The 81,715-nt window shown below is 48.5% G+C and carries 84 protein-coding genes, 1 pseudogene and 1 riboswitch; of the genes and pseudogenes, 51 read left to right on the forward strand and 34 right to left on the reverse strand.

Annotated elements, in window-relative coordinates; all coding sequences use genetic code 11:
- Window positions 1–53: 53 nt before the first annotated feature.
- Genes C7R91_RS24970 through C7R91_RS24980 form a run of 3 tightly spaced genes read left to right on the forward strand, consistent with a single transcriptional unit; the run spans window position 54 to window position 3,547 of the window.
- Window positions 54–1,811: an ABC transporter ATP-binding protein gene (locus C7R91_RS24970; RefSeq protein WP_047071875.1), complete on the forward strand. Its 1,758-nt coding sequence runs from the start codon at window positions 54–56 to the stop codon at window positions 1,809–1,811.
- A gap of 3 nt (window positions 1,812–1,814) precedes the next feature.
- The gene (locus C7R91_RS24975) at window positions 1,815–2,489 is read left to right on the forward strand and encodes a response regulator transcription factor (RefSeq protein WP_047071877.1); all 675 of its coding nucleotides are present in this window, start codon (window positions 1,815–1,817) and stop codon (window positions 2,487–2,489) included.
- A complete protein-coding gene (locus tag C7R91_RS24980) occupies window positions 2,486–3,547 on the forward strand; it encodes a sensor histidine kinase (protein WP_047071879.1) in 1,062 nt (353 codons plus the stop codon). Before C7R91_RS24975 ends, C7R91_RS24980 begins: the two co-directional genes overlap by 4 nt.
- 63 nt (window positions 3,548–3,610) lie before the next feature.
- On the opposite strand, the gene C7R91_RS24985 is transcribed toward C7R91_RS24980, so the two are convergent.
- The 5 genes from C7R91_RS24985 to C7R91_RS25005 form a co-directional block, all read right to left on the reverse strand.
- A complete protein-coding gene (locus C7R91_RS24985; RefSeq protein WP_047071881.1) occupies window positions 3,611–4,636 on the reverse strand; it encodes a ThiF family adenylyltransferase in 1,026 nt (341 codons plus the stop codon).
- A 4-nt stretch (window positions 4,637–4,640) separates the two neighbouring features.
- Window positions 4,641–5,348: a molybdenum cofactor biosynthesis protein gene (locus tag C7R91_RS24990; RefSeq protein ID WP_047071883.1), complete on the reverse strand. Its 708-nt coding sequence runs from the start codon at window positions 5,346–5,348 to the stop codon at window positions 4,641–4,643.
- A 105-nt stretch (window positions 5,349–5,453) separates the two neighbouring features.
- A complete protein-coding gene (locus C7R91_RS24995) occupies window positions 5,454–6,272 on the reverse strand; it encodes an SPL family radical SAM protein (protein ID WP_047071884.1) in 819 nt (272 codons plus the stop codon).
- 12 nt (window positions 6,273–6,284) lie between these two features.
- On the reverse strand, window positions 6,285–6,998 hold the full coding sequence (locus C7R91_RS25000) for a 2OG-Fe(II) oxygenase (RefSeq protein WP_047071885.1): 714 nt from the start codon (window positions 6,996–6,998) through the stop codon (window positions 6,285–6,287).
- Complete coding sequence (locus C7R91_RS25005; protein ID WP_047071887.1) at window positions 6,991–7,530, reverse strand: methylated-DNA--[protein]-cysteine S-methyltransferase; 540 nt, start codon at window positions 7,528–7,530, stop codon at window positions 6,991–6,993. The genes C7R91_RS25000 and C7R91_RS25005 overlap by 8 nt, the downstream gene beginning before the upstream one ends.
- Window positions 7,531–7,702: 172 nt before the next feature.
- On the opposite strand from C7R91_RS25005, the gene moaC reads away from it, so the two are divergent.
- The 5 genes from moaC (at window position 7,703) to C7R91_RS25030 (ending at window position 12,910) form a co-directional block, all read left to right on the forward strand.
- The gene (gene moaC, locus C7R91_RS25010) at window positions 7,703–8,185 is read left to right on the forward strand and encodes a cyclic pyranopterin monophosphate synthase MoaC (protein ID WP_047071888.1); all 483 of its coding nucleotides are present in this window, start codon (window positions 7,703–7,705) and stop codon (window positions 8,183–8,185) included.
- A gap of 3 nt (window positions 8,186–8,188) precedes the next feature.
- The gene (locus C7R91_RS25015) at window positions 8,189–9,445 is read left to right on the forward strand and encodes an MFS transporter (RefSeq protein ID WP_047071889.1); all 1,257 of its coding nucleotides are present in this window, start codon (window positions 8,189–8,191) and stop codon (window positions 9,443–9,445) included.
- Window positions 9,446–9,505: 60 nt separating this feature from the next.
- Window positions 9,506–9,620: riboswitch (SAM riboswitch) on the forward strand.
- Between the two features lie 83 nt (window positions 9,621–9,703).
- The gene (locus C7R91_RS25020; RefSeq protein WP_047071891.1) at window positions 9,704–10,885 is read left to right on the forward strand and encodes a pyridoxal phosphate-dependent aminotransferase; all 1,182 of its coding nucleotides are present in this window, start codon (window positions 9,704–9,706) and stop codon (window positions 10,883–10,885) included.
- Between the two features lie 150 nt (window positions 10,886–11,035).
- Entirely contained in the window at window positions 11,036–11,506 is a 471-nt protein-coding gene (locus tag C7R91_RS25025) for a hypothetical protein (protein WP_047071893.1), read from the forward strand.
- 195 nt (window positions 11,507–11,701) lie between these two features.
- The gene (locus tag C7R91_RS25030; protein ID WP_047071895.1) at window positions 11,702–12,910 is read left to right on the forward strand and encodes an aminotransferase-like domain-containing protein; all 1,209 of its coding nucleotides are present in this window, start codon (window positions 11,702–11,704) and stop codon (window positions 12,908–12,910) included.
- A gap of 54 nt (window positions 12,911–12,964) precedes the next feature.
- Here C7R91_RS25030 and C7R91_RS25035 read toward each other — a convergent pair whose 3' ends face one another.
- The 3 genes from C7R91_RS25035 to C7R91_RS25045 form a co-directional block, all read right to left on the reverse strand.
- On the reverse strand, window positions 12,965–13,789 hold the full coding sequence (locus C7R91_RS25035; RefSeq protein WP_047071897.1) for an alpha/beta fold hydrolase: 825 nt from the start codon (window positions 13,787–13,789) through the stop codon (window positions 12,965–12,967).
- A 117-nt stretch (window positions 13,790–13,906) separates the two neighbouring features.
- The gene (locus C7R91_RS25040) at window positions 13,907–14,755 is read right to left on the reverse strand and encodes a family 1 encapsulin nanocompartment shell protein (RefSeq protein WP_007721249.1); all 849 of its coding nucleotides are present in this window, start codon (window positions 14,753–14,755) and stop codon (window positions 13,907–13,909) included.
- A gap of 37 nt (window positions 14,756–14,792) precedes the next feature.
- The gene (locus C7R91_RS25045) at window positions 14,793–15,392 is read right to left on the reverse strand and encodes an IMEF encapsulin system ferritin-like cargo protein (RefSeq protein ID WP_047071899.1); all 600 of its coding nucleotides are present in this window, start codon (window positions 15,390–15,392) and stop codon (window positions 14,793–14,795) included.
- A 330-nt stretch (window positions 15,393–15,722) separates the two neighbouring features.
- Here C7R91_RS25045 and C7R91_RS25050 point away from each other — a divergent pair, with 330 nt between their 5' ends.
- Window positions 15,723–16,004: a DUF2325 domain-containing protein gene (locus C7R91_RS25050; RefSeq protein ID WP_007721245.1), complete on the forward strand. Its 282-nt coding sequence runs from the start codon at window positions 15,723–15,725 to the stop codon at window positions 16,002–16,004.
- 63 nt (window positions 16,005–16,067) lie between these two features.
- Window positions 16,068–16,214, forward strand: a complete 147-nt coding sequence (locus C7R91_RS29495) for a hypothetical protein (protein ID WP_162837758.1) — start codon at window positions 16,068–16,070, stop codon at window positions 16,212–16,214.
- A 29-nt stretch (window positions 16,215–16,243) separates the two neighbouring features.
- Here C7R91_RS29495 and C7R91_RS25055 read toward each other — a convergent pair whose 3' ends face one another.
- The 3 genes from C7R91_RS25055 to C7R91_RS25065 form a co-directional block, all read right to left on the reverse strand.
- Window positions 16,244–16,522: a S1C family serine protease gene (locus tag C7R91_RS25055; RefSeq protein WP_047071901.1), complete on the reverse strand. Its 279-nt coding sequence runs from the start codon at window positions 16,520–16,522 to the stop codon at window positions 16,244–16,246.
- 22 nt (window positions 16,523–16,544) lie between these two features.
- The gene (locus C7R91_RS25060) at window positions 16,545–17,996 is read right to left on the reverse strand and encodes a recombinase family protein (RefSeq protein WP_047071903.1); all 1,452 of its coding nucleotides are present in this window, start codon (window positions 17,994–17,996) and stop codon (window positions 16,545–16,547) included.
- Window positions 17,997–18,107: 111 nt separating this feature from the next.
- Window positions 18,108–18,428 carry a winged helix-turn-helix transcriptional regulator gene (locus C7R91_RS25065; RefSeq protein WP_047071905.1) on the reverse strand — a complete coding sequence of 107 codons (321 nt, stop codon included), beginning with the start codon at window positions 18,426–18,428 and terminating at the stop codon, window positions 18,108–18,110.
- 201 nt (window positions 18,429–18,629) lie between these two features.
- Between C7R91_RS25065 and C7R91_RS25070 the strand changes: the two genes are divergently transcribed.
- The gene (locus C7R91_RS25070; RefSeq protein WP_047071907.1) at window positions 18,630–19,724 is read left to right on the forward strand and encodes a YheC/YheD family endospore coat-associated protein; all 1,095 of its coding nucleotides are present in this window, start codon (window positions 18,630–18,632) and stop codon (window positions 19,722–19,724) included.
- Window positions 19,725–19,740: 16 nt separating this feature from the next.
- Here C7R91_RS25070 and C7R91_RS29825 read toward each other — a convergent pair.
- Window positions 19,741–20,019: pseudogene (locus C7R91_RS29825) on the reverse strand (S1C family serine protease); the annotation flags it as partial.
- Between the two features lie 423 nt (window positions 20,020–20,442).
- Between C7R91_RS29825 and C7R91_RS25080 the strand changes: the two are divergent.
- Window positions 20,443–20,976 (forward strand): PadR family transcriptional regulator, encoded by a 534-nt coding sequence (locus C7R91_RS25080; protein WP_047071910.1) that lies wholly within the window; start codon window positions 20,443–20,445, stop codon window positions 20,974–20,976.
- Between the two features lie 56 nt (window positions 20,977–21,032).
- Here the strand turns inward: C7R91_RS25080 and C7R91_RS25085 are convergent, their stop codons facing one another.
- Both C7R91_RS25085 and C7R91_RS25090 read right to left on the reverse strand, forming a co-directional pair.
- Window positions 21,033–22,145 carry an aminopeptidase gene (locus tag C7R91_RS25085; protein ID WP_015892417.1) on the reverse strand — a complete coding sequence of 371 codons (1,113 nt, stop codon included), beginning with the start codon at window positions 22,143–22,145 and terminating at the stop codon, window positions 21,033–21,035.
- 173 nt (window positions 22,146–22,318) lie between these two features.
- Window positions 22,319–22,411 carry a YjcZ family sporulation protein gene (locus tag C7R91_RS25090; protein ID WP_017250455.1) on the reverse strand — a complete coding sequence of 31 codons (93 nt, stop codon included), beginning with the start codon at window positions 22,409–22,411 and terminating at the stop codon, window positions 22,319–22,321.
- 226 nt (window positions 22,412–22,637) lie between these two features.
- On the opposite strand from C7R91_RS25090, the gene C7R91_RS25095 reads away from it, so the two are divergent.
- From C7R91_RS25095 to ytxJ, 3 genes are all read left to right on the forward strand, one after another.
- A complete protein-coding gene (locus C7R91_RS25095; RefSeq protein ID WP_047071914.1) occupies window positions 22,638–22,871 on the forward strand; it encodes a hypothetical protein in 234 nt (77 codons plus the stop codon).
- A gap of 483 nt (window positions 22,872–23,354) precedes the next feature.
- Window positions 23,355–23,753, forward strand: a complete 399-nt coding sequence (locus C7R91_RS25105; RefSeq protein WP_083995130.1) for a hypothetical protein — start codon at window positions 23,355–23,357, stop codon at window positions 23,751–23,753.
- Window positions 23,754–23,875: 122 nt separating this feature from the next.
- A complete protein-coding gene (gene ytxJ / locus C7R91_RS25110; RefSeq protein ID WP_047071916.1) occupies window positions 23,876–24,202 on the forward strand; it encodes a bacillithiol system redox-active protein YtxJ in 327 nt (108 codons plus the stop codon).
- A gap of 73 nt (window positions 24,203–24,275) precedes the next feature.
- Here ytxJ and C7R91_RS25115 read toward each other — a convergent pair whose 3' ends face one another.
- Entirely contained in the window at window positions 24,276–26,432 is a 2,157-nt protein-coding gene (locus C7R91_RS25115; protein ID WP_047071918.1) for a cell division protein FtsA, read from the reverse strand.
- Window positions 26,433–26,746: 314 nt separating this feature from the next.
- Between C7R91_RS25115 and C7R91_RS25120 the strand changes: the two genes are divergently transcribed.
- The 4 genes from C7R91_RS25120 (at window position 26,747) to C7R91_RS25135 (ending at window position 30,383) form a co-directional block, all read left to right on the forward strand.
- Window positions 26,747–27,844 carry a bifunctional 3-deoxy-7-phosphoheptulonate synthase/chorismate mutase gene (locus C7R91_RS25120; RefSeq protein WP_047071919.1) on the forward strand — a complete coding sequence of 366 codons (1,098 nt, stop codon included), beginning with the start codon at window positions 26,747–26,749 and terminating at the stop codon, window positions 27,842–27,844.
- Between the two features lie 126 nt (window positions 27,845–27,970).
- Window positions 27,971–28,279 (forward strand): metal-sensitive transcriptional regulator, encoded by a 309-nt coding sequence (locus C7R91_RS25125; protein ID WP_047071921.1) that lies wholly within the window; start codon window positions 27,971–27,973, stop codon window positions 28,277–28,279.
- 117 nt (window positions 28,280–28,396) lie between these two features.
- Entirely contained in the window at window positions 28,397–29,407 is a 1,011-nt protein-coding gene (ccpA, locus tag C7R91_RS25130; protein WP_047071923.1) for a catabolite control protein A, read from the forward strand.
- Window positions 29,408–29,450: 43 nt separating this feature from the next.
- Window positions 29,451–30,383, forward strand: a complete 933-nt coding sequence (locus C7R91_RS25135) for a 5'-methylthioadenosine/adenosylhomocysteine nucleosidase (protein ID WP_047071925.1) — start codon at window positions 29,451–29,453, stop codon at window positions 30,381–30,383.
- Window positions 30,384–30,451: 68 nt separating this feature from the next.
- On the opposite strand, the gene C7R91_RS25140 is transcribed toward C7R91_RS25135, so the two are convergent.
- The 4 genes from C7R91_RS25140 to C7R91_RS25155 form a co-directional block, all read right to left on the reverse strand.
- Window positions 30,452–31,603 (reverse strand): acetoin utilization protein AcuC, encoded by a 1,152-nt coding sequence (locus C7R91_RS25140; protein ID WP_047071926.1) that lies wholly within the window; start codon window positions 31,601–31,603, stop codon window positions 30,452–30,454.
- Window positions 31,600–32,244 (reverse strand): CBS and ACT domain-containing protein, encoded by a 645-nt coding sequence (locus C7R91_RS25145; protein WP_047071928.1) that lies wholly within the window; start codon window positions 32,242–32,244, stop codon window positions 31,600–31,602. Before C7R91_RS25145 ends, C7R91_RS25140 begins: the two co-directional genes overlap by 4 nt.
- 34 nt (window positions 32,245–32,278) lie before the next feature.
- Window positions 32,279–32,911, reverse strand: coding sequence for a hypothetical protein (locus C7R91_RS25150; RefSeq protein ID WP_047071930.1), 633 nt, complete (start codon window positions 32,909–32,911; stop codon window positions 32,279–32,281).
- A 71-nt stretch (window positions 32,912–32,982) separates the two neighbouring features.
- The gene (locus C7R91_RS25155; RefSeq protein WP_047071931.1) at window positions 32,983–36,123 is read right to left on the reverse strand and encodes a penicillin-binding protein 1A; all 3,141 of its coding nucleotides are present in this window, start codon (window positions 36,121–36,123) and stop codon (window positions 32,983–32,985) included.
- Between the two features lie 192 nt (window positions 36,124–36,315).
- On the opposite strand from C7R91_RS25155, the gene C7R91_RS25160 reads away from it, so the two are divergent.
- Window positions 36,316–36,840, forward strand: a complete 525-nt coding sequence (locus tag C7R91_RS25160) for a GrpB family protein (protein ID WP_047071933.1) — start codon at window positions 36,316–36,318, stop codon at window positions 36,838–36,840.
- 54 nt (window positions 36,841–36,894) lie between these two features.
- On the opposite strand, the gene rpsD is transcribed toward C7R91_RS25160, so the two are convergent.
- Together rpsD and C7R91_RS25170 are read right to left on the reverse strand one after the other, a co-directional pair.
- Window positions 36,895–37,494: a 30S ribosomal protein S4 gene (gene rpsD, locus C7R91_RS25165; protein ID WP_047071935.1), complete on the reverse strand. Its 600-nt coding sequence runs from the start codon at window positions 37,492–37,494 to the stop codon at window positions 36,895–36,897.
- A 292-nt stretch (window positions 37,495–37,786) separates the two neighbouring features.
- Complete coding sequence (locus C7R91_RS25170) at window positions 37,787–40,072, reverse strand: YcdB/YcdC domain-containing protein (RefSeq protein WP_047071936.1); 2,286 nt, start codon at window positions 40,070–40,072, stop codon at window positions 37,787–37,789.
- Window positions 40,073–40,301: 229 nt separating this feature from the next.
- Between C7R91_RS25170 and C7R91_RS25175 the strand changes: the two genes are divergently transcribed.
- The 7 genes from C7R91_RS25175 (at window position 40,302) to C7R91_RS25205 (ending at window position 48,788) form a co-directional block, all read left to right on the forward strand.
- Window positions 40,302–40,883, forward strand: a complete 582-nt coding sequence (locus tag C7R91_RS25175) for a histidine phosphatase family protein (RefSeq protein ID WP_047071939.1) — start codon at window positions 40,302–40,304, stop codon at window positions 40,881–40,883.
- A gap of 38 nt (window positions 40,884–40,921) precedes the next feature.
- Window positions 40,922–43,162 carry a sensor domain-containing diguanylate cyclase gene (locus tag C7R91_RS25180; RefSeq protein ID WP_047071941.1) on the forward strand — a complete coding sequence of 747 codons (2,241 nt, stop codon included), beginning with the start codon at window positions 40,922–40,924 and terminating at the stop codon, window positions 43,160–43,162.
- Between the two features lie 67 nt (window positions 43,163–43,229).
- Window positions 43,230–44,228, forward strand: coding sequence for an MBL fold metallo-hydrolase (locus C7R91_RS25185; RefSeq protein ID WP_047071943.1), 999 nt, complete (start codon window positions 43,230–43,232; stop codon window positions 44,226–44,228).
- A gap of 127 nt (window positions 44,229–44,355) precedes the next feature.
- Window positions 44,356–45,264: a hypothetical protein gene (locus C7R91_RS25190; protein ID WP_047071945.1), complete on the forward strand. Its 909-nt coding sequence runs from the start codon at window positions 44,356–44,358 to the stop codon at window positions 45,262–45,264.
- Between the two features lie 256 nt (window positions 45,265–45,520).
- Window positions 45,521–46,123, forward strand: coding sequence for a forespore capture DNA-binding protein RefZ (refZ, locus tag C7R91_RS25195; RefSeq protein WP_047071949.1), 603 nt, complete (start codon window positions 45,521–45,523; stop codon window positions 46,121–46,123).
- 47 nt (window positions 46,124–46,170) lie between these two features.
- Complete coding sequence (locus C7R91_RS25200; protein ID WP_047071951.1) at window positions 46,171–48,582, forward strand: septation ring formation regulator EzrA; 2,412 nt, start codon at window positions 46,171–46,173, stop codon at window positions 48,580–48,582.
- On the forward strand, window positions 48,579–48,788 hold the full coding sequence (locus C7R91_RS25205) for a hypothetical protein (RefSeq protein ID WP_047071953.1): 210 nt from the start codon (window positions 48,579–48,581) through the stop codon (window positions 48,786–48,788). Before C7R91_RS25200 ends, C7R91_RS25205 begins: the two co-directional genes overlap by 4 nt.
- Before the next feature lie 239 nt (window positions 48,789–49,027).
- On the opposite strand, the gene C7R91_RS25210 is transcribed toward C7R91_RS25205, so the two are convergent.
- Window positions 49,028–50,329 carry a BaiN/RdsA family NAD(P)/FAD-dependent oxidoreductase gene (locus C7R91_RS25210; protein ID WP_047072052.1) on the reverse strand — a complete coding sequence of 434 codons (1,302 nt, stop codon included), beginning with the start codon at window positions 50,327–50,329 and terminating at the stop codon, window positions 49,028–49,030.
- Window positions 50,330–50,407: 78 nt separating this feature from the next.
- Complete coding sequence (locus C7R91_RS25215; protein WP_047071955.1) at window positions 50,408–51,247, reverse strand: GNAT family N-acetyltransferase; 840 nt, start codon at window positions 51,245–51,247, stop codon at window positions 50,408–50,410.
- Between the two features lie 153 nt (window positions 51,248–51,400).
- Here C7R91_RS25215 and C7R91_RS25220 point away from each other — a divergent pair, with 153 nt between their 5' ends.
- Together C7R91_RS25220 and C7R91_RS25225 are read left to right on the forward strand one after the other, a co-directional pair.
- Window positions 51,401–52,480: a M42 family metallopeptidase gene (locus C7R91_RS25220; RefSeq protein ID WP_047071956.1), complete on the forward strand. Its 1,080-nt coding sequence runs from the start codon at window positions 51,401–51,403 to the stop codon at window positions 52,478–52,480.
- Window positions 52,481–52,521: 41 nt separating this feature from the next.
- Window positions 52,522–53,037, forward strand: coding sequence for a hypothetical protein (locus tag C7R91_RS25225; RefSeq protein ID WP_047071958.1), 516 nt, complete (start codon window positions 52,522–52,524; stop codon window positions 53,035–53,037).
- 71 nt (window positions 53,038–53,108) lie between these two features.
- Here C7R91_RS25225 and C7R91_RS29500 read toward each other — a convergent pair whose 3' ends face one another.
- The 3 genes from C7R91_RS29500 to C7R91_RS25230 are packed head-to-tail and all read right to left on the reverse strand — an operon-like array spanning window position 53,109 to window position 54,661.
- The gene (locus C7R91_RS29500; RefSeq protein WP_162837759.1) at window positions 53,109–53,246 is read right to left on the reverse strand and encodes a hypothetical protein; all 138 of its coding nucleotides are present in this window, start codon (window positions 53,244–53,246) and stop codon (window positions 53,109–53,111) included.
- A gap of 18 nt (window positions 53,247–53,264) precedes the next feature.
- Entirely contained in the window at window positions 53,265–53,417 is a 153-nt protein-coding gene (locus C7R91_RS29505; RefSeq protein ID WP_162837760.1) for a hypothetical protein, read from the reverse strand.
- Window positions 53,414–54,661 carry an MFS transporter gene (locus C7R91_RS25230; RefSeq protein WP_047071960.1) on the reverse strand — a complete coding sequence of 416 codons (1,248 nt, stop codon included), beginning with the start codon at window positions 54,659–54,661 and terminating at the stop codon, window positions 53,414–53,416. Before C7R91_RS25230 ends, C7R91_RS29505 begins: the two co-directional genes overlap by 4 nt.
- Window positions 54,662–54,989: 328 nt before the next feature.
- Between C7R91_RS25230 and C7R91_RS25235 the strand changes: the two genes are divergently transcribed.
- From C7R91_RS25235 to C7R91_RS25250, 4 genes are all read left to right on the forward strand, one after another.
- A complete protein-coding gene (locus tag C7R91_RS25235; RefSeq protein WP_047071961.1) occupies window positions 54,990–55,214 on the forward strand; it encodes a hypothetical protein in 225 nt (74 codons plus the stop codon).
- A 132-nt stretch (window positions 55,215–55,346) separates the two neighbouring features.
- Window positions 55,347–55,658 carry a YtrH family sporulation protein gene (locus C7R91_RS25240; protein ID WP_047071963.1) on the forward strand — a complete coding sequence of 104 codons (312 nt, stop codon included), beginning with the start codon at window positions 55,347–55,349 and terminating at the stop codon, window positions 55,656–55,658.
- Window positions 55,655–56,200 (forward strand): sporulation membrane protein YtrI, encoded by a 546-nt coding sequence (locus tag C7R91_RS25245; RefSeq protein WP_047071964.1) that lies wholly within the window; start codon window positions 55,655–55,657, stop codon window positions 56,198–56,200. Before C7R91_RS25240 ends, C7R91_RS25245 begins: the two co-directional genes overlap by 4 nt.
- A 53-nt stretch (window positions 56,201–56,253) precedes the next feature.
- A complete protein-coding gene (locus tag C7R91_RS25250) occupies window positions 56,254–57,030 on the forward strand; it encodes a sporulation protein (protein WP_047071966.1) in 777 nt (258 codons plus the stop codon).
- Between the two features lie 70 nt (window positions 57,031–57,100).
- On the opposite strand, the gene C7R91_RS25255 is transcribed toward C7R91_RS25250, so the two are convergent.
- Window positions 57,101–57,190, reverse strand: coding sequence for a sporulation protein YjcZ (locus tag C7R91_RS25255; protein WP_047071969.1), 90 nt, complete (start codon window positions 57,188–57,190; stop codon window positions 57,101–57,103).
- A gap of 187 nt (window positions 57,191–57,377) precedes the next feature.
- Between C7R91_RS25255 and codY the strand changes: the two genes are divergently transcribed.
- From codY to C7R91_RS25305, 10 genes are all read left to right on the forward strand, one after another.
- Window positions 57,378–58,154: a GTP-sensing pleiotropic transcriptional regulator CodY gene (gene codY, locus C7R91_RS25260; protein WP_047071971.1), complete on the forward strand. Its 777-nt coding sequence runs from the start codon at window positions 57,378–57,380 to the stop codon at window positions 58,152–58,154.
- 203 nt (window positions 58,155–58,357) lie between these two features.
- Entirely contained in the window at window positions 58,358–59,851 is a 1,494-nt protein-coding gene (locus tag C7R91_RS25265; RefSeq protein ID WP_047071974.1) for a M81 family metallopeptidase, read from the forward strand.
- Window positions 59,852–60,730 carry a MurR/RpiR family transcriptional regulator gene (locus C7R91_RS25270; RefSeq protein WP_052773424.1) on the forward strand — a complete coding sequence of 293 codons (879 nt, stop codon included), beginning with the start codon at window positions 59,852–59,854 and terminating at the stop codon, window positions 60,728–60,730.
- Between the two features lie 24 nt (window positions 60,731–60,754).
- Window positions 60,755–62,353 carry an ABC transporter substrate-binding protein gene (locus C7R91_RS25275; protein WP_047071976.1) on the forward strand — a complete coding sequence of 533 codons (1,599 nt, stop codon included), beginning with the start codon at window positions 60,755–60,757 and terminating at the stop codon, window positions 62,351–62,353.
- A 17-nt stretch (window positions 62,354–62,370) separates the two neighbouring features.
- Window positions 62,371–63,291: an ABC transporter permease gene (locus tag C7R91_RS25280; protein WP_047071978.1), complete on the forward strand. Its 921-nt coding sequence runs from the start codon at window positions 62,371–62,373 to the stop codon at window positions 63,289–63,291.
- A 15-nt stretch (window positions 63,292–63,306) separates the two neighbouring features.
- On the forward strand, window positions 63,307–64,161 hold the full coding sequence (locus C7R91_RS25285) for an ABC transporter permease (protein WP_047071980.1): 855 nt from the start codon (window positions 63,307–63,309) through the stop codon (window positions 64,159–64,161).
- Window positions 64,162–64,184: 23 nt separating this feature from the next.
- A complete protein-coding gene (locus tag C7R91_RS25290) occupies window positions 64,185–65,174 on the forward strand; it encodes an ABC transporter ATP-binding protein (RefSeq protein ID WP_047071982.1) in 990 nt (329 codons plus the stop codon).
- The gene (locus C7R91_RS25295; protein ID WP_047071984.1) at window positions 65,171–66,178 is read left to right on the forward strand and encodes an ABC transporter ATP-binding protein; all 1,008 of its coding nucleotides are present in this window, start codon (window positions 65,171–65,173) and stop codon (window positions 66,176–66,178) included. The genes C7R91_RS25290 and C7R91_RS25295 overlap by 4 nt, the downstream gene beginning before the upstream one ends.
- Window positions 66,159–67,271: an o-succinylbenzoate synthase gene (gene menC / locus C7R91_RS25300; protein ID WP_047071986.1), complete on the forward strand. Its 1,113-nt coding sequence runs from the start codon at window positions 66,159–66,161 to the stop codon at window positions 67,269–67,271. Before C7R91_RS25295 ends, menC begins: the two co-directional genes overlap by 20 nt.
- 32 nt (window positions 67,272–67,303) lie before the next feature.
- Complete coding sequence (locus C7R91_RS25305) at window positions 67,304–68,740, forward strand: serine hydrolase (RefSeq protein WP_047071988.1); 1,437 nt, start codon at window positions 67,304–67,306, stop codon at window positions 68,738–68,740.
- A gap of 72 nt (window positions 68,741–68,812) precedes the next feature.
- On the opposite strand, the gene C7R91_RS25310 is transcribed toward C7R91_RS25305, so the two are convergent.
- A complete protein-coding gene (locus tag C7R91_RS25310; protein WP_236697924.1) occupies window positions 68,813–69,463 on the reverse strand; it encodes an MFS transporter in 651 nt (216 codons plus the stop codon).
- Window positions 69,464–69,729: 266 nt separating this feature from the next.
- Window positions 69,730–70,464: a winged helix-turn-helix domain-containing protein gene (locus C7R91_RS25315; RefSeq protein WP_047071990.1), complete on the reverse strand. Its 735-nt coding sequence runs from the start codon at window positions 70,462–70,464 to the stop codon at window positions 69,730–69,732.
- A gap of 164 nt (window positions 70,465–70,628) precedes the next feature.
- Between C7R91_RS25315 and C7R91_RS25320 the strand changes: the two genes are divergently transcribed.
- The gene (locus C7R91_RS25320; RefSeq protein ID WP_083995132.1) at window positions 70,629–71,846 is read left to right on the forward strand and encodes an MFS transporter; all 1,218 of its coding nucleotides are present in this window, start codon (window positions 70,629–70,631) and stop codon (window positions 71,844–71,846) included.
- Between the two features lie 139 nt (window positions 71,847–71,985).
- Window positions 71,986–73,242, forward strand: coding sequence for an MFS transporter (locus C7R91_RS25325; protein WP_047071992.1), 1,257 nt, complete (start codon window positions 71,986–71,988; stop codon window positions 73,240–73,242).
- Here C7R91_RS25325 and C7R91_RS25330 read toward each other — a convergent pair.
- Entirely contained in the window at window positions 73,219–73,998 is a 780-nt protein-coding gene (locus C7R91_RS25330; RefSeq protein WP_047072058.1) for an SDR family NAD(P)-dependent oxidoreductase, read from the reverse strand. The genes C7R91_RS25325 and C7R91_RS25330 overlap by 24 nt on opposite strands.
- Before the next feature lie 100 nt (window positions 73,999–74,098).
- On the opposite strand from C7R91_RS25330, the gene C7R91_RS25335 reads away from it, so the two are divergent.
- Window positions 74,099–74,323: a DUF1540 domain-containing protein gene (locus tag C7R91_RS25335; protein WP_047071994.1), complete on the forward strand. Its 225-nt coding sequence runs from the start codon at window positions 74,099–74,101 to the stop codon at window positions 74,321–74,323.
- 61 nt (window positions 74,324–74,384) lie between these two features.
- Here C7R91_RS25335 and C7R91_RS25340 read toward each other — a convergent pair whose 3' ends face one another.
- The gene (locus C7R91_RS25340) at window positions 74,385–74,975 is read right to left on the reverse strand and encodes a 5' nucleotidase, NT5C type (protein WP_047071996.1); all 591 of its coding nucleotides are present in this window, start codon (window positions 74,973–74,975) and stop codon (window positions 74,385–74,387) included.
- A gap of 97 nt (window positions 74,976–75,072) precedes the next feature.
- Between C7R91_RS25340 and C7R91_RS25345 the strand changes: the two genes are divergently transcribed.
- Entirely contained in the window at window positions 75,073–75,654 is a 582-nt protein-coding gene (locus C7R91_RS25345) for a YnaG family membrane protein (protein WP_047071998.1), read from the forward strand.
- A gap of 65 nt (window positions 75,655–75,719) precedes the next feature.
- Here the strand turns inward: C7R91_RS25345 and C7R91_RS25350 are convergent, their stop codons facing one another.
- Entirely contained in the window at window positions 75,720–76,250 is a 531-nt protein-coding gene (locus C7R91_RS25350; protein WP_083995134.1) for a DUF84 family protein, read from the reverse strand.
- A gap of 143 nt (window positions 76,251–76,393) precedes the next feature.
- Here C7R91_RS25350 and dapF point away from each other — a divergent pair, with 143 nt between their 5' ends.
- Window positions 76,394–77,254, forward strand: a complete 861-nt coding sequence (dapF, locus tag C7R91_RS25355) for a diaminopimelate epimerase (RefSeq protein ID WP_047071999.1) — start codon at window positions 76,394–76,396, stop codon at window positions 77,252–77,254.
- A 113-nt stretch (window positions 77,255–77,367) separates the two neighbouring features.
- Here the strand turns inward: dapF and C7R91_RS29510 are convergent, their stop codons facing one another.
- On the reverse strand, window positions 77,368–77,514 hold the full coding sequence (locus C7R91_RS29510) for a hypothetical protein (protein WP_162837761.1): 147 nt from the start codon (window positions 77,512–77,514) through the stop codon (window positions 77,368–77,370).
- A gap of 279 nt (window positions 77,515–77,793) precedes the next feature.
- Here C7R91_RS29510 and C7R91_RS25360 point away from each other — a divergent pair, with 279 nt between their 5' ends.
- From C7R91_RS25360 to C7R91_RS25370, 3 genes are read left to right on the forward strand one after another with little or no spacing between them, the layout of a single operon-like run.
- Window positions 77,794–78,963, forward strand: coding sequence for a cysteine desulfurase family protein (locus C7R91_RS25360; protein WP_083995135.1), 1,170 nt, complete (start codon window positions 77,794–77,796; stop codon window positions 78,961–78,963).
- 25 nt (window positions 78,964–78,988) lie between these two features.
- A complete protein-coding gene (thiI, locus tag C7R91_RS25365; protein ID WP_047072001.1) occupies window positions 78,989–80,188 on the forward strand; it encodes a tRNA uracil 4-sulfurtransferase ThiI in 1,200 nt (399 codons plus the stop codon).
- Between the two features lie 42 nt (window positions 80,189–80,230).
- Window positions 80,231–81,007, forward strand: coding sequence for a fumarylacetoacetate hydrolase family protein (locus C7R91_RS25370; protein WP_047072003.1), 777 nt, complete (start codon window positions 80,231–80,233; stop codon window positions 81,005–81,007).
- 69 nt (window positions 81,008–81,076) lie between these two features.
- On the opposite strand, the gene C7R91_RS25375 is transcribed toward C7R91_RS25370, so the two are convergent.
- Window positions 81,077–81,358, reverse strand: coding sequence for a hypothetical protein (locus C7R91_RS25375; RefSeq protein WP_015892359.1), 282 nt, complete (start codon window positions 81,356–81,358; stop codon window positions 81,077–81,079).
- Between the last annotated feature and the right edge of the window lie 357 nt (window positions 81,359–81,715).

The following is an 81,715-nucleotide window of genomic DNA, read 5'->3' on the forward strand; positions in this document are numbered from 1 at the left end:
CTTATCTCTTGCAAGTGAAAATGACGTGGAGGAAAAAGGGGAGAAATGAACGAATGGAACAAACGAATAGCGTAGCGAAATGGGGAAACTGGCGGCCTTTCTTTCGATTAATCATGGAAACAAAGCCATCCAAACTAAAAATCGGTGTCGCGTTGTTCATGAGCATCGCTACCACACTGGTTAGCTTAGTGATTCCGCTGTTTACGAAGGATTTGGTGGACAGCTTTTCCTTATCTACGATCACAACACCACAAATCATTCTCTTGATCGTTGCCTTTGTCGCGCAAGCCATTGCCGGAGGGCTGTCCATCTATTTATTAAATCATGTCGGCGAGAGTGTGGTAGCCTCACTCCGTGAACGACTCTGGAAAAAACTGCTCGTCCTGCCGATCTCCTATTATGATAACAACCGGACAGGTGAGACGATCAGTCGAATGACGAACGATACCGGCGTAGTGAAAAGTCTGATTAGTGATCAACTGTCCAACTTTTTCACAGGATTGATCACGATCGTTGGTGCTGTGGTGACTTTGCTCTACCTCGATTGGCAAATGACGTTAACCATGCTCGTTGCGGTACCGCTGTGCATCGGGATTCTCATTCCGCTTGGCAGTCAGATGTACAAAATTTCGAAAGGACTCCAAGACGAGACTGCGAGCTTTACGACAATTATGAATCAAGTGCTCCAAGAGATGCGGCTCGTCAAATCTTCCAATGCCGAAACCCGCGAACTGGGAATGGGAACAAAAGCAATCGGGAATCTGTTTCGATTCGGGCTGAGAGAAGGAAAAGTCCAAGCCGTCATTGGACCGTTAATGTCCTTTATCCTGATGGTGCTGCTCGTGGTTGTGATCGGCTATGGTGGCATGCGCGTATCCACGGGAGCATTGACAGCTGGTGAACTGGTCGCGTTTATTTTGTATCTGGTGCAAATCGTCATACCGCTGGGACAATTCACACAGTTTTTCACCTCCTTGCAAAAAGCCATGGGGGCAACAGAGAGAATCATTGCGACTCTGGACGCCGAAGAGGAAGATCTTCTTGCAGGACGGACGCTTGAAAACGCAGGTCTGCCCATTCATGTGAACCATGTGAGCTTCGCGTATGAGAACGGGGAAACGATTCTCGATGATGTCAGCTTTACGATTGGGGCCGGAAAAGTAAATGCGATTGTCGGACCGAGCGGCAGCGGCAAGACCACGTTGTTTTCCCTAGTTGAAAGGTATTACCAGCCACTGACTGGAGAAATCAGGCTGGGCAATGATCCCATCACGGATTTTTCCTTGAAGTCATGGAGAAGTCAAATCGGCTACGTGTCCCAGGAAAGTCCATTGATCGCCGGAACCATTCGAGAAAATATTTGCTACGGGATTTCACGGACGATTAGCGAGGAGGAGCTGAAGGAGGCGGCAAAGATGGCCTATGCGGATCAATTTATAGAAGAATTGCCGAATGGCTATGAGACAGAAGTAGGGGAGCGAGGCATGAAGCTATCGGGTGGACAGCGCCAACGAATCGGGATTGCCCGTGCACTGCTTCGGGACCCGCAAATCTTGATGCTGGATGAAGCGACCTCTAGCTTGGACAGTAATTCAGAGATGATCGTCCAGAAGGCGTTGCAAAATTTGATGAAGGGACGTACCACCCTCGTGATTGCCCATCGCTTGTCGACGGTGGTGGAAGCAGATCAAATCATCTTTTTGGAAAAGGGAAAAATCACAGGTATGGGTACACATGAAGAGCTTTTTCAAACCCATGAGATGTACCGGGAATTGGCTAGTCAGCAATTGCTCGTAAAAGAGAGGGTGTAGAACGTGACCACAATTATGGTAGTCGACGACGATCCGCATATTCGCGAGCTCGTCAGCGTCTTCTTGCGCAATGAAGGCTTTACGATAGTGGAAGCCGCTGACGGACAGGAGGCACTGGACAAACTGGAGTCGGTTGCCGCACAACTGGTGATTCTTGACATCATGATGCCGAACATGGACGGCTGGGAGCTGTGTCGAAAGCTTCGCGAGTATTATGATTTTCCCTTGCTCATGCTGACTGCCAAGGGAGAGACATCGCAAAAAATCAAAGGCTTTGAGCTAGGGACAGACGATTATTTGGTGAAGCCGTTTGATCCGCAGGAGCTGGTCGTCCGGGTAAAAGCGCTGCTCAAGCGTTACCGGATTGCCGCTTCGCATCAGGTTCAAGCAGGAAAACTGCTGCTTGATCGTAAAACGTTTGCAGTCGCCAGCGGGACGAAAACCTGGACGATCCCACTAAAGGAGTTCGAGCTGTTGTTCAAACTGGCCAGTTATCCCGGGCAGACCATTTCCCGCGAGCAGCTGATCGAACAAATATGGGGCTATGATTTTGAGGGAAATGAGCGTACGGTAGACGTGCACATCAACCGATTGCGGGAGCGTTTTCCAGAAGCGATGTACGGCTTTTTGATCCGGACGGTCCGGGGACTTGGCTATCGTTTGGAGATTGTGGTATGAAACAGCGAAGGCCAGAACATTCCCTTGTTTTGCTGAAAAAAATCGTCGGGGTTGTGGCCTTATGTGCTGTTTTTGCCTTGTGCGGGCTAGGTGCATATGGGATTACCACTCTCTTATATGGCTATATGGGCTTTCATCCCAATAATCTTGTAAAAACGTTGGTCTATTCCGTTTTGAACTGCATGTTGTTTATTGGGGTAGGCATCATCATTTCTTTCTTCACGATGTCAAGGCATCGGGGCAGGTTTCAACCATTGATTGATGCGCTTAGACGGATTGCCATGGGGGATTTTCGGGTCAATCTCGATATCAAGCTGGCGCATGAATGGGGGGAGCTGGTGGACGGCATCAACCATGTGGCGGAACAATTAAATGAAATGGAGAAGCTGCGGCAGGAGTTCATCTCCAATGTTTCCCACGAAATCCAATCACCTTTGACGTCCATTAGCGGGTTTGCTCGCGCCCTGCATAATGAAAGACTTAGCGAAGAAGAGCGTAAACGTTACTTGGAGATTATTGAGTCGGAAAGCAAGCGGCTGTCCAAGATCAGTGACAACCTGCTTAAGCTCACTGCGCTAGAGGGCATCCAGCATGATTTAGAGCGGAAGCCATATCGGTTGGACACGCAACTGCGCGCACTCATCCTCGCATGCGAGCCGCAATGGATGGCGAAAGAGATTGATATGGACATAGACTTGGAAAAAGTCGAAATCGTCGCCGACGAGGATATGCTGAGTCAAGTCTGGACCAACTTACTTGGCAACAGCATCAAATTCACGGAGGCAGGCGGAAAAATTAGCGTAAAGCTGGAGACGGTAAACGGAGAAGTGCTCGTGAAAATAACCGATACGGGAATCGGGATATCCAAGGAAAATCAGGAGCGCATTTTCGAAAGATTTTTCAAGGCGGACCCATCGCGGAATCGAGCCAATTCGGGCAGTGGTCTGGGGCTGGCGATCGTGAAAAAAATAATGGATTTGCATCATGCCAAGATCGTCGTTGAGAGTGACGTAGGGAAAGGTACGACGTTTACGATTACATTTGTTCAAACGGCATAAAAAAGCTGCCCCTTCGTCTCGCCGACGGCCTGGGACAGCTTATTTTCATTACAGGTAAACCAGTTATGCGCCGATATACTTGGCATGGAGCGAACGTGCCAGGCTGACGTCATCTGTGCCTTGCACGAGGACGCGACCATCTGGGAAAATGACGAGCGTGTAAGAATCGACTCGGAAACGCAGTAAAAACTTGTTTTGCTCAATTTGCCCCAAAGGTGAGAGTCTATCAGCCAATGCGTTCAGATCAAGTGTCATTGCAATGGCTGGCGAGATTTGTACGGTGTCTCGACCGCAAAGCGAAACGGCTTGTCCATCTTGGGTATCCGGCTGCAAAAACGAAAATTGCTTCTGCCCACATGTCGGACAATCGTCTCGGCGGGCATTGACCACCTTGATTTGCTGATGGCGATTATGCCAAATCTCAAAGTGCTCCAAATTCGGATTGAGCTCATCGGTTGCGCCTACTAACAGCTTGAATGCTTCTGTCGCCTGATAGGAGGCAACGATGTGAATGATCGGTCCGATGACGCCAGCCGTGTCACAGGTAGGCATCTCACCCGGGTTTGGCGCTTCAGGAAAAAGACAGCGCAAGCAAGGCGTGATTCCTGGGCGAATCGCGGTAAAGGTTCCAGTCGCACTTACAGCGCCACCGTACACCCACGGAATGCCATGCTTGACGCAAACATCGTTCACGAGGTATCTCACCTGAAAATTATCCGTCGCATCCAGAACGAGATCGACGTCTGCCAGCAATTCCTCCGCATTGTAAGCGGTGAGGTCTGCGACAATCGGTTCAATCGTGACAGCTGAGTTGATCTTTGTCAGCTTGGCGTGGGCTGCGATTGCTTTTGGCAAATGCTCGGCTGCATCGGACTCGTCGTAGAGCATTTGACGCTGCAGGTTGCTCGGCTCGACGAAGTCGCGGTCAATGATGCGGACAAAGCCTACTCCAGCACGGACCATATGATTGGAGAGAACAGTTCCGAGCGCTCCCATGCCGACGATCGCTACACGGCTTTTTCCGAGCTTCTCCTGTCCACTCCGCCCGATTGGATGAAACAATATCTGACGGGAATAGCGAGTATCCAAGGCGTTACTCCACCTTTCCTTCTGGCATCGCAAGCGGATTCCACGGTCCTTGTTGATGTCCCTTCCATTCGCTTCCATCTTCCCACATTTCTTTTTTCCAAATGGGAACGATCTGCTTGAGTCGTTCGATGGCATAACGGCCTGCTTCAAACGATTCGTTGCGATGCGCTGTTGCAACAGCACAAACAACCGCAATCTCTTCGACAGCCAAATTACCGATACGATGGTGCATCGCGACTTGCGCTCCCGGCCAGCGTTCCTCGATCTCAGCTGCGACCTGCTTCATTTTTTCAACAGCCATAGGGGCATATGCTTCATAGGACAAATACACCGTGCGTTGACCATGGGTAAATTCCCGAACAGTTCCGACAAAAGTAAGGATCGCCCCTGCATGCGGGTTGCTCACCAGACGAACGAGCTTGTCCGCAGAAATGGGCTCCTCGGTAATGGCGAAGCGGGGGTCTTCCTCTCCGCCGCTTACAGGAGGCAAGAGGGCAATCTCATCGTCGGCTGAAATAACCTGGTTTTTCGCAGCATATTCATGGTTGATGGAGACAAAACAGCTGCCCAAAAGCGCAGAGAGCGCAGGATATTCTTTTTCCACTGCTTGCAGAAGATCGCTAACGGTCGCGCCTTCAGATAAGGTCAACTGTACTTCCCGGGCATTCGCGCGTTCAGCGAGTCCGGCAAATAACAAGATCGTAATGGTCAAGACAATTCCTCATTTCCCTGGATGATACTACTCTCTAGGCTAGACGATATCATAAACTAATCAAAGTTGCCAATGAATGGGGTGTGTCAATCAGGGGTTGTGATGCTAAGGGGCGAAGCCTTCCTGACTCAAATAAATCTGATCCGGGGGGAAGACACGTAATAGCCGATCATAGACGATTCGATAGGCGGAAGGGTCATACCATTGTTCCAGCCCAAGCTGTTCATAGAGAGCGGGAATTCCGTTTCTTTTCGTTCGTTTACCGCCGCTGCCATCTCCCATGTAAAAATCGTCGACACAGACACGGGTGACCAAGGGGCGCAAAATCTCCGGGAATGACTCACTGCTAGGCAAAACAGGGGCAATCGTTGCTTGTGTAGGAATGCCTGCTTCCGCCAAGCGCTGGAGTGTTTTGAGCCGCGCTTGAATGGGGGGAGCTTGTGGGCTAAAGTGCCTGCGAATCTCCTCCAAATCGGTCTCGACGGTCATGCTGACGCGGACGCGATCACCCAGCAGGAGCAACAAATCGGCATCCCGCCAAACCAAGGGACTTCTCGTCTGCACCAGCAAAAAATCGGGTGGATTCTCTACCATGACTTCGAGTAAAGACCGCGTTACCTTTTCTGTTTGTTCGATGGGCTGGTACGGGTCTGTACTCGAAGACATGAAGATGGTCACCTTTCCTTTTTTCTTAGCCCGCAAAAGCTCCTTGCGCAATAAATCGGCAGCTTGCTGCTTGATGTCAACCCACGTGCCCCATTGCTCGTTGCGAAACAAAGAGACAGGCATTTGCCGAACATAGCAATAGGAGCAGGCGAAGGAACAGCCCGTATACGGATTGAGCGAGTGGGTGTAATCCGCAAGAAATCCGCTTCCTTTATTGAGGAGGGTTTTCGGCATTTTATAGGAAAGGATGCTTTTCATATGGGGCGTTCCTCACTTTGCATCATGAAAAATAATTCCGAGGCTGTAGCGGGTTCCTGAGGTAATCGTGCTGACACCGTGGCGCAGCGTGTTTTTATAGTAGCCTCGCGTTCCCTGCACAGGACGGTAGGATGTCGGGAAAATCAGGCCAGCGCCTTGGTCCAAGGTTATCACATGTCCCCGGCTCTGCGCGCGCGGCCGTTGCTCCATCAGCAGAAATTCTCCGCCTTTGTAGTCCTTTTCCTTTTGATTCAAGGCAAAAACCACTTGAAATGGGAAGAATACGTCCCCATACATATCCTGATGCATGCAATTATAGCCACCTGTCTCGTATTTCAAAATCAGTGGGGTAGAGCGCAGCTGGCCCTGATCGTGACATTGCGCCAAAAATTCAGGGAGGGTTGCAGGATAAATAGCTTCGCGACCAAGCATTTCCTGCCACCGATTCGCAGTTTGCGCAAGCATCGGATAAAAGCCTTCGCGAAGCTCCTGCAAAAGCGAGGGAAGGGGCTCCTGATAATAACGATACTCTCCTTCACCGAAACGGTACCGCGCCATCTGGATCGTATTGCGAAAAAGGTCGTCTTGTCCGTACGTAGCGATTAATTCTTCGCAATCATTCCCGCTTATTAAGGAAGGAAAAGCAGCATACCCTTGTCCGTCCAACTGCTGTTGCAGGGAATGCCAGTCAAGCGCAGCGATCCTCTCGGCCAGTGAACTAGCCATGCTTCACACCCCGATTCGTCTTTTTCTCCAGATCAAGCAGAGTTGTCTTCATGGGCAGTCCTCCACGATAGCCAGTCAGTGAACCGTTTTTACCGACGACGCGGTGGCAGGGGACTGTAATGAGAACTGGATTGGCACCGATTGCGGCACCGACAGCACGAACAGCAGCGGGCTTTTCAATGATGTTCGCAATGTCGGTGTACGATGCCGTTTGACCGTATGGGATTTGGCGCAGCGCCTCCCAGACAGCGAGCTGAAAAGGCGTTCCAGACAGGTCGCAATCCATGGAAAAATGCTCGCGCGTTCCCTGCAAATACTCCATCAGTTCTGTTGCAAAAGGCTTTAGCCACGGATCGTCTTGCACCAGTGCACTTTGTGGGCGATGCTTTTCAACCCAGGCCTCCAATTCAGCAAAAGGCTGGTTAACCGAGCCGACATAACAAAGCCCGGCAGCGGTTGCAGCCAAATAAATGTTCCAATCACCATGCGTAAGCATTGACCAACGTACCGTCTGATCCTTCCTCGTTTCCATATCCATACGCCTCCTTTGAGCTGTGTACGCACAGTATACCTCCAGTACCTGTTCTTCGTACGTTTTTAGGAGTGGATGAGCAAGATAACGAAATAGTCTCATCTACATTCCCATTGCTTTTATCCAGCGGCGGGAGTAAGGTAGGAAGAGATAGAGGAGGAACGATGCTAGTATGACTGATCAATTAACACATTTTAATGAACAAAATCGAGCGCGGATGGTGGACGTATCTGAGAAGGACGTCACAAAACGGGTGGCTGTAGCCGAGAGCCAAATCAGCATGAAACCCGAAACACTCGCCCGAATCCGGGAAGGTCGAATCGAAAAGGGCGATGTACTCGCAGTTGCGCAGGTAGCAGGTGTCATGGCTGCCAAAAAAACGTGGGAAATCATCCCGATGTGTCATCCGCTGCCATTGACTGGCATCGACATACAATTTGCTTTTGTAGATGAAACGACGCTTGCGATTACAGGAACCGTGAAGACGACAGGGAAAACAGGCGTCGAGATGGAGGCGTTGACCGCTGTCAGCGTAGCGGCTTTGACGGTGTATGACATGTGCAAAGCCATGGATAAAGAAATGATAATCGGTCCGACCAGTCTGCAATCCAAAACAGGCGGAAAAAGCGGCGATTTCCATCGGGGAGAGAAGTAAGCCATGAGGCAAAAGTGGGAATCCTATCCGAGCAGCATTCGTCTATTGGCGATTGCTGCCGTCATTTTTTCTACCGGAATGGCATGTATTTGGCCGCTGGTCACGATTTATATTCATAACCATCTCGGAAAGCCGCTGACTGTAGCCGGCTTCTTGTTGCTTTTAAATCAAGGCGCATTCTTGATCGGGAGTATTGTTGGCGGGATGATGTTTGACCGCTGGGGCAAAATGCGCACCATCATTGTCGGTTCCATAGGTGTTATCCTGATTTCGCTCGGATTAGGTGTTACGCAGGATTTTACGATTTATGTTGTCTTGCTTCTGTTGAATGGACTTTTTTACGGATCACTTTCTCCTGTGATGAATGCACTGGCCGTCGTGTTATGGCCGGACGGAGGACGGAAAGGAATCAATCTGATTTATGTCTCCCTCAATGTGGGAGTTGCTGCCGGTTCTGCGTTGGGCGGCTTTTTGGCAAGTGTGTCATTTGCCTGGACGTTTTTCGGTAATGCCATCTCGCAAGTGATCGTCCTCGCCATGTTCATGCTCATTTTGCCGCGTCAGCTAAAAAAGGCGGAACAACAACGCCAAAACCCGACCGCTGGACAAAGCATGTCTGAAGAGGCAACTGGTGATGTGCCGCAACAACCACAGCAAGAGTCAAAAGTGGTATGGGGAGCCTTGCTGCTATTATGCGGGGGGCTATTAATTAGCTGGATTGTCTATGTACAATGGACGACGGTGCTGTCGACCTATATGCAATCCTTGGGTATTTCTCTCCGTCAATACAGTCTGCTGTGGACGCTGAACGGCGGTTTGATCCTGTTTGGTCAGCCATTGATTGCGTGGGTCATTCGACGCTTTGCCCGTACGCTAAAAGCGCAAATGCTCTTGGGCGCTTATATTTTTGCCTTGTCGATGTTGATTTTGTCTCAGTCAACCGTTTATGCAGGCTTTGTAGCGGGCATGTTCATCATGACGCTAGGCGAAATGCTCGTGTGGCCAGCGGTGCCGGCAGTAGCTGCACAGTTTACGCCTGAGGGACGAGAGGGCTTTATCCAAGGACTGATTGCAGGGACTGGATCGGCTGGGCGAATGCTTGGACCATTGCTCGGCGCATTCATCTTCCAATCAATTCACGCACAGGGGCTCTTGTTCGTGATGGCAGGCTTGTGTCTGTTGTCTGTTGCCTTCTTCGCCTTCCACACCTCTTTTCGAAAAAGAAGACATCAAGTGCCGGTACAGAATCAAGCATCTTGACACGGTTTACGTGCTCAAGTAGTATGATATAGACGAAAAAACAGTATATTCCGTGTGTTTCACTTATTCAGAGAGGTGGAGGGACTGGCCCTATGAAGCCCGGCAGCGGATCTGTTCCATGAGATGGACAGATGCTGTGCCAATTCCAGCAGGATTTTTTCCTGACAGATAAGGACGTGACCAAGCTGATCTCCCCCTTTTTCTGTATGGAAAAAGGGGGTTTTACTGTATTGGGCCCAAGAAAGGAATGGAAGAAAGATGCGCATTCAACCCTCCGACATGATTGATCGACTCCCTACCCAGTTTTTTGCGACCCTGGTGGCAAAAGTAAACAAGGTCATTGCGCAAGGCCATGACGTCATTAACCTGGGGCAGGGCAATCCCGATTTGCCGACACCGCCGCATATTATTGAAGAATTACAGGCGCAAGCGGCACAACCACTTCATCACAAATATCCGCCTTTTCAGGGACGCGTGGAACTGAAGCAGGCAGTGGCTCATTGGTATAAACAAGAATTCGATGTGGACCTCGATCCGGAGGAAGAAGTAGCGATTTTGTTCGGCAGCAAAACCGGACTCGTAGAGATTTGCCAAGTACTCATGAACGCAGGCGATGTCGCACTGGTTCCAGACCCTGGCTATCCGGATTATTGGTCGGGGGTTGCTGTTGTCAACGGACGGATGGTCATGATGCCGTTAAAGGCGGAAAATGACTTCTTGCCAGACTACAGCCAGCTGTCCCAAGCTGATTTGGATCGAGCGAAACTGATGTTTCTCAACTATCCGAACAATCCGACAGCAGTCAACGCACCACTGGAGTTTTATGAAGAAACCATTCGTTTTGCCCGAAAACATGAAATCGTCGTCTGCCACGACTTCGCCTACGGGGCGATCAGCTATGACGGGAAAAAGCCGGTCAGCTTCATGCAGGTTCCGGGTGCAAAAGAAGTGGGCGTAGAATTTTATACCTTGTCCAAAACGTACAACATGGCAGGCTGGCGTGTTGGTGCCATGGTAGGAAATCGCGAGCTGGTTCGTCTGATTAACCTCATTCAGGACCATTACTTCGTCAGTCTGTTCGGTGCAGTACAGATGGCGGCAGCCAAAGCGATGACGGATTCGCAGCAGTGCGTCCGCGATCTCGTCGCTGTCTACGAGAGCCGCCGCAATGCCTTGTACTCCAATCTCCATCGGATTGGTTGGCAAGCTCCGCCATCTCAAGGTTCTTTCTTTGCTTGGCTTCCTGTTCCAAGCGGCTTCACATCCGTGGAGTTCTCTGACCTGCTTTTGGAAAAAGCGCATGTCGTCGTAGCGCCAGGAAATGGCTTTGGCCCGACAGGTGAGGGCTATGTGCGAGCGGCTTTGTTATCAAATGAAGAGCGTCTCGCAGAAGCGGTTCAGCGGATTGAGCGGTTAGGGTTATTTACGAAAACAAAATAAAGGCGAGGCAAATTGGCCACACTACCATGCATATGGAGTGTGGCTTTTTCTTCTGGAATAAAAATCATTCTCATTATTGACAGATAATGATTTTCATTATACGATGTCATTGTTAATGATAATTAGTCTCAGCGAGAGCGGGAGGGTACCATGCGCTATCAGATTAACGGTTACACGGATATGTATACGGTGATCGCCAACGAGAGAAAAATCGGCGGAGCCATTGAAGCAGGCCAGATTCGCTTGCGGACGGGAGAAGTTTACGCCAATGCTGTTCTCACTCGTTTGGAAATGTCAGGTGCGCATTTTTGCTCGATCGGATTTGTTACAGAAGAAGGCAAAAGGCTGATTGTCCATGTGAATGATATCAGCATGATTGCTGATGCTCGTCACGTCAACGTATGTGAGCTGACGAATGAATGCATGAGAGTGGAGAAGTCCGCAGAGAGACTGAAGCGATTGAAGCGTCTCTGTGAACTGAATGAAGGCAGCTGTACGCCGACCTTCCAGGAAGAGGCATTGCTGCTGGCTAGCGATATCGGTATGGAAGAAGCGTCCGCGCATGTAGACCTCTCTTTCCTCCCACACACAGAGAAACCGCGTGTGTTCCGAATCGCCTAGGAAGATATAGCCCCTACATATGGACCCCTTTTCGTTTGATACGAAGAGGGGTTTTTTGCATGCAGGGTGTCAAGACTAACGATTGAACAACCGCTCGACATAGTCAAAACCTATCTACTTATAGCTAGCAAGGATTGGACTTACGCTATTGACAGTGATAAAACAAGGATAAGCAAAATCAAGGGGGAACGGAACATGGAGTACTCATTTTCAAAATCTGTGGAAGCACTATCCTCCTCGGCTGTCCGGGAAATCTTGAAGCTGACCCAAGGCAATCAAGTGCTCTCGCTCGCAGGTGGCCTGCCAGCAGAGGATTCTTTTCCAATCGCAGAGATGCGCGAAGCGTTCAACCGCGCATTCGAACAAGGAGCAAAAGCTCTTCAGTACGGATTGACTGATGGCTACCTGCCGCTTCGTGAGTGGATTGCATCCCGCATGAAGCAAAAGCATATGGACGTCGGTGCAGATAATATGATCATCACTACGGGCTCACAGCAAGCAGTAGACTTGTTGTGCCGTGTATATTTAGACGAAGGCGATGTCGTTCTCGTCGAAAACCCTACCTATTTGGCAGCCGTTCAGTTGTTTCAATTCCGGGGAATCAAAGCGATTCCCGTAGATGGTGATGCTAATGGGATGGACCTGGACGATCTGGCGAAAAAAATAGCCCAGTATCGCCCGAAAATGGTGTACGTCATTCCTACCTTTGCCAATCCGACAGGAAAGGTATGGAGCCTCGAGCGCCGTCTCGGTTTGCTTCGTCAATGTAAGGCACAAAACATTCTCATCCTGGAAGACGATCCATATGGAGAGATCCAATTCGATGGGGAAGCTCCGTACCGCTCGATTTTCTCACTGGATGAGCATCCGACCGATTCCTGTGTGGTGTACACCAGTACCTTCTCCAAAATTGTCGCGCCAGGCTTGCGTACCGGATGGGCGATCGGAGATACCCGCGTGATTCAGATGATGGTGAAGGCGAAGCAAGCAGTTGATTTGCAGTCGAGCACAATCGACCAGTACGCCCTGTATGAGCTGTTGTCCCGCTTTGATCTGGAGCGCCACATTGAGAAAATCCGCGAGTCCTACAAGGCACGCATGGAATGGATGCATGAGCTCTTGGTTGCGCAAAACTGGGAGGGCGTACAGTGGGAAAAACCAAGAGGCGGAATGTTCCTCTGGGTGAATCTGCCTGAGCACGTCGATGCAGAAAAGCTGCTGGCCCGATCCGTACAGGAAGGCGTGGCATTCGTGCCAGGGAAGCCGTTTTATGCTGCCGAGCCGCAAGTCAATACGATGCGCTTGAACTATACGCTCTTGAACCGAGAGGATACGGAGCTTGCGATTTCACGACTGGGCAAAGCATTCCACGCCTACAGCGAATCTCTTGTGACAAATGTTTAATGGAAGCAAAAAGACAACCATTCTCATTGAGCTGGTTGTCTTTTTTATGCTTGTTTACAGGGAGAGGGAGAGCTCTCTTTGTGCCCGATCCAGCCATTCATTCACAAGCTCTGTAAACAGAAGCGGCTGCTCGATCTGCAAGTTGTGTCCGGCACAATCGAGAGCGGCAAAAGAAGAGCGGGGATAGCCTTCGATGATATCCCAAATATCGCGATAACCGACAGAATGATCTTGTTTGCCTACAACAAAAAGACTCGGATGCGGGAAGGGGGCGGTTTCCAATGGGAAGGACACGCCATACGCTTGTCTGATTTTACTGAGGAAAGAAGGGTCAGACAGCATATAGCCGTCGATAATCTCTTTTTTATAGCGATTCCACGTATAATCGGTAGCGACTACCGCCATCGACTCAAACTCCGCACGTTCCGTCTCGCTTAGCTGCTCCCAGAGAGAAGACTCCTTGACCAGGACGGGTTTATCCGGCAGTGTGCGCTTTTCTTTATCAGGAATGACGTTCGGGCAGATGAAAAGGGCGCCCTTCACTTGATCACGGCGCTTCTCGATAACTGCTCGTGTAAGATACCCGCCGTATGATTCACCTGCAATGAAAAAGGGCTCTCCTGGAATAAGTCGATCAATGAACGCGAGGACAACCTCCAGAATATCGTCTGTGGTGTGGATATGGTCGTAGTTTTCCGTTTGTCCCATTCCCGGCAGGTCTATGTAAAGTCGTCGGTATCCCGGACGTTTCTCAAAAACTGGTTCCAGACAGCCAGTCATGCAGCGATGATCAAGTGAAAAGCCATGAATCATTACGACAGGAAAACCACTTCCGATTTCCTCGTAATAAAGGTTGACGCCATTGACCTCACATCTCATAAAAAACCCTCCAATGACATTTGTGTCAGAGTGTTTCGAAATTTCGTAGCGTACTTTCTAATTATAACTGAAACACACCCACAACGAGAATCGTCAATGGGTGTGCCAAAGGGCTTCTTATTCTTCGGTTTCTTCCAAGGTGCAAATGGCGCTTGGACGCTTGATGCGCAATACAACGCACTCATATACACGGAACAGACTGTTCATTTGCTCGTCTCCGAGGAATGCGGAGTCGAAGTCTTCTGCAATCGCCAGGTCGAGATTGTGTCGGCCAGTCGCTACGAGTACGCCAGAGCGGCCTTTAATGGTAGGGGATTGGAAGACACCATCTGTAACGAGATTGCGAACGTGCTCGATCTCAAGCACGTTGGTGCCTTTGTGCACGCGATGCAAGAGAGAGTAGAGCTCAGGAGAAACAACCAGTGCATACGGACCGCTATGGCCCATTTTCAACAGCTTGTTGCGTGCTTCCACGATATCGGCAAACGCATTGCCAGATTCCATCCAATCGCTCTTCAGATGAGTGAGGCGGCCTTTTACGTTCATCAGACCAGGAAGGTCGAATTCCGCAGCACCGTTGAAGATCAGATCGTCTTCCATCAGTGCACCACCAGCAGCCGCGTTGGCAGCCGCGCTCATGTCCAAAGGCATGCCCAGTGTGCGTGCTTGGGCAACATCGCGCCAGTAGAGCATGAAATCCTTGTACAGGATCGGAATCGTCATGCTGACACGGCGGCTAGGCTGTGTCATTTCCAGTGATTCTCCGCGCAGGGAGAGACCGCCAAAACGAGATTCCTCATATACATCGTTGGTAATGGTTTGGATGCCTTCACCCAATGGTCCATAAATATCGATAAAACGACGTCCTACCAGCTGGCGGCGAGCCATGTCAACGACAGTTGCGTCCAGTTGGTTCCATTCTTCGGTCGTCAAGGGAGAGTCTGGGTATTTACGAAGCTTGTCCATAGTGTAACCTCCATGTTATTTCAGGATTTCCGATTCTTTACATTCCTTTCAAGCTGCCAACTGTCAGTCCTTTTTTGCCAGAAACTGCAGGGGCGGAATGCTTGATCACGGAAGCAACACCGTGAGGAGCAGAAGCCGAGGCTTTCAAATGATCGACCTGGTGAATGTCGTGCCCCTCATCGTGATCAGTGAGATCAGGATGAGCCGCATCAGAGAAGCGTTGGCTTATGTTCGCCATGATCTCTTTGACTGTCAAATAGTCTGTATGCGTCTTTTCACGCATGCCATCCAGGAGCTGACGTGTCTCGTCATCCTTGAATTCATACAAAGAGAGCTCCAGATGCTCGCGGAAATTGTGCAGTCCAAAACGCTCCAGATTCACATCGGACAGCATTTGCGAGAGGTCGCGATCACTTAGCTGATCCAGGCTTTTTCCTGCTGACAGCTTCTCCAGGTAGGGAACCAATTCCTGCAAGCGTCCCATACGCTGTTCTTCTTCTTCCAAAATATGATGGTAGTAAAGACGAGTATGCTCGTCCGTTGCCGCGTCGATAATCGGCTGGATAACGCCCATGAAGCTGTTGATATAACCTCTGGTGCGATCAAAAATGGCGTGCAGCTGTGTAATTTCTTGCACCCTACGCCACCTCCTCATTCACAATCTATTTTTTCATTATACCGTTGGAAAAAACACCCGGGCAACACCTATGTACATTTTCCTATGATTACGAAGAATATGGTGTGGTGCAATTTGGAAAAGGGCGCGTGAACGCTAGAGCCCTGCGGCTTTGTCTATCGGCGTCGTTTTTAGTTTTGTTTTTTGACAAAAAAGTTATCATGGAGAGTATTGTCAAAGCCAATTGGGAATGATAATATTTATCAATAAGAGTGATATTCATTATCAATTAGCATTCTAAGAAGAAAACATAAATCCTACATTCACCTAAATTTAAGGAGGTAACAAGTTATGTCATCCATTTTAGTAATAGGCGGAGATCGCCTGGGCAATATTATCGAATTTTTGCAAGGTCAAGGCTTCAAGGATATTCACCATGTAACTGGACGGAAAAGCTCGCAAACCGGGGTGAAAATTCCAGCTGGTATCCACATGATTCTGGTGTTGACTGATTTCGTCAATCACAACTTGGCCAAAACTGTGAAAAACCAAGCCAAAGATCGCGAGTTGCCCATCGTTTTCTGCAAGCGTTCATGTTCTGCTATTGCCAAAGCTTTTGATCTCACTGCGTAAATACATACTCTCCAGATCGGGCAGACTACGATCGTGAGTCTGACACCAACGGAGGAATGACGCATGGAACAGAATCGTTTGGGTGAACTGCCTATCGCACAGCTTACGGCCGCTCAGCTGCAACAATTAAAACAGGCAGAAGAACAAATCAACACAGAAGGTCCAAATGTATATCTTATTGCACTAGAAAAGCAATCCCCGTCCTCCTAGACGGGGTTTTTTTATTGAATCTTTGCTTCTCACTTAAATACGTACTGCTCAAGTTGCATTTTGAGTGCGTCAATTCCGATGGCGAAGCCCAAGCATTGGCTGGATTGAATGATGAATGCATTGAGACCAACGACTTCCCCATTCAAATTAATGAGTGGACCTCCACTATTTCCTGGGTTAATCGCAGCATCCGTCTGAAAAATTTCTTCGTACATTCGCTTCGCAACCTGTAGGCGGCGGTTTTTGGCACTGATGATTCCCGCTGTCACAGAATTTTCCAAACCAAGTGGGGAACCATCTGTCGCCATACAGACAAAATAAGAGGAAAATTTAGTGAAAAGACAACAGACGCAGGCAGACCTCTCGATTTTTTTGACCAGAGACAGCGTCTGTTGCTTCCGCGTCAACACGTTTGATGAGCGTGCATACGAGCAATCGCCGTTCTTTTTCATTTGCGTGCGTCCAAATGAGCTTCCAATTGGAAAGAGCATCTAGATCAAGCGGTTTTATGTTTGAAAAAGCAGGGTAAGTTCGTTCCCATTCTTTTGCAGCCAGCTCTAACGAATTGATTTTCTCTCGTAAGGCAGAGAGAGTAAGGAATCCTTCTTCATAAGCCTGTTCCCAGCGCTGCCTCCGAATATGCAGCTGCTGCTCAGTTTCTTTGGCGGGAGCGCGGGAATTCGTCTGTAACACAGTCTGATACACTTCCTTCAACGCAGCGATTGACTCTGGGGAATGCTGTATCAGCTCGTGGACAATGGCTTTTTCCAAGCGATCCTCACGTATGGCAGGAGCATCACACGTACCAGCGAGCTTGTTTTTACATAAGTAGTAGCGGTGCGTGTAGCGTTTTTCCCCTTTTCCCGTGATTGTGGTTGTTTTCCCGCGCATAGAGGAGCCGCAACGCGAGCAGTACAGCAATCCGGAAAAGAGGTAACGGGAGCCGAGAACGCGGGGGTGCCTTGTTCCGCGAGCACTCATTCGCTCCTGAACCCGCGAGAAACATGATTGATCGATGATGGCCGGATGAGTCGCCTCTTGGATAATCCATTCTTCCGGGTCATTGCGTTGTTGGTCGGCGTCGGTGTAATTCCAACGCAGCGCACCATGATAGACTGGATTTTTTAACAGGCGAAGCACGGAACTTGCACTCCACGAAGCGCCATTTTTCCCGCGCAATCCGGAATGATTCGCCCATTCAGCAATTTGGCGCGGAGATTCACCTCGATCATAGCGCTCGAACATACTGCGTACGCCTGCTGCTTCCCTTTGATTTACGACCAGCGTTCCTCGCACCAGATTGTATCCATACGGTGCAGGTCCTCCTGGTCGTTTTCGTTCTCTTGCCATTTGACTCATCCCCAGCTTAACCCGTTCCGCCAAGTTTTCCCGCTCCCATTGGGCGAGGGCAGCCACTAGGGTTATAAAGAGTCGCCCGATTGCGGTAGTCGTATCGTATACCTCAGTACAGCTTTTGAAGTGTACCGCATATTGATCGAACTCCTGCAGGAGCTGATACAGATCAAGGACAGAGCGAGTGAGTCGATCGAGTCGATAGACGAGGACGACATCGATTTCACCCGTTCGGATATCTTGCAGGAGCTGACCGAGTGCGGGGCGATTCGTATCTTTGGCACTCACGCCTTCATCTGCGTAGACTGCATGGACTTCCCATCCTTGGGAGTGAACGTACGAGAGCAGCTTTTCCCTTTGAGCGGGGATCGAAAACCCTTCGCGTGCCTGATCCTCTGTGCTGACACGAATGTAGACGGCCGTTCGCATTGCCCGTTCTCCCTTCACTATGGGTTGCTAGAGTGTACAGCAAAAGGGAGGAGCTTATGCCTGACCGCAATAAAAAACCCCGCTTATCCGTCTTGGACAAGTGGGGGTATGCTACATCCATTTTTGGCCCCATTCGTGAATGGAATCAATGACAGGACGCAGATCTTTTCCTTTTTCGGTCAATTCGTATTCAATGCGAACCGGGATCTCTGGGTACACCTTGCGCTCCAAAATCTCGAGCTCTTCCAGCTCCTTCAGCCTTTCCGAGAGCATTTTATCGCTCATATGTGGAACCATTTCCCGGATATCTTTAAAACGTACAGTTCCGCGTAGCAACACATGAATAATCAGGCCGGTCCAGCGTTTTCCAAGGACGTTTATTGCACATTCATATTTTGGACACATGTGTTCGCCAGAAAAATCATGACTCATATCGGCGTCACCTCTATCTTGCAGCATTATTGTTGCCCTTTATTTTAACAGATTAGCTTGAAAAAAGTAAGTAACGAAAAGTTGGAATGACACTTTGTCAATGGCTGAGAGGTTAAGCCCGTTTTCATGGACAAATGTTTCCCTATAAGGTGTCCACACATACACTAATCGCGAAAGAAAAGAAGTGAAGAGGGTGTTGGGATGATTCCAAAACGGGTAATCGGCATTTTAACCTGGCGGGAGGGGTTACGCTTTGAGGAACCAGGTTATTTGCGAAAGCTGGTTCAAACAGGGCAAAAGCTAGGCGCACAAATCTACCTGTTTTCGCATCAGGACGTCAATGTTCCCGCCAGAAAGATCAAAGGCTTCATCCCCAAACCAAACGGGGGCTGGATGAGTAAAACGTTTCCTTGGCCAGAAGTTGTCATTGATCGGTATCGACGCAGGGTAAAGGAGTATATCCGGCTGCGAAATAGCGATCTGTTTTTCTTTGCCAACAGTCCGTTCAGTAAAAAATGGAGAGTGACGAATCTGCTTGCTTCTGATGAACGCGTCAAACGCTGGATCCCGGAGACGCATGTTTACGAAAAAGGCAAGGTCCGAAACATGCTCGCACGCCATGGGCTTGTCTATGTCAAACCAGGCAACGGCACAGGGGGAAGAAGCATTCTCAGAGTGAAGAGCAGCGGCAAGGATTATAGCCTTTCTGGACGTGACAAAAAGCATAAGCACCACGTAGCTCGAATTGGTACGGTGGAAGGCGTGGAAAAATGGGTCAAAACGTGGGTAGAGGAGCAGCGCATTCGCGATGGCAATTTCCTGGTGCAGCAAGGTTTGGACCTTGGACTGCTACGCAAGCATGTCGTCGATGTACGGCTATTGATTCAAAAGGACGAGCGTGGGGAGTGGGAGGTGACAGGGTGCGGAGTACGCATGGGGGAGAAGGGCAGTGCTACTTCCAATTTGCATGGTGGAGGCAGAGCGATTCCCTTTGAATGGCTAATGTTCAAGCGATTCGGCGAGGAGCGTGGAGAGCTGATCAAGCAGGAATGTTATCAGCTTGCTTTTGATGTTGCAAACACGCTCGAGGACTATTTTGGCCGCATGATGGAATTCGGACTGGACATTGGGGTAGATGTGGACGGACGTGCGTGGTTAATCGAAGTGAACCCCAAGCCTGGGAGAGAGGTTTTTCGCCAGATGGGTGACATGGCGCTATACAAAAAGGCGATAGCCCGTCCCGTTCAATTTGCCCTGTATTTGGCCCGGAACAAGGCTCGTTTTTTGTCTCTTTGAATACAGATGGAGAACCGACGCTGATGACCCATTCTCCTACTTTTGTATGAGAGGAGTTGCCTAGTGGCAGCGGATATAGCTTGCAGTCTGCATCAATTTTGATGACGGCGTAATCCCGAACTCGATCAGCTATAATGCGTTTGGCTTCAAACACTCTACCGTTATATAGCTTCACGAAAATGTTTTTGGATTTGCCGATGACATGCTCGCTCGTCAAGATATATCCTTTCGGATGAAAAAGAAATCCGGAGCCGAAGCTTCGTTCCATGGGTGGAGAATTATCTTCATGATCCATAAGGCTGCGAATTAACGAATCCACGTCTTTGGAATGGGGAGCATCCTCTGTCACGATGGAGACGACTCCCTCTTGAACTCGCTCGACAATGGGAACGAAGAAATTGAATGGGTGCAGACTGCTGCTGCTCACAGGGTACTTTACTCGCGTATACTGGGACCATTTTTTACTTTTCACCGATCTCTCCCCCTACAGCAGATAGGTATGTATCATCTTATGGGGAGTGGAGAGGGAAGGGACGCCCAATTTCTAGTCGAGTGTAAGGATATATCATTAATTTTGATTGATATAATAAAGAAATAGCATTGGTATAATTATTTAAATCCATTTATAATAACATGTAGTTAAAGAATATTTCGAACATAAAGGCTAAGTCCTAGCCGCTAGAGAGAGAAAAAGAACGGTAACGGAGGATGCGAAGAGATGGATGTTAAAACGATCATACTGGGTTTCTTGAGCTATGGGGAAATGAGTGGCTACGATATTAAGCAAGCGTTTACAAATAGTATTGGGTTCTTTTATGACGCTAGCTTTGGTGCTATTTATCCAGCATTGCGCAAACTGGAGGAAGAGGGCTTCGTGACGAAGCAAGAAATCATTCAGTCTGGCAAGCCGAACAAGATTTTGTACCGTATTACAGAAGCCGGAAAACAATCTTTCCGTCAAGAAATTCAGACGCCTATCTTGCCGCCAGTATTGCGTTCAGACATGCTGGTTAAGATTTTCTTCGGTAAGAGCCGCACGATCGATGAACAAAAGGATTTGCTAGAGGGCTGCTTGGATACGCAACGTCAATTGCTCCAACAAAGTAAGGCCTCGTATAAAAAGCTGGAAGTAAATTTTGACGAATACCAACGTTTTTGCTGGGAGTATACCATTCATCATCTGGAGTCAACGATTTCCTTTATGGAACAAAAAATGACTTCCTTGTTGAAACAACCAGCATATTCTGTTTAGCCAATAAAGCGAAGGGCTCATGTCTTGTGAACAATGAGCCCTTCGCTTATTTTCATTTATTTCAGGTTTTCTGGATTGAGGCATTCGAGCTCAGGTACAACGAAACGTCCGTCTTTGCGGATCAGGCGATCGTCAAACCAAATTTCCCCACCGCCCCACTCAGGACGTTGAATCATGACCAAGTCCCAGTGAATGGAGGATTTGTTTCCGTTAAACGCTTCATCGTATGCCTGTCCTGGTGTGAAGTGGAAGCTTCCATCGATTTTTTCATCGAAGAGAATGTCTTTCATCGGGTTTTGGATGTATGGATTCACACCAATCGCAAATTCCCCAACGAATCTGGCACCTTCATCCGTGTCAAAGATTTCATTGATCTTCTCTGTATCGTTTGCAGTTGCCTCGACGATTTTGCCATCCTTGAAGGTCAGCTTGATATTGTCGTATGTAAAGCCTTGGTAAGGAGATGGCGTGTTGTACGCGATCGTACCGTTGACGGAATCACGGACAGGGGCAGTGAATACTTCTCCGTCTGGGATGTTGGCTTCACCAGCACATTTGATTGCCGGAATATCTTTGATGGAGAAGGTCAAATCGGTGCCTGGCCCTACGATACGTACCTTATCGGTTTTCTCCATCAGCTCGACCAGGCTGTCCATGGCTTTATCCATTTTGCCGTAATCAAGGGTGCAAACCTTGAAATAGAAATCTTCGAAGGCGGCCGTGCTCATATTAGCTAACTGAGCCATGGATGCATTTGGATAGCGAAGCACGACCCATTTGGTATGCGGTACGCGAATATCTAGTACAGGACGCGCTAGCAGCTTGGAGTGCAGCTGCATTTTGTCTCCAGGCACATCAGAGAGTTCACTAATGTTGTCGCCACCGCGGATGCCAATGTAGCAATCCATTTGTTTCATGAAAGCCACATCTGCTTCACGCATGATCCCCAATTGTGTTTCATTGGCGCCCATCAAGAGTTCACGCTGAACGGATTGGTCGATCAGTTGGACAAACGGATTTCCCCCAGCTTCGTATACTTTGGCAATGACAGCCTTTGTCAGATCGGTAACATTGCCAATGGAGTAAATTAAAACGTTTTCACCAGGCTTGACAGTCACCGAATAATTGACGAGGACGTCAGCTAGTTTTTCAATTCGTGGATCTTTCATAGGAAGGGGATCCCTCGCTTTCCATATCATTCTTATCCATTGTACACAACTCAAACAGAAAAAAGCTACCCACTGACGAGGGTAGCTTGCGGAGGAAACGCGCTTGAAGGATACGGTACTTCATGTATATGCAACGACCTGCTAAATATGGCTATATCTTCGGGGAAGAAAGATTAGTCGCAGCTGCACCCGATAATAACCAGCAGGATGAAAAGAATCAAAACCAGAGTGAAGCCGTCGAACTCTCCATTAAAGATGCCGCTCATCGAATAAACATCCTCCTCATGTGTGTGTTAAGCCTCTTGTGCTTACATCTACAACATATGGGTGATCGCATAGGACCGCACCGGGCATCCGCCCATTTTTGAGAAAATTGTTTGGGGAATCTCTCGTTTTTCATACTCTTGCAATTCTCGATGTTTATTATTCTGAAAAGCAGGAAAAGCTAGAGGATACCAAAAGACTTTGCAAGTATGAAAGGATGTTTATGTGATGCAAAGATCATTATCTAGCATGCAGCATGATTTGGTCCAAATTACGATTAATGTTGGAGAAGACTTTAAATCCATTGTGTGGAAAGCGCAATACGACATGGACTTCAATACAGAATGTCTCTTTTGTTTCTCCGAGCAAATTACTGGCTACCGTGTAGAAGACGAAGACGGAAAAGCTGGGAAAGTTGCTGTTTGTCCGCATTGTGAAAAAGTAAACGCCATCTACGCGTGAGATTGAAGTTTGATCACAAAAGAAAGACGATGCTACTTGCTGGCATCGTCTTTTTTCTTTCATGATTTAGTAAGGTACCGATGTGCCAACAAAGCTGGTGAGAAGAAAAAGCACAGAGCTCGTAGACCTTGACAACGCCTACCCAGTCGGAACTTCAAAAAGGGGACCACGCTTGTCGAACACTTCTTCCCTGAGAAACGTCCGCCCGTAGGGTGCTTTGGCTCGACGGTCCCCTTTTTGAAGTGTAGACGGACAGTGACGCCCCAAGCTGGCGTGTCAGAGTCGAAGAGAACTGTGCTTTTTCTTCTCCTCCACCATGTTGACTCAAACCAAAAGGACTTTCACTCCCCTCTCCAAATAGTCTTTCTAGTCTATATCTGACTCTATATCCACCAAGTACCACCTGTTCTTTAGCAGGATTGAAGGGAGGACCCTCGAATAGTATGAGAGACATACATAAGTAGATAGGTAGGGGTGAACACCGTGCAAAAGAGATGCAGCCGCTGCGGGAACGAAATGGACATCGAGCTGCGCAACGTCGTGTACCGGAAACGAGTTAAAATTATGAATGTACCTGTACACGTCTGCGTGGACGAAGACTGTGACCATTCCCAAGTGGTAGATGTGATTAAGGATGATTTGAAGTCACTCATGGAGGAACTGGGCCAACATCCGCAGCGCCAGGCAATCGAATTCGAAGAAATGTCAGAGTTATCCAACTTATTGGTATTGATTGCTAATGAGAAGGTGAATTCGACGGTAAGAGAATTACTTGGTGAAAAAGTCAACGAGCTATTGGATCTGTTTTTGTTGGCGCAGTCCCTTGGCGATGAAAAATGGATGCTGGAGCTACGCGAACGACTAACGAAAATTATGGTGTAAGGAAAAAGAGATGCCTAGAAGAAAGGTATCTCTTTTTCATTTCTCCACTGCACCGCAAATGTAGACTTTGCTGCTTGGACTTATGTATACTGATAGGCACATATGATAAGGAGAGATGAATCATGTCACAAAAACAGCTTCACTCTATAGAAGAACTGGATGAGTTCGTAGCGAAAAATGGGAAAAAGCTTTTGTTTAAGCATAGCACGATCTGCCCAATCAGTACGTCCGCTTATGAAGAGTTTCAAGCGTATTTGCAGGACAATCAAGTGGAATCTGCTGTGATTCTGGTACGGGAGGATCGCCCTGTCTCCAACGCTGTAGCGGATCGTTTTTCCATCAAGCACGAATCCCCGCAAATCTTTTTGCTGGAAGACGGGGAAGTAAAATGGCACACGTCTCACTGGAAAATTACAAAGGACGCGATTGGCCAGGCGCTTAACGCGTAATCAAAAAGCCGGGACACCCGATAAGCGAGGTGAAAACCGGCTTTTTGCATGGAGAAAAAGAGCACGGGAGAGACTATTCCCAGAATAGCTCCAGCTTGTCTCCACTTTTCAATTCTGTCTGGAAGTTGGCCTGTTCGCCGTTAACGAGCATCACGAATCCGGAGATACTCTCACGGTCGGGCTTTTCCAAGGAAACATCGACAAAACGGAAGACATCGCTAAACACAGGTGTAGACGCAGGTGAGGATTTTACCGTGATGTCGGCACCTTCGCTCACGGGATCGGCGGCATTTGCCGCTTTTCCGTCTAAGGTAATCGTTACCTGTGCAACAGGCAATTCGACCCGTTCACCATTGAAGTGTACGATCATAGTCTCCTGTACCCATTCTTCCAAGGGGATGACATCTTGTATGGAAGGGGCGGGGACTTCATCCAGCCGGTATACGAGGACATCACCTTGCCGGACGATATCTGTCAGTGCTGCTGGTCTTCCGTTCAGCTCGATCACCTCGATACGGGACGGAATGGAATAATCTTGTCCATTCACAGAAAAACGCAAGCCTAATTCCGCTGACGTTTTCAGTTCAGCGAGCTCCAGTACTTCATAGACAGTGCGGGGGAGGCGGATGTCCACCTCGGCGCGATCAGAGATCAAGGTATCGAGAGTAGCAACCGCTCCGTTAACATGTACCACTGGACCGAGCGAGTAGGGCCGATCATTGCAGATCACCTCGAGCGTGTCCAGCTCATCGAATAAATCTTTGGCAAACACACGTGCATCATCCCCATTTGTACCTGCCACTACGGTGATTTGATCCCCATCATTGATTGGCGTGTCGAGACTGACGCCCTCCCCGTTGCGCTCAATCACCGGCGGCGTACCGTGACCACCCGGAATCATTTTCATTCGTCCGTTTACGGTGACGGTCATCGCTAATCCGGGGCGACCATACAAACGGCGGATATCCAGTCCAGATGCAATGAGCGCATCACCCAACGTCATTTTTCGTAGATCGAAAATGCGCACTGGAGCGTCATTGACTGTAACGGTTACATAGCGCAACGGATGACGGCGCGCAGCAACAGCAATACCGACTGGCGTTACGAACTCAGGTCCACTGAGCGCAGGATTGTCTCCGACGTACTGTTTAATCGCATCCCCGCCTCTAACGGCAACACGGGCGGCAGGAATATTCAAGACCTGAGCGACTCGTCCAGTAAGCCCAGGGGTGAGGCTGCCGCCGCCGATCAGCATGACCGCTTGCGGAGCTTTTCCGTTGAGCTCCAGTATTTTGAAGGCAATTTTATCGGCGAGTTGCTGGATGTCTGTCTCAATCGCACTCGTTACCTCGGAAGCGCTCAGCGTATGCTCCATTCCGAGAATGTCGGTGAAGGTGACGGACTCCTCGGTGGATAAGAGACGCTTCACCTCTTCTGCCATCGGAAAATCCATGAGAAAGGCATTCATGAGCGCATCCGTGATTTCATCGCCTGCAACAGGCACCATGCCGTAGGCGGTAATTGCCCCTTCCTCAGTCAGTGCTACGTCAGAAGTACCTGCCCCAATGTCCACTAAGGCGATATTCAGTCTGCGCATAGTCACGGGAATCAGGACATTAATCGCCGCAATAGGCTCAAGCGTCAATGCCTGCATTTCCAGATCGCATCGTTTCAGAGCAGCGATCAGCGAGTCGACAACCACGCGTGGAAGGAAAGTTGCGATTACATCTGCGCTTGCTATGTCACCCCGCTGGTCAATCAGACTTCCGATCAACTCTCCATCCAGATGGTAATTAACAACGCTGTAACCCACGCAATAATAGCGGGTGACGTCTTGATCCTTTAGCTCTTGGGCTAATGCGGCTTGGGCCTCCTGTACAGCGGAAAACTCCAAAGCGACAACATCTTCACGCGAGATGAAGGCATGTCTGGCTAACGGCATGTCCACACGAACGCGGCGGGTGCGCAATGACCGACCGGCAGCAGCGACCGCTACCTGATGCAGTTTGCCATATTTTGCCTCGAGCTCTTCTTTTATTTGTTGAATCACCTTAGCTACGGCGACAATATCGTGAATTTGCCCATCGAGCATAGAGCGTTCATCGTGCTCTCGAATGGCGCAGTCCAACACGCGGTACTGCTCGCCGGTCGTTTCCACGATTAGGCCGACGACGCTGCGCGTTCCAATATCTAATGAAAAAATAAGCTCAGGGGCTGTGATGTCAGACAAAAGTAGGTCACTCCTTGTAAGAGGTTGTTCATGAAGTCTTTACAATACTTATCGGTAATTTTGGTCTGGATCGGAAAGGAACAATCATTTTTAGCTAGAACATATATCCAAAACTATTCGATTTGAAAGGAAAAGAATCCTGTCGAATCAAGGAATCTTCTTCGTTTTGACGAATAATTGGAAAAGATAAAAAAACAGAAAAAATTTACTTTCGCGCTTTTTGGCGCTAAACTGCTGACAAGGGTGTTTGAATCGATTATAATTACCCTAATTTATCGATAAATCCCTATATAAAAAGAGGAGAGTGGAGAGAGATGGCACACGATCAAATCGAAACTATGCGCAAGCAGATAGACGAGATCAACCTGCAAATTCTTGAATTGATCAACAAACGAGCTACCTTGGTTCAAGAGCTCGGCAAAGAAAAAGAAAAACAGGGCAGCAACCGTTTTGACCCAGAGCGTGAGCGCCAAATGCTCAATCTGCTCGTTGAAAACAATAAAGGTCCTTTCAATGACAATGCAATTCGTCATTTGTTCAAGCAAATTTTCCAAGTTTCCTTAGATCTGCAAGACGACGATAAGAAAAAAGTACTCCTCGTTAGCCGTAAGAAAAAAGCAGAGGATACGGTTATCACGGTAAAAGGCGTAGAGTTCGGAGGAAAAAATCCGATTCTCATCGCAGGTCCTTGCTCCGTGGAAAGCTACGAGCAAGTAAGAGCAGTAGCAGAAAACCACGCAAAACGCGGACTGCGCACACTGCGCGGCGGCGCGTACAAGCCTCGTACTTCGCCATACGACTTCCAAGGTCTGGGTGAAGAGGGCTTGCAAATTCTCAAGCGTATCGGGGATGAATTCAACCTCGTAACGATCAGTGAAATCGTGACGCCAGCAGATCTTGAGATGGCGACGAAATACATCGATGTTATCCAAATCGGTGCTCGCAATATGCAAAACTTCGAGCTGCTGAAGGCGGCAGGTCGTGTGAACAAGCCGATCCTCTTGAAGCGTGGCCTCTCTGCTACGATTGAAGAGTTCATCTACGCGGCAGAGTACATCCTGTCCGAAGGGAACACACAAGTCATGCTGTGCGAGCGTGGAATCCGCACGTATGAAAAAGCGACTCGCAATACGCTCGATATTTCTGCTGTACCACTCCTCAAGCAAGAGACGCACTTGCCAGTGTTTGTAGACGTGACGCACTCTACAGGTCGTCGTGATCTGCTCTTGCCTTGCGCGAAAGCAGGTTTCGCAGTCGGTTCTGACGGCATCATGGTAGAGGTTCACCCAGATCCAGATGTGGCACTGTCTGATGCGAAGCAACAGTTGAACATTCCACAGTTCAACGAGTTCGTTGACGAACTGCTTGCTTCTGGCCTGTACAAAGGCGAGATTGTAGCAACGAGAGCATAAGAATACCTTTTCGGGTATGTTTTAGGGTCCTTCCTGCGCGCGGGAGGACCTTTCTCATTTGACGAACCATTGGCGACCAAGTAAGCTAGAATTACGTGCTGATATTGGTGAAGGAGGATAGGCCATATGGAAGACAACCATCAATGCTGCTCGACTGATCGGTCCACCGAAAGGCCGGAGAAAATTAAGTCTAATCTCATCTCCCGTCTCAATCGGGTAGAGGGGCAAGTTCGCGGAATTCGTGGGATGGTAGAAAAGGATGTCTACTGCGACGACATTCTCAATCAAATTGCCGCTGTTCAGTCTGCACTGAATGCGGTTGGGAAAATGCTCCTCGAAGGACATATGAAAAGCTGTGTGATGGATCGCATTCAGCAAGGCGATCATGAAGTGATTGACGAGCTTTTGAAAACGATGAACAAACTTATGAAATAACGGGTGCGCAAGCCGTTAAAAACGATTGCAACGGCATACGGCTTGTCGTATCATAGGTGCATATATTTATGAAAACGCTTATGAAAACCAAAAAATAGGGAAAAGTGAGGGTGCATGATGCCGGTTACTATATACGACGTAGCAAGAGAAGCGGGGGTGTCGATGGCGACAGTTTCCCGCGTAGTCAACGGGAATCCCAACGTGAAGCCTTTGACCCGTAAAAAGGTATTGGCTGCGATTGAGCGTTTGGGATATCGGCCAAATGCGGTTGCTCGTGGACTCGCCAGCAAAAAAACGACAACAGTTGGTGTCATCATCCCGGATATCTCCAGTTTGTTTTTCTCCGAATTGGCGCGAGGGATTGAAGATATCGCTACGATGTACAAATACAATATCATCCTATGTAACTCTGACCAACGGATGGAAAAGGAATTGCAGCTCATTAATACCTTGCTCGAAAAGCAGGTGGACGGGCTTCTGTTCCTGGGGGCAGAAATCAAAGAAGATCATTTGCAGGCATTAACAAGCACATCTGTACCGACTGTGCTCGCTGCGACTCGCGATGCGGACAACGTACTGCCGTCGGTTAGCATTGACCATTTCCAAGCCGCATATGATGCGACGGAAGCACTGGTTTCACGAGGGCACAAGCGTATTGCAATGATCGCTGGCCCTGCAAACGATCCATTGGCAGGGTTGATGCGCTATGAAGGCTATAAAAAGGCGTTGAAGGATGCGGGTATCGAGCTGGATGAAGAGCTGATTGCGACAGGCAACTACTTCTATGAATCAGGCTTGTCCACTACAAAAGCGTTTCTTGCCCTTAAGAATCCGCCGACGGCTATTTTCGCAGCAAATGATGAGATGGCCATTGGTGCGATCCACGCCATTCAAGATTCTGGCCTGAACGTGCCAGGTGACATCGAAGTCATTGGTCACGATAATATTCGTTTGGTTGAAATGGTACGTCCACGACTGACTTCTGTCGTACAGCCAATGTATGATATTGGTGCGGTGGCGATGCGCCTGTTGACCAAGTACATGAATAACGAGAATGTCGAAGAGCATGTCGTGCTGCTGCCGCATCGAATTGAGTATCGGGAGAGTACGAAGCCCGAGCAAGCTTGATCGCAAAGGGACGTAGGAATTGACAGCAAGAGGGGGATGGGAAATGCGTTACGGAATTATCGGCGCGATGGATGAAGAAATCGCGCTTTACTTGGAAGCGATGCAAGAGACGACTACTGCCACCAAAGCAGGCATTACCTATTACACAGGTAAAATGGAAGGCAAGGATGTCGTGCTGTGCAAATCAGGTGTCGGCAAGGTGAATGCGGCCGTGACAACACAAATCCTCATCGATTCATTCCAAGTGGAGCGTGTCATTTTCACAGGAGTGGCAGGAGCCGTTCACCCTGAATTAAATATTGGTGACATTGTAGTTTCGACGGATTGCATCCAACATGATATCGATGTGACACCGCTTGGCTTTGAGCCAGGACAGATTCCGTTTACAGAGCAATGGACTTGGCAAGCGGATGCTGGCCTGATGCAGCAAGCGATCGATGCGGGCAAAGAGCTGGAAGCGGGGGTTCAAGTAGTAAGCGGGCGTATCTTGTCCGGCGACCAGTTCGTTGCCAGTCGGGAAAAGGTTCAATGGCTGTATGAGCAATTTGCAGCACATTGCACCGAAATGGAAGGGGCATCTGTTGGACAAGTATGTGCGATGAATGGCGTGCCATTTGTCGTGGTTCGTTCGATGTCGGATAAGGCAGATGGCTCCGCGCATGTTAACTTTGTGGAATTTACCAAGCTGGCTTCCCAGCGCTCCTACGCGATTGTCCGTAACATGCTCACAGCTTCTCAAGCATCGACAGCTGTGGGAGTCATCGTCTACTCGACGAAAAACTGTGTGGATTGCGACATGGTTAAGAATTGGCTGACAGCAAAAGGTGTTTCCTTTGAAGTGCGCGATGTCATGACGAGTCGTGCCTATCAAGAGGAAGTGGAGCGCTTTGGCTTCATGGGTGTTCCTGTAACAGTCGTAGGCGATAAAGCGGTAAAAGGTTTTGCGCCGTCTGAGCTGGAAGAGCTTGTGAAATAGGGCTTGGAATAGAAAAAGCGTGCTGACCAGTACCAAAAGGTACGAGGGCAGGACGCTTTTTTTTACTTCTATGATCCAATAGGTGCGTACAGCATCGCACGTTCTAGCGTAAGCCGATTTTTTTCCGTGATCTCTGCTCGTCGTGGGATTATTGGGAATGGTTCGTCAAAAAGCCGAGGCGGCAAGGGCAAATCTGTCTCTGGTTGCCAGCGCTTGAGCCAGGCTTCGGGAAGATCACCGTCCACAAGAGGCTGATCGCTCATCTCACTCCATACCAGCGTCCACGCCCGTGGCACCACCCGCCAAATATCGTAGCCCCCGCCGCCTACAGCAATCCAACGACCGTCACAATATTCATGAGCAAGACGGTGAGCAAGACGAGGAATCGCTTGATAAATCTTCATCGAGCAAGACAAATGGGTGAGGGGATCGTACGCATGAGCGTCACAGCCATTTTGTGTCAGGATGACATCAGGCTTGAAGCCAGCCGCTAGCTTTGACACCAGCTCTTCATATACTTCCAGAAAAGAATCGTCTTCCGTGAAGGCATCGAGCGGAACGTTGACAGAATAACCGTAACCGCTTCCATCTCCACGTTCAGACAAATTGCCTGTTCCCGGGAAGAGATACTTTCCCGTTTCGTGAATGGATACAGTCAGTACATGAGGGTCATCGTAAAAAGCCCACTGTACCCCATCTCCATGATGGGCATCTGTGTCGATATACAGCACGCGCGCATTCCAGTTTTTACGCAAATAAGCGATCGCGACGGAGCAATCATTGTAGATACAAAATCCAGAGGCGCGTCCACGAAAGGCATGGTGCAATCCTCCGGCGGGATTGAAGGCGTGTTCTGCCTGTCCACTCATAACCGCGTCCACTGCGTTTAACGTACCTCCGACGATCAGCGAGGACGCTTCATGCATGTTCGAAAAACAGGGAACATCCTCGGTTCCCAAGCCATAGCTGGCAGCCTGCGGAAGCTCGTGTTCACTATGGCCCTGATCGCGAACAAATTGGATATAGCGTGGGTCATGCACCAGAGCGAGCTCTTCATCTGTCGCCGATCGGGGAGTCAGGATGTCTGAGGCTTGGAGTATTCCGTAACTGCTCATCAGATCGTGTGTGAGGAGCAGACGACGCTGGTTGAACGGATGATCATCATGAAAATAATATTGCGTGTAGTCTGGAGAGTAGATCAGACGAGCATTTCGGCTCACTGGAATATCCCCCCTTCCGTAGGGCCGATTACGGAAAAGCCTTTTTCAAGGAGCAATTGCGTCACAATACGAGGATCGATGGTCTGTACCCGAAAGACAAGATTCTTTTTTGCGGGCTTTTTCCCAGGAAAGACCACGACGCTCGTGACATTTACTTGTGCATCGCGAAAGACTTGACTGACTTCTGCCAGCATGCCGACGCGGTCGTCTACTTCGACTTCGATATGGGAGCTAGGTTTATTAACGCCGAAAAGTTCGATCAAGCTAGAGAAAAGATCCGATTCTGTGATCAATCCTACGAGCCGATTCCCTTCGACGATGGGTAGTGAGCCGATTTTGTGCTCGTATAGTTGGAGGGCTGCATCTTCGATGAAATCTAGTGGGTGGGCAGTGATGACTTGTTGATTCATGATATCGGCTACAGGCTTGTGCAGGACGGTGTCGTCATCGTCATGCGTGAGCAGGCGAGAGGGGAGAGCGTCTCGCAGGTCACGGTCCGAGACAATGCCTACGAGTGAGTCGTTTTCAATGACAGGCAAATGCCTGATTCTGTTTGCACGGAGCAGAAGAAGCGCTTCTCCGATTGTAGTGGAAGGCTGGATCGTGACAATATTTTTCCGCATAATCTCTTCAATACGCATAAGAGTGACCTCCTGGAATCAAAAGGCATCCAAACTAGTAAAGAAAACGATTTTGAAACCGCATAGCATCAAAGGCAACAACTGTTTCTGGGGGTACACGCTTGCCGATTTTTGCCATTAGACAGTTGGCGGGATGTGAGCATATTTCCGGATCGTCTGTCGCCATCCAGCTCAGGCCTGCGCTGCCCATGACCTTTTCCATGACCTTTCTGTATTGCCACACATCGAGCCCTGTTCCTTTCAGATCCCAATGCCAGTAATACTCCGTTGTAATAATGACGTAGTCTTCCATGGCGTCGTCCAAGAAGGCGACTTCCAGCAGCTTTTTGCCTACGCCACCCGCCCTTACCTTATGACTGATTTCAATCGCGCCCAGCTCCAGCAAATCGGGCAGTTGGGCTTGTGACCATCGCTCCAGTGGATCGGGGTGCAGAAAGGTTACGTAGCCGAGGACGAGGTCTCCTTCGCGTGCAATAATGATGCGCCCTTCAGGCAAATCAGCGATTTCGATGAGAGCTTCATGCTGCTGTTCAGGGATACGAAAAGCTTTCAGCCCCTCATCAAAGCGTAATGAGGCCAGATAACTTCCTGTAATCGGACCTTCGACGAGCAGCTCCTTGTTGTTCACCATTAGGCTCAATGAATGATAGCGTTTGACGTGCTCCATCAGTTCCCCCCCTTACGTTTGTAGAAAAACAGAGATGGCGTCTAACCATCTCTGTCAGTTGTCATTCCAGTTTATTCTGTGGTGTTGGCAGTTACGATGTTAGAATGTGGCGATTCTCCGTAACTGTTGACTGCGGTAATGTAATAGTTACTGCCATTCGGTACTTCTGCTGCGTGTGTAAAGCTTGTGCTAGAGACAGTCCCGAGTAGCAAATAGCCGCTTGCTGAGTCTGGGCTAAAATACACGTTGTACATCTGCTCAGACGAGCTGCTTCCTTTCCACTTTAGCTGCCAGCCGTTAGGCGTATTTTTGATAGACAAGGATTTCGGAGCAGCAGGTGGTGAAGCGGAATCTGTGTTTGTATTCGTGCCTCCTGATCCATCTCCTGGGTTAGTCGGGGTTCCACCTGGATCTGTTTGACCATTCCCGTTATTGTCCATCGGATTCGGGATGCCTGTTTCCGTGCCTTGATTTGGATCAGGCAACTGCCATGTCTGTGTTGAACCGACAGAAGCGATTGCGGAAGGCTGCGATTCATGGCCAGCGATATCCACAGAAGTGACATAATAGCCTAATTCTCGATGGATTCCAGTCGTATCGGCAAAAGTCAATTCTGATGGATCTTTCACAGTCGCTACTTTGACAAAGCCGTTCTGTGGATCAGCGCGGTAGATGCGATAGCCGACCAAGTCAGCTTCTTTGGCGGATTGCCACGTAAGCGTAACTTGCTTGCCTGAGCCTGTAGCTGTTACACTGCTAGGCGAAGATGGCGCTCCACCTGTCTCTGTGCGAGGGTCTTCCTTGTCAGGCAGGCGTTGCTCCCAATCTGGTGGTTGGGTGGCGACCCTACTGTTTTTCGTTTGAATTTGCTCTTTAGTAGGGAGCGGATCAGGTGAGCGGTAGAAGACTCCTTCGGTAACAAAATCTTCAGGAGTTCCTTCCTTCGCCAAATACCGTTCGCCATTATACGTAATAACGCGTGCTTTTTGGTGGGTATCGTCCACCTTCCTCGGAACGAACTTGCTATTGAACAAATCAGTGATCAAATGGCCAGCTTCTTTCGAAAGCTCACTTGGCAAAAGACCTGATTTCGAGTCAACAGTCGCACTGACAATTCCCGCTGGCTTTTTAAAGGTGGAGTCAGGAGGTGATAAGTTCGGATGCTTTGCAATGACATCCTTCATGACCTTACCCCATACGACCATCGGAACATATTTGTCCGCGTCTGGCATTGGATATGGCTCGTCAAAGCCAACCCATACTCCCATGGACAACTCTGGCGTGTAACCGACGAACCAGAGGTCGTTGCTGTTGTTCGTTGTCCCTGTTTTACCCGCCACATCGACTTTGCGCGGCACGTATTTACGGACGTGTGTACCTGTACCGTTATTGACGACAGAACGCATCAAATCCGTGATCAAGTATGCTGTTTGCTCGCTGTACACTTGCACAGGCTTGGTTTCATGGCGATAAATGACTTTTCCGGTGCTATCCTCAATTCGATCAATCAAGTAGGCATCCACAAAAGAACCGTGATTTGCAAATGTCGCATAGGCGTTTGTAATTTCCTCGGCAGTTGTTCCGTAGGTAAGACCGCCAATTACGCCAGTGGCCGCATAGTTGTCAGCATCCACCAATGTTGTGATTCCCATTTTCTTCACGTATTCGAGAGCGGTTGGAATGCCAACTTTCAAATACGTCTTGATCGCCGGAATGTTCCAGGACATACGCAGTGCTTCGCGGGCACTCATAATCCCTTGCCATTTGTTGTTCCAGTTCTTAGGTAAATGGGAACCGTTCTGGCCGTCGGCGAGTAGCACCGGAGCGTCATCGATTGGGGATGCTGGCTGGAGCAATCCCAGTTCAAAAGCAGGAGCATAAGCGGCAAGTGGCTTCATGGCCGAACCAGGCTGGCGTGGCACAGTGGCGTGGTTCGTCTGTTCCACCTTGAAGTCACGTCCTCCGATCATACCGAGGATGGCTCCTGTTTTGTTGTGAATCAGCATTGCGCCGACTTCTTCCAGAGCATTTTCGATTTTCTCTGTTTTACCGTTAGAGCGACGAATCGTATAGGTGCGATTCTTACCGAAGTTTTTCGGATCCGCTGCAACAGCCTGCATGATGTCATATACGCTCTTGTCGATTGTGGTATGTATTTTGTACCCTTTTCGCAGTATGTCGCGACGTTTCTCTTCAACCAGCTGCCGGTATTCGTTGCGGCCGATGGTTGATTTGTCTCGCCCTTTTTCCAAGAGGTCTGCATCCACAAGTTGACGTGCGGCACGATCTTCAATTTCCATCATCAAGAAAGGTACTTCTCGATAAGCTTGTTGTGTCGGTTTTGCTAGCTGTGCCTTCAAATCACTGGCGAGAGCTCCATCGTATTGGTTTTTTGTGATAAAGCCATTTTCCAGCATGCGATCCAACACCATTTTTTGACGTTCCTTCCCGCGCTGATAGCTTTCTGCACGGAATGGAGAGTAGGCACCTGGGTTTTGAATCATACCTGCAAGATAGGAGCCCTCAGCGAGCCCGAGCTCTTTTACATCTTTGCCAAAAATCCCTTTCGCGGCAGCCTGAACGCCATAAACGTTTGATCCGTTGGCGTTTTTTCCAAAGTAAATTTCGTTCATGTAGGCTTCCAGAATCTGATCTTTGGAAAACATCCGCTCGATTCGAATTGCGGTAAAGATTTCACGGGCCTTACGGGTGTGGCTAACTTCAGCAGAAAGGATTGTATTTTTTACAAGCTGCTGTGTAATCGTACTACCACCTGTTACGACAGGCTGGTTGGTAAATTCCTGAATCGCTCCGCGCATGGTGGATTGAAGCGAAACTCCGGAGTGGTGGTAGTAGTTATGGTCCTCAGTTGCGATGATGGCATTAATCAAATAGGGAGAAACGTCTGCTTTCTTCACCAAACGTCGATCGCCTTCTTCGGCCCGCAATTGGCCGATCAGAGAGCCGTCGTTGTAGTAGGCGAATCCAGTCAGATAGTTGGTGAAGATTTTATTCTCCAGTTCCTCCTTGCTGCGCACAGGCTCGTCCTTCACGAGTGCGGCAACATAACCTGTCACGATTCCTCCCGCAACTGCAGCTCCCATTAGCCCTAGCACGAAGACGATTTGGAATATGATCCAGAACGCTCTACCGCGGCTTCTGCGTCGCTTTTTCTTCGTCGGTTCAGAGGAAGATGTGTGGTTATTCGACATAATCTACGACCCCCTAGCATACCCCCTGATTATACCATACGAGGAACCTAGAGGATAGAAAATGCGCAGTAGATAGCAAAATGTGTCAAAAAACGTTGGAAGTTGTCAACGCCATGTGATTGATTGCGTTTTACAGACATTGTTAAGCTTACTGAGTGGAATCAGAAAAATAGATTTCATAGGAGGAGTCAAATGAACATAGACGAGCCGATTCATCTCGAAGGCTTTACAGAAAACTGGTCGCGGATGTTTACAGAGGAGCAGCAGCTACTCTCCCTGCATCTGGCTGACTGGGTGGAAGGGATTGAGCATTTTGGGAGCACGGCTATTGATGGGATGACAGCGAAGCCGATCATCGATATTTTGATAGGAGTCGGGCATATGGATCGAGTGAAGTTCGTGACTGGCAAGATTCAGGAGTGCGGGTATGAATTCCTGGGGGAAGCAGGAATCATTGGAAGGCTGTATTTTCGAAAAAGAGGTCAGCGCTCCTTTAATGCTCATGTCGTCTCTTATGAGGGAGCTTTGTGGAATGACAATCTCCTCCTGCGAAATTATTTGCGGGTACATAAAGAAGAGGCCGTCCGTTACGGGGATTTCAAGAAGCAGATTGTGCAAAAAGGGGCACAAACACTGCTGGACTATTCCAATCAGAAAAATAAATTCGTCCGAGAGGTGTTGGCGCGGGCGAAAGCGTGGCATAAAGCAAATACATAAAAAAAGAGCAGGCCGACAAGCGGCACTACTCTTTTTCTTTTTATCCTCAAACGATTAACGGCTGTAGAACTCAACGATCAGAACTTCGTTGATTTCAGCTGGCATTTCTTCACGGTCTGGCAGACGAGTGAAGGTACCTTCAGCAGCAGCATCGTTGAATGTAACGTAGTTCGGCAGGAAAGTGCGGCTTTCCAGAGAGTCCTTGATCAGTTGCAGACCACGGGACTTTTCACGAATGGAGATTACATCACCCGGTTGTACGCGGTAGGATGGGATGTTTACTTTTTTGCCGTTTACCAGGAAGTGACCATGGTTTACCAACTGACGAGCAGCTGGGCGAGTTGGAGCAAAGCCCATGCGGTATACCAGGTTGTCCAGACGGGATTCCAGCAATTTCATGAAGTTTTCGCCCACTACGCCAGCCATTTTGCTAGCATTGTCGAAAGTGCGGCGGAATTGTTTTTCGTTAAGGCCAAACATGTGGCGCAGTTTTTGCTTTTCTTGCAACTGGATTCCGTACTCGCTCAGTTTACGACGGTTGTTGTGACCGTGTTGACCTGGAGGGAAGTTGCGTTTGATGTCTTTTCCTGTACCATCGAGGGAGATACCCAGACGACGAGCCAGTTTGTGACGAGGTCCTGTGTAACGTGACATGTTTTCATTCTCCTTTAATATGGATTCGCAGGTGTTTACTTCCGGCAGGTTAGTTCCTACTTTATCTACACGAACTTCGGACGGTAGCGTTTCCGCATCGTGCTCCTCACAGATGATCAGCCGCAGTCTGTAAAGGGAGGGAACTAAGAGGGTACATCCTTCCGTTTTTACCTACAATCAATGCTACCCTGTACACATACATTCAATAATACTAGGCGCGATATAGTAAAGTCAAGGGAAAAGAAGCGCGCCATCCGCCGCAAGAAGTGGGATGGATGGCGCTTTTTGGGTTTTATTTTCGCAACAAAGTAACCGGACCGTCTGGATTATCCCGTTTTTCGAGGAAACGGGTAAAGGTAATGGCTGCATCGGCACGAGGGACGAGGCTTTGCGGCTGGAACTTCTGCTTATCGGTCGGCACGATACCGAGTGTAGTCGCGATGATGATCGAACCGCGGTATTTCGAATTGGCAATGTCTGAGAGCTCAGACTGGAACATGCCGGGGAAGTCCGTCAGTTTTTTGTAACCGAGTGCACGAACAATCATATCAGCGAGCTCCTCGCGTGTAATCGTCTCATTTGGGTTCAGCTTGGAAGTGTTTTTATCGAGAAGTCCGCGATCAACAGCACCTTCAACGGCTGAGAAGAAGCGCGAACCATTTGCCACATCGCTATAGGTGGCCTTGCGTTCCAGAGAGTACTGTGGATAGTGTCTGCCTTGGTTGAGGCTGATCATGAGCATCTCAATCATTTCACCGCGTGTGATCGGTTTTTGCGGCATAATATTGCCGTTTTCAAGCGTGAGTGCGTCGTATTCATACATCAACAAGAGTTCCTTCTCCGCCGGATGATCCTTCAAATCGGCAGGAGCCGGACGATGCAGCGCAATCGTTTTGCCAGTAGAGGTGGAGCTCCACTCGCCTGTTACAGCGTCTAGGTAATACGGCTGCTCAAATGGCGTCATTGTCGCCCGATAAACGATCTTGGCGGTTCGCTTCGGTGTGTAGGAAGGCTGCTCTTTTGCGCGTTTGGCATCCTCAGGAGTAAGAGGGACGAGGGCGTATACTGCCTCTGCTTTTGTCTCTGTCCACCACTTCTCGCTCGCTTCGGCAGCAGGCAGGTGCTTGGGAACTTGTGTCGGGTATGTTTCGTTGCCCAAATCAGCGGTGTAATACAGCAGATCGCCTGTCTCTATGTCAAACGTGAAGTGGGCAGAGCCGCTAGCTGCAGCAATTCCATTGATAAAACGCTCAAATCGGATCTGTGTCCGCTCGGAATCAACAACGGGTTGGTTTTCTTCCTCGATACGTTCTGTCCAGTAAAGCTGGTGGGCCATGGTTGGCGCCAGTTCGCGAATCGCTTCCATCGCTTTTGCCTTGAATTTTTCCATATCTGGTTTTTTAGTAGCGGTTGTTTTTTCTTTATGGCCGCGGAAGTCCTTGTTTAACTGATAGATGTCCCCGGTTACTGCATCCACGGAGACATACGCAAATCCGTCTTCGCTATTGCCTTTTTCGCCGAATTCGAGATCCCAGACAGGACGATTGCCAGGGAAGTCTTTTTCATTGTAATTGGCAGAACGAAGCTCGTAGTTGGACAAATTCAATGTTCTCGATGCCCATTGTACAGCTTCCTCTTGGGAGAGCGGTTGTCCGCTGCGGCGTGCAGGAAGGACTTTACTGCTTACAGGCTCAGGATCTTTTGTTGGTTGATACGGGGTCAACGATTGTGTCAATGCTTTGCCAGTCTCCGCATCAATGTAGAAGGTGAAGGGATTCATATACCCGAGAGAGGGCTTGTTATTTTGAGTCTCCACCCGCTCCCACGGCAGCAGGTAAACTGGTTTTGGATTCGCTTGTTCTTTAAACAGTTTCTCGGCCTCTTCTTCTGAGAGTGTCGTATCCGTATCCTCGAAAGTCACGTCGTTCCACGATAGAGAATAGTTGGTCACTGTGCCGGAAGCATCTACGGTGATATCTGCGCCGTTGTCGGGAAAGAGAATGCCGTCCACGTCTCGAACAAAACGGAAATTATAGTAGACTTCCGAGTTTAGCGGAGTTTTCGGCTCTGGCATGTCGCGCGTATACAGTCTTGTCTCCGCTGCTTTTCCCGCATTGTTTTTCTCGAAAAAGCGCTTCGCCTGCTCTTGCGCCTCCGTATAGGAAATCCGCTTTGCATAGGGAAGCGAGGATGCTTCCTGCTCATGACGCGAATAGGAAGTTAGCTCGCCTGTATTGGCGTGGATACTGACGCTATATGATAGAAGAACTTTTCCGTTTTCCGGATCTTTCTTCACCCAACTAAACGACCATTCTGGAAATGACCGCCAGCTATCCGCTGAACTAAATGATACATTTTGCACCGTCATCCCGGCGGTAGGCACTATTTTTGTAGCGAGTGCCAAGGCTGCTTCCTTGGAGAGCTTAGCTTTGGCTTGTGCCACGGAGTCTGCTTGTGACACAGTAGTCGCCATTTTATTGGTACTCACATGAGGTGATTGTGCATGTGCTTGAGCCACAGGCAGCAACAGACTGGCAGATAGAACAAATGAGCTAGACCGAATGATCCAAGGTTTCATAGGAACCCCTCCAACGATGTCATATTCTTCTTATCACCTCTGACGAGGGGAAGAGAAAGTTCGTTTCAGTTCAAATCCCCGAAAAAAGCGACTGGTATTTGCAGAAAGGAATGAAATATAGGAATTTTGTACCAAATGTTTTTTTATCAATCTAGAATTGTGAACATCCATCTTATATAATAAGAAATACTATCCATAAGAATACAGAACGGTAAGGAGATAAATCGTTTTGGAAACCATCATGTATCTCATTCGTCATGGAGAGACGGAGTGGAATCAGCTTCGTCGTATACAAGGCCACAGTGACATCGCATTAAACGAGCTCGGGGTACGCCAGGCCGAGCAAGTAGCAGACAGGTTCCAAGGCGAGACGATTCACGCTTTTTATTCGAGTGATCTTAGTCGCGCGCGTGATACGGCTGCCAAGATTGCTGATAACTTCCAATTCTCTGTTTCTACGCGAACAACCTTGCGAGAGCGCTCCTATGGGGAGTGGGAGGGGCTCACCTATGAAGAAATACGTGAGCGATTTGAGAATCAGGATGAAGCCTCCTGTGGAATTGAGACATTCGAAGACATGCAGCGTCGAGCTGTAGCTGCCATGACAGAAATAGCAGGGAGCCATCCAGGTGAGGCGATTGTCGTTGTCTCGCATGGCGGTCTCATAAATAGCTTCTTGCATTATGTGACGGTAGGAGAACAAGGAACGGGGATCACACGTATCGATAATACCGGTATTTCGATATTTCGGTATGTAGATCGCAGGTGGGAAGTTCTATCCGTTAATGATACAGACCATTTGAAAGCTTGAGAAAATGCTGAGAGAGGGAGTTTCTCGTGTCAAGTAAAATGTTGGGGAAGTTAGAGACGGTCTTTTCCTACACGGCCCATTTTATCTTACAATCTTGGCCGGAAAAGCGCCCAGGCATCCTTTTCTTGACAGATTCCGGGGGTCGCGTAATCAACTTCATGGAAATGCAGGTTGGTCCATCTCGGAATTCTCAAGGGCTTACCCTGCAACACGATGTATCGATTGGCAAAGTCTTTGATTTTATTGTAGAGGCACTTTCTTCCAAAGAGATCGTAGTCAAAACGAGAAGTGAAACGAACAACGTGTGTGGAGCCTTTCCTTTGTGTGAAGAAGATGGTAGGGTTCGAGCTGTCATTGGCATGATAGCGCCCCAAGACCAAATCCATTTCGATTTGTCATCCTATATGCGCGGGTTAGAGCCATTGATTCGCATGGGATATGATGCTTATATTCAACACGTAACAAGCCAGATTGTCATGGATTTGACGCTGCATGATACGACCAAAGAGCTGCTGCAAAGCTTGACGGGTCAAATCAGTGACATCATCCAGAAAGGCTATTGTTCGGCCGTTAAGCTCGCGGACAACGCCACGTTGATTCCGCAGGAGAGCGTAACAACGCAGGAGGCCGAAGGTGGACAAACCCACATTGCCCAACTGGTTTCGAGATTCGGTACAACGCAAATCATGCCTTCCATTTTGGATGACCACAGGCTTGTCGTCGTTCCTGTCTCCTTGAACCAAACGCCGCTCTACGCGCTGTTTTTGCATCTGCCACCCGAAGAGACAGATTACGTGTACGATGAACGGGATGTGGCTTTTTTGCAGGAAGTAGGCGCGAAGGCAAGCTGTGCGCTTTGGCGTTCGATCATGTCGGACGACCTGCGTCGTGAAGCGAGCAAAAAAGACTTGTTGTATCAGTTGATGTCAAAGATTCAGGCATCGATTGATGTGAATGATGTTTTGCATGAAATCGTGACGAGCATTCCCAGCCTTTATCCGTACTTGTCGGCAGAGCTTTTCCTGACGGTTGAACCCAATGCAACCACCCCGGTCAAACAGCTTTCTTTTCAAGAAGTAGAGCCGTCTACCAGTACCAAGGCCTATTTGGAAGGACGTCTCATTGCCGAGGAAGTGGGAGAAGGGGAGCAACAGGTGACGGTGATCGCAGCTCCACTTTTGGGCAAGCAAGGCATCTACGGAGTTTTGCAAGTGACATCCGATCAACGAATTACCTTGAGTCAGCATGAAAAGGACTATATCTCTATCTTGGCGGATACGGCTGGCACTGCGTTTGAAAACGCACAGCTCTATCAGCAATCGCGCAATCTCATTCGCGAATTGCGCTTGATTAATGAAATGGCACGCCAATTGAACAGAAGTCTTGATTTAAAGGAAATTCTCGATTTTGTTACGACGATGATGCGGGCTACCTTTGATGCGGAGTTTTGTGCCATTTTGCGAAAAACGCCGGGAGAGGATTGCTTCGATGTGCTCTCTTCCTCCATACCAGCATTCAATGGCAGGACTATCGATTCTACAGAAAAGCCATTTCAGCAAATCTTGCAAAACAAGCAGGCATTGTTGCTAGCTCAGCCAGGGGCAGGACCGCTTCCTTTTTCGCTCTTTTCGTGCTGTTCCTTCATGGGGGTTCCGCTCGTTGTCGAGGGTGAGATTAGTGGAGTCCTTTTAGTCGCAGATTCCCGTTATCATTTTTTTAGTTTTGACGACTACAAACTCCTCGAAATATTTGGCCAGCACGCGAGCTTGGCAATGACCAACGCCGTCCTGCACAATGAAATGGAACGAATGGTCATTACGGATAATTTGACAGGTCTGTACACGAGAAGACATTTGAATGAACGAGTAAGAGGATCATTACAAAAAGACAACTATGGCTCGTTGATCTTGATTGATATTGATTATTTTAAGAATGTGAATGATACATTTGGCCATCAGGTAGGGGACGAGGTACTGATTCAGGTCTCCAATCTGATTCGACATAGCATTCGAGACAGTGATATCGCGGCAAGATGGGGTGGAGAGGAACTCGCTGTTTATTTGCCGCGCGTGGACAAAAACACCGCGCATTCCGTGGCAGAGCGCATACGCGAATGCGTCGAGCAGGAGACGTCTCCACAGGTCACGATCTCGTGCGGACTAGCGAAATGGAGCAGGGAGATGGATGTAAACCTGAGTGTGGAAGCGCTGTTCCATCAAGCAGATATTGCTCTGTATGAAGCCAAAAATTCAGGTAGAAATCAAGTTGTTCTCGCCTAGAGCCAAAACAATGGCTCTTTTCTCTTTTTCGGAAAAAAAGGCAAAAAACTTGAGAGGTAGATAAAAAATGACAACGAACGATGGCAAGCAAAGGATCGCGACGCAAGTAGCACCTGATATTTATTGTCTCGAAATACCTACGCCTTTTGATGTGGGCGCAGTAAACGTCTACTTGCTAAAAGGGGAGCGCTTGACCTTAGTTGATGTGGGGCCGTTGACCGACGATGCGTGGGTGGCTTTAACAGAAGGCTTAGAATCGATTGGGGTAAGCGTGCAAGATATCGAGCAAGTCATTCTGACGCATCATCATGTGGATCATTGCGGGCAGTTAGAAAAAGTACGGGAACGATCGGGAGCAAAGACATTTGCCCATCCACAGGCAACGCCTTATGTACAACAGGATGAGCAGTTTATGACATTTCATGATCAGTTTTTCGAAGAGCTGTACATCCAAAGTGGTGTACCAGAAAAAATGATGGTCATTATCTCGAAATTTCACAAGCTGATGAAGACGTTTTCTGCGCCAAGCCAGATTGACTTTCATCTGAAGCATGAGCAAAAGGTGCCGTACTTGGAGGACTGGGAGGTACTGTATACACCGGGACATAGCCAAAGCCATTTGTCGTTGTATCGGGCAAAGGATCGAGTCATGATTGGTGGAGACCATATCATCAAGCGAATCTCATCCAATGCATTCATTGAACCACCCCGGAATCGCACGAGTACAAGACCACTGACTTTGATCCAATACCGCACAGCGTTGCAAATGTGTGCGGACATGGAGATCGAACAAGTCCTGAGTGGACACGGTGAACCAGTTTACAATCATCGAGAGCTCATACTCACTCGACTGCAAAAGAACTGGGAGAGAACAGACATGCTCCGCAGGCTTCTTGCAGATGGTGAAAAAACAGCTTTTGAACTGAATGCTCTCTTATTTCCAGGCTTGTACCAAAAAGAATTGCCATTGACACTATCCGAGACTTTGGGGCACATCGATTTGTTGATGATTCTCCATCAGATTGAAGTGAGAGAGCAGGATCGAGTCTTGTATTACCACCTGTAAAACCTGATTGTGCAAGAGAGGTTTGCAAGTAGAATAAGCCTATTCCTCCCCGGAAACGCTAAAAGGGACTATTACCTTGGGACCCCACATGAGGCTGACCCAAGGTAACCGAGGGAGGGTAGCATCTATGCAGAAGTATTGGTCCATTTGCGTGATGGCTCTAGTGTGTACAGTTGTTGCAGGTGGCTGTAATCAAATGAATGTGAAGCAGGATGCGAATACAACGTTTGAGCAGGTGCGTGACAAGTTCGATGCGCAGAAATCGTATGCGTTCTACGGACAAACCAAGCTGTTGACGGCGAACAGTGCCAATGCGAACATGGTTAACTTTTCGGGCAGAAAAGACGGAGAGGCTGTTTACTTGAACGTGAAGCTCTCTGTCCCAGAGGAAAACAGGGTGGACAACTTATCCTTGCTCAGCCATGGGGACAAGCTGTACACCAAGCATGGACAAAACGAAGGCTGGAGCCATGTTGCAGGAGATAGTCCGGCCCTTCATCAAGAAATGAACAACTGGAACCCTATCGCTTCGTTTCAGCAAATCGACGATATGAAACGAAACGTCCGGATGCTCCCTGATGACAATCCAAAAGATGATTTTGAAGCGCTCGGAGTCGTATTGGATTCTGCCAAACTAAAGAGCTGGCTTGTTGCCCAAATGCAAGAACAAACAAAGCCGGGAGCAAAAGTCCAATCGATAGCAGGGCGAGAGAAACCCTACATACCGAAGCTAAAGCTAGCGATGGCACTCTCGGAAGGCAATTGGAGAGGGACGCCTGCACAGCATTCTGGACCCACGATTCAGTCTAGGAAAAAGGTGGACGTAAACGAGCTCGTGAACCAGATGGAAGTGGAGGCAGAGTACACGATTCACTACAACAAAAAAACGATGCTCCCCACAAACATGACGATGTCTATTCGATCTTCGTACGATTTGAACGATCAGCGTGTAAAAGAGCATACCCAAGTAGAAACGTATTTGCAGCAATATGGGACAGTAGCCCCCATCATAGCTCCAACGGAAAATAGCAAATAAGGAGTAAGAGTAATCAAGTGAGACGTTCCTCTTGCAAAACAGACAGGAGCGTCTTTTTTCTGTCAGGGAAAATTGAAAAGAAAAGTAACGTGCTCGATACTTTTTACGTACTTCTTATGTGGAAGAAAATCATGTGCGGTAGCGGTTTTTTTCGATGGAATCAGCATGATGGGAAGGAATCATGGAAAACATTGTCGAACATACAACAAGACTATCTTTTTTCGTCGAATAATCTGTACAATGGGAAAGATGCCTGATGGATCAGACGAAAATGCGTATTTTATCCGCAGCAGCGAAGCTTTTTGATGTTCATGGCTACAAAGGAACCTCCGTAAGACAAATTGCCTCTGTTGCTCAAGTAAATTCCGCGCTGATTTCCTATCACTTTGAAGGGAAGCAAGGAGTCCTGGAGACGCTGATTGCTTCTTACTTTGAGACGTTGTTTCGCTTTTTGGAAGAACTGGAAAACGAGCAGGAAAACATCCCTGCCTATCAACGGTTGGAACAAGTTGTGCAGCTGTATTTGCAATTTCAATGTGAGCATGCGCCTATTACACGTTTGATTCACCGTGAGCTGAGCGTAGAATCCATGCTTGCTCGCGAAGTGATGACACTATATATGAGCCGATGGAAGCATGGGCTTTCGCGTGTGATCGAGGGCGGTGTCGTCTCGGGTGAGTTTTTGCCCGTTTCTGTTGATCGTACAGTACTGGCTATGACGAGCCAGATGATATATCCATTTTTGCAACCACAAATGGTTCGCCAGGTCTATGATCTGGAGCCGTCTTCCGAGGAGTTCGTCCAATGGCTGCAAACCTCGATTATGTGTTATCTGCGAGGTTCTTTGCTGCCTGCTTAGGCGTGGCCTCTCCCAATGAATGATTCTAGTAAGGGGATGTATGACAAGTGAAACGAAAACTATTCATGCTCTGTTTGGCAGGCATGTTGTTATATACGAATCCGGCTTATGCAACGCCGTTTCCAGATAAAAAAGACGAAGTTGTTCAGGACGCTGACAACTATTTGAAAAAAGAAGACAGAACCGCCTTTGCAAATTCATTGAACGGCATACCAGGCAGCTACAAAGTCGTGGTCGTGGAAAGCACTGCACCGGAAGCTGAAACGCCAGATATGTATGCGCAAAAGCTGTTTGACAATTACAATTTGGCCGACGATGCACTGATGATCGTACTTGACATAAACACCGAACAGCTGGGGATTTATGCCGGTCCTTCTTTGCAGGCAAAAGGTGCCACGATGACATTGCTGCATGACAAGATCGCGTCTTTTTATGAAGCATTCCGCACACAAAAGCAGTATTTGACCGGTATCCAAACTGTAATCGCGGAAGTAAACAGGGAGCTAAGCCGCATTGAAAGCAAACAAGCAACAGCAAATCCGGGCACAGCTGATGCTAGCAAAGCAGAAGAGAGCGAAAGCAGTAGCGCACTCGGAGGTATTCCGTGGTGGATTTATCTGGTTGGTGCGGTATTTGCTGGGCTGTCGATCGGCTTGATTTACGCGATGATCAGACGTCGTGCTATTTTTGCCCAAGTAGACGATGTAGAGGATTGGAAGGAAGAGCTTGTTGAGAAGATCAATGTTATCGAGGTGGAAAAACCGCTTCGCCGTTCCAGCGGCATGACAGAAGTGCGTTACCACCACTTGGCAGACAAAAAAGAAAATCTGTTGCGCATTCGCATCCCTGATGTGGAAATGATGATTCTCGATGCGGAAGAGGCTTGTGATCGTTTCCGTTTTACTTTGGCACTTGGCATGTTGAATGAGGCGAGGGAGGCCATTTCAAAAATTGAGGAAGAACTGGATGAGCTAAAAACAGACACATCCAAAGTGGCCGTTACCAAGCAAGAAAATAAAGTTGTTGTTCCCGAGATCGGAAAGCAAGTGGAGCAGATGGAACGACGCTTGTCCGATTTACGTTTGGAGTACGGATTGTCTTTCCATGAATTGAAAGCATCGCTGGATGAGGTAGACACGATGCGAAAACTCGTGAAAACTGCGCGGGCAGCAGGAGACGACATTGCTGCCTACGAAACCACACAAAAAGCTCAGCAAGTATTGGAGCAGGTAGGACAAGCGATGGAGCTCATTCCAAAGCTTGTGCAACGCGTGAAAAAGGAAATGCCGGAAGAATTCAAGCATCTGGAGGAAGGAATTGAGCAGGCCGTTCGTGACGGCTTTCATTTAAAGCAGGATTCCTTTGACAATGCTCTTTTGCAGGCAAAGCAATTGGTCATGTCTGCGAAGAGCGCTTTGGAAGAGGGCAGCCTGGAAATGGTGTTGACCCATGTCAAAGCGTTCGAAGTGCTCATTGATGCGACGTATCAAGCGATAGAAGATGGCGTTCTTGCCCGCGATGAAGCCGCAGCGACAGTGTATGCAGAAGTTGAACCAGAACTGCAAGCAGAAGTGAATCAAGGCAAAGATGAAACAGAATTTGTGCAGCAAGAAAAGCGAACAGAAGTAGGAGAGGTGGAACAGGACAATTCTCTACAGCAAGAAGCTGCAACATCCGCGCCTGTGGAGCTGGAGATTCGTACACCTGAGCCAACTCTTGCTAGTGAGACCGAGCATTCTACCAGCGAAGAAGAGCGGGCGGATCGAGGAAAATCCTCAGAGCTGAGTGAAGCTGAACGCTCCGTGTTGTTGCAAGCAATTCCTCAGCTTTTTAATAAAAAAGCACAAAAGCCTGCTCCAGCAGTCAAAGCTGAGGAGCCTGCGTACGAAGAAGAAGAAGAGTATGAACTGGTTATGCCGAAGAGTCAGCCTGAACAGGAAGAAATAATTCCGGAAGAAGAAGAGCAAACGTATTTGGTCATCGAAACGGAAGATGATGCGCTGGATGAACTGGAGCGAATCTCTAACACATTAGTCCGCGTCCGTCAGCAAATCAAGCGCAGCTACTTGCCGGGCATTCCGGATCAATTGAAATACATGTTTGAAGAAGTCGTGCAAACGTTGGGCCGCGTGCAAACGATCATGGAACAGTACCGCTATGATCTGGAAGAGGTGGCCATGCTGGTCCAGGACGCGAGTGATTTGGTCGACGAAACAGAGCGGATGGCAGAACGCATTATCTCAACTTGTCAGATGGCAGAGGGCGCCATTCAGTATACAAACCGTTATCGCCGCCAAAATCGCCAGGTCAATGATTTGTTGACGAAGGCAGAGATATCATTTCGACAGCTGGCTTTTGCAGAAGCTTTTCAGCTTGCCGAGGAGGCCCGTCTGGTAATCGAGGGCGCTCCAGCCGAAGATGACAACGGTTGGCTTCTCCGTCGTAAGAAAAAGGGATGAGCCAGATGATGGTCTTTCCTCTCTTCTTACTGGCAGTTGGTATTCTCGTCATGGTACAGCCACGGACAAAACGTTGGCAATCGCGGATGAACGCTTATTTTCAGGGAGACGAAAGGCGCGTCAAGCAGCGTGCCAATACGTTTTTTCTGTTGGGCCTAGCCTTTTTGCTCGCTGGCTTTGCGTATTTGTTCCGCCTTGTCGGATAAACCGATAATCAATGATAAAGCACCTGCTATGAAAAGATGGACTTGCCGTCTTTTGTAACAGGTGCTTTTTTGTGGGCAAAAAAAAAGAAGCATCGCTCACGCAGGCGATGCCCCATCTAGGAAGATAAAGGGAGTAAGGTCTGTTAAACCAGCACATTACAACTAGGGGGGAGTAATGTGCTGATTTCTCTTTTCATGAAAAGAGAACCTGATTCATAGTTTCCCCATTCCTTTATAATCTAAACGTCATTCTCGGAAAAAAATTCAAATGCTTCCTGCGCACTATGCGTACCCGCGGAATAGCCAGACGAAAAGGCGATGGTGATGTTGTAGCCACCGGTATGGGCGTGGACGTCCATGACCTCTCCAGCGAAATACAACCCATCCATGAGCTTGGATCTCATCGTGCGTGGATCGATCTCTTTTACACTCACACCGCCACCTGTAATGAACGCTTCCTCAAGAGAGAGCGTCCCCGTAATGGTGAGTGGAAAAGCTTTGATCAAGCCCGTGAACTTGCTCCACTCTTGTTTCTTCATATGGCTGTAGGTCGTTTCTTCCGAAATTCCTGCCATCGCAAGCAAGAGTGGGATAATCCGTTCGGGGAGGAAGCCTTTGATTGCATTTTTTACTGCCTTTTTTGGCTGCTCCTCGATCAGCTGCCAGCTTTCCGCCATGATTTCCTCGGCCGTTTTGTCAGGCATGAGATCGATTGTAAGAGATAGAGGAACCGCTCCGTATTTTCGTTGCGACACAGAGACATAATGTCCCATGCGCAGGGAGGCGGGGCCTGAGATTCCGAAATGAGTGAAGATCATATCGCCTTCCTGTGTATTGATCTTTTTCCCATTGGGCCCATACAACGTCATCGTGATGTCACGCAGCGACAGACCTTGGATCGATTTATCGCGAATAAAAGAGTCATTGGCTGTAAGCGGTACTTCAGTAGGATACAGCTCTGTGATCGTATGCCCGGCTGCTTTCGCCCATGCATAGCCATCGCCTGTAGATCCTGTCTGTGGCACAGAACAACCCCCAACGGCAATAATCACACAAGGCGCGGTAATTTTCTCACCGGACTGGAGCAGGATGCCACCGACTCTGCCTTCCGAATAGAGAACTTCTTTTACAGCGGCATTTAAATGAATGCTGGCACCTCTTTGCTTCAACAAATCAATCAACGCTTGGGCGACTGTCACTGCTTTATCCGTGACCGGAAACATACGGCCTCGATCCTCTTCTTTTAGCGCGACACCCAATTCCTCAAAAAACTGGATAATCTCTCGGTTGCCGAATTGGGTGAGAGCACTGTACATGAAGCGGCCATTTCCCGGCATTTGTTTGATTAATTCATCTTGTTCCTTGGCATTGGTTACATTGCAGCGACCGCCGCCAGATATGATGAGCTTTCGTCCGAGCTTCGATCCTTTTTCCACGAGACAAACTCTTGCTCCTTGGCCAGAAGCAGCAATAGCAGACATCAACCCAGAGGGGCCGCCGCCTATGATGATAACGTCATACTTGTATTGTGATCGATTCATTTCATTCTCGTCCTTTGTTGTATAGGGTTGGGCAACCACCATTTTACCACAACCTGCCCACCCGGCGCGCAATTCTAGCTAGGATAGAGAGGACGAGGCATCTAAAATATCAGTCAACGGCTGTTTTTCCAAGACGTAACGAACGGTGGATTGACCACGGAGAATATTCGTAACGACATATCCTTTGGCAAAATACGCCGTAAACAATTCGCGCGTCATCTCTCGCCACAAGGAAGCGATAGTCATATCTGCTCGTTTTACATCCTGGAAGAAGGCAGGGACAGGCAGTAGCACCACAGGCTCTTCGCGTGACAAATCGATTTCGATAGGATGAGGAATACCATCCTTGATTTCTAGACGCAACAGGTCTGGTGCCTGTTCAAAAGACGGAGCAGAGCTTTTCCCAGACTGCCGCAACTCTACACGATTGCTTCTGATCAACCATTCCACGAGGAAACGGTCTGTCGGCAGTCCTCGATTGAAGTCGTCATCGAGCTGTCCGTAGCAGTTTGGCAAATAGGTTCGAACGATTCCGCCGAGCTTGGCGATGTTCAGAACACCGTTTACTGTCTCAAGCGGATCGTATGTCCATGTAATTTTGGAGTAGCCAGCAGCAGCAGCTTCTTCTTTTTGCAGCCATTTCATTTGCACACCTAACCCTTGCTTGCGATACTCTGGCAAAAAGCCGAGCATGTGCGAACAAAGATGGGGTTCCCCGTTGGTGAAGCCCGGGAAGCTGTACAAAAAGCCGATCATTTTCTCATCGTCGAATGCTCCTAAAAACAGGCCGCCAAACTTTTGCATGGTGAGTGTCATATGGTGGGGAATAGCACTAGAAGGGTCCCATATTTTCCCCTCCATTTCTTCTAATTGCTCAATCTCACTGAATTCGGCCAACTTTCGTAATGTGATTGCCATCTGCTTTTTCCTCCTCAAACCATTCGTGTTTTTTTCTTCATTCGGGACAAGCTCCTGCATTCCTGCTTGGGAGTAGTTGCGTCATAATTCTCTCTCGCTGATAATAGAGAAGGACAACATGCATGAAACTAGGGTCGAGGAGGATTTTTGGCGATGGAAAATAAATTTCAAGTTGAACTGTGGAACCGTTTGACGCAGGCACCAGGAGCGCCTGGCTTCGAAGGTCCGGTCCGCGAGATTATGCGGGAATACATAAGCAGCTATACGAGTGAACTCATGTACGACAATTTGGGCAGTATTTTTGGCGTAATGCGTGGTGACGAGAACGGTCCCAAAATTATGGTAGCGGGTCACATGGACGAAGTGGGCTTCATGGTCACCCGAATTTCGGATAAAGGATTTATTTCCTTTCAGACGTTGGGAGGCTGGTGGGGGCAGGTCCTGCTCGCGCAGCGTGTACAAATTATTACGGACAATGGACCAGTTGAAGGTGTAATCAGCTCGATCCCGCCGCATGTCTTGAGCGACGATCAGCGCAATCGCCCGATGGATGTACGTAATATGTTCATTGATATCGGCGTGGATTCACGTGAGGAAGCAGAGCAGGTAGGAATACGGGCTGGCCAGCAAATCGTACCGGTTTGCCCATTGCAGGTCATGGCCAATCCGCGCCGCATCATGGCTAAAGCATGGGATAATCGCTATGGTTGCAGTTTGGCAGTGGAGCTCGCAAAAGAGCTGCACGAAAAGCCTGATCATCCGAATGTCGTCTACGTCGGGGCTACTGTACAGGAAGAATTGTCCGGGCAGCGCGGCGCGAGAACTGCCGCTGCTTCCATTGATCCGGATTTGTTCCTGGCATTGGATGCGAGTCCGGCCACAGACATACCGGGGGTAAAAGATGATGGCGGCAAGCTCGGCGGTGGACTTTTGATGCGCATCTACGATCCGTTGTACGTCATGCCGGTAGGATTGCGTGATCTTCTTATCTCCACGTGCGAAGAAGAGAACATTCCGTACCAGATTTATGTGGCAAAAGGCGGGACGGATGCAGGTGTCGTTCAGTACCATGGCAAGGGAGTGCCGTCTGCCGTTATTGGAATTCCTTCCCGCTACATTCACAGCCATGCTTCGATCATTGATCGCGAGGATTACGAGGCAGCCAAGCGTCTCTTGTTCAGTGTCATTCGCAAGCTGGATCGTGCGACGTGGGAATCTATTTTGCCTAGATAAATGGCAGGGAGAATATCGTTGAGTGAGTAGAAAGCGGAGGAATGCTTTTGAACGCGATCATATTGTATACACGTCGTCAGGGCCAAGCTACGTCCTTTGAATTTAATGTGTTTGACAATCAATTCGCTACGGAGAATCTGGCAGTGCGCAAGGTGTTGATGGCCATGCTTTCAGCCGTTTCCAACACATTGACCGATCTGGAAGTGGAGTACAACGACAGCATACTGGTGGAAAAGGTCGGGGCGAAGCGTGCCGGTGAACTGCTTCGTTTTCTCGGGGCAACCAAAGAGAACATGCGGGAAAATCTGAGCAATGGTGTAGTCGTCAGCCGGATCTTTCATGCTCCATTTACACAGGAGCACTATGAATACTTCTACAACTTGACAGACATCGCACAGCTGTCACATTATCGCTTAAAAGAGGGAAATGAAGATCGCATCGTGTTTTATTTCACACGCTATCTCCAACTCATTGCGCCTGATGAAAAGTCTCGCGAAGCATTTTTGGAGAGCTTGGAAGCATTTTCTTTGCCGTACAAGCTCGTACCGATTGCGTAACGGAAACAAAAAAAGTCATTTTGCCCTTGCATGAAGGCGCAAAATGACTTTTTTTATTGAATGCCTAAGCATTAGGTGGACGGACGATTTGGTCCCTCCAGTTTTTTGTCCCCATAGCCCGGTGCATCGTTTTGAACGTTTTTGGGTTGGCGATTGCGCTCGTCTGGTTGATTTTGCTGAGCAGAGGAATCCTTGCTTTGCTTTGTCATGGAACTACCCCTTTCTGATTACAGCCAAGGCTGCCTAGTCGAATTTGTTTTTTGGCGAATGTGGGAGGATGCATTATCCTCCAGTTGGATGAATAGGGAGGTAAGCGGCACTCGCCTAAGCACTTCCATTTGCTTTTCGGGTTGGTGTTGTGCGTGTTCCTCTACGTTCATGTGGCCCCTTCCTTTCGGCGGTTTTTTAAGGGAGAGTCAAGTACAGCGTTTTTGTAGCGAGGAATGGCATATAGGGCAAACAGACCCAGAATGGCCGCCAAAAACAGCGTAATCACTCCATAGCCGATCCACGGATAATGGCTGCCGACTCCTCCTAGTTTTTCGACCATCGCCCCACCCAATCCCGTCCCAAGAGCCGTTCCAAGACCAGATACGAAATTGGAAAAGCCAAAGTACGCCCCTAGCCATTCTTCCTTTGCGAAATGAGTGACGAGACTGTCCAGCATCGGCATAAACAGCATCTCACCCAAAATGAAAAGAATCGCAGCCCCACTCAGTGTGAGGAAGTGATTTGCCCATCCCATGAGCGTTAGCCCTGCACCTAACAAGATCGTCCCCAATGTGACAGACAAGTATGGATTGATGCGCTGTAGAACAAAGCGTGAGATCAACCCTTGCAGGACGACAACACTGAGCGAGTTGATCGTCCAAATGAGGCCAATCATCGTAGCGGAATGCAGGACATGCTCACCCCGCAGCGGCAGGATCATGGCGAATTGAGCGTAAAGCGACCAGATTAAAAGCGAGATCACGGAAAAAAGCAGAAAGCTGCGATGGGTCAAGATGTGACGATACTCCTTGATCGGCGTTTGCTTGCAATCTGTTCCCACACAGCGATCATCGGGAAGGATGAAGCGAGAAAAGACAGCAAGTGCCCCGTACACAAAGGCAGCTACGAGAAACGGCTGTTTCCCACCCGCAGTCATCCATGTAATGACCAAGCCTGCGACAATAATCCCGCTATGAGCGAGTATCCCTCTCCACGAGAAGGCAGCAGTTCTTTGGCTCTCATCCACTTCATCCGCAATCATGGCTTTAATAGTAGGAGCGAGCAGGCCAAGACCCAAGCCGTTGACAGAGGAGAATAACAAGAAGAAACCATAGGAATGGCTGAAGTGATAGCCTGCCATGGCACATCCTTGAAGGAGTGCACCCAAGGCTAGGATGGTGCGTTTGCCCCAGCGATCTGACATCAAGCCGCCTGCCAAGCTTCCGATTTGGTATGTGATGCTTCCCGCTGCCAAAATGATGCCGACTTGGGAAAGAGAAAGAACCCGTACCTTTTGCAAAAAGACTGGGAAGACGGGAATGACCAGATAAGAGGCCATGTGCATGAAAAAGACGACTATCAGTAACAGCAAGTAAGGCTTGTTGCGTAACAGTGATCCAGTAGAGGCTGTCATGTTCGTCTCCTCTTTGATTCATTCCTCTCTAGTATGAGTGGAAAAGGATTGTCCCTATGCGTGGTTTTCACAAACAAAAAGTAGGCCAGCACACAAAATCGATATGAAGGCAGGCAAGCGTCCAATCCAACAAGCGTGGAACCACATATACCTATAGGGAAAGGTACCATGGGCGGTATGGAATGGTGCGAGGAGTGCGACAAAATGAAGGGGGGATCTGACGTGAGAGGATTTGGATTCTTCAACGAGGAAGGTTTCGAAGTGATCATCTGGATCATCGTGATCGTTTTTCTCCTCGTTATATTTTTTGACGAAGGGATAGATTAAGATGAGTGGATATCGACCGGTTCGGCAATTGAATCACTATTACAAAACAAACGAGGCTTTCAAGAAATGGATTCGTGCCAATGAGCAATGGTTCAAGCAAAATCCAGAGGTGTTTAACCAGATGCTGCGCAATCCGAAAATGGTTAACTTGTTTACGGATCTCATGATCATGAACTCGCCGCGCATTGAAAAGAAACTGAAGAAATGGAGAAGGAACCAACGCTGATCGATCCGGCATGCTGCCAAATAGAGCATGCCGCTTTTTATTTGGAACGCTGACGAGTTCTGTTATAAAACCGGGATGACGAGCGTAGGGATAAGCATATGCTGCTTGTTCGAAGAAAGGATGAAGCACAGCATGGCACAAGTCATTTTGACGTTTTTCGTGGCTTATGGCATTGTGGTCGGCGGTTCTCTTTCAGGTGGAGTGGGCGCGTTTCTCACAGAAAAGCCCCCGCTGTTATCTATGGCCCAATTGGCTGACCAGCTCAAAATATGGGGATTGGTTGGGGCATTGGGTGGAACTTTTGATTCGTTTTTGCAGATCGAAAAAATATTGATGGGAAATTTGACACCTGTCTTTAAACAGCTCGTCATGATCGTTGTCGCATTCTTGGGTGCCCATATCGGAACGATTTGTGTGCATTGGCTGGTACAGGTGCGCTCATGAAGGTGATTCTTTGGAAACGTTACCTCGCTCTTTTGCTCATGGGGTGCATGTTGGGCGGAACCGTGATTTTATTTACATACGGACGCGAAATGGAGCAGATGATGCTCATCAAAAAGAGCTTGGAGCTGCAAAACAAAAAACTGTACGAGGAGAATCTGGAGCTGAAGCAAAATCAGCGGGTCTATCGCAAAAAGCAAGAGACCGTCATCGAAGACGTACGCGCCTCTGTACTCACTGCGGATCAGAAGCAGCCGCTTCATGCCACTATCATGGTACAAGTAGTCGATCGGGTGGAAAAGGATCTTGCTTCATTGAAAGGGAAGAAGGTTGAGCAGGTTGCGGAGGTCCATCAGGTCTTGCATGAAATGCTGCGACGCCGCGAATATATTTTATCTGATCGAACGACCGTGGAGGTGAGAATCAAAACGGTTGTGATCAGTAGAACGCTGCATGTGTTTGTGACAGCCGACGTTATACCCGATGATGTTTGGCAAAAGATTGCGCGAAACTTTCTATTTCTTCCGCCGTATATTTCATTATAGAATATCTGATAGCCAGATGTAGGTCTGGGTCGGTATAAAGGAGAGGCGAACACATGTCCATGTTCAAAAAATTATTGGCTAGTGTAGGTATTGGCTCTGCGCAAGTAGATGCACGTCTTGAGCAGGATTCACTCATTCCCGGAGATATGGTCAGAGGTGAGGTCCATATCAAGGGAGGAGATGTCGCCCAGGAAATCGACGAAATTTACATGTATGTCGTCACACACTATGAAAGAGAAATCAACGACTCTAAGACGAAGGAAGAATGCACACTTGTCAAATATCGTCTGTCAGAGCGGGTACAATTGAAACCGAAAGAGGAAGCCGTGCTGCCATTCGCTTTTCAATTGCCGTATGAGACGCCATTGACGATGGGGCGTCAACCCGTTTACCTACGGACAGGTCTCGATATTAAAAATGCGATTGACCCGGGTGATTCCGATTTCATCGAGGTTCGCCCACATCCGTTAATGTCCAAAGTGTTGGATGCTGTTCAACAGATCGGATTCCAGCTGTATAAGGTAGACTGCGAATACAATCGCCACCTTGGTCGCAATCATCCGTTTGTACAGGAATTTGAATTCCGTCCGACAGGGTCATACCGCAGCCAATTGGAGGAGCTCGAAGTAGTCTTCTACCTGCGCGATGGCGAATTGGAAGTTTTATTGGAACTGGATAAACGTGCGCGAGGTTTTATGGGAGCATTTGAAGAAGCATTTAATCTTGATGAACGCTATATCCGTTTCCGCTTAACGAATGCAGACTTGAACAAACATACGCATGTCATTGCAGAAGCGATTGAAGCGCTCATTAAGCAGCAGCTTCGCTAGAGAATGATACAAAAAAGGCCTGACGGAGTGAAAATGACCACTCTGTCAGCCTTTTTTCTTTATGGAGGTCTTAATCATCGCCAACGCCTACGATAGTCAACAGAACGAACAAGACGAGAACCAGCGCAATCCCATTAAAGCCGCCGTTAAAAAAGCTCATCGATTTTCCTCCCACCCGCAAGAAGTAGTTAATTCCCTATAGGATAGTCGCTGATCTATGAATCGGTGTCGAGGCGTCTACCTAATTCCTGTGCACAACTCTCTTTCTAATTTTTCGATTTGCATGTATAGGGCTGGATTTTTCTGACAATACTGTGAGCATGAAGAATCCAGAGGAGGATATTATTATGAATTTGTTAGAAAAAACGAGAAAAATTAATGTGATGCTTCAAAAAACAATGGGTGGCAGCGGAGTAGGCTTCCAAGATCTCGCAAGACTTTTATCCGAAGTGATTTCTGCAAATGTTTACATCATTACCGCAGATGGCTCGATCCTAGGAAGTGGAATGAATCAAGAGATTACCCTTCAAGAAGAAGGGCGTTCATCCACACAACTGCAGGAAGGTGTACATCAGAAGCTGCTGGAAGTTTCACAAACCTTGGCGAATGAGCCGATTACCAGTCCGTACAGCCTGGTTCCAAAAGAGTTGAATTCGATCTTCCCGCAAATGATGACGACGATTGTTCCTATCAATGCAGGGGGAAGCCGTCTTGGCACACTCGTCCTGCTGCGTGCTTACGGTCAGTTTGAAACAGAGGATCTGATTTTGGGTGAGATCGGTGCTACCGTGATCGGTATGAAAATCGTTCGTCAGCGCACAGAACAGATTGAAAATGAAGTGCGCGACAAAACATTTGCCAAAATCGCACTCTCTTCGTTGTCGTACAGTGAACAGATCGCGATTGAAAAAATTATGGAGCAATTGGATGCACGCGAAGGTTTGCTGGTAGCTAGTCAGCTGGCAGATCAAGCAGGTCTGACCCGTTCCGTCATTGTGAACGCTCTTCGCAAGCTAGCAAGCGCGGGTGTGCTGGAATCCCGTTCGTTAGGGATGAAGGGTACATATATCAAAGTGCTGAATGATAAATTCCCATCTGAATTGGCGAAATGGAAAACCTCATAAACGGCACGAGCTATACGGAAGCTCTCCCTGTACTGGGAGGGCTTTTGTTTATGAATCAACAAGTATAGCAGAATCGATAAAACGTTCATGATTTAGCGATTGAATAAATGATTTTCTTCCCTTTATAATGTCCACAAAGGTTTAAACTTCAAAAAATTCAAAAATTAAAGTTCATACTTCAAAAGCGAATGGAGGGTCAAAGAATGAAGGTGATTATTGGTGGGATTGCGCATGAAACGAACACGTTTTCCAATGTGCCCACGACGCTTGAGATGTTTCAAAGCTATGAGTGGGATTATCATGATACAATTGTGAATCGCAATCGGGGTGTTCGCAACTTTCCAGGAGGGATGGTGGATCGCGCCGAAGAGCTGGGCATTGAGCTTCTGCCGACCTTTCTCACCTTTACGTATCCAGCGGGGACGATTTTGCGAGAAGCGTATGACCGGATAAAAAAGGAGCTTCTTGACACGATTGCTGCGACAGAAGGCGCAGATGCCATTTGTCTGGGGCTTCATGGAGCGGGGGTTGTAGAAGGAATAGATGACTTGGAGGGAGACATTCTGGCATCAGTGCGTCAGCTGGTCGGTTATGACATTCCCTTAATTGTTACGCTCGACCTCCATGCAAACATGACACAAAAAATGGTGGATGAGGCCGATGCGCTCCTGGGTGTTCATCTCTACCCGCATGTGGATTGCTATGAACGCGGGATTGAAGCCATCGACCTGGCGCATAAGATGGTTACGGAAGGTATCAAGCCGACCATGCATTTGACCCGACTGCCACTATTGATTCCGACATCCGCTACTCATCATTCCCCGGCACGCGAAATAAACGAAGCCTGCTGGGCGTGGGAAAAGGAAGAAGGTGTCATCGACTGTGCATTTTTCCACGGTTTTCCGTACACGGACATTCCTGAGCTGGGCGTCTCTGTTTTGAGCGTTACGAATAACGATCCGGAGCTCGCCAAAAAAGTGAGCGAGGATGTCGCCAGTCTGATTTGGGAAAAGCGGGATGAATTCGAGCTGAACATGCCCACTCCTGCTGAGGGAATTGCGATGGCACTCGAAACGGAAGGCATGCCCATCGTAATCAATGAGACCTCAGATAATCCAGGCGGAGGCACACCCGGAGACGGAACGCATTTGCTGCGGGCGATGCTGGAAGCCAAGCTGACAAATGCATGCTTTGGTTTTATTTACGATCCCGAAGTGGTCCAGATTGCCCATCAGGCTGGAGTAGGTGCTACCATACAATTATCACTGGGTGGAAAGACAGACTACTTGCATGGAGAACCACTTGAAGTAACAGCCTACGTCAAAGCTTTGACAGATGGAAAATTCATTGCGACGACGCCGATGGGGCAAGGGGGCCATGAGAATTTTGGCAAGTCCGTTCGCTTGCAAATTGACGGGGTTGATGTACTGGTTTGCTCCGTGAAATCGCAAGTACTGGATGAGCAAATTTTTCTGTTGCACGGAATTGACGTGACCAAATACAAGATCGTGGCCTTGAAATCAAGCACACATTTCCGGGCATCCTTTGAACCGATCAGCGCACGCGTCATTACCGTCGATTCGCCGGGATTGACGACGCTCAACTTCCGCTTCTTCAAATACGAGCGCGCTATTCGTCCGATTTATCCGTTAGACCCAGCCACAGAGTGGAACCTACATCAATTGACAAGGAAGTAGATGATCATGGAATCCGTACAGGAGCGCATCCGCAAGCATTATCCGGAATTGACCAACCAACAAAAACTCGCAGCCAAATACATTCTCGCCGAGCCGAAGACCGTTGCACTGCAACCTGCCAAAGTTGTCGGAGCATTGAGCGGCACAAGCGAAACGACAATCATCCGACTATCCTATGCTCTCGCCTACTCCGGGTACAGCGAATTGCAAAATGAGATTCGCAGCTCCTTATTGGAAAAAGTCCCAAAAGCTGATGCCATCCACAGTTTTCGAACAGCGGCTGTGGAGATGAAGGGAAAACAAGACCTGATTTCTTATAACATGGAGCAGGATGTTGCGTATATTCGGCAAACGTTAGGGGAGCTGCAAAAGAACCATCTTTTGCAAGCGGTTTCAAGTATTATGGCAGCCAAAAACATTCTCGTTGTAGGGTTTCGCAGCTCCTATGCTCCAGCCCATTGGCTCGCCTTTACACTGAATGTCGTCAGAGGAAACGCGCATCTGTACAATGGGCCAGTTGATGACGTCAACTATCTGTTGACTCAGATCAATCAGGAGTGGCTCGTGATCGCACTCTCCTTCCCCCGCTATACGAGTGAAACGATCCTGTTTGCAAAAGCAGCCAAAGAGAGAGGCGCCAAAATCATCGGGATTACAGACGATGAGCTATCTCCGATTGGGCCGGTAGCCGATCAGATTTTGAAAGTCAGCGCACCTGCTCCTACTGCCTTAAAAGGAATGACGGCGATCTTTTCCATGCTGAATATTTTGATCAGTGGTGTGGTTCAGGCTGATGGAGAACAGGTACAGCAAAGACTGAAAGAATACGAAGAGACAAGTCGACAAATATACCCGTTTGCGGAAGGGACAGAAGTGTAACGGCAATTGATAAGGGGGATGGACATGAAGATTCACAGGTGGAAGCAAGGGGCCATAAGTGTATTAGTGGCAACGGCGTTGATTGCAGGCTGCTCCTCACAGCCGACCAATCAAGCGGGGAATGACACGTCGGCCAAAGGTAACACATTAGTCATCGCTTCCTTGACAGACCCAGACTCGCTAGATATGCACAAAACGAGCTGGCTGAGTATGGAAAACAGCTTAATATACGAGCCTCTATTGACCCGCGATGCAACAGGCAAACTCCATCCGCGTTTGGCAGAAAAGTACGAAATCTCGCCGGACGGCAAGGTTTGGACATTTACCCTTCGAAAAGATGTCCGCTATCACTCTGGCGATCCAATGACGGCAGCGTCCGTAAAAGATTCCTTTGAACGTTTGCTTGCCATTTCGCCTGTGAAGGGGCTTACAGGTCCGATTGAAAAAGTGGAAGCGACAGACGAGCACACGCTCAAGGTGCATTTTAGCCAACCATTTGCCCCTTTTGTGAACGTCATTGTCGGTGGGTTAGTCTCGCCTCTTGACGCCAAAAAGGCAAAAGAATTAGGGGATGGCTTCTCAGATAACCCGTCTGCAACGGGGCCGATCATCTTTGACAAACGCGAGCGGGGTGCTTCGCTCACCTACAAGAAAAATCCTGATTATAACTGGGGACCGGAGTATGCTGCCAACAAAGGTCCTCTGCAGATGGACAGCATTATGTTCCGGCTTATGAAAGACGACGATACGCGACTGATGGAATTCAAAAAGGGTACGGTCCATGTGTTGTATGATGCGCCGCCGAACTCGGTTGCTGAGCTTGAGACACTGCCCGGAGTCAAGATTGAGAAAGTGATGGACATTGGAAACAAGTACATCGCTTTTAACAATAAGCACCCGTTGTTTTCAGATGTTCGTCTGCGCAAAGCAGTAGCCCTCTCCGTAGATCGAGATCCAGTAGTTCAGGTAGCGTTGAACGGCTTCGGCAAGCCGGTCTATGGTCCATTGGCACCTACGATATATGGCTACAGTGAAGCGATTGAAAGCAAGGCGAAGCAGTTGTATTCGAGAGATTTAGGCAAAGCCAAGCAGTTGCTGGCGGAAGCGGGCTGGACGGACAGTAATGGGGATGGAATCGTAGATAAGGATGGAAAGCCGTTGTCTGTAGAAATGCTTGTCTCTCAAGAGCCAGCGTTTCAGCGTGCGGTGCAGATTTTGCAGAGCCAGCTAAAAGAAGCAGGTATTGATATGAAAATCAGCGTGCAAGAAATGATGACGATCAAAGACCGCATTTCGAAAAAGTCGTATGACATGGCTTTGATGTACTACGGCTGGTTTGATGCTGATATCTTGTACCTCATCTTTGAAAAGAGCAATTCAACAAGTCGTACTCAATACAACAGCCCTGAGTTGGATGTTTTACTGAACAAAGGACGTTTGGAAATGAATGAGCAGGCGCGTCTGAAGGTTTACGAAGACGCACAGGAGATATTGCTAAATGATTTGCCGTGGGTCCCTTTGTGGGTAAGCGAGACGGTAATCGCCACACGCGGCGTCAAAGGCTTTACGGTCAATCCGTACACGCAAGGCATTACCTTGCATGATGTCACGCTCGAAAAATAGACAACGGAGGTGAAGGCATGCGCCGATATGTAATAAAAAGATTACTTTCTCTGGTGGGTACACTGCTTGGCGTATCCGTCCTGATCTTCTTGATGGTCCACCTCATTCCGGGCGATCCCGCAACACAAATACTCGGACAGTTTGCGACACCAGAGGCCATCAGTCAAATGAGAGCGACGCTCGGTCTTGATCAACCACTGTGGCAGCAATACTTGCGGTTTGTCGGAAACCTGTTTGCGGGCGATTTGGGAACATCGTTATTCACTGGTGAAAAGGTATGGGATCAGATTATCAACCGTTTTCCGATCACCATGCAGCTTGCCATCCTTAGCGTAATTATTGCCGCAATATTCGGCATTTTGTTGGGCACGATTGCTGCCGTCAAGCAAAACACTATCGTCGATCGGCTTGTGGTGCTTACCTCGTTACTCGGCATTTCGGCACCCGGCTTCTGGATTGCCTTGTTTCTCATCTGGATTTTTGCTTACAAGCTGGCTTTGTTTCCGATTTCCGGTTATGAGGGGATTCACTCCCTGTTGCTGCCAGCGATTACCTTGGGTATGGCGGAAGCAGGGATGATCGCGCGAATGACCCGCTCCAGTATGCTGGAAGTCATCAAGCAGGATTACATGCGGACTGCCGAGGCGAAGGGGGCGGCGCTTTTCCGAATTATTTTGAGTCACGGTCTGCCGAACGCCATTATTCCTGTTGTTACGATGCTAGGCTTGCAGTTCGGTTCGCTCATGGCTGGAGCTGTGGTGGTGGAAACCGTGTTTTCTCTGCAAGGGATCGGCAGCCTGGCGATTGAGGCGATCAGTAAACGGGATATGCCGACCATACAGGGCATGGTGTTTTTCATGGCGTTGATTTTTGCCTTAACCAATTTGATCGTGGATCTCATTTACAGCCGGATTGATCCGCGAATCCATTTCGACTAAGGAAGGAGCGGATGGATGTTGAACAGTAATCGTCCGGAGTCGTATTGGGGAGGGATGGGCAAACGGCTGAGACGCAATAAGACAGCAATGGCGGGTGTGGTCATTCTGATCGTCTTTACACTGGGATCGCTTCTTGCTCCAGTCATTGCCCCTCATCCTGTCGAACAAATGAACTTTAACAGCCGATTAAGCGCTCCGAGTCTGACTCATCTTCTCGGAACGGATGATTTCGGCAGGGATATTTTTTCCCGTTTGTTGCACGGGGGGCGAATTTCCTTGCTGATGGGTTTGATAACGGTTGTGCTTTCTACCTTGGTAGGTGTAACGCTCGGTATTATCGCTGGCTATTATCGTCGTGCGGATCTGTTTATCATGCAGGGGATGGATATTCTCATGTCACTTCCTGCACTGCTTCTGGCGATCGCTGTCATTGCGGTCTTGGGTCCTGGGTTAACGAATGCCATGATCGCAGTAGTGATTGCCGTTATTCCGTCCTATGTGCGGGTCGTTCGCTCTGCGGTCTTATCTATAAGGGAGAAAGAGTACATTGAGGCTGTTCGCGCTCTGGGGATCAGGGACTGGCAGATTTTGCTGAAACATGTTTTACCCAATATTCTCTCCCCAATCATCGTGCTTTCCACCATTCAATTCGGTGTGAGTATTTTGGCGGCAGCGGCCTTGAGCTTTCTCGGACTGGGCGCGCAACCACCGATGCCTGAGTGGGGAGCCATGGTTTTTGTCGGCAAGGCATTCTTGAGTCAGGCCTGGTGGATGTCCATTTTTCCTGGATTGGCCATCATGCTGGTTGTCCTTGGCTTCAATCTGTTAGGTGACGGATTACGGGATGCATTTGACCCGAAAACGAGGTAATGGATGAAGGGGGGCACAAACTGATGAAAGAGGTACTTTTGGAAGTAAAGGATTTACGCTTGCAGTTTAAGACGGATAAAGGCGAGCTGCCAGCGCTGCAAGGCATTTCATTTCAACTGAAAAAAGGTGAGACGGTAGCGCTAGTAGGCGAATCTGGCTGTGGAAAAAGTGTGACGTCCCTGGCGATAATGGGACTCTTGTCCCGGGCGAATGCACAGATGGAGGGAAGCATTCGATTTCGTGATATCTTATTGAACCAGTTGAGTACGGGTGAACTTCGCAACATTCGCGGCAAAGATATCGCGATGATTTTTCAGGAGCCAATGACGTCCCTCAATCCGGTCCATACGATTGGCCGACAGCTAGAGGAAGTGTATCAGCTGCATACCGATTTATCGAAAAAGGAACGCCAAGCAAAAGCAATTGAGATGCTCAAAAAAGTGGGCGTGCCGAGGGCAGAAGATATCATGCGGGAATATCCCCATCAGCTCTCAGGGGGGATGAAGCAGCGGGTCATGATTGCGATGGCGATGGCTTGCAACCCGGATTTATTGATCGCGGACGAGCCGACGACTGCACTGGATGTGACCATTCAAGCGCAAATTTTGGAACTGATGAACGATCTGAAGGAGAACGATCATACCTCTCTGCTGCTCATTACGCATGACTTGGGTGTCGTGGCTGAAATGGCTGATCGTGTACTTGTGATGTACTACGGGGAGATCGTAGAGGAAGCTGACGTTGTCAGTCTGTTTTCGCATCCCAAGCATCCGTATACGATTGGACTTTTACGCTGCATCCCCGATCTGGATGAGGAGGAGAAGCTTCGTCTCGATCCGATTGAAGGCAGTGTTCCGCTACTGGGTGAAGTGACACAAGGGTGTGCATTCCGCTTCCGCTGCTCGCAGGCCGAGGAACGATGTTACCAAGAAAAACCGCCGCTGATGGCAACGGGCACAGGCACGCAGGCCGTTCGATGCTGGCTGTACGAGAACAAGGAGATGGCGGTATGAGTGATATCTTGTTATCGGTAAATGATTTGAAGACGTATTTTCCCATTAGCAAAGGACTGTTTCGCAATAGCGACGAAATGATTAAGGCAGTCGATGGGGTTTCTTTCCAGTTGCGAAAAGGCGAAACGCTTGGGTTGGTAGGAGAGAGCGGTTGTGGCAAGTCAACGACGGGTCGCAGCATCATGCGACTCATTGAGCCGACGGGTGGAACGATTGAATTTGAAGGGCAAAACATTTCAGAGATGTCGGCTGCACGTTTTCGTCCACTCCGCAAACGAATGCAAATCGTGTTTCAGGACCCGTATGCGTCGTTAAATCCACGGATGACCGTGCAAGGGGCTTTGGAGGAAGCGTTAGGCGTCAAAGATCCGCAGATGTCGGCGAAAGAAAGGCGCGATCAAGTAAAAGAACTGCTTCAGATGGTCGGACTGAATGCTCAATACGCTACACGCTTTCCCCATGAGTTTAGCGGAGGGCAGCGGCAGCGGATCGGTATCGCTCGCGCACTGGCGGTAGAACCTTCATTGATCGTGGCAGATGAGCCGGTTTCAGCACTTGACGTGTCCATTCAGGCGCAGATCGTCAATCTTTTGCAGGATTTGCAGCAACGTTTAGGCTTGAGCTATTTGTTTATTTCACACGATCTAGGTGTCGTCCGCCACATCAGTGACAGAATTGCTGTGATGTATCTCGGACGAATCGTCGAAATCGCCAGTAAAAAGGATTTGTTTACGCGCCCGTTACATCCGTACACAGAAGCGCTCATGTCAGCGGTTCCCAAAGCCAATCCGTTTCGGAAGAAGGAGCGAATCGTTCTTTCCGGGGATGTTCCCTCTCCGGCGAATGTTCCCGTTGGGTGTGCATTTCATACCAGATGCTCATATGCTACGGAAATTTGCCGCACAGTGCGTCCTGTCGCTACATTAGCTTCGCCGCAACATTATGTCACTTGTCATTTATATGGAACAGAAGGGATGAAGTACATTGAAAATCGAACGAATTGAATTGCAGCAACTACACATGCCACTTCGTTTCCGTTTTGAAACGAGCTTTGGATATACGACCATCAAGGAGCTCATTTTGGTCAGTGTTTATGGAGAAGGAGAGGTAGGACACGCGGAAAGTGTGGCGATGTCGGCCCCTTATTATAGTGAAGAAACGACAGAGACAGTGTGGCACATGATGGAAAAGTTTATGATACCGAAGCTGTTCACGAATGAGATCGAGACTCCGGAGGATGTGGATCGGCTGTTTGCCCCGATTCGCCGCAATAACATGGCGAAGGCCGCGTTAGAAGGCGCAATCTGGGATCTCTACAGTAAGCAAAAAGGAATCTCTCTCGCCAAAGCATTAGGAGGCGAGAAATCTGTCATCGACGTTGGGATCAGCATCGGTATCGAACCGACTGTCGATCAAGTTTTGGCAAAAGTAGAGCGCCACCTCGGTGAGGGCTACAAGAAGATCAAGGTAAAGATCAAGCCGGGCTTTGACGTAGAAGTGATTCGAGCGATCCGCGAACGCTTTGGCGAGGGTGTCCCGTTGATGGCAGATGCGAATTCCGCTTACACAATGGAGCATTTGGATGTGATGAAGGAGCTGGATCAATATGGGCTGATGATGATCGAACAGCCACTCGCCCATGACGACATTATTGATCATGCCAAGCTGCAAAGGGAGCTGTCCACACCAATCTGCCTCGATGAAAGTATTCACAATGTGGATGATGCCAGAAAAGCGATAGAGCTAGGCAGCTGCGGCATTATTAATATCAAGGTGGGGAGGGTTGGTGGACTAACAGAGTCCAAGCGCATTCACGACCTGTGTCAGGCACACGACATTCCGGTTTGGTGCGGAGGCATGATTGAGTCGGGTGTTGGCCGCGCACACAACATTGCGATTACTTCTTTGCCGAATTTTACGATCCCAGGTGATACAGCCGCCTCCAGCCGTTACTGGGAGGAAGACATCGTGGAGAATGGTGTAGAGCTGATGGCCCCCGGTCAATTGGCAGTTCCAGATAGCCCGGGCATCGGTTATACCCTGAACCAAAAGGCGATCGGCAACTATGTGATTCGCACGACAAACTTCCGGCCTTAAACCAAAGCTTAAAGAAAAAGGGGAGAAGGAACATGGCGGATTGGGTACAGTCGTTTGAGGAATACGCGCAAAAGCTGCTTGCTGAGGCAAAAGTGACAGGAACAGCTGTCGGATTGGCAGAGCAAGGAGAGCTGAGGTATTTCCATGGCTTCGGTTTGGCAGACAACACAGAGGATGCAAAAGCATTAACCCCTGATACAGTGTTTGGCATCGGTTCTGTTACCAAGTCCTTTACATGTGTGGCCATCATGCAGCTTCAAGACGCAGGTAAGCTATCCGTTCATGATCCGGTCATCAAGTATCTCCCTGAGCTTCGCACGCCTAATGAAGCTTATACTCGCGAGATTACCATCCATCATTTGATGACACATACCGCAGGTTTTCCCCCTTTGGATACATTAATGGGTGCGATGAAAAGAAGTATTGTGGAGGGTGACGACGTCAAGTCCTCTAGCTCCGGTCTTGAGTTTGATCTCGATAAAGCGGAAGAGATCAATACAAAAGAAGAATTCATGGCCTATATCGGCAAGCTGAATTATGAGTTTCTAGGTGCGCCTGGAACGGAGTTTAGCTACTCCAACGACAGTTATGCCATGCTCGGACTGATTATTGAACGAGTGAGCGGGAAATCTTACGAGCAGTTTGTGCAGGATCATATTTTGGTGCCTGCCGGAATGAAAAACAGTGCTTTTCTCGTCGAGGATTTGCCAGAGGGGGCAGAGGTAGCTACCTTGTTTACCCGAAAAAGTCCAAAGGATGGCGGTGAGGTATACCGTTCCCCTTCCTGGTGGGATTCACCATCGATGCGTGCCGCTGGTTTTCTGAAATCGACCATTCACGATCTATTGCGCTATACGGAAATATTCAGAACGGGTGGATTGGTTGGCGAGAATCGTTTGCTCTCACCTGAGAGTGTGGAGGCCATGACGGCGCCTCATTTCTCGATTGCGCCGTTTCAGGCATACGGCTACGGATTGTTTGTAGCCAATTGCCATGATGGAACACTCATTGAGCACGGAGGAGCGATCAAGGGAGTTGCGGCACAAATTTTTGTTTTACCGGAGCGGGGTCTGACAGGAGCCGTACTGATGAACACAGATGGCGGGCCAATGGCAGACTTGATGCATGGAATTTTAAACGCAACCAATGGACACTCTCCGGATACAGTGCCGTTCCAATATCCGGATTATGAAATTTCTGTAGATGCACTCGCTGCATTTACCGGGGAGTACCGTTCGTCCGAAGGGGCTACTGTATCGGTAGAAATCGAAGAGAACGAGCTGGTAGCGAAAAGTAATGGAACGAATATTCCACTTCGTTCAGTGGGAGAAGACAGCTTCGTCATGAAGCGGGGAGAAACGGATGCGTTTATCCGCTTTGTACGAGATGAGGCAGGAGTAGTCACACGGATGGGCTTCGGTGCTCGTCAGCTGATAAAGGTCCTTGCCGAAAAAGAACAAACTGTATAATATAGCAAAACGCGTACCTGCAAGAGCTCATGCTTGCGAGGTGCGCGTTCTTTCTATTTATATAGGAGAAAATTAAGTAGAAAGGGTGGCAGGAAGCTGCTGCTCCTCTACCATAGGTCGTTTCCAGTTCGGATGCTGCTCCATTTGCCGGAACGAACGGAAAAACAACAGGCAAAGGCTGATACTTGCAAATATGATACCGCCAATGAGTAATAGAAGCCCCGGTGTTGCGATATTCTTGGCGAGAAGAAAGGAGCACAGTGCATAGCTGACTGGCCCAAAGCCGATGGACATCAAGGAAAGCAATGACATGACGCGACCGAGCATGTTGGCAGGAACGATGCTTTGAATATAGGTGATAAACGGAATATTTGTCATACTGAGTGCCATTCCGATGAGAAAATGAGAGATGAGCCCAAAGGAAAGCTGCTGAATGAAATAATACGAGCTGATTCCAACTCCCATTCCTCCGAGGATAATGGGGAGTAACAGGAATTTTCCACGGAATCCTTTGAACAATCCGGTCAAAATCCCGCCGACAATCATGCCCGCACCAATAGAGGTACTGAGTGAGCTATAAGCACTCCCGTCCCATCCGAGGTCATTTACATGAATGGGAATGATCATATTAACTGGGCCGGAGAACATCATGTTGGTGAACAGTGATGTTGTTAAAATAATCGCAAGGATCGGGAGTGAATACGTAAAACGAATTCCTCCCACGATATCCTTGAAATAGGAGTGTGCCTTTGAATCTGTTGAAGGCTCTGAAGTCGTTTCGATTCAACCGATCGGCAGCCACCCCGCCCGCCAGCATAAAGAGGAGACGGGGGATCGACATACAGATCAAAGTGGTGCCGAGGATTGCTCCTGAGCCGATGGCATTCACGATATACCAGTTGAGCAGGATGAAGAAAGCTCCGTCAGCCATCGCCGAAAATAAAGTTCCGCACCATAACCGGACAAATGATCCATTTTTCCAGAGGGAGTTATTTGTCGCTAGCGTGCTCATCGCCACTGTCCCCCTTCTTTTTCTTCACCACAATCTTGCCGGTGAAATGCCTGGATTCAGACTGCTGGAGCTCATAGTTATCTGGCAAGGAATCGTCTTCTGCGACGTAGTAGCGTTCATTTGTCATGAACCCGATTGTGACCATGTAAAAGTTTTCAACCGTATCCTCAGCTTCTCCAGAAGCAATTCTTTTTAAGTAGCGATCTTCCATTTCGGCTAGCTCATCAAGTAAAGACTGATATTTTTTGATCCAAGCAAATATTTCTTTCCGCGGTGCTTTCACTTCGGAGTTAACTGCAATTGCTGGCGGTCGATCCTCCTGATCCGAAAAGAGCAAGAATGACTCGTCTGGAGAGTTATAAAGCCGAGTGATGCTGGAACGCAGGTGATTTAACATCGTTTCCTGCAATAAGATACTGTCTTCTCGTAGGGAGGGCAGCAAAGCATCACTTACCTTGAAGTCGTATGCAACAGCCCGATAAAACTTTTGCACGATCCCGTTCTTTTCTTCCGTACGCACGACCTCAACGAAGCCGTGGCTTTCCAATTCCTTCAGGTGATAGTGGACTTTAGAGGCAGAAAGGGAGAGTATTGTCGCGAGTTGCTTGCCTGTGTATGCCTCCTTGACCAGCAGCGTGATAATTTGAAGACGCAAGGAATCACTGACAGCTTTCAATTGATCCAGCGTTTCCACAACTACGTATCGTTTCAAAACGATCAACCTCATTTCGCTGAACGTGAATGTTTTGATATTTTTAGACGTTCAGATTTATTTGAACGTATTGTAAAAACAAAACGATCCGCTTCGCAAGATCAAATTGCGCTTATTTTTCGACAAATGCTACAATATTGAAAACGGTGAGAGGATGCATTCCTGTGACGATCTTACAACATCCCGTCTTTCGCCGTTTGTATACGGCTCATATTGTTCACATCATCGGAAATGAATTTACATTTATTGCGGTCGTTGGACTTTTACATGATTTAAGTGGATCGGGTCTTTCTTTTGCGGCAGGTACTGTGTTTCGCATGCTTCCTTATGTATTTGCCAGCTTTTTCGCAGGGACGCTTGTGGAGAGTTGGGATAAACGGCGGGTCATGATTGTCGTTAATTTGCTTCGTGGCATTCTCGTCAGTTTGTTTTTCTTCATCACATCTGCGACCTACTTATGGGTGGCTTTTTTGTTATTGATCCTGATCAATATTTGCAGTGCTTTTTTCCAACCAGCCATGCAAGTTGCAATCGTACAATCCGTGGAGGAAAAGGATAGGCTTGCTGCCAATTCCCTTTTGCAGGGCACGACTTCATTTCTCATTATTGTTTGCCAGGGTGTGGCAGCAGTTCTGGTTTACTTGTTCTCCTATCGTTACAACTTTTTGCTCGATGCCGCCTGTTATTTGTTGTCGCTGTTCATCTTGCTGCCGCTCCCGCATATCGCCAACTCTGTTGATTCGAAAGTGGCTGTAGCTTTTATGGAAAGGCTAAATGAGGGCTTCCGCTATATCGGCAAGCATCGGGAAATTGCAAGTGTGATCGGCTACCAGATGGCGGAACGGGTATGTGGCGCCTATTACATTATGCTGATGTACTATGTTCTTACGGAGCGGGGAGAGGGCTTGTATGTATTCGGACTACTGGATATTCCGTTGGGACTCGGAGGTGTGATCGCTGGGATTGCCGTGAACAAGCTGTCTGACAGCCTGAGTGAAAAGGGAACGTGGCGTGTACAAGGATGGGCACTCATAGCGATGGGATGCTCGATTGTCGCCGTGTTTCATGCAAAACCACTACTTGGACTGGCAATCGCGATCCTCTTTGCATCAACAGCTCAGTTTAGCTCATCGATATTGTCTGTGACGAAGCTCCAACGACTCTCTGATCCTGCTTATTTGGCTCGCGTTTTTTCCATTCGGGAAATGGCGACCATGGGAAGCTTTTCTGCGAGCTGCTTGATTCTTGGATTCAGTGCGGAGCAGGTCGGTAGTGCCACTGTCTCCGTGTGGCTTGGCTTCTTTGGGGTTGCAGCGGGACTTCTATGGCTTTGGAGCCGGCGTAAGTTACAAAAAGATCGCAGAAGCACAATGATGACGTAGAAGAGATTCCTCTGCTGATTTGGAGCAGAGGTTCTTTTCTATACAAATGAAAACTTTTTGATTTAATAAATATAATTGTTGAAAAAGTATGAATCCAAATATACAATGAATGGAAAATAGAGAAAAAGGAAGATGCAGCATGAAGGAATTATGGCGGCAGCGTTCATTTCGCTGGTATTGGCTGGGGATGTTCTTATCTAGTCTGGGGGATCAATTTGGCTGGATGGGCTTGACGTGGTTTGTCATGAAGAAAACAGGCTCACCTGCTGCGATGGGTGGGGTCGTTCTTGCGTATATGCTCCCTGCTGTTTTTGCTGGTTTAGTAGCGGGAGTTTTGCTGGATCGATTTGATCGACGCAAGCTCATCATGATGGACAATATGGCGCGAGGACTTATTTTTATAGCGTTGGTCGCATTATTGCAGGTCGATCAAATTCCATTGTTGGTGATATACGTACTGATTGTGATTGCAGGAATCCTTTCTCCGTTGAGCACAGCTGGAGCGCAGACTTTGTTGCCTAGAATTGTCTCGGACAAAAAGCAATTGGTCAAAGCGAATGGCGTGATGGAAACGCAATGGCAAATTGTTTATATGTTTGGACCGGCACTCGCGGGTGTTTTAATTGGGGTGATTGGGGAAGCTTATGTTCTGTTGATTGATGCGGCCAGCTTTTTTGTATGTGCATTCTGTTTCTCCCGGTTGCCGTTTGAGCTTACGAAAAGCGCGAATCCTACAGCGATTGCAAAAGGTCAAATGGGAGTCTTCTTTCGTTCTCTCTTGAGTGACATGCGAACAGGGTATCGCTACATATTTGGACGCAAGCAATTGATCATTCTTGTTTTCTTTACGTTTTTGTTTAACATGTCGTATGGCCCCATTGAAATTGCGCTACCCCTGTATGCGAATCAGGATTTGGCAGGAGGATCTGTTGCGTTAGGGATGCTGTGGTCTTCTTTGGCAGTCGGGGCATTACTAGGCTCTCTCTTTTTCTCGACGGTTACGTGGAAACTTCCGTTGGGGTCGACGCTAGCAGGGATTATCGTGGCGTGGGGATTAACCACATTGCCAATCGCTTTATTCTCGAGGCTGGAGATCGCGATGGCTTCGATGGTTATAGCGGGCTTTTGCTTTGCTCCCTATAACATCATGTATAGAAGCTATCTGCAAAAGCAGGTGCCCGATGCTCTTTTGGGGCGGGTATTAACCAGCGTTCGCACGATTACGGGGACAGGAATGCCAGCGGGAGCGGCTGTCTCTGGCTTCCTCATCCCCTTCCTGGGTGTTCAAGGGATCATTGGAGCCGGAGCAGCCGTATGTATCATTTTCGGTATCCTTGCATTCGGGGCATTGAAAAATTTGGACGATTCCTCATCACTTCCGATTGAGGAGAGGTGAGACGAGGTGCTTTAGCCACTGAGGCAATAGGAAGTAGATGCGGGAGAGCGCATGCAGACGAAATGGCATGGCAACCTCCGGACGTTTTGCTTCCGCTGCTCGATAAATGGCCCTTGCCGTTTGTTCTGGTGTCAATAAATACCGACTTACTTTACTACGATAGCTACCCGTTTTGTCTGCCTTATCCAAAAAGGGTGTGTCGATCGGCCCTGGCATCGCACACGTCACAGCGATTCCACTGCCTTGAAGCTCGTGGCGCAATCCTTCACTAAAGCGGATGACAGCTGCTTTGCTGGCAGCATATACCGCAGCTTTGGCTGTAGCGACCTGTCCAGCAAGTGAGGCAACCGTGATAATATGACCTTGCTTATGCTGGAGCATCATCGGCAAAAAGGCACGGGTCGTGTAGAGAACACCGGAAATATTCGTTCGCAGAGTTTCTTCCAGCTCCTCTACGCGCATTTCGATAAGTGGTTCAAAGACGGCCATCCCGGCATTGTTGTAAAGAAAATCGCAACGCTCGAAGCGGATGTGCACCCATGCAGCGAACTGCCGAATGTCTTCGTTGCTGCTGACGTCCAACGGGTAATGATGGAGTCGATCAGGATAATCTTTTTGTAACGAAACGAGTTCCTGGGTAATCGTTTTCCGGCTTGTGGCAATGACACAGTCTCCTTTTTCCAAATGAAGTCGAGTCAAAGCTAGACCAAGGCCACCAGAAGCCCCGGTGATGACGACAATACGGGGAATCGACATGTCATTCTCTTCTTTCTTTATAGAGTTTGTTTCCATTGTAAATGGCAAAGTATAAGCCCCTGAGTTGATGTGAAGGCTAGCCTCTAGGGGGTGAATGCACATGCCAGCAGTAAAATGTTCTGTAGCAAACTGTGAGTACTGGGCGAAGGGCAATCTTTGCAGCGCCGAAGAAATCATGGTGGAGATTGACGCTCACGCAACTGTGAACTTGAAAGAAGAGTTTGCAGGTGAGTACGGTCAAAATACGCAGCATAAGGATCAGGCGTCCACTTCGTCTGAGACCTGTTGTCTGACGTTTAAGCCGAGGAAATCAGAGAAGAAGTAACGATGCTTCGGCGCAAAAAGGACGTATCCCTTTAAGGTGATACGTCTTTTTGCTATTCAACCTATACGCTTGTCTTAGCTGGAAAAAGCTCGTTGACTTTTTGGGCAACTTCTTCCCAAGAAGTGACTCGATGGACGAGTGGAGGAAGAGAAGCCTGATTATAAGGAGTGTCAAACAAGAACACATGAATTTGCAGCGCTTCTGACAATTGCAAAGCGTTCTCCAGACGATCCTCCAAAAAAAGGTCCACGCCCCATTTGCGGGCAGCTGACAGCTTGTCGTGGCTCCCAATCAAATCCACTTCATGATGAGGGATATTGTAGCGAGCAAACCATTGTAAGGTCACATCGCGGTGACGATCCTCACGAGCACTTATATATACCAGCTTGTGGGAGGTAAACCAATCGCGCAAAACCTGATCGGCAATTCCATGAACAGGCGCACCATCATATAGGCGCTCCCCATTTTGATCCAGCCACATTTCAAACTCTGCGTCCGTGATTTGATACACGTTGGCTAAATTGTATTCCACACAATCTTCATATCGTAAATCTCTTCCAAAGCTCTCATTCATCAACGGAACAATACTGCTGGGTGATGTGACTGTACCGTCAATATCAATGCCAATGGTTAGGATTTTGTCTGGTTTCATTCTCTCGCCTCCCGTTTAAATTGTACAACGTAGGCAGACAATAAGGCTACTTCCTTCACTTAATTAATCCTTTACCAAAAAAGGGGCTGAGCATGCTATGTTGGATCGACACGAACGTAATGATGCGAAGCGGAAGGAAGACACCGGTTTTTCCGAGACGGTTGATCAGCACGACAGGGAGTTTGCAGCGAATACTTGGACACAGGCCGTCTTTGACGAAGAGGAAGATCGGTCGAGGCGCAGGATTCACTATGACCCCCACTCCTTGACAGAGCGCTATTCAGGCGAGCTGGATGAGGAGCGAAAGGACTTTTCGGAGCGTTTGGATGGCGTTGTTTTGACAAAAGAGGACCGTTCACCGGTTGCCGAAGTCAGAGATGACGACATCGAAGCGGCGGTGGAAATCGCCGAGCCGTTTCCGACCAATCGTCCCACACGTGAGATCGACACAGACGAGGAAACCCAGGAAAATGGGGCCAGAGGTATCGGGATGACTGGCTTGGGCTTATCGATCCTGTCCCTGTTTCTCATGCCGTACTTGGTGGCTCCAATTGGTATGGTGCTTGGCTATCTGGCGTATCGACGCAACTCGAAGACGCTGGGAGTCTGGGCGATGATCATAGGTGCTGTTGCCATTTTGGGCGCATTAGTCATCTACCCGTATTATACGGCTCGCTAAAAGCATCAAACCGCAAACCCTCTCCAGCTCGTTTTGCCGGAGAGGGTTTTTTAGTTGCGCCACTGCTATTTGTACAAGGAGGAAACAAAAGGCGTAATGGCTGCGATCACGGCGTCACAAAACACATCGGAACGACGTACGCGATTATCCGTTAAGAGGGAATAGGCGCCGCCGCGATGATTACTGCCGACGGTTTTCCCCCATTCATCTATGATCATACTGAGCTCAATTTGCTCCTGCTGAATTCGGTGAACGGCATGATTCGGGATAGGAAAAGCCAATCCCTTTCCAATAAATAGCTCACTTCCATTCCAGGCCGCGCAGATAGAAATTAAATACCACTGCTTTGTAAACTGCTCATCGTACATAAGTCCGCCTTCCAAGCCTAGCCCAATGTCTGCTTCTGGGGTTTGACTACGTGCAGCTTTTGCCCGATTGATCGCTCCTGTAATCGTTTCTTCTTCACTCATTGGCTGAGCCGCTACGCCCGAGGGGACGGATATGCAGAAAGGCTCCGTGCCAGTTGCTTTTTGAACCGCGAGACGTTTTGCTTCATTTTTCGTTCCGAGTGCATAGCGGAAAATATGATAATCCAACAGCTTGTTCCACCTCTTTCCATCAACGATGCTAGTGGTAGTATACCACCTTTTGATTCGACCGCGATTCCTTAGGTTGTGGTAAGATAATAGGCATAGAAAAGAGGCAGACCTAGCATACGAAAGAGAAAGAGGAGTGGACGATGAAATTTACGAAGCTGCATGGCTTGGGTAATGATTACGTTTACGTCAACTGTTTTGAGGAAGACTTGTCGCGTGTAGATTTACCCGAATTGGCTAGAAGGGTGAGCGATCGGAATTTTGGCATTGGGGGCGATGGACTGATCCTCATTATGCCATCTGATCGAGCAGATTTTCGCATGCGGGTCTTTAACAATGATGGCAGCGAAGCAAAAAATTGCGGAAACGGCTTGCGCTGTGTGAGCAAGTACGTATACGATCACGGTTTAACTCAGCAAACAACGTTTACCGTGGAGACGTTGGGAGGGACCGTCACTCCTGTTGTATCGCTAGGAGCAGATGGTAAGGTCGATCAAGTAACGATAGATATGGGAGAGCCTCGTTTTGAGCGAGCAGCGATTCCGATGACAGGCATTCCTGAAGAGCAAGTGCGAGAAGAGGTAATCGAGGTCGATGGAACCTCGTTTACGATGACGGCTGTTTCGATGGGCAATCCTCATGCCATCCTTTTCGTGGATGAAGTGAAGGAAGAAGATGTTCGCCACTACGGGCCAATGATCGAGTATCACGAATGGTTTCCTGAGCGAACCAACGTCGAATTTATCCAAATATTGAATCAGGAGGAAATTCTTTTCCGCGTTTGGGAGAGGGGATCAGGTGTAACGCTTGCCTGTGGGACAGGAGCTTGTGCTGCTGCTGTAGCTGCCCACTTGAGTGGAAAGACCGGTAGAAAAGTCACTGTTCACCTGGCAGGAGGAGATCTCTTTATTGAATGGAAGGAAGCGGATAACCGCGTCTATATGACGGGCCCGGCTACTGAAGTTTTTTCTGGTACGTATTTGGGGGAGATCCCATTTAAATAACAGCAAGCCAAAACCGTTCCGTCGCAATCGACAGGAGCGGTTTTTTCACAAAAAATAGCGTGGTCACGGCGAATCCTACATGCCGTCACCACGCTATCGAATTCGAATGAGCGTCACGCGTTGTACACCTCATTTAGGTATGCGACTTCCGTGCGGTCGTACTGAGGGGTATTTTTGTTCATCTTCGTAAGTTCCGCTTGCAGTCTTTTCAATTCGGCTTCCATCTTCTTGATTTCTTCTTGCATAGCTTGTGCTGTCATGGTGGTTCTCTCCTTGTTGATGTTTTTTATCTAAATTTATTGACTATTCTAACGAAAGGCCAAAGCAATGTAAATAGCCTATATTTGGATGTAAGCGCTTTATCCGTGAATAGTCTGTGAACGGCTGTTCAGATTGTCTGATTTGGTCTTTTGAGAGCAACGCACTCTGGGAAAAATAAGGTCGAGAAGTGTAATACTTTGTATGTTCTTTACGAAAAGTCATGTTATGATGAAGCGTAGTATTCGGGCATCTTGCCCTTAGGAAGGTGTGTACTGCTGGTGATTTACTTGGACAACAGTGCGACTACCCGGCCTCATCCTCAAGTGATTGAAACCGTTAGACGCGCGATGGAAAGCTACTATGGAAACCCGTCTTCTTTGCATCAAAAAGGAGTAGAGGCGGAAAATGTACTGAAGCAGGCGCGAAAGGTTGCCGCTCAGTATTTGGGCTGTAAAGAAAGTGAAGTGATTTTCACTTCAGGTGGTACGGAGAGCAATAATACGGCAATCAAGGGTGTAGCCTTTCAATATCAAAACAGAGGGAAACATATTATTACGACGCAGGTAGAGCATCCGGCTGTTTACGATGTTTGCAAGCAGTTAGAAGGCCTGGGATTTGCTGTGACGTATCTGCCGGTAGATCGTGAAGGCCGCGTATCGGTAGAAGCTGTTCAAAAGGCAATGCGTCCGGATACGATTCTCGTGTCGGTCATGCATGTGAACAACGAGCTGGGAACCGTTCAACCGATCCTGGAAATCGGACAATGGTTAAAGCAATTCCCGAAAGTCTTGTTTCACGTCGATGCTGTCCAAGGAATTGGGAAAGTTCCTTTGCGCATCAAGGATTCGGGGATAGATCTGTTGAGCGTCTCTGCGCACAAGTTTTACGGCCCTAGAGGAGTCGGCATTTTGTATAAACGAGAAGGCTTGATCATTCACCCGTTGATGATGGGTGGCGGTCAAGAAGGCGGAGTTCGCTCAGGAACGGAAAACCTCCCAGCCATCGCCGGTATGGCAAAAGCAATTCGGATTCTAGAAGAACTGGGCAGCGTCGAGATGATCAGGCTGCAAAATTTGAATCAACAGCTTCGTGAAGGGATTGCAACGATTGAAGGTTGCATTGTGAATACCCCGGAAGCGAATACGGCCCCCCATATTATGAACTTATCAGTACCAGGAGTAAAAGCGGAAGTCCTGTTGCATGCTTTGGAGGAGAAAGGCTTTCTGATATCCACTAAGTCGGCGTGCTCATCCAAAGTCAATGAGCCGAGCAGAGTACTGACTGCGATTGGCATCGAGCGGGATTGCGCGTTGTCCTCTCTGCGAATCAGTCTGGGCCGGGAAAATACAGCGGAGGACATTCAGCAGTTTTTGAAGGCGTTAGAGGAATGCGTCAGTGTGCTTCGTACTTATATCAAACAACAACCTGCCCCCGCTCATAGAAAATAGTGTGGACAACTAAAAGGAGATAAACATGAACTACGATGTTATTTTAATTCGTTATGGTGAGTTGGCGCTCAAAGGTAAAAACCGCGATCAATTCGAAGAGGCTCTTGTAAAAAGCGTGAGAAACGTACTGCGCTCATTTTTTAAAGTAAAAGTTCGACGCAATTACGGCCGGATGTATGTGGAGCTGCATGGCGAGGACGCCTATGCGGTTATGGAGCGGTTGAAGCGCGTTTTTGGCATTTCTTCCTTTAGCCCAACGATCCAGGTAGATCCTGATATTGAAACGATCAAGGAAAAAGCGCTGGAGTTGGTCCGTCAAATGGACCCTCAGCCGCGTACCTTCCGCGTGGTTTCTCGTCGCGCAGATAAACGCTATCCAATTCAATCGATGGAAGTGAACCGCATGGTGGCAACACACATCTTGCGTGCCCTTCCAGCTATCAGTGTAGATTTGCATGAGCCGGATATGGTTGTGAATGTAGAAATTCGTACGGAGGGTACGTACATTAGTTGTGAAACCATCCCGGGGCCAGGTGGTTTGCCAGTTGGGGTCAGTGGAAAAGTATTGCTGCTTCTCTCAGGCGGTATCGACAGTCCTGTAGCGGGTTGGATGATGCTGAAGCGTGGTGTGACGCTTGAAGCGATTCATTTCCACAGCTATCCGTTTACGAGCGAGCGCGCTTTGCAAAAAGTACGTGACTTGGCTCATAAGTTGACGAAATGGGGAGGAACTGTCCGTCTCCACGTCGTACCGTTTACTGAAATTCAGACCGCCATTCGTGAAAAATGTCCAGAAGACTATTTGATCACCATCATGCGTCGTTTCATGATGCGCATTTCGGAACGCGTAGCGGAAAATACCAACGCTAAGGCTCTCGCAACAGGGGAAAGCCTCGGTCAAGTCGCATCGCAAACCTTGGAAAGCATGGACACGATCAACAAGGTGATTTCGATTCCAATCTTGCGACCACTCGTCGCCATGGACAAGGTAGACATTGTGGACATTTCTCGCCAAATCGATACGTACGAGCTGTCTATTTTGCCGTATGAAGACTGCTGCACAGTGTTTACGCCGAAAAATCCTGTGACAAGACCGAAGCCTCGCCTCGCCGCAAAATTTGAGGAAGCGCTGGATGTAGAAGCGTTAGTAGCGGATGCTGTAGCGCGGACTGAAATCGAAGAGATTACAACGAAGCCAAAAGAAACGACAAACGACCTGTTCTAACTATAAGTATAGAGAAACTCGCGACACGGGGGAGAAGGAACCATGATAATCCGTTATGAGCGCAATGGTAAGGTGAAGCATGGCTGGATGGTGGAAGAGGATCACAAAGTACGCGTGATTGAAGGGGATATTTACAAAATTCATACGGCAAAACCGATCATGACGGGCCTTGAGCTGCCTCTGGATGAGGTCACGCTGAAGGCGCCAAGTGATCCAAGCAAGGTCGTATGCATCGGATTGAATTACCGAGACCATGCGGCTGAGATGGGGATTGACCTGCCAAAAGAACCGTTGATGTTTTTGAAGCCATCAACCACTGTCATTGGGCCTTGTGAGCCCATCGTCTATCCAAAGCTGACGCAGAACCTTCATTATGAAGGCGAGCTCGCCGTGGTGATTAAGAAAGAGGCTAAGAAGATCAAGGCTGCGGATGCAGATGATTATATTTTGGGATTCACTTGTGCGATTGATGTGACTGCGCGTGATTTGCAGATGAGCGATGGGCAATGGACACGGGCAAAAGGCTTTGATACGTTTTGTCCGCTTGGACCTGCTATTGCGGCCAAACTGGATTATCATAATTTGCGTATCGTGACACGAGTAAACGGGGAAGTTCGCCAGGATGCTCGCACAGACCAACTGATTTTTTCGATCCCGCAGCTGATCGAGGCTGTATCGGCGGTCATGACGCTTCGTCCTGGCGATGTTATTTTAACTGGGACTCCATCTGGTGTAGGTGAGCTTGTTCCAGGTGATGAAATTTCGGTAACCATTGAGGGGATCGGAACCTTAACGACTCATGTAGTTGCTGAAGAGTAGTCATATATTCTTTGATAAGATCGACCAAGCCCCCTGCTTGTTTGAAGTGGGGGGCTTGGTTTTTTTATTTTATTCTTCTTCGTTTGGATCATCATGAATGGGATGCGCCGATGGGTCTTGTCTAGGGAGGTCTTGATGCATCAGTCTTGTTTCGTAAGTAAAGCGAGTGGTAGTGGAATGCTGTCCGGGCTCCCAGCCTGTTGCTTTCCCTAAGCGAGCTTCGTTCGTAGCAGCTCCAAATGGCCCCTCAGGGAATTCTTCCTGAAGGATTTCATTGCGCTGTGACTCTACAGTAGATAATTCACTGTAATGATCGTTTTCGTATTCTTCATAGGTTGGTTTTGGATCCATAGTAACACCGCCGTTTATTTGTTGGATACTTCACGGGTGCGTAGCTAAAACGCCAAGCGTTTATAGTGTGAAATAAAAAGAGAATCGCTATTCGTTTTTCCTATTGACTCCGTCACTTATTTCATTTATATTTAAATTCTGCTCAAAACAATCAATGCAAATAAAAAATCATCAATTAAAAAGTGAGAAAAACACTTGACTTATATCTGGTGATTTTGTTATATTAGATCTTGTCGCTGCTGAACAAAGCAAAATGGTTTAAAAAACCTCTTGCCAAAACGGATGCGATATGATAAGATAGGAAAGTCGCCTTCGGGCGAATAACACAAAATGTTCCTTGAAAACTGAACAGCGAAA

Source organism: Brevibacillus formosus (assembly GCF_003013405.1).
Classification (GTDB): Bacteria; Bacillota; Bacilli; order Brevibacillales; family Brevibacillaceae; genus Brevibacillus; species Brevibacillus formosus.

Excerpts from the sequence above, each read along its gene's own strand:
- C7R91_RS24970 (WP_047071875.1), top strand. The coding sequence starts at position 54 with ATGGAACAAACGAATAGCGTAGCGAAATGGGGAAACTGGCGGCCTTTC.
- C7R91_RS24980 (WP_047071879.1), top strand. The coding sequence starts at position 2,486 with ATGAAACAGCGAAGGCCAGAACATTCCCTTGTTTTGCTGAAAAAAATC.
- C7R91_RS24995 (WP_047071884.1), bottom strand. The coding sequence starts at position 6,272 with ATGAAAAGCATCCTTTCCTATAAAATGCCGAAAACCCTCCTCAATAAA.
- C7R91_RS25000 (WP_047071885.1), bottom strand. The coding sequence starts at position 6,998 with ATGGCTAGTTCACTGGCCGAGAGGATCGCTGCGCTTGACTGGCATTCC.
- C7R91_RS25005 (WP_047071887.1), bottom strand. The coding sequence starts at position 7,530 with ATGGAAACGAGGAAGGATCAGACGGTACGTTGGTCAATGCTTACGCAT.
- moaC (WP_047071888.1), top strand. The coding sequence starts at position 7,703 with ATGACTGATCAATTAACACATTTTAATGAACAAAATCGAGCGCGGATG.
- C7R91_RS25015 (WP_047071889.1), top strand. The coding sequence starts at position 8,189 with ATGAGGCAAAAGTGGGAATCCTATCCGAGCAGCATTCGTCTATTGGCG.
- C7R91_RS25020 (WP_047071891.1), top strand. The coding sequence starts at position 9,704 with ATGCGCATTCAACCCTCCGACATGATTGATCGACTCCCTACCCAGTTT.
- C7R91_RS25025 (WP_047071893.1), top strand. The coding sequence starts at position 11,036 with ATGCGCTATCAGATTAACGGTTACACGGATATGTATACGGTGATCGCC.
- C7R91_RS25030 (WP_047071895.1), top strand. The coding sequence starts at position 11,702 with ATGGAGTACTCATTTTCAAAATCTGTGGAAGCACTATCCTCCTCGGCT.
- C7R91_RS25035 (WP_047071897.1), bottom strand. The coding sequence starts at position 13,789 with ATGAGATGTGAGGTCAATGGCGTCAACCTTTATTACGAGGAAATCGGA.
- C7R91_RS25040 (WP_007721249.1), bottom strand. The coding sequence starts at position 14,755 with ATGGACAAGCTTCGTAAATACCCAGACTCTCCCTTGACGACCGAAGAA.
- C7R91_RS25050 (WP_007721245.1), top strand. The coding sequence starts at position 15,723 with ATGTCATCCATTTTAGTAATAGGCGGAGATCGCCTGGGCAATATTATC.
- C7R91_RS29495 (WP_162837758.1), top strand. The coding sequence starts at position 16,068 with ATGGAACAGAATCGTTTGGGTGAACTGCCTATCGCACAGCTTACGGCC.
- C7R91_RS25055 (WP_047071901.1), bottom strand. The coding sequence starts at position 16,522 with ATGGCGACAGATGGTTCCCCACTTGGTTTGGAAAATTCTGTGACAGCG.
- C7R91_RS25060 (WP_047071903.1), bottom strand. The coding sequence starts at position 17,996 with ATGCGAACGGCCGTCTACATTCGTGTCAGCACAGAGGATCAGGCACGC.
- C7R91_RS25065 (WP_047071905.1), bottom strand. The coding sequence starts at position 18,428 with ATGAGTCATGATTTTTCTGGCGAACACATGTGTCCAAAATATGAATGT.
- C7R91_RS25070 (WP_047071907.1), top strand. The coding sequence starts at position 18,630 with ATGATTCCAAAACGGGTAATCGGCATTTTAACCTGGCGGGAGGGGTTA.
- C7R91_RS25080 (WP_047071910.1), top strand. The coding sequence starts at position 20,443 with ATGGATGTTAAAACGATCATACTGGGTTTCTTGAGCTATGGGGAAATG.
- C7R91_RS25085 (WP_015892417.1), bottom strand. The coding sequence starts at position 22,145 with ATGAAAGATCCACGAATTGAAAAACTAGCTGACGTCCTCGTCAATTAT.
- C7R91_RS25090 (WP_017250455.1), bottom strand. The coding sequence starts at position 22,411 with ATGAGCGGCATCTTTAATGGAGAGTTCGACGGCTTCACTCTGGTTTTG.
- C7R91_RS25095 (WP_047071914.1), top strand. The coding sequence starts at position 22,638 with ATGCAAAGATCATTATCTAGCATGCAGCATGATTTGGTCCAAATTACG.
- ytxJ (WP_047071916.1), top strand. The coding sequence starts at position 23,876 with ATGTCACAAAAACAGCTTCACTCTATAGAAGAACTGGATGAGTTCGTA.
- C7R91_RS25120 (WP_047071919.1), top strand. The coding sequence starts at position 26,747 with ATGGCACACGATCAAATCGAAACTATGCGCAAGCAGATAGACGAGATC.
- C7R91_RS25125 (WP_047071921.1), top strand. The coding sequence starts at position 27,971 with ATGGAAGACAACCATCAATGCTGCTCGACTGATCGGTCCACCGAAAGG.
- ccpA (WP_047071923.1), top strand. The coding sequence starts at position 28,397 with ATGCCGGTTACTATATACGACGTAGCAAGAGAAGCGGGGGTGTCGATG.
- C7R91_RS25135 (WP_047071925.1), top strand. The coding sequence starts at position 29,451 with ATGCGTTACGGAATTATCGGCGCGATGGATGAAGAAATCGCGCTTTAC.
- C7R91_RS25145 (WP_047071928.1), bottom strand. The coding sequence starts at position 32,244 with ATGCGTATTGAAGAGATTATGCGGAAAAATATTGTCACGATCCAGCCT.
- C7R91_RS25150 (WP_047071930.1), bottom strand. The coding sequence starts at position 32,911 with ATGGAGCACGTCAAACGCTATCATTCATTGAGCCTAATGGTGAACAAC.
- C7R91_RS25155 (WP_047071931.1), bottom strand. The coding sequence starts at position 36,123 with ATGTCGAATAACCACACATCTTCCTCTGAACCGACGAAGAAAAAGCGA.
- C7R91_RS25160 (WP_047071933.1), top strand. The coding sequence starts at position 36,316 with ATGAACATAGACGAGCCGATTCATCTCGAAGGCTTTACAGAAAACTGG.
- rpsD (WP_047071935.1), bottom strand. The coding sequence starts at position 37,494 with ATGTCACGTTACACAGGACCTCGTCACAAACTGGCTCGTCGTCTGGGT.
- C7R91_RS25170 (WP_047071936.1), bottom strand. The coding sequence starts at position 40,072 with ATGAAACCTTGGATCATTCGGTCTAGCTCATTTGTTCTATCTGCCAGT.
- C7R91_RS25180 (WP_047071941.1), top strand. The coding sequence starts at position 40,922 with ATGTTGGGGAAGTTAGAGACGGTCTTTTCCTACACGGCCCATTTTATC.
- C7R91_RS25185 (WP_047071943.1), top strand. The coding sequence starts at position 43,230 with ATGACAACGAACGATGGCAAGCAAAGGATCGCGACGCAAGTAGCACCT.
- C7R91_RS25190 (WP_047071945.1), top strand. The coding sequence starts at position 44,356 with ATGCAGAAGTATTGGTCCATTTGCGTGATGGCTCTAGTGTGTACAGTT.
- refZ (WP_047071949.1), top strand. The coding sequence starts at position 45,521 with ATGGATCAGACGAAAATGCGTATTTTATCCGCAGCAGCGAAGCTTTTT.
- C7R91_RS25205 (WP_047071953.1), top strand. The coding sequence starts at position 48,579 with ATGAGCCAGATGATGGTCTTTCCTCTCTTCTTACTGGCAGTTGGTATT.
- C7R91_RS25210 (WP_047072052.1), bottom strand. The coding sequence starts at position 50,329 with ATGAATCGATCACAATACAAGTATGACGTTATCATCATAGGCGGCGGC.
- C7R91_RS25215 (WP_047071955.1), bottom strand. The coding sequence starts at position 51,247 with ATGGCAATCACATTACGAAAGTTGGCCGAATTCAGTGAGATTGAGCAA.
- C7R91_RS25220 (WP_047071956.1), top strand. The coding sequence starts at position 51,401 with ATGGAAAATAAATTTCAAGTTGAACTGTGGAACCGTTTGACGCAGGCA.
- C7R91_RS25225 (WP_047071958.1), top strand. The coding sequence starts at position 52,522 with ATGCTTTTGAACGCGATCATATTGTATACACGTCGTCAGGGCCAAGCT.
- C7R91_RS29500 (WP_162837759.1), bottom strand. The coding sequence starts at position 53,246 with ATGACAAAGCAAAGCAAGGATTCCTCTGCTCAGCAAAATCAACCAGAC.
- C7R91_RS29505 (WP_162837760.1), bottom strand. The coding sequence starts at position 53,417 with ATGAACGTAGAGGAACACGCACAACACCAACCCGAAAAGCAAATGGAA.
- C7R91_RS25230 (WP_047071960.1), bottom strand. The coding sequence starts at position 54,661 with ATGACAGCCTCTACTGGATCACTGTTACGCAACAAGCCTTACTTGCTG.
- C7R91_RS25235 (WP_047071961.1), top strand. The coding sequence starts at position 54,990 with ATGAGTGGATATCGACCGGTTCGGCAATTGAATCACTATTACAAAACA.
- C7R91_RS25240 (WP_047071963.1), top strand. The coding sequence starts at position 55,347 with ATGGCACAAGTCATTTTGACGTTTTTCGTGGCTTATGGCATTGTGGTC.
- C7R91_RS25245 (WP_047071964.1), top strand. The coding sequence starts at position 55,655 with ATGAAGGTGATTCTTTGGAAACGTTACCTCGCTCTTTTGCTCATGGGG.
- C7R91_RS25250 (WP_047071966.1), top strand. The coding sequence starts at position 56,254 with ATGTCCATGTTCAAAAAATTATTGGCTAGTGTAGGTATTGGCTCTGCG.
- C7R91_RS25255 (WP_047071969.1), bottom strand. The coding sequence starts at position 57,190 with ATGAGCTTTTTTAACGGCGGCTTTAATGGGATTGCGCTGGTTCTCGTC.
- codY (WP_047071971.1), top strand. The coding sequence starts at position 57,378 with ATGAATTTGTTAGAAAAAACGAGAAAAATTAATGTGATGCTTCAAAAA.
- C7R91_RS25265 (WP_047071974.1), top strand. The coding sequence starts at position 58,358 with ATGAAGGTGATTATTGGTGGGATTGCGCATGAAACGAACACGTTTTCC.
- C7R91_RS25270 (WP_052773424.1), top strand. The coding sequence starts at position 59,852 with ATGATCATGGAATCCGTACAGGAGCGCATCCGCAAGCATTATCCGGAA.
- C7R91_RS25275 (WP_047071976.1), top strand. The coding sequence starts at position 60,755 with ATGAAGATTCACAGGTGGAAGCAAGGGGCCATAAGTGTATTAGTGGCA.
- C7R91_RS25280 (WP_047071978.1), top strand. The coding sequence starts at position 62,371 with ATGCGCCGATATGTAATAAAAAGATTACTTTCTCTGGTGGGTACACTG.
- C7R91_RS25285 (WP_047071980.1), top strand. The coding sequence starts at position 63,307 with ATGTTGAACAGTAATCGTCCGGAGTCGTATTGGGGAGGGATGGGCAAA.
- C7R91_RS25290 (WP_047071982.1), top strand. The coding sequence starts at position 64,185 with ATGAAAGAGGTACTTTTGGAAGTAAAGGATTTACGCTTGCAGTTTAAG.
- C7R91_RS25295 (WP_047071984.1), top strand. The coding sequence starts at position 65,171 with ATGAGTGATATCTTGTTATCGGTAAATGATTTGAAGACGTATTTTCCC.
- C7R91_RS25305 (WP_047071988.1), top strand. The coding sequence starts at position 67,304 with ATGGCGGATTGGGTACAGTCGTTTGAGGAATACGCGCAAAAGCTGCTT.
- C7R91_RS25325 (WP_047071992.1), top strand. The coding sequence starts at position 71,986 with ATGAAGGAATTATGGCGGCAGCGTTCATTTCGCTGGTATTGGCTGGGG.
- C7R91_RS25330 (WP_047072058.1), bottom strand. The coding sequence starts at position 73,998 with ATGTCGATTCCCCGTATTGTCGTCATCACCGGGGCTTCTGGTGGCCTT.
- C7R91_RS25335 (WP_047071994.1), top strand. The coding sequence starts at position 74,099 with ATGCCAGCAGTAAAATGTTCTGTAGCAAACTGTGAGTACTGGGCGAAG.
- C7R91_RS25340 (WP_047071996.1), bottom strand. The coding sequence starts at position 74,975 with ATGAAACCAGACAAAATCCTAACCATTGGCATTGATATTGACGGTACA.
- C7R91_RS25345 (WP_047071998.1), top strand. The coding sequence starts at position 75,073 with ATGTTGGATCGACACGAACGTAATGATGCGAAGCGGAAGGAAGACACC.
- dapF (WP_047071999.1), top strand. The coding sequence starts at position 76,394 with ATGAAATTTACGAAGCTGCATGGCTTGGGTAATGATTACGTTTACGTC.
- C7R91_RS29510 (WP_162837761.1), bottom strand. The coding sequence starts at position 77,514 with ATGACAGCACAAGCTATGCAAGAAGAAATCAAGAAGATGGAAGCCGAA.
- thiI (WP_047072001.1), top strand. The coding sequence starts at position 78,989 with ATGAACTACGATGTTATTTTAATTCGTTATGGTGAGTTGGCGCTCAAA.
- C7R91_RS25370 (WP_047072003.1), top strand. The coding sequence starts at position 80,231 with ATGATAATCCGTTATGAGCGCAATGGTAAGGTGAAGCATGGCTGGATG.
- C7R91_RS25375 (WP_015892359.1), bottom strand. The coding sequence starts at position 81,358 with ATGGATCCAAAACCAACCTATGAAGAATACGAAAACGATCATTACAGT.